Source organism: Rhodococcus sp. SG20037 (genome assembly GCF_031763325.1).
Taxonomy (GTDB): Bacteria; Actinomycetota; Actinomycetes; order Mycobacteriales; family Mycobacteriaceae; genus Rhodococcus_F; species Rhodococcus_F qingshengii.
On sequence record NZ_CP134497.1, the window covers coordinates 1,769,882 to 1,882,830 of the forward strand.

General features: G+C 63.0%; 120 protein-coding genes and 4 tRNA genes (2 of these 124 running past the window's edge). 94 read left to right on the forward strand and 30 right to left on the reverse strand.

The genetic code is table 11. The annotated features are described in order from the left end of the window. A protein-coding gene (locus tag RHP72_RS08305) for a wax ester/triacylglycerol synthase domain-containing protein (RefSeq protein ID WP_007735322.1) crosses the window boundary here: on the reverse strand, positions 1–60 show its start. It extends 1,407 nt beyond the left edge of the window; the window shows 60 of its 1,467 coding nt (coding positions 1–60); it begins with the start codon at positions 58–60; the stop codon falls past the left edge of the window. Positions 61–215: 155 nt separating this feature from the next. After that, complete coding sequence (locus RHP72_RS08310; protein ID WP_003942051.1) at positions 216–839, reverse strand: TetR/AcrR family transcriptional regulator; 624 nt, start codon at positions 837–839, stop codon at positions 216–218. Positions 840–989: 150 nt separating this feature from the next. On the opposite strand from RHP72_RS08310, the gene RHP72_RS08315 reads away from it, so the two are divergent. The 7 genes from RHP72_RS08315 to RHP72_RS08345 all read left to right on the forward strand — a co-directional run bounded on the left by RHP72_RS08315 (position 990) and on the right by RHP72_RS08345 (position 6,414). Further along, positions 990–1,628, forward strand: a complete 639-nt coding sequence (locus RHP72_RS08315; RefSeq protein WP_058038152.1) for a MerR family transcriptional regulator — start codon at positions 990–992, stop codon at positions 1,626–1,628. Beyond that, positions 1,625–2,470, forward strand: a complete 846-nt coding sequence (locus tag RHP72_RS08320; protein ID WP_116057027.1) for a thioesterase family protein — start codon at positions 1,625–1,627, stop codon at positions 2,468–2,470. Before RHP72_RS08315 ends, RHP72_RS08320 begins: the two co-directional genes overlap by 4 nt. Before the next feature lie 34 nt (positions 2,471–2,504). Beyond that, entirely contained in the window at positions 2,505–3,320 is an 816-nt protein-coding gene (gene proC, locus RHP72_RS08325) for a pyrroline-5-carboxylate reductase (RefSeq protein ID WP_003941923.1), read from the forward strand. Positions 3,321–3,446: 126 nt separating this feature from the next. After that, positions 3,447–3,683, forward strand: a complete 237-nt coding sequence (locus RHP72_RS08330) for a helix-turn-helix domain-containing protein (RefSeq protein WP_003941845.1) — start codon at positions 3,447–3,449, stop codon at positions 3,681–3,683. Between the two features lie 244 nt (positions 3,684–3,927). Further along, the gene (locus RHP72_RS08335) at positions 3,928–4,029 is read left to right on the forward strand and encodes a 30S ribosomal protein bS22 (protein ID WP_003402602.1); all 102 of its coding nucleotides are present in this window, start codon (positions 3,928–3,930) and stop codon (positions 4,027–4,029) included. Positions 4,030–4,246: 217 nt separating this feature from the next. Then, on the forward strand, positions 4,247–5,380 hold the full coding sequence (locus tag RHP72_RS08340; protein ID WP_007735316.1) for an NAD-dependent epimerase/dehydratase family protein: 1,134 nt from the start codon (positions 4,247–4,249) through the stop codon (positions 5,378–5,380). Next, entirely contained in the window at positions 5,377–6,414 is a 1,038-nt protein-coding gene (locus RHP72_RS08345; protein WP_042923247.1) for a lysophospholipid acyltransferase family protein, read from the forward strand. Before RHP72_RS08340 ends, RHP72_RS08345 begins: the two co-directional genes overlap by 4 nt. 39 nt (positions 6,415–6,453) lie before the next feature. Here RHP72_RS08345 and RHP72_RS08350 read toward each other — a convergent pair whose 3' ends face one another. After that, positions 6,454–7,449: an HAD family phosphatase gene (locus RHP72_RS08350; RefSeq protein WP_003941873.1), complete on the reverse strand. Its 996-nt coding sequence runs from the start codon at positions 7,447–7,449 to the stop codon at positions 6,454–6,456. Positions 7,450–7,649: 200 nt separating this feature from the next. On the opposite strand from RHP72_RS08350, the gene RHP72_RS08355 reads away from it, so the two are divergent. From RHP72_RS08355 to RHP72_RS08410, 12 genes are all read left to right on the forward strand, one after another. Further along, complete coding sequence (locus RHP72_RS08355; protein WP_003941953.1) at positions 7,650–7,910, forward strand: glutaredoxin family protein; 261 nt, start codon at positions 7,650–7,652, stop codon at positions 7,908–7,910. Positions 7,911–8,050: 140 nt separating this feature from the next. Further along, complete coding sequence (locus RHP72_RS08360) at positions 8,051–8,938, forward strand: redox-sensing transcriptional repressor Rex (RefSeq protein ID WP_007735314.1); 888 nt, start codon at positions 8,051–8,053, stop codon at positions 8,936–8,938. After that, positions 8,935–10,296, forward strand: a complete 1,362-nt coding sequence (locus tag RHP72_RS08365; protein WP_003941867.1) for a glutamyl-tRNA reductase — start codon at positions 8,935–8,937, stop codon at positions 10,294–10,296. The genes RHP72_RS08360 and RHP72_RS08365 overlap by 4 nt, the downstream gene beginning before the upstream one ends. Further along, positions 10,293–11,267 (forward strand): hydroxymethylbilane synthase, encoded by a 975-nt coding sequence (hemC, locus tag RHP72_RS08370; protein WP_019744374.1) that lies wholly within the window; start codon positions 10,293–10,295, stop codon positions 11,265–11,267. The genes RHP72_RS08365 and hemC overlap by 4 nt, the downstream gene beginning before the upstream one ends. A 60-nt stretch (positions 11,268–11,327) precedes the next feature. Then, on the forward strand, positions 11,328–12,890 hold the full coding sequence (locus tag RHP72_RS08375) for a bifunctional uroporphyrinogen-III C-methyltransferase/uroporphyrinogen-III synthase (protein ID WP_003941969.1): 1,563 nt from the start codon (positions 11,328–11,330) through the stop codon (positions 12,888–12,890). A gap of 75 nt (positions 12,891–12,965) precedes the next feature. Continuing rightward, a complete protein-coding gene (hemB, locus tag RHP72_RS08380) occupies positions 12,966–13,940 on the forward strand; it encodes a porphobilinogen synthase (RefSeq protein ID WP_007735309.1) in 975 nt (324 codons plus the stop codon). A gap of 49 nt (positions 13,941–13,989) precedes the next feature. Next, positions 13,990–14,652 carry a hypothetical protein gene (locus RHP72_RS08385; protein ID WP_311094557.1) on the forward strand — a complete coding sequence of 221 codons (663 nt, stop codon included), beginning with the start codon at positions 13,990–13,992 and terminating at the stop codon, positions 14,650–14,652. 57 nt (positions 14,653–14,709) lie between these two features. Next, the gene (locus RHP72_RS08390) at positions 14,710–14,865 is read left to right on the forward strand and encodes a hypothetical protein (protein WP_003941930.1); all 156 of its coding nucleotides are present in this window, start codon (positions 14,710–14,712) and stop codon (positions 14,863–14,865) included. Between the two features lie 15 nt (positions 14,866–14,880). Continuing rightward, on the forward strand, positions 14,881–15,318 hold the full coding sequence (locus RHP72_RS08395) for a hypothetical protein (RefSeq protein WP_003942066.1): 438 nt from the start codon (positions 14,881–14,883) through the stop codon (positions 15,316–15,318). Continuing rightward, positions 15,311–15,826 (forward strand): hypothetical protein, encoded by a 516-nt coding sequence (locus RHP72_RS08400; protein ID WP_003941872.1) that lies wholly within the window; start codon positions 15,311–15,313, stop codon positions 15,824–15,826. The genes RHP72_RS08395 and RHP72_RS08400 overlap by 8 nt, the downstream gene beginning before the upstream one ends. After that, complete coding sequence (locus tag RHP72_RS08405) at positions 15,819–16,091, forward strand: hypothetical protein (RefSeq protein ID WP_007735305.1); 273 nt, start codon at positions 15,819–15,821, stop codon at positions 16,089–16,091. The genes RHP72_RS08400 and RHP72_RS08405 overlap by 8 nt, the downstream gene beginning before the upstream one ends. A 31-nt stretch (positions 16,092–16,122) precedes the next feature. Continuing rightward, positions 16,123–16,404 (forward strand): metal-sensitive transcriptional regulator, encoded by a 282-nt coding sequence (locus tag RHP72_RS08410; protein ID WP_003942012.1) that lies wholly within the window; start codon positions 16,123–16,125, stop codon positions 16,402–16,404. Positions 16,405–16,416: 12 nt separating this feature from the next. On the opposite strand, the gene RHP72_RS08415 is transcribed toward RHP72_RS08410, so the two are convergent. After that, positions 16,417–17,028: a TetR/AcrR family transcriptional regulator gene (locus tag RHP72_RS08415; protein WP_003942004.1), complete on the reverse strand. Its 612-nt coding sequence runs from the start codon at positions 17,026–17,028 to the stop codon at positions 16,417–16,419. Between the two features lie 254 nt (positions 17,029–17,282). Between RHP72_RS08415 and RHP72_RS08420 the strand changes: the two genes are divergently transcribed. The 9 genes from RHP72_RS08420 (at position 17,283) to RHP72_RS08460 (ending at position 26,874) form a co-directional block, all read left to right on the forward strand. Then, positions 17,283–18,029 carry a 3'(2'),5'-bisphosphate nucleotidase CysQ gene (locus RHP72_RS08420; protein WP_064074197.1) on the forward strand — a complete coding sequence of 249 codons (747 nt, stop codon included), beginning with the start codon at positions 17,283–17,285 and terminating at the stop codon, positions 18,027–18,029. Beyond that, positions 18,026–18,931, forward strand: a complete 906-nt coding sequence (gene cysD / locus RHP72_RS08425; RefSeq protein WP_019744365.1) for a sulfate adenylyltransferase subunit CysD — start codon at positions 18,026–18,028, stop codon at positions 18,929–18,931. The genes RHP72_RS08420 and cysD overlap by 4 nt, the downstream gene beginning before the upstream one ends. Continuing rightward, complete coding sequence (cysN, locus tag RHP72_RS08430) at positions 18,931–20,832, forward strand: sulfate adenylyltransferase subunit CysN (protein ID WP_007735300.1); 1,902 nt, start codon at positions 18,931–18,933, stop codon at positions 20,830–20,832. The genes cysD and cysN overlap by 1 nt, the downstream gene beginning before the upstream one ends. Before the next feature lie 24 nt (positions 20,833–20,856). Next, entirely contained in the window at positions 20,857–21,216 is a 360-nt protein-coding gene (locus tag RHP72_RS08435) for a nuclear transport factor 2 family protein (RefSeq protein WP_003942015.1), read from the forward strand. Next, on the forward strand, positions 21,210–22,001 hold the full coding sequence (locus RHP72_RS08440) for an SDR family oxidoreductase (protein ID WP_064688324.1): 792 nt from the start codon (positions 21,210–21,212) through the stop codon (positions 21,999–22,001). Before RHP72_RS08435 ends, RHP72_RS08440 begins: the two co-directional genes overlap by 7 nt. Before the next feature lie 22 nt (positions 22,002–22,023). Beyond that, positions 22,024–23,169 (forward strand): sulfotransferase, encoded by a 1,146-nt coding sequence (locus RHP72_RS08445; RefSeq protein WP_311094558.1) that lies wholly within the window; start codon positions 22,024–22,026, stop codon positions 23,167–23,169. 88 nt (positions 23,170–23,257) lie between these two features. After that, positions 23,258–24,319 (forward strand): DUF1214 domain-containing protein, encoded by a 1,062-nt coding sequence (locus tag RHP72_RS08450; RefSeq protein WP_064113988.1) that lies wholly within the window; start codon positions 23,258–23,260, stop codon positions 24,317–24,319. A gap of 24 nt (positions 24,320–24,343) precedes the next feature. Then, positions 24,344–26,002: an ABC transporter substrate-binding protein gene (locus RHP72_RS08455; RefSeq protein ID WP_083059017.1), complete on the forward strand. Its 1,659-nt coding sequence runs from the start codon at positions 24,344–24,346 to the stop codon at positions 26,000–26,002. Next, positions 25,999–26,874, forward strand: coding sequence for a TIGR03619 family F420-dependent LLM class oxidoreductase (locus RHP72_RS08460; protein WP_007735289.1), 876 nt, complete (start codon positions 25,999–26,001; stop codon positions 26,872–26,874). Before RHP72_RS08455 ends, RHP72_RS08460 begins: the two co-directional genes overlap by 4 nt. On the opposite strand, the gene RHP72_RS08465 is transcribed toward RHP72_RS08460, so the two are convergent. Further along, the gene (locus RHP72_RS08465) at positions 26,865–27,425 is read right to left on the reverse strand and encodes a TetR family transcriptional regulator (protein WP_007735287.1); all 561 of its coding nucleotides are present in this window, start codon (positions 27,423–27,425) and stop codon (positions 26,865–26,867) included. The genes RHP72_RS08460 and RHP72_RS08465 overlap by 10 nt on opposite strands. A 131-nt stretch (positions 27,426–27,556) precedes the next feature. On the opposite strand from RHP72_RS08465, the gene RHP72_RS08470 reads away from it, so the two are divergent. Next, the gene (locus RHP72_RS08470) at positions 27,557–28,573 is read left to right on the forward strand and encodes a hypothetical protein (RefSeq protein ID WP_311094559.1); all 1,017 of its coding nucleotides are present in this window, start codon (positions 27,557–27,559) and stop codon (positions 28,571–28,573) included. 40 nt (positions 28,574–28,613) lie between these two features. On the opposite strand, the gene RHP72_RS08475 is transcribed toward RHP72_RS08470, so the two are convergent. Then, a complete protein-coding gene (locus RHP72_RS08475) occupies positions 28,614–30,545 on the reverse strand; it encodes an acyl-CoA dehydrogenase (protein ID WP_024487810.1) in 1,932 nt (643 codons plus the stop codon). Between the two features lie 59 nt (positions 30,546–30,604). Continuing rightward, entirely contained in the window at positions 30,605–30,952 is a 348-nt protein-coding gene (locus RHP72_RS08480) for a hypothetical protein (RefSeq protein WP_007735283.1), read from the reverse strand. A 110-nt stretch (positions 30,953–31,062) separates the two neighbouring features. On the opposite strand from RHP72_RS08480, the gene hemL reads away from it, so the two are divergent. From hemL to RHP72_RS08515, 7 genes are all read left to right on the forward strand, one after another. Then, the gene (gene hemL, locus RHP72_RS08485) at positions 31,063–32,388 is read left to right on the forward strand and encodes a glutamate-1-semialdehyde 2,1-aminomutase (RefSeq protein WP_037129903.1); all 1,326 of its coding nucleotides are present in this window, start codon (positions 31,063–31,065) and stop codon (positions 32,386–32,388) included. 65 nt (positions 32,389–32,453) lie between these two features. Then, positions 32,454–33,113 carry a histidine phosphatase family protein gene (locus RHP72_RS08490; protein ID WP_003941868.1) on the forward strand — a complete coding sequence of 220 codons (660 nt, stop codon included), beginning with the start codon at positions 32,454–32,456 and terminating at the stop codon, positions 33,111–33,113. Next, positions 33,110–33,715, forward strand: a complete 606-nt coding sequence (locus tag RHP72_RS08495; RefSeq protein ID WP_007735280.1) for a TlpA disulfide reductase family protein — start codon at positions 33,110–33,112, stop codon at positions 33,713–33,715. The genes RHP72_RS08490 and RHP72_RS08495 overlap by 4 nt, the downstream gene beginning before the upstream one ends. Before the next feature lie 2 nt (positions 33,716–33,717). Continuing rightward, complete coding sequence (locus RHP72_RS08500) at positions 33,718–34,566, forward strand: cytochrome c biogenesis CcdA family protein (protein ID WP_007735278.1); 849 nt, start codon at positions 33,718–33,720, stop codon at positions 34,564–34,566. Beyond that, positions 34,563–36,227, forward strand: a complete 1,665-nt coding sequence (locus RHP72_RS08505) for a cytochrome c biogenesis protein ResB (RefSeq protein ID WP_042453041.1) — start codon at positions 34,563–34,565, stop codon at positions 36,225–36,227. Before RHP72_RS08500 ends, RHP72_RS08505 begins: the two co-directional genes overlap by 4 nt. Further along, on the forward strand, positions 36,224–37,186 hold the full coding sequence (gene ccsB / locus RHP72_RS08510) for a c-type cytochrome biogenesis protein CcsB (protein WP_003941951.1): 963 nt from the start codon (positions 36,224–36,226) through the stop codon (positions 37,184–37,186). The genes RHP72_RS08505 and ccsB overlap by 4 nt, the downstream gene beginning before the upstream one ends. Positions 37,187–37,674: 488 nt before the next feature. Next, positions 37,675–38,994, forward strand: a complete 1,320-nt coding sequence (locus tag RHP72_RS08515) for a MinD/ParA family protein (protein WP_058038182.1) — start codon at positions 37,675–37,677, stop codon at positions 38,992–38,994. A 25-nt stretch (positions 38,995–39,019) separates the two neighbouring features. Here RHP72_RS08515 and RHP72_RS08520 read toward each other — a convergent pair whose 3' ends face one another. Both RHP72_RS08520 and RHP72_RS08525 read right to left on the reverse strand, forming a co-directional pair. Then, positions 39,020–39,226, reverse strand: a complete 207-nt coding sequence (locus RHP72_RS08520; protein ID WP_003941996.1) for a hypothetical protein — start codon at positions 39,224–39,226, stop codon at positions 39,020–39,022. A gap of 165 nt (positions 39,227–39,391) precedes the next feature. Beyond that, positions 39,392–39,604 carry a BldC family transcriptional regulator gene (locus tag RHP72_RS08525; protein WP_003942029.1) on the reverse strand — a complete coding sequence of 71 codons (213 nt, stop codon included), beginning with the start codon at positions 39,602–39,604 and terminating at the stop codon, positions 39,392–39,394. A 291-nt stretch (positions 39,605–39,895) separates the two neighbouring features. On the opposite strand from RHP72_RS08525, the gene RHP72_RS08530 reads away from it, so the two are divergent. Then, positions 39,896–40,282: a DUF4229 domain-containing protein gene (locus RHP72_RS08530; RefSeq protein WP_030535490.1), complete on the forward strand. Its 387-nt coding sequence runs from the start codon at positions 39,896–39,898 to the stop codon at positions 40,280–40,282. Further along, on the forward strand, positions 40,279–41,382 hold the full coding sequence (locus tag RHP72_RS08535) for a PLP-dependent cysteine synthase family protein (RefSeq protein ID WP_311094560.1): 1,104 nt from the start codon (positions 40,279–40,281) through the stop codon (positions 41,380–41,382). The genes RHP72_RS08530 and RHP72_RS08535 overlap by 4 nt, the downstream gene beginning before the upstream one ends. Here the strand turns inward: RHP72_RS08535 and RHP72_RS08540 are convergent. Next, positions 41,280–41,903, reverse strand: coding sequence for a GNAT family N-acetyltransferase (locus RHP72_RS08540; protein ID WP_311094561.1), 624 nt, complete (start codon positions 41,901–41,903; stop codon positions 41,280–41,282). The two genes, RHP72_RS08535 and RHP72_RS08540, sit on opposite strands and share 103 nt — an antisense overlap. Positions 41,904–42,025: 122 nt before the next feature. Here RHP72_RS08540 and RHP72_RS08545 point away from each other — a divergent pair, with 122 nt between their 5' ends. Genes RHP72_RS08545 through RHP72_RS08560 form a run of 4 tightly spaced genes read left to right on the forward strand, consistent with a single transcriptional unit; the run spans position 42,026 to position 44,070 of the window. After that, positions 42,026–42,763, forward strand: a complete 738-nt coding sequence (locus RHP72_RS08545; protein WP_311094562.1) for a 1-acyl-sn-glycerol-3-phosphate acyltransferase — start codon at positions 42,026–42,028, stop codon at positions 42,761–42,763. A 54-nt stretch (positions 42,764–42,817) separates the two neighbouring features. Further along, the gene (locus tag RHP72_RS08550; protein WP_003941869.1) at positions 42,818–43,069 is read left to right on the forward strand and encodes an HTH domain-containing protein; all 252 of its coding nucleotides are present in this window, start codon (positions 42,818–42,820) and stop codon (positions 43,067–43,069) included. A 5-nt stretch (positions 43,070–43,074) separates the two neighbouring features. Then, positions 43,075–43,641, forward strand: a complete 567-nt coding sequence (locus tag RHP72_RS08555; protein WP_054187824.1) for a Clp protease N-terminal domain-containing protein — start codon at positions 43,075–43,077, stop codon at positions 43,639–43,641. Between the two features lie 48 nt (positions 43,642–43,689). Continuing rightward, positions 43,690–44,070 (forward strand): phage holin family protein, encoded by a 381-nt coding sequence (locus tag RHP72_RS08560; RefSeq protein WP_003941998.1) that lies wholly within the window; start codon positions 43,690–43,692, stop codon positions 44,068–44,070. Between the two features lie 12 nt (positions 44,071–44,082). Here the strand turns inward: RHP72_RS08560 and RHP72_RS08565 are convergent, their stop codons facing one another. Further along, positions 44,083–44,952 carry a 1,4-dihydroxy-2-naphthoate polyprenyltransferase gene (locus RHP72_RS08565; protein WP_007728497.1) on the reverse strand — a complete coding sequence of 290 codons (870 nt, stop codon included), beginning with the start codon at positions 44,950–44,952 and terminating at the stop codon, positions 44,083–44,085. Between the two features lie 49 nt (positions 44,953–45,001). On the opposite strand from RHP72_RS08565, the gene RHP72_RS08570 reads away from it, so the two are divergent. Further along, positions 45,002–48,250, forward strand: a complete 3,249-nt coding sequence (locus RHP72_RS08570) for a BTAD domain-containing putative transcriptional regulator (protein ID WP_311094563.1) — start codon at positions 45,002–45,004, stop codon at positions 48,248–48,250. A 21-nt stretch (positions 48,251–48,271) separates the two neighbouring features. Here the strand turns inward: RHP72_RS08570 and RHP72_RS08575 are convergent, their stop codons facing one another. Together RHP72_RS08575 and RHP72_RS08580 are read right to left on the reverse strand one after the other, a co-directional pair. Next, positions 48,272–49,099, reverse strand: coding sequence for an ABC transporter permease (locus RHP72_RS08575; RefSeq protein ID WP_003941848.1), 828 nt, complete (start codon positions 49,097–49,099; stop codon positions 48,272–48,274). Continuing rightward, complete coding sequence (locus RHP72_RS08580) at positions 49,096–50,103, reverse strand: daunorubicin resistance protein DrrA family ABC transporter ATP-binding protein (protein ID WP_003941960.1); 1,008 nt, start codon at positions 50,101–50,103, stop codon at positions 49,096–49,098. Before RHP72_RS08580 ends, RHP72_RS08575 begins: the two co-directional genes overlap by 4 nt. 154 nt (positions 50,104–50,257) lie before the next feature. Here RHP72_RS08580 and RHP72_RS08585 point away from each other — a divergent pair, with 154 nt between their 5' ends. Next, positions 50,258–51,151, forward strand: coding sequence for a hypothetical protein (locus RHP72_RS08585; RefSeq protein ID WP_311094564.1), 894 nt, complete (start codon positions 50,258–50,260; stop codon positions 51,149–51,151). A 54-nt stretch (positions 51,152–51,205) separates the two neighbouring features. Here the strand turns inward: RHP72_RS08585 and menE are convergent, their stop codons facing one another. The 5 genes from menE to RHP72_RS08610 are packed head-to-tail and all read right to left on the reverse strand — an operon-like array spanning position 51,206 to position 54,517. Next, complete coding sequence (gene menE / locus RHP72_RS08590) at positions 51,206–52,345, reverse strand: o-succinylbenzoate--CoA ligase (protein ID WP_064688473.1); 1,140 nt, start codon at positions 52,343–52,345, stop codon at positions 51,206–51,208. Then, positions 52,342–52,644 (reverse strand): DUF3349 domain-containing protein, encoded by a 303-nt coding sequence (locus RHP72_RS08595; RefSeq protein WP_003941976.1) that lies wholly within the window; start codon positions 52,642–52,644, stop codon positions 52,342–52,344. Before RHP72_RS08595 ends, menE begins: the two co-directional genes overlap by 4 nt. A 4-nt stretch (positions 52,645–52,648) precedes the next feature. Then, positions 52,649–52,984, reverse strand: coding sequence for a DUF3349 domain-containing protein (locus RHP72_RS08600; RefSeq protein ID WP_003941853.1), 336 nt, complete (start codon positions 52,982–52,984; stop codon positions 52,649–52,651). A 54-nt stretch (positions 52,985–53,038) separates the two neighbouring features. Next, complete coding sequence (locus tag RHP72_RS08605) at positions 53,039–53,302, reverse strand: hypothetical protein (RefSeq protein WP_003942079.1); 264 nt, start codon at positions 53,300–53,302, stop codon at positions 53,039–53,041. 15 nt (positions 53,303–53,317) lie between these two features. Next, positions 53,318–54,517 (reverse strand): inorganic phosphate transporter, encoded by a 1,200-nt coding sequence (locus tag RHP72_RS08610; RefSeq protein ID WP_007728486.1) that lies wholly within the window; start codon positions 54,515–54,517, stop codon positions 53,318–53,320. A gap of 284 nt (positions 54,518–54,801) precedes the next feature. Here RHP72_RS08610 and RHP72_RS08615 point away from each other — a divergent pair, with 284 nt between their 5' ends. The 5 genes from RHP72_RS08615 to RHP72_RS08635 are packed head-to-tail and all read left to right on the forward strand — an operon-like array spanning position 54,802 to position 60,398. After that, positions 54,802–56,226 (forward strand): ABC transporter substrate-binding protein, encoded by a 1,425-nt coding sequence (locus RHP72_RS08615; RefSeq protein ID WP_063314760.1) that lies wholly within the window; start codon positions 54,802–54,804, stop codon positions 56,224–56,226. Between the two features lie 60 nt (positions 56,227–56,286). Then, on the forward strand, positions 56,287–58,545 hold the full coding sequence (locus RHP72_RS08620; RefSeq protein WP_063314759.1) for an ABC transporter permease: 2,259 nt from the start codon (positions 56,287–56,289) through the stop codon (positions 58,543–58,545). Then, entirely contained in the window at positions 58,538–59,281 is a 744-nt protein-coding gene (locus RHP72_RS08625) for an ABC transporter ATP-binding protein (RefSeq protein ID WP_063314758.1), read from the forward strand. The genes RHP72_RS08620 and RHP72_RS08625 overlap by 8 nt, the downstream gene beginning before the upstream one ends. After that, positions 59,278–60,036, forward strand: coding sequence for an ABC transporter ATP-binding protein (locus RHP72_RS08630; RefSeq protein WP_003941866.1), 759 nt, complete (start codon positions 59,278–59,280; stop codon positions 60,034–60,036). Before RHP72_RS08625 ends, RHP72_RS08630 begins: the two co-directional genes overlap by 4 nt. 2 nt (positions 60,037–60,038) lie before the next feature. Next, complete coding sequence (locus RHP72_RS08635) at positions 60,039–60,398, forward strand: hypothetical protein (RefSeq protein WP_003942018.1); 360 nt, start codon at positions 60,039–60,041, stop codon at positions 60,396–60,398. Between the two features lie 97 nt (positions 60,399–60,495). On the opposite strand, the gene RHP72_RS08640 is transcribed toward RHP72_RS08635, so the two are convergent. Together RHP72_RS08640 and RHP72_RS08645 are read right to left on the reverse strand one after the other, a co-directional pair. Next, positions 60,496–60,885 carry a VOC family protein gene (locus tag RHP72_RS08640; protein WP_003941917.1) on the reverse strand — a complete coding sequence of 130 codons (390 nt, stop codon included), beginning with the start codon at positions 60,883–60,885 and terminating at the stop codon, positions 60,496–60,498. A gap of 28 nt (positions 60,886–60,913) precedes the next feature. Continuing rightward, positions 60,914–61,807, reverse strand: coding sequence for a 1,4-dihydroxy-2-naphthoyl-CoA synthase (locus tag RHP72_RS08645; RefSeq protein WP_311094565.1), 894 nt, complete (start codon positions 61,805–61,807; stop codon positions 60,914–60,916). An 83-nt stretch (positions 61,808–61,890) separates the two neighbouring features. Between RHP72_RS08645 and RHP72_RS08650 the strand changes: the two genes are divergently transcribed. From RHP72_RS08650 to RHP72_RS08660, 3 genes are read left to right on the forward strand one after another with little or no spacing between them, the layout of a single operon-like run. Continuing rightward, complete coding sequence (locus RHP72_RS08650; RefSeq protein ID WP_037129937.1) at positions 61,891–62,535, forward strand: PaaI family thioesterase; 645 nt, start codon at positions 61,891–61,893, stop codon at positions 62,533–62,535. Position 62,536: 1 nt separating this feature from the next. Next, positions 62,537–63,532, forward strand: a complete 996-nt coding sequence (locus RHP72_RS08655; RefSeq protein ID WP_219468046.1) for an o-succinylbenzoate synthase — start codon at positions 62,537–62,539, stop codon at positions 63,530–63,532. Between the two features lie 48 nt (positions 63,533–63,580). Then, positions 63,581–64,027 carry a DUF6918 family protein gene (locus tag RHP72_RS08660; protein ID WP_003941973.1) on the forward strand — a complete coding sequence of 149 codons (447 nt, stop codon included), beginning with the start codon at positions 63,581–63,583 and terminating at the stop codon, positions 64,025–64,027. A 66-nt stretch (positions 64,028–64,093) separates the two neighbouring features. Here RHP72_RS08660 and RHP72_RS08665 read toward each other — a convergent pair whose 3' ends face one another. Then, the gene (locus RHP72_RS08665; RefSeq protein ID WP_311094566.1) at positions 64,094–64,921 is read right to left on the reverse strand and encodes a siderophore-interacting protein; all 828 of its coding nucleotides are present in this window, start codon (positions 64,919–64,921) and stop codon (positions 64,094–64,096) included. 58 nt (positions 64,922–64,979) lie between these two features. Next, positions 64,980–65,582 (reverse strand): flavin reductase family protein, encoded by a 603-nt coding sequence (locus RHP72_RS08670; RefSeq protein WP_054187848.1) that lies wholly within the window; start codon positions 65,580–65,582, stop codon positions 64,980–64,982. Between the two features lie 68 nt (positions 65,583–65,650). Between RHP72_RS08670 and menD the strand changes: the two genes are divergently transcribed. From menD to RHP72_RS08690, 4 genes are all read left to right on the forward strand, one after another. Continuing rightward, on the forward strand, positions 65,651–67,264 hold the full coding sequence (gene menD, locus RHP72_RS08675; RefSeq protein ID WP_218696054.1) for a 2-succinyl-5-enolpyruvyl-6-hydroxy-3-cyclohexene-1-carboxylic-acid synthase: 1,614 nt from the start codon (positions 65,651–65,653) through the stop codon (positions 67,262–67,264). Beyond that, positions 67,261–67,704, forward strand: coding sequence for a DUF3592 domain-containing protein (locus tag RHP72_RS08680; protein ID WP_042453078.1), 444 nt, complete (start codon positions 67,261–67,263; stop codon positions 67,702–67,704). The genes menD and RHP72_RS08680 overlap by 4 nt, the downstream gene beginning before the upstream one ends. 68 nt (positions 67,705–67,772) lie before the next feature. Further along, positions 67,773–68,918, forward strand: coding sequence for a glycosyltransferase family 1 protein (locus RHP72_RS08685; protein ID WP_197523597.1), 1,146 nt, complete (start codon positions 67,773–67,775; stop codon positions 68,916–68,918). Positions 68,919–68,955: 37 nt separating this feature from the next. Continuing rightward, entirely contained in the window at positions 68,956–69,654 is a 699-nt protein-coding gene (locus tag RHP72_RS08690; protein ID WP_042925614.1) for a demethylmenaquinone methyltransferase, read from the forward strand. 55 nt (positions 69,655–69,709) lie between these two features. Here the strand turns inward: RHP72_RS08690 and RHP72_RS08695 are convergent, their stop codons facing one another. Then, a complete protein-coding gene (locus RHP72_RS08695) occupies positions 69,710–70,972 on the reverse strand; it encodes a geranylgeranyl reductase family protein (RefSeq protein ID WP_371684349.1) in 1,263 nt (420 codons plus the stop codon). 104 nt (positions 70,973–71,076) lie between these two features. Here RHP72_RS08695 and RHP72_RS08700 point away from each other — a divergent pair, with 104 nt between their 5' ends. Together RHP72_RS08700 and htpX are read left to right on the forward strand one after the other, a co-directional pair. Beyond that, on the forward strand, positions 71,077–72,126 hold the full coding sequence (locus tag RHP72_RS08700; protein ID WP_311094849.1) for a polyprenyl synthetase family protein: 1,050 nt from the start codon (positions 71,077–71,079) through the stop codon (positions 72,124–72,126). Positions 72,127–72,279: 153 nt separating this feature from the next. Then, positions 72,280–73,143, forward strand: coding sequence for a zinc metalloprotease HtpX (gene htpX, locus RHP72_RS08705; protein ID WP_007728460.1), 864 nt, complete (start codon positions 72,280–72,282; stop codon positions 73,141–73,143). Positions 73,144–73,214: 71 nt separating this feature from the next. Here the strand turns inward: htpX and RHP72_RS08710 are convergent, their stop codons facing one another. Beyond that, positions 73,215–73,706, reverse strand: coding sequence for a YajQ family cyclic di-GMP-binding protein (locus RHP72_RS08710; protein ID WP_003941854.1), 492 nt, complete (start codon positions 73,704–73,706; stop codon positions 73,215–73,217). Between the two features lie 224 nt (positions 73,707–73,930). Between RHP72_RS08710 and RHP72_RS08715 the strand changes: the two genes are divergently transcribed. The 27 genes from RHP72_RS08715 to RHP72_RS08845 all read left to right on the forward strand — a co-directional run bounded on the left by RHP72_RS08715 (position 73,931) and on the right by RHP72_RS08845 (position 101,156). Further along, positions 73,931–74,013, forward strand: a tRNA-Tyr gene (locus RHP72_RS08715). A 329-nt stretch (positions 74,014–74,342) separates the two neighbouring features. After that, positions 74,343–74,415 (forward strand) — tRNA-Thr (locus tag RHP72_RS08720). A 45-nt stretch (positions 74,416–74,460) separates the two neighbouring features. Beyond that, positions 74,461–74,533: transfer RNA gene (locus RHP72_RS08725), tRNA-Met, on the forward strand. Positions 74,534–74,594: 61 nt separating this feature from the next. Next, the gene (rpmG, locus tag RHP72_RS08730) at positions 74,595–74,762 is read left to right on the forward strand and encodes a 50S ribosomal protein L33 (protein WP_003941903.1); all 168 of its coding nucleotides are present in this window, start codon (positions 74,595–74,597) and stop codon (positions 74,760–74,762) included. Between the two features lie 86 nt (positions 74,763–74,848). Then, positions 74,849–75,403 carry a (3R)-hydroxyacyl-ACP dehydratase subunit HadA gene (gene hadA, locus RHP72_RS08735; RefSeq protein WP_019744315.1) on the forward strand — a complete coding sequence of 185 codons (555 nt, stop codon included), beginning with the start codon at positions 74,849–74,851 and terminating at the stop codon, positions 75,401–75,403. Further along, the gene (gene hadB, locus RHP72_RS08740) at positions 75,390–75,815 is read left to right on the forward strand and encodes a (3R)-hydroxyacyl-ACP dehydratase subunit HadB (RefSeq protein WP_003941909.1); all 426 of its coding nucleotides are present in this window, start codon (positions 75,390–75,392) and stop codon (positions 75,813–75,815) included. The genes hadA and hadB overlap by 14 nt, the downstream gene beginning before the upstream one ends. A gap of 173 nt (positions 75,816–75,988) precedes the next feature. Continuing rightward, positions 75,989–76,061 (forward strand) — tRNA-Trp (locus RHP72_RS08745). Positions 76,062–76,092: 31 nt separating this feature from the next. Beyond that, positions 76,093–76,596 carry a preprotein translocase subunit SecE gene (gene secE, locus RHP72_RS08750; RefSeq protein ID WP_003942030.1) on the forward strand — a complete coding sequence of 168 codons (504 nt, stop codon included), beginning with the start codon at positions 76,093–76,095 and terminating at the stop codon, positions 76,594–76,596. An 84-nt stretch (positions 76,597–76,680) separates the two neighbouring features. Further along, positions 76,681–77,517 carry a transcription termination/antitermination protein NusG gene (gene nusG / locus RHP72_RS08755; RefSeq protein ID WP_003942049.1) on the forward strand — a complete coding sequence of 279 codons (837 nt, stop codon included), beginning with the start codon at positions 76,681–76,683 and terminating at the stop codon, positions 77,515–77,517. A 66-nt stretch (positions 77,518–77,583) separates the two neighbouring features. After that, a complete protein-coding gene (gene rplK, locus RHP72_RS08760; protein WP_003941896.1) occupies positions 77,584–78,018 on the forward strand; it encodes a 50S ribosomal protein L11 in 435 nt (144 codons plus the stop codon). A 109-nt stretch (positions 78,019–78,127) separates the two neighbouring features. Beyond that, positions 78,128–78,847 (forward strand): 50S ribosomal protein L1, encoded by a 720-nt coding sequence (gene rplA / locus RHP72_RS08765; RefSeq protein WP_003941982.1) that lies wholly within the window; start codon positions 78,128–78,130, stop codon positions 78,845–78,847. Between the two features lie 134 nt (positions 78,848–78,981). After that, positions 78,982–79,674: a hypothetical protein gene (locus RHP72_RS08770; RefSeq protein ID WP_042453090.1), complete on the forward strand. Its 693-nt coding sequence runs from the start codon at positions 78,982–78,984 to the stop codon at positions 79,672–79,674. 419 nt (positions 79,675–80,093) lie between these two features. Next, positions 80,094–80,678 (forward strand): 50S ribosomal protein L10, encoded by a 585-nt coding sequence (gene rplJ / locus RHP72_RS08775; protein WP_003942074.1) that lies wholly within the window; start codon positions 80,094–80,096, stop codon positions 80,676–80,678. A 78-nt stretch (positions 80,679–80,756) separates the two neighbouring features. Then, complete coding sequence (gene rplL, locus RHP72_RS08780) at positions 80,757–81,143, forward strand: 50S ribosomal protein L7/L12 (protein ID WP_003941857.1); 387 nt, start codon at positions 80,757–80,759, stop codon at positions 81,141–81,143. Positions 81,144–81,402: 259 nt separating this feature from the next. Then, positions 81,403–82,524, forward strand: a complete 1,122-nt coding sequence (locus RHP72_RS08785) for an ABC transporter ATP-binding protein (RefSeq protein WP_007728450.1) — start codon at positions 81,403–81,405, stop codon at positions 82,522–82,524. Positions 82,525–82,533: 9 nt separating this feature from the next. Beyond that, a complete protein-coding gene (locus RHP72_RS08790) occupies positions 82,534–83,328 on the forward strand; it encodes an ABC transporter permease (RefSeq protein WP_003942038.1) in 795 nt (264 codons plus the stop codon). 5 nt (positions 83,329–83,333) lie between these two features. Further along, on the forward strand, positions 83,334–84,194 hold the full coding sequence (locus tag RHP72_RS08795) for an ABC transporter permease (protein ID WP_003941894.1): 861 nt from the start codon (positions 83,334–83,336) through the stop codon (positions 84,192–84,194). Beyond that, positions 84,191–85,552, forward strand: a complete 1,362-nt coding sequence (locus RHP72_RS08800) for an MCE family protein (RefSeq protein WP_003942007.1) — start codon at positions 84,191–84,193, stop codon at positions 85,550–85,552. The genes RHP72_RS08795 and RHP72_RS08800 overlap by 4 nt, the downstream gene beginning before the upstream one ends. Continuing rightward, positions 85,549–86,628 carry an MCE family protein gene (locus tag RHP72_RS08805; RefSeq protein WP_003941932.1) on the forward strand — a complete coding sequence of 360 codons (1,080 nt, stop codon included), beginning with the start codon at positions 85,549–85,551 and terminating at the stop codon, positions 86,626–86,628. Before RHP72_RS08800 ends, RHP72_RS08805 begins: the two co-directional genes overlap by 4 nt. Beyond that, positions 86,625–87,620: an MCE family protein gene (locus RHP72_RS08810; protein WP_003942053.1), complete on the forward strand. Its 996-nt coding sequence runs from the start codon at positions 86,625–86,627 to the stop codon at positions 87,618–87,620. The genes RHP72_RS08805 and RHP72_RS08810 overlap by 4 nt, the downstream gene beginning before the upstream one ends. Then, on the forward strand, positions 87,620–88,873 hold the full coding sequence (locus RHP72_RS08815; RefSeq protein WP_003941941.1) for an MCE family protein: 1,254 nt from the start codon (positions 87,620–87,622) through the stop codon (positions 88,871–88,873). Before RHP72_RS08810 ends, RHP72_RS08815 begins: the two co-directional genes overlap by 1 nt. Continuing rightward, a complete protein-coding gene (locus RHP72_RS08820; RefSeq protein ID WP_042453094.1) occupies positions 88,870–90,147 on the forward strand; it encodes an MCE family protein in 1,278 nt (425 codons plus the stop codon). Before RHP72_RS08815 ends, RHP72_RS08820 begins: the two co-directional genes overlap by 4 nt. Continuing rightward, entirely contained in the window at positions 90,144–91,391 is a 1,248-nt protein-coding gene (locus RHP72_RS08825) for an MCE family protein (RefSeq protein WP_003942085.1), read from the forward strand. Before RHP72_RS08820 ends, RHP72_RS08825 begins: the two co-directional genes overlap by 4 nt. Positions 91,392–91,490: 99 nt before the next feature. Further along, positions 91,491–92,219, forward strand: coding sequence for a hypothetical protein (locus RHP72_RS08830; protein ID WP_007728440.1), 729 nt, complete (start codon positions 91,491–91,493; stop codon positions 92,217–92,219). 45 nt (positions 92,220–92,264) lie between these two features. After that, entirely contained in the window at positions 92,265–93,113 is an 849-nt protein-coding gene (locus tag RHP72_RS08835; protein ID WP_311094568.1) for a hypothetical protein, read from the forward strand. A 461-nt stretch (positions 93,114–93,574) separates the two neighbouring features. Next, the gene (gene rpoB / locus RHP72_RS08840) at positions 93,575–97,081 is read left to right on the forward strand and encodes a DNA-directed RNA polymerase subunit beta (RefSeq protein WP_311094569.1); all 3,507 of its coding nucleotides are present in this window, start codon (positions 93,575–93,577) and stop codon (positions 97,079–97,081) included. A gap of 118 nt (positions 97,082–97,199) precedes the next feature. Then, positions 97,200–101,156 carry a DNA-directed RNA polymerase subunit beta' gene (locus RHP72_RS08845; RefSeq protein ID WP_003941914.1) on the forward strand — a complete coding sequence of 1,319 codons (3,957 nt, stop codon included), beginning with the start codon at positions 97,200–97,202 and terminating at the stop codon, positions 101,154–101,156. 71 nt (positions 101,157–101,227) lie between these two features. On the opposite strand, the gene RHP72_RS08850 is transcribed toward RHP72_RS08845, so the two are convergent. Continuing rightward, positions 101,228–101,614, reverse strand: coding sequence for a glyoxalase superfamily protein (locus tag RHP72_RS08850; protein ID WP_003942070.1), 387 nt, complete (start codon positions 101,612–101,614; stop codon positions 101,228–101,230). 88 nt (positions 101,615–101,702) lie between these two features. On the opposite strand from RHP72_RS08850, the gene RHP72_RS08855 reads away from it, so the two are divergent. Further along, positions 101,703–102,710, forward strand: a complete 1,008-nt coding sequence (locus RHP72_RS08855) for an LLM class flavin-dependent oxidoreductase (protein ID WP_311094570.1) — start codon at positions 101,703–101,705, stop codon at positions 102,708–102,710. Between the two features lie 13 nt (positions 102,711–102,723). Here the strand turns inward: RHP72_RS08855 and RHP72_RS08860 are convergent, their stop codons facing one another. Then, the gene (locus tag RHP72_RS08860) at positions 102,724–103,221 is read right to left on the reverse strand and encodes a histidine phosphatase family protein (protein WP_007728426.1); all 498 of its coding nucleotides are present in this window, start codon (positions 103,219–103,221) and stop codon (positions 102,724–102,726) included. Between the two features lie 73 nt (positions 103,222–103,294). Here RHP72_RS08860 and RHP72_RS08865 point away from each other — a divergent pair, with 73 nt between their 5' ends. Beyond that, positions 103,295–103,495, forward strand: coding sequence for a hypothetical protein (locus RHP72_RS08865; RefSeq protein ID WP_003941897.1), 201 nt, complete (start codon positions 103,295–103,297; stop codon positions 103,493–103,495). Here RHP72_RS08865 and RHP72_RS08870 read toward each other — a convergent pair. Together RHP72_RS08870 and RHP72_RS08875 are read right to left on the reverse strand one after the other, a co-directional pair. Beyond that, positions 103,492–104,250 carry an acyl-[acyl-carrier-protein] thioesterase gene (locus RHP72_RS08870; RefSeq protein ID WP_007728423.1) on the reverse strand — a complete coding sequence of 253 codons (759 nt, stop codon included), beginning with the start codon at positions 104,248–104,250 and terminating at the stop codon, positions 103,492–103,494. The genes RHP72_RS08865 and RHP72_RS08870 overlap by 4 nt on opposite strands. A gap of 44 nt (positions 104,251–104,294) precedes the next feature. Further along, complete coding sequence (locus tag RHP72_RS08875) at positions 104,295–105,284, reverse strand: NAD(P)-dependent alcohol dehydrogenase (RefSeq protein ID WP_007728421.1); 990 nt, start codon at positions 105,282–105,284, stop codon at positions 104,295–104,297. A gap of 65 nt (positions 105,285–105,349) precedes the next feature. Here RHP72_RS08875 and RHP72_RS08880 point away from each other — a divergent pair, with 65 nt between their 5' ends. The 7 genes from RHP72_RS08880 (at position 105,350) to RHP72_RS08910 (ending at position 111,849) form a co-directional block, all read left to right on the forward strand. Next, complete coding sequence (locus RHP72_RS08880) at positions 105,350–106,006, forward strand: TetR/AcrR family transcriptional regulator (protein ID WP_311094571.1); 657 nt, start codon at positions 105,350–105,352, stop codon at positions 106,004–106,006. A 79-nt stretch (positions 106,007–106,085) separates the two neighbouring features. Beyond that, positions 106,086–107,051 (forward strand): NADPH:quinone oxidoreductase family protein, encoded by a 966-nt coding sequence (locus RHP72_RS08885; protein WP_003941986.1) that lies wholly within the window; start codon positions 106,086–106,088, stop codon positions 107,049–107,051. Positions 107,052–107,140: 89 nt separating this feature from the next. Further along, positions 107,141–107,611 (forward strand): MarR family winged helix-turn-helix transcriptional regulator, encoded by a 471-nt coding sequence (locus RHP72_RS08890; protein WP_003941890.1) that lies wholly within the window; start codon positions 107,141–107,143, stop codon positions 107,609–107,611. Continuing rightward, positions 107,608–109,140, forward strand: coding sequence for a DHA2 family efflux MFS transporter permease subunit (locus RHP72_RS08895; RefSeq protein ID WP_003942006.1), 1,533 nt, complete (start codon positions 107,608–107,610; stop codon positions 109,138–109,140). The genes RHP72_RS08890 and RHP72_RS08895 overlap by 4 nt, the downstream gene beginning before the upstream one ends. Before the next feature lie 147 nt (positions 109,141–109,287). Then, positions 109,288–110,382 (forward strand): LLM class flavin-dependent oxidoreductase, encoded by a 1,095-nt coding sequence (locus RHP72_RS08900; RefSeq protein WP_228402030.1) that lies wholly within the window; start codon positions 109,288–109,290, stop codon positions 110,380–110,382. After that, positions 110,369–110,842 carry a MarR family winged helix-turn-helix transcriptional regulator gene (locus tag RHP72_RS08905; protein ID WP_042453108.1) on the forward strand — a complete coding sequence of 158 codons (474 nt, stop codon included), beginning with the start codon at positions 110,369–110,371 and terminating at the stop codon, positions 110,840–110,842. Before RHP72_RS08900 ends, RHP72_RS08905 begins: the two co-directional genes overlap by 14 nt. A gap of 20 nt (positions 110,843–110,862) precedes the next feature. Next, entirely contained in the window at positions 110,863–111,849 is a 987-nt protein-coding gene (locus RHP72_RS08910) for a pirin family protein (protein WP_039972959.1), read from the forward strand. Positions 111,850–111,889: 40 nt separating this feature from the next. Here the strand turns inward: RHP72_RS08910 and RHP72_RS08915 are convergent, their stop codons facing one another. Together RHP72_RS08915 and RHP72_RS08920 are read right to left on the reverse strand one after the other, a co-directional pair. Then, a complete protein-coding gene (locus tag RHP72_RS08915; protein WP_003941993.1) occupies positions 111,890–112,417 on the reverse strand; it encodes a gamma carbonic anhydrase family protein in 528 nt (175 codons plus the stop codon). Between the two features lie 44 nt (positions 112,418–112,461). After that, positions 112,462–112,949, reverse strand: partial view of a DMT family transporter gene (locus RHP72_RS08920; RefSeq protein ID WP_058227497.1) — the 3' portion only. Its footprint extends 373 nt past the window's final position; the window shows 488 of its 861 coding nt (coding positions 374–861); its start codon lies beyond the right edge, outside the window; the stop codon is at positions 112,462–112,464.

Sequence of the window (112,949 nt, forward strand, 5' to 3'; positions counted from 1 at the left end):
GACCGCGGAAAGGTCGACGTCGACCGCGCTAGGAGGAACAAATGGATTGCTGTTGGCCATACGTCAAGAACTCCCTCGGTCTGCGGATCCACCCCGCGCATCTCTGCTTCTAAGTGTGGACCCGCGACCGTGGGCGCGTCCCGGTTTCGGTGTCAGCCGACAGGTGTGACGTTCGTCAGTTAAGGGCTAATCGGACATGCCGGGAAGTTCAGTGCTCAAGAAGTGACGCCGACGGCTTTCAGGGCTATCTCGCGGTAGAGAACACTGACTTCGCGCGGAGTCTGCGGTCCGTCGAGTCGATACCAGAGGACGACGGACTGACACATTCCCAGTAGTGCACGGCCCGTTCCGGTGATGTCCGGGACCGTGAACTCACCGCTCTCGACGCCTGCCGTCAGTACGTCGACGAGTAGGTTCTCGAGCTTCTTTCGCTTGGCGGCGTAGCTCTTTCGTTCCGCGTCCTCGAGGTATCGCAGTTCGGAATCGAGGAAGGCTATGTCGGAGCGACTGGTCATGTGCAGAACACACGCCTCGACGAGATTGCCGAACTGTGCCGTCGGCGACGGTCCGGCAGCGTCGACCGCAGCGCTCGCGCGTGCGGTGACGTTCTCGATGCCCGGTTCCATCAGCGCGACGAGGATGCCCTGTTTGTTGCCGTGGTGGTAATACAGCGTCGGCACGGTGACACCGGCACGTTTTGCGATGTCACGAACCGACGCTCCGTGGTAACCGAGTTCGTGGAACACCTCGAGTGCGGCGGTGAGCAGGGGAGTCAGCGTCAGTGGTTCCACGATGCGCCACTGTTCGTCGGGCTGAGCCTCCGACTGCAAATCCGTCATTCCGCCTGTTCGCTCCGTTCGGAAATTTCTGGTGATGTGCGCAAAGAAGGTTCAACCCTAGCGCAAGGCGTGTCCTCCTTACCGATGCTCGGCCACCATTGGATAGCATCACTATCCAGTAAAGGGTCGAGCGAGTTGGACGGAGGAGCGGTGAAGGTTTCCGAACTGGCCGCACAGTCCGGCGTTGCACTGGCCACTATCAAGTACTACCTCCGTGAAGGTCTGCTGATGCCTGGTGAGCCGACCAGCGCAACGGGAGCGAGGTACGGCGAACAGCACGTCCGGCGACTCGCGTTGATCAGGGCCCTGGCCGGGGCGGGACTCGCGATTCCACGGATTCGCGCGGTGCTCGAACTGGTGGACAGTGACGAGCGATCCGAATTCGAGACTTTCGGCCGCGCAATCGCGCAACTACCCCCGTACGTCGAACCTGAACCGGATCCAGAGTTCCCCAGAGCTCGCAAGGTTCTGGAGTTTCTCGGTCAGGTCTTCGAGCCGAGGTACGTGGCGGTCGCGCACCTCGAGCGGGCACTGATCGGCCTCGAGGATGCAGGACTGAGTCTCTCGGACGAGCGCCTGCGCGCCTACGGCGACCACATCCGAGGGATTGCCGAAGTGGAAATCGAGCTGATGCCTACCAGTTCGACCGAGGACGGCATTCGCTATGCGGTCCTCGGAACCGCCATGTACGAACCCGTCCTGACAGCTTTGCGACGCCTGGCGCACCAAGACTTGGCCGCACGACATTTCCCGCAACACCGAGAAAGCACCGAACAGGAAAATCGATGAGCACCAGTCCCTTTCAAGATCTCAATCGCCTCACCTCGCTCGGCGACGGGCGATACACCGCAACGATCGATTCGATCTGGACCATCGGGCCGAAAGTGCACGGCGGCTCCATGATGGCTGTGTGCGCCGCTGCAGCGCGTCAATGTCTGCGCGACGGCGCAGGTGAGAACGACTCGCTTCTGAAGATGCAGCCACTCGCGGTGAGCGCCAACTATCTGTCGGCCCCAGATCCGGGTGAAGTCGAACTGGAGGTGATCGTCCGAAAGCAGGGACGCCAGGTCGCGTTGTTCGACGTCGAGTTGAGCCAGGCGGGCCGCAGCGCTGTTCGCGCGGCGGTCACGCTCGGATTCCCCGATGACGGCGACCCCACCTTCGTCACGGCCTCGTCGATCGACGACATGTCACCGGAACCGCCGGAGAGTGCGGTGGCAGTCATCGGCGATCACCCGATGGCGCAGGTCGTGCATGTCGGTCAGGGTTGCGACATGCGAATCGACACCACCTCGGCGCACTTCCTGACCGGCAGCCAAGGCGAGGCCGAGGTCAGGATGTGGGTCCGTCCTCGACCCGAGGACGAAAACGACCTCGACACCGCTGTGCTGTTCGCGATCATGGCGGGTGACATCAGCGCGCCGGTGACGATGAACCGCGGCCTGTTCGGGTGGGCGCCGACCGTGCAGTTGACGACGTACCTGCGCCGACTGCCGACGCCGGGATGGCTTCGCGTGCGGGCGAGCTCGGATGTTCTGGGCAGCACGTGGTTCGAAGAGGATCATGCTGTTCTCGATTCGACGGGCGCAGTCGTCGTCCAGAGTCGTCAATTGGCGATGATGCCCCGCTAGGGTCGATCGCTGCGGTCGTGGCAGGCTGTTCGCCATGACAAGAATTGCGATTATCGGTGGCGGCAAGATCGGCGAGGCGCTGATCTCCGGGCTGTTGCAGGCCGGCCACGCCATCAAGGATCTGGTCGTCGCCGAGCAATATCAGCCTCGCGCAGACGAATTGATCGCCGAATACTCCATCCGCGTCAGCACGGTCGCCGATGCCGCCGAGGGTGCGGACGTCATCGTCATCGCGGTGAAGCCGAACGACGTCGAGTCAGCGCTCACGGCGTTGACGAAGGTCGATCTGGACGGCGACCTCGAACAATTGATCGTTTCCCTTGCGGCGGGAATCCCCACGGGATTCTTCGAAACGCGTCTGCCCGCAGGGTTCCCGGTCATCCGCGTCATGCCGAACACCCCCATGTTGGTCGGGGAGGGCGTGAGCGTGCTCTCGCCCGGACGGCACGTCAAGGCCGAGCATCTCGAGCTCGTACGCGGCATCCTCGGCAGCGTCGGCAAGGTGGTCACGGTTCCCGAATCGCAGATCGACGCGGTCACGGCTGTCTCCGGTTCCGGCCCGGCCTACTTCTTTCTGGTCGCCGAAGCGATGATCGACGCGGGAGTCGGTCTCGGCCTGACGCGCCCGGTCGCTACCGAATTGGTGGTGCAGACGATGGTCGGTTCCGCAGCGATGCTCGATCGCACCGGCGACAGCGCGACGGATCTTCGCGCCGCGGTGACGTCACCGGGCGGAACGACGGCTGCGGCACTGCGTCAGCTCGAAGCGGGCGGCCTGCGGACGGCGTTCTTCGATGCCTTGGATGCCGCCAAGTCGCGCTCGGCCGCGATGGGTGCAGCTGCGGATTAGTCGTCCGTTTAGCCACACCCGTCGCTTTAACCCCACCAGTACAGCTAAGCTCGACTTAGTACGTACGTGTCTGTTCCGCCGGAGGGGAAGCCGGCGGCGCGAGTCGTGCTGGAGGTATGTGGATTAATGGTGTCTGCAAACAAGCCGTCCATGGGTTCGTCCCACGACGGAAAGCCGGCAGTGGCCGGCACGCAATTCCTCACTGTTGCTGAGGTAGCAACTTTGATGAGGGTGTCGAAAATGACTGTGTACCGGTTGGTACACAGTGGCGAATTGCCTGCTGTACGAGTGGGCCGTTCGTTCCGTGTACATGCGAAGGCAGTACACGATTACCTCGAAACCTCGTACTTCGATGCCGGCTGACCAGCCGGTTCGAAGAGGATGACCTCGGCGTGAGCCGAGTCGCGGGCACAGCGGTTGCTGTGCCGGAGGCTCGGTTTATGCCGAGTGACTCCACACCGGTACGATGAGTCACTGTCGTACCAGCAAGCTGGTGTCGTAAGGCGCTGAGCTAGTTAAAACGAGGGCCAGGCGCCAATTGCTTGGCGCAGGCGTACGTGACCGGCGTGCGCAGGAACGCTAGAGAAGAACGTGAGGGACACCCGCTATGGGTTCAGTGATCAAGAAGCGTCGCAAGCGCATGTCGAAGAAGAAGCACCGCAAGCTGCTTCGTCGTACCCGAGTACAGCGCAGGAAACTCGGTAAATAAGCAGTACCTGTTGATGCCCGCCACCCCTTCCGGGGTGGCGGGCATCAGCATATTCGGGGGGAAGCGATGTGTGCCACGTCTCATTGGCTGGGCGGTTTGTCTTGAATGGCCGAAATTTGGGTAGTCAGCGCGGGACCCCCTCTGCCCGTAAAGTGGGGGAAAATCGCGGGAGGGACGCTTCGGCAGAGCGCGTTTCTACTGGATATGGGGGTACTTGGTGGTTGAAGGTGACAACACTTCAGGGGGCACGACGCCTCGCGTCGTACTGGTGACCGGGGCGAGCAGATTTCTCGGCGGCTACCTGGTGACCAGGCTTGCGCAGAATCCGTCGATCGAGCGTGTCATCGCCGTCGACGCCGTCAGTCCGAGCAAGGACATGATGCGCAGAATGGGCCGCGCGGAATTCGTGCGAGCAGACATCCGCAATCCGCTGATCGGCAAAGTGATCCGAAACGCCGAGGTCGACACCGTCGTGCACGCGTCGACGCTTCAGAAAGCCCCCAAAGCCGGCAGCCGCGCCGCGATGAAGGACATGAACGTCATCGGCGCCATGCAACTGTTCGCGGTCTGCCAGAAAGCGCCGACGGTTCGCAAGGTGATCCTGCGCTCGGCTTCGGTCGTCTACGGGTGCAGTGCCAAGGATCCCGCTCAGTTCACCGAAGAAATGAGTGCGCGCCGCCGGCCGCCGGGCGGATATGCCCGCGACAGCCTCGAGATCGAGGGATACCTCCGCGGAATGGGGCGTCGGCGCCCGGACATCTCGGTCGGGATTCTGCGGTTGGCGCCGTTGATCGGACCTCAGCTGACTGCAACCGTCGGGCACTACGTCACCGCCCCACTCGTGCCCACCATCGTCGGGCGCAACGCGCGCCTGCAATTGCTCCACGTCGAGGATGCCCTCGCGGCGCTGGAGAAGGCGACCATCGGACACGCTTCGGGTACGTACAACATCGCCGGCGACGGAGTGGTCATGATGTCGCAGGCGATCCGCCGGGCAGGCAGGGTGGAAGTTCCCATGCCGCTCGCTCTGTTCCGCAGCGTCGGGAGCGCGTTGGTGGGGTCGTCCATGAGGCTGTACACCGACGAGCAACTCGAGTACTTCCGGTTCGGCTGCGGACTCGACACCACTCGCATGCGCAGCGAGCTGGGGTTCGAGCCGCGATGGACCACCATGCAAGCACTCGACGATTTCATGCGTGCGATGCAGACGCGCCGGATCATCAAGTCCGAGTGGATCGATCGGGCGGAGAATGCGTTGACCACCATCCTCGGCGGTGACACCGCCGCGGCGGCAACAAGTGCAGACGTGATGCACATGCCGCTGTCGGGACGAAGTGCGGTGAAGGGGTGACTGACGTGGCGAAGGTAATTCCCCTGCGGCCCAGCGCAACTCACACCGGAAAGTCGGCAACTTCCCGTTCGCGTGAGTCCGTCACCGGTGCGGAGCGTGACATCCGTGAACAAAGTGAACGTCGGCATCCGTCCGGAGTGTCCTCGGCGGCCGACCACGGCGGTGAGAGCACGTTCGTCGATTCGGCCAGGTCGGCGATCGTCGACCAGATCGCCTCGGCAGCAGAATTCTTCCGACGTCGGGTGTCGGGCGACTACGAGGTCGACGAGTTCGGATTCGACCCGCATTTCGCGGACAACGTCGTCATGCCGATGTTGCGCCCGTTGTTCGAGAAGTGGTTTCGCGTCGAGGTCAGTGGGATCGAGAACATTCCCCTCACCGGGGGAGCGCTTGTGGTCGCCAACCACGCCGGTGTGATCCCGATCGACGGACTGATGACGTCGGTTGCCGTGCACGATCACCATCCAGCGCATCGTCCACTGCGAATGTTGGCTGCGGACATGGCATTCGAGATGCCAGTGGTGGGTGGACTGGCGCGCAAAGCCGGTCATACGTTGGCCTGCAACCCCGACGCCGAGCGTCTGCTCAACGACGGTGAAGTCGCGGCCGTGTTCCCGGAAGGATTCAAGGGCATCGGGAAACCGTTCAGTGAGCGGTACAAGTTGCAGCGGTTCGGGCGCGGTGGCTTCGTGTCGGCCGCAATGCGAACCGGTGTTCCGATCATTCCGTGCTCGATCGTGGGTTCGGAGGAGATCTATCCCAAAATCGGTGATCTCACCACACTCGCACGCGTTCTCGGTCTTCCGTATTTCCCGGTGACACCGCTGTTTCCACACTTCGGGCCGCTCGGCCTGGTTCCGTTGCCGTCGAAGTGGTACATCGAGTTCGGAAAGCCCATCGTCACCGACACCTTCGAGAGCGGTGCCGCCGACGATCCGATGGTCCTGTTCGAGGTCACGGACCACGTCCGGGAAACCATTCAGCAGACGCTGTATCGACTGTTGGCCAAGCGTCGCAACGTCTTTCTCGGCTGAGTTCGGTCCGGATCGCTGCTCGATCCGGACCGAACCCGCTCAGACGTTCTGTTCTTTGCGCCTGGCGAGAATTGCCGCGAGCGCCCCGCCGACCGCTCCGAGCACCAGCGCCGTCGGTACGCCGATCTTGGCGGCCTTTCGTCCGGTGCGGAAATCGCGAACTTCCCACCCGCGGTTCTTCGCGAGTTCACGAAGATCTGCGTCGGGATTGATCGCCACCGGTGTCCCCACCAACGAGAGCATCGGAACGTCGTTGTGGCTGTCGGAGTAGGCGGAACAGCGCTTGAGATTGAGTCCTTCACGCACCGCCAACGTCCGTACGGCGTGCGCCTTGCCCATGCCGTGCAGGATGTCGCCGACGAGTCGGCCGGTGAAGACGCCGTCCTCACTCTCGGCGACAGTGCCCAAGGCGCCGGTCAATCCCAGTTTCTCGGCGATGACCTGAGCCAGTTCGACCGGAGTTGCCGTCACCAACCACACCTGTTGTCCGGCGTCGAGGTGCATCTGGGCCAACGCCCTCGTGCCTGGCCAGATCTTGTCGGCGATGACCTCGTCGTAGATCTCCTCGCCGAGGCGGGCGAGTTCGGCGGTGGATCGACCGGCCACGAAGGACAGTGCTTTCTCGCGGCCTTCGGCGACGTCGTCGCTACTTTCTCGGCCGGTGACTCGGAACTTGATCTGCTTCCACGCGAAATCCACCAGATCCGAGGTCTTGAGATACTTTCGTGCAGCGAGACCACGGGCGAAGTGGATGATCGACGCACCCTGCACCATGGTGTTGTCGACGTCGAAGAATGCGGCGGCCGTGAGGTCGCGCGGAACGGCCGGGGGCTCTTCGCCGGTTTCCGGTTCTGTGGGGTTGGCAGCTTCGTGCAATGCCAGAGCTGCGTCAGCGCTCGCCTCGCCGGCGAGATTGGCTCGAACTTCCGACTCACTCGGGCCCAGCGGATTCTTCACATGGCGACGTCCGGGGAGAATGACCCCGGCAAGCCCTGATCCGAATCCGGAGCCGTTCGGTAGTGATCGCGCAGGCACCCGCACCTCCCGTGTTGCATTCTCGAGCAGAGAACTCTTCGAGTCAGCCTATCCTCCGCGATGAGGCCCGATGGGTTGGATGGTGACCTTCCCTGTGGTGTGTGACGTTCCTCTCCGCCGATTTGGCACCGAGTGGGGCTCCGGAGGCACACTCGACCGATCAAGTAGATGGCGTCCCCGTAGAAGAAAGGTATGCGTCGATGACTGCAGCTACGCATGAAGTGACCCTGTTGACACGCGCAGGATGCGCGTCCTGCGTCGGCGCGGCGGAGGTCCTGCGACGGGTCTGTTCCGAGTTCGAGCTGGAATTGACGTGCATCGACGTGGACGAAGCTGCCGCGACGGATCCAGAGCTGAGAGCGGAGTACGGAGACAGATTGCCCGTCATTCTTCTCGACGGACGCGAGCACGGTTACTGGGAAGTCGACGAGGAGCGCCTTCGTGACGATTTACGCAAGTAAGGCAACCCTCAAAGTTGTCCGCGGAGCCGCTTTGCAGGTGAACGGCACATCGAACCCGTCTCGAGCAACTTTGTGCATGGGTTCACAAGCGGTTACCGTGGTGTGAACATTCCCCCGGAGCATCGTGGAGGTCGACAGTCGTGTCGACCGGACGAGGAGCCAGCGACGTGACCGAACCGCACCAGACGCATGAGCCTGTGGCTCAGCGCGTCACCGGCGCTGCGGGCTCTTCCGTCACCGACGCTTCCAGCGCCTCGGTTACCGACCCGATCGCTCAGGATCGCGTCATCCCCCAGGCTACGGTGACGCGCTTGGCCGCATACCTGCGGGTCCTCGGAGTGATGTCCGACCGGGGTACCTCCATCGTCTCGAGCGAGGAACTCGCGCAGGCGTCAGGTGTCGGATCAGCGAAGTTGCGTAAGGATCTGTCGTTCCTCGGACCCAACGGCGTCCGCGGCGTCGGGTACGACGTCAACAGGCTCCGCATCCGCATCGAGCGTGCACTCGGACTCGATCGTGGGCACAAGGTCGTTCTCGTCGGAGTCGGAAACCTCGGCAAGGCACTGGTCGGCTACGGCGGATTCAGCCGCCGCGGTTTCGAGATGGTCGGACTCTTCGACAGTGACGCAGATCGAATCGGAAGCAGAGTCGGGGATCTCGTCGTGCGCAGCACCGAGGAACTGACCGTCGCCTGCCGTGAACTGAATGCGACCATCGGCGTCATCTCCACACCGGACGAGGCAGCTCAGGGCGTGTGCGACCAGTTCGTCAGCGCCGGGCTGCGCTGCATCATGAGTTTTTCGCCGATCGCCCTCGACGTTCCCGATCACGTGGAACTGCGACGTGTAGATCTAGCCGTCGAGATGCAGGTTCTCTCCTTCAACAGTGCGCGCAATGCCGATCAGGCATCCAGCGCGCCGCGAGTACGAGTGGCTCACGCCGCATCCGCTTCGTCAGTCCCATCCACCAGTTCACCCGCTCCGGTCGGAGCAGGTTCGACAAGAAACGGATCAGTGATCGCGCCGTGAGTGTTCTGCTTGTCGGGGTCTCGCATCGAACCGCGCCCGTCCCGGTGCTCGAGCGAGTAGCTGTCACCGACACCGATCGTCCGAAGCTGATCGACAAGCTTCTGGCGTCTTCGCACATCTCCGAAGCGATGATCGTCTCCACCTGTAACCGGGTGGAGGTCTACGCGGTGGTGGACGCGTTCCACGGTGCACTCACCGAGGTCGGTGAAATCCTGGCCGACCATTCGGGTCTCGACCTGACAGCGCTGCACGCTCACGCGTACGTCCGCTACAGCGAAGCAGCCGTCGAGCACCTCTTCGCGGTGGCCAGCGGCCTCGATTCCATGGTGATCGGCGAACAGCAGATCCTCGGCCAGATCCGTTCGGCCTACGCATCTTCGGATGCGCAGCAGGCCGCCGGACGCGTCGTCCACGAACTGGCTCAGCAGGCACTGCGCGTCGGCAAGCGAGTGCATTCCGAAACCGGAATCGACTCCGCCGGAGCATCAGTCGTGTCCGTGGCTCTCGATCGTGCAGCGGGCATCATCGGTGAGGGCGGCCTGGTCGGCCGCACTGCCGTGGTTGTCGGTGCAGGCTCGATGGGCGGTCTGTCGGTTGCGCATCTCACCCGCGCCGGAATCGCACGCATCGTCGTCGTCAACCGGACACAGGAACGCGCCGAGCACCTGGCAGAGACGGCACGCTCCAACGGCGTCGACGCCGACGGTGTTGCCTTCGATCAGCTTTCGGCCGCGATGGCGCAGGCAGATGTCATGGTCACCTGTACCGGCGCGGTCGGGGCAGTGGTCACCCTGGCGGATGTGCACCGCGCACTCGCCGAGCCCGATCGCGACAACACCAAGCACCTCGTCATCTGCGACCTCGGGCTGCCGCGCGACATCGATCCCGCCGTCGCCGGCCTGCCGGGTGTGACCGTTCTCGACATGGAGACGCTGCAGCGTGATCCAGCGGCGGGCGCAGCCGCCTCCGACGCAGATGCCGCACGCACCATCGTCGCCGGCGAGCTTGCGACCTACCTTGCCGGACAGCGCCTCGCCGAGGTCACTCCGACCGTGACGGCTTTGCGTCAGCGCGCCGCCGACGTCGTCGAAGCCGAACTGATGCGACTCGATTCGCGTCTGCCCGGCCTGGACGATCCGCAGCGCGACGAGGTTGCACGCACCGTGCGACGCGTCGTGGACAAGCTGCTCCACGCCCCGACCGTGCGCGTCAAGCAACTGGCGTCGGCCCCCGGCGGCGACTCCTACGCAGCAGCGCTGCGCGAACTCTTCGAACTCAGCCCCGGATCTCCCGCGGCCGTGGCCACACCCACCGATCTGGTGGACGGCGACCGCACTGGAAGGGACCTGCAGGCATGAGCGTCACCACCCCTCGATCGGGGAGCCCGCTGCGGATCGGCACTCGCGGAAGTCTTCTCGCGACCACGCAAGCCGGTACCGTGCGCGATGCCCTCATTGCGGCCGGACATCCCGCCGAGTTGGTCATCATCAAGACCAAGGGCGACCAGTCCACCGATCCCGTCCAGAAGATCGGCGTCGGAGTGTTCACGGCAGAGCTTCGAGAAGCCTTGCTGGACAACCGCGTCGACGTTGCGGTGCATTCCTACAAGGACTTACCGACCGCGCAGGACCCGCGTTTCGTCATCGCGGCGATTCCGCCACGCGAAGATCCGCGTGACGCGCTGGTCGCCCGTGACGGTCTGGTCCTCGGGGAGCTTCCGGCCGGTTCCAAGGTGGGAACCTCCGCGCCGCGCCGTGTTTCGCAGCTGAAGGCACTCGGTCTCGGCCTCGACATCGTGCCGTTGCGGGGCAACCTGCAGCGCCGTCTCGGCAAAGTCGAATCCGGTGAACTCGACGCCGTGATCCTCGCTCGCGCCGGCCTGTCTCGTATCGGTCTGCTCGATCTCATCACCGAGAACATCGAGCCCGTGCAGATGCTCCCCGCTCCGGCGCAGGGTGCTCTGGCCGTCGAATGCCTTTCTGCCAATGCGGAATTGGCGGCGATCCTCGCCGAGCACGACGACGCGGGTACCCGGGCGGCAGTTACGGCCGAGCGCGCCCTGCTCGCCGAGTTGGAAGCCGGCTGCACCGCTCCGGTGGGAGCGATCGCGGAGATCGTCGAATCCCTCGACGACGACGGCAGAATCTTCGACGAACTGTCGGTACGCGGCTGCGCAGCCGCCATCGACGGTTCGGACGTCATCCGTACCGGCGCCGTGGGTGCGCCGGACAAGGCCGAGGAACTCGGCCGAGCGGTAGCGCGCGAGTTACTCGAACTCGGCGCCCGCGAGTTGATGAACGTGACTACAGGCGAGGCAGCCGATGTTTGACGCCCCACTTTGCACTTGCACCAAGTTCCCATTTCGATACAGCGCACTGGAGAATCACCGATGACCCGAGTCCGAAAGAACACTCCCGGACGGATCCTGTTCGTGGGATCGGGACCGGGCGACCCCGCCCTGCTCACCGTTCGCGCACGTGACGTCCTCACCGGCGCCGCAATGGCATTCACCGATCCGGATGTCGACAAGGGCGTCGTCGCACTCGTCGGGATCGACATGGGCCGCGACGAGGAGACCGGCGAGCTGATCGCGGACGTGCGTCCGGCACTCGGCGAGCCTGCCGAGGTTGCAAAGACATTGGTGCACGAGGCCAAGAACGGTCACGACGTCGTGCGTTTGGTCTCCGGCGACCCGCTGACCACGGATTCCGTGATCGCAGAGGTCACCGCAGTCGCCCGCACGCAGGTTCAGTTCGAGGTTCTCCCGGGTCTGCCTTCCGGTTCGGCTGTGCCGAGCTACGCCGGCATGGCGCTCGGCTCGGGTCACACCGAGGCCGACGTTCGCGGTGAAGTCGACTGGGCTGCTCTGGCCGCTGCACCGGGACCGCTTGTCCTGCACGCGACGTCCGGACATCTCGCCGAGACCGCCAGCGCGCTGGTCGAGAACGGCTTGGCCCCGCAGACGCCTGCTGCGATCACCGTCCGCGGTACCACTCGTCAGCAGCGAACCGTCGAGGCAACTCTCGCGACGCTCAACGAAGCCGGATCCGAACTGGTGGGCTCGCTCATCGTCACCGTCGGCAAGGTTGTCGCGCAGCGCAACAAGATGTCGTGGTGGGAATCGCGCGCTCTGTACGGCTGGACCGTCCTCGTGCCGCGCACCAAGGATCAGGCCGGCGAGATGAGCGACCGTCTGGTCACTCACGGAGCGATCCCGATCGAGGTTCCGACCATCGCCGTCGAGCCGCCTCGCAGCCCGGCTCAGATGGAGCGTTCGGTCAAGGGACTCGTCGACGGTCGCTACCAGTGGGTCGTCTTCACTTCCACCAATGCTGTTCGCGCAGTGTGGGAGAAGTTCGAAGAGTTCGGCCTCGACGCTCGCGCCTTCTCCGGTGTGAAGATCGCCTGCATCGGTGAAGCAACCGCAGCCAAGGTGCGCTCGTTCGGCATCAACCCCGAGCTGATCCCGACCGGTGAGCAGTCCAGCGAAGGCCTGTTGGCCGAATTCGCCCCGTACGACGACGTTTTCGATCCGGTCAACCGGGTTCTGTTGCCGCGGGCGGACATTGCGACCGAAACCCTCGCAGAGGGCCTGCGCGAACGCGGTTGGGAGATCGACGACGTCACCGCCTACCGCACCGTCCGGGCAGCGCCGCCGCCGGCCGAGACCCGCGAGATGATCAAGACCGGTGGATTCGACGCCGTCTGCTTCACCTCGTCCTCGACCGTGCGCAACCTCGTCGGCATCGCCGGCAAGCCGCACGCCCGCACGTTGGTCGCGTGCATCGGCCCGAAGACGGCCGAAACCGCTATCGAGTTCGGTCTGCGCGTCGACGTGCAGCCCGAGACCTCGCAGGTGGGACCGCTGGTGGAGGCTCTCGCCGAGCATGCTGCTCGTCTGCGCGCCGAAGGTGCTTTGCCGCCCCCGCGCAAGAAGTCTCGAAGGCGCTAGCGCACCCGTGAGCGGTTGAGGAGTCTGTGGACTCCTCAACCACTCACAGGTTCCGACGAAGGAGGGCTACTTCTCGTGTTTCCCACTCATCGCCCTCGCCGGCTCCGGCGCACTCCTGCGCTCCGGCGACTCGTGGCAGAGACCTCGCTCGAACCCCGGCACCTCGTTTTGCCGATGTTCGTCGCCGACGGCATCGACGCACCGCGTGAGATCAGTTCCATGCCAGGCGTTTTCCAGCACACTCTCGATTCGCTGCGGTCCGCAGCGGTGGAAGCGGTGGAAGCCGGCGTCGGTGGCCTGATGCTGTTCGGTGTCCCGAAGGCGGAGGACAAGGATCCCCAGGGGTCCGGTGCCTCCGATCCCGACGGAATCCTCAACGTCGGATTGCGCGCTCTGGCAGACGAACTCGGCGATTCGACGGTCATCATGGCCGATACCTGCCTCGACGAGTTCACCGATCACGGCCATTGCGGCGTGTTGACTGCCGGCGGCGCTGTCGACAACGACGCGACCTTGATCCGATACGTCGAAATGGCTCTCGCACAAGCTGAATCGGGTGCGCACCTGCTCGGTCCCAGCGGCATGATGGACGGTCAGGTGGCTGCGATCCGCGGTGCACTCGATGCTTCGGGGTATGTCGATGTCGGTCAGCTCGCCTATGCCGCGAAATATGCGTCAGCGTTCTACGGGCCGTTCCGTGAAGCCGTCGGATCCTCACTGCAAGGCGACCGTCGTACGTATCAGCAGGACGGCGCCAATCGCCGCGAGTCGATGCGCGAGGTAGACCTCGACGTCGCCGAGGGCGCCGACATGGTGATGGTCAAGCCTGCAATGTCCTACCTGGACATTCTGCGTGAGACCGCCGACCGGTCCCCGGTTCCGGTCGCTGCGTACCAGATCTCGGGGGAGTACTCGATGATCACCGCGGCCGCGCAGAACGGGTGGATCGATCGGGACGCGGCGATTCTCGAATCGCTCATCAGCATTCGCCGCGCCGGTGCCGACGTGGTCCTCACGTACTGGGCGTCGGAAGTTGCCGGATGGCTGTGACGGAGTCACGCATGGTGGCTGCGCCGGTATCGACCGATACGCTGGTGTCATGACCGAGCAGTGGCCGCCGTCGCGCCAGGAACCGCCCCGCCGGGAACCTCCCTACGAGAACCAGCCGTTCGAGATTCAGCCGTACCGCGAACTCGGACCGATGCCGACGGGTCAGATCCCGGGATACGGCCCCGGTTACAACGGATACCCGGGACCTGCGCCGAAACCCGAGCCGCCGACGGACGTCGTGACTGCGATTCAGTTGTGTTGGGCTGTGACGGCGCTGGGGTTGGTCCAGGGCGGCGCGATGATCTGGATGCTGCTCGGGCAGAAGTCGATGTTCGTCGACGAGATGCTCAGAAATCAGGCAGCTGTCGACGCCGGTCTGACGCGTTCCGACGTGGAGGGCATGTTCCCACTGGTCATCGTATTCTCTGCGGTTTTGGTCGTGATCGTCACCGCCGTGTTCCTTCTGTTCGTGCGCGCGATGAGTCGCGGCAAGAACTGGGCTCGAATGTTGCTGACGTTCTGTGGCGTCTTCATGCTGGTCTCCGCGATCCCGGTGATCTTCGGGCTCGGCGGAGACGGCGGCGCGGCCACTCTGCTGTTCGGCGGAGCGGAAATCCTGCAGGCAGTTGCTGCTGTCGGGGCGATCGTGATGATGCACCGAAAAGAGTCCAATCCGTACTTTCTTCGTTTCCCCCCGGCGGGGAACCGGTAGGTAGCTCGCGGTACTGTGAAACGGGTCACTGAAGTAGTAGGGGAGAGGTCGGACGCGATGAGTTCTCAGGAAGCCCTGCGTACGGAAAGCACCCACGACGCGCCACTGCGCCAACGTGGTTCACGCACCGAAGTGATCTTGTTCGCGATCCTCGGAGCCTCTGTTCTGGTGACACTCCTGATGCTCATGATTCCGGGCATCGTCAGCGGATAGCGCACACTTGAACCCGTGAGTATCTCTACGAAGGTCAGGCGCCCGACGGCTGTCGAGGCAGCATTCTGGCTGTGGATCGCCAGCGCGTTCCTGCTCATACTCTTCGGCCTGATCAATGTCACCAGCGCTTCGTATTCGTTGCGTGAGCAGTTCACCGATCAAGGCGTTTCGGCCGGAAACATCGACATCTACGTCACCTTCGTGCGGGTGTCAGGGCTGGTTCTGCTGTTGACCGGCCTCGCGATCGGCGGCCTCGCCGGTCCCACTCGCGCCGGAAGGGCGTTGTGCCGACGGATCCTGGTGATCGTGTCCGGAGTGTTCGCGGTGCTGCAGATCGCGCTGGTCGTCGCCGGGATCAGTACCGTGCTCGCGCTGGTTGTTCCCGTCATGCTGATCTGTGCCTGCGTCGCGATCTACCGCGACACCACCCGAAGTTGGTTTGCCCGTGGCTGATCGCGCGCCGGAAATCGGCCCGGACGTTCTGTACTACGAACCGGGTTCTCGGTGGTGGGCCATCGCGTTCGGTCCGATCTTCTGCCTGATCGCCTTGGTCATCGAACTGTTCACCGGCCCGGTGGTGCATTGGTTCGGTCTGGCGATGTTCGCCGTGATCCTCACCGGATTGGTCTACGTGCAGGTGATCGCAGCACGGCGGCACGCGAGCGTACTTCTGACCGCGACCACGTTGCGTCAGGGAACCGAAGAGGTGCCGATCACCGAGATCGCCGAGGTGTTCCCGGAGTCCGACGACGCTGCCTACGAGGACGAAATGGAACCGTGGGAAACGGCACGCGCGCTCGGTGAGCTGTCCGGAGTGCCCAGGCGTCGGCACGGTATCGGCTTACGTTTGACCACCGGGGGATTGGTGCGGGCGTGGGCAAAGGACGATCAGGCACTGCGCGAGGCGTTGAGTCAGGTCGTTGTGGTTGGTGTCGAACCGGACGGGTCTGCCGATGACTGAGCCACAGCCATCCCCGCGTGTCGACGTGAAGACGTGGATCGGTGTACTCGGTATCGTCGCCGCAACGATTCTGGCGGTCGTGTGCTGGCGAGCGGGTACGACGACGTCCGACTTCGGACCGATACTGGAGGGCGCTCCACCGTTCGAGAGCACGCACTACGACGGTCTCTGGATCTCGGGCGCCGGGTTGTCGATTCTGGTTGCGGGGCTGATGGCCATCGATGTCGTGCGCCGCGTCCGGGTGGGCTTCGTCGCATCGCAGTAGCCCTCATACGGGTAGGGGGTATAGTTGCGGTATGAGTAGTTACAGCCCCGAGCAGGACGATCTGCTCAAGCGCCTTCGTCGTATCGAAGGTCAGGTAGCCGGAATTTCACGCATGGTCGCAGACGACCGGTACTGCATCGACGTGCTCACCCAGGTATCCGCCGCGACGAGCGCGTTGCAGTCCGTGTCCCTGAAGCTTCTCGACGCCCACCTTGCGGGTTGCGTCGTCGAAGCTGCCAAGCAGGGTGGTCCGGAAGCGGACGTCAAGATCAAGGAAGCTCAGGCGGCCATCGCTCGCCTCGTTCGTTCGTAAGGTGTCGGTCCGTCACTCCGTGATGGACCGCGCGAGCGCCCGGGCGGAGAAGCTCACGAAGTACTCGGGTGTGACTTCTTTGGCGATGTTGATGACGATGGTGTCCGACAGGCCTTTGAGTCCGGAGAGCACGAGATGGATCAACGCGGGGTCGTCGATCAACCGGCTCCCTTCGGCTGCAGCAGATTCGGTGAGCGCTCGAATCAATGCCGAGTTGTAGACCGCTACGGATGCGTGAAGTTCCCGCATGCTTTCTCGGTCGGACCCGGCCATGCCTTCGATGTCGCGCCAAGTCGTGGTGAGTCGACCCACCCGTGCCCAGTGCCGAGCAAACTCGGAAATCATGGACTCGAGTAAGGCGCTCAGTCCCTGCTCGCGGGGGAGCGAGTTCACGAAGTCCGCCATTTCCAGCTGACTTTCGCTGAGGAGGGCGGCGAAGATGTCCTGCTTGTCGACGAAGTACTGGTAGATCAGGCCAGTGCTGGTGCCGGCTCGTTTGGCGACAGCGCGGATCGTGAGCGCGGAGTAGCCTCCTTCGTCCAGAAGCGAGATCGCCGCGTCGAGAGTTCGGCGTCGACGCACTTCGGCGTCGCCGTAGATCGACTTGCTGCTGGTACTGCTCATTTGATCACCGTAGTCGCGGTGGTCGGCATCCTCAATTCACATCGAACACTGTTCGTTGTCGAGCGCCGTCCAGAATTCGATGTGACTCAGATCATAGAATGAACATTGTTCGAAATAGAATGAACATCGTTCATTCTGGTGTTACGGTATGGCGCAGACCACATCGAGGCCAGTGCAAAGTGCTGGACACTCTGCGGTCGGCCTGACCTTTCTTCCCGTATCGATCGGGAGGTCTACACAGTTGTGGAGTACCTATGACACGCACTAACGATGAACGCGCGGCGATCGACATCGCCGCTGCGGCTGGAGAACTTCTGCTCGACCATCGGAAATCCCTCGGCGAAAACGACGGTGATGTCGCGACTTTCAAGAACGCGGCCGATCGGCTCAGTCACGAATTCATCGTCGCCGAACTTGCCCGACGCTTTCCTGCGGATGCAGTGCTGTCGGAGGAAGGGGCTGACGACCTCGCGAGGCTGGCTGCGGATCGGGTGTGGATCGTCGACCCTCTCGACGGCACCCGTGAGTACGGCGAGGCCGGACGACCGGACTGGGCCGTTCATGTTGCACTGACCGAAAACGGTGTCCTCACAACCGGTGCGGTCGCAATGCCTGCCCTTGGCGTCACCTATTCGAGCAGCGATGATCGAACCGAACGGGATGCCGCGACGCCGGTTCGAGTCGTCGTATCGCGGACGCGTCGTCCGGAACCGGTCATGCGCATGGCCGACTCGATGGGCGCGGAGTTGATCGAAATGGGATCCGCCGGAGCCAAAGCAATGGCGGTCGTCTCGGGTGAGGCAGACATCTATGCACATGCGGGCGGACAGTACGAGTGGGATTCGGCGGCGCCCGTTGCTGTCGCACGTGCTGCGGGACTGCATGTTTCGCGTATCGATGGCAGCGAACTGCGCTACAACCAGGAAAACCCGTGGTTGCCGGATCTGCTGATCTGCCGACCAGAACTCGCCCCGAAAGCACTGGAGGAACTGGGCCGATGACCGCGACACTGACGCACCTCGAACGACTCGAAGCCGAGAGCATTCACATCATGCGTGAAGCTGTTGCCCAGAGCGAGAACCCGGTGATGTTGTACTCGGTGGGCAAGGACTCCGCCGTGATGCTGCATCTGGCGCGCAAGGCCTTCTATCCGTCGAAGCTGCCGTTTCCGCTTCTGCACGTCGATACCACGTGGAAGTTCCGTGAAATGTACAAACTTCGTGACAGTACCGCTGCTGCAGGCGATCTCGATCTGATCGTCCACACCAACCCGGACTGCGTGAAGCAGGGGATCAACCCGTTCACTCACGGCTCGGCCGTCCATACCGATATGTGGAAGACCGAAGGCCTCAAACAAGCCCTCGATCACTACAAGTTCGACGCTGCATTCGGCGGCGCCCGACGTGACGAAGAAAAATCCCGCGCCAAGGAACGCATCTTCTCGATCCGATCAGCTGCGCACCGTTGGGATCCCAAGCAGCAGCGACCGGAACTGTGGCGGATGTACAACGTCCGCAAAGCGCCGGGCGAGAGCCTGCGCGTCTTCCCTCTCTCGAACTGGACCGAGCTGGATGTGTGGGAATACATACGCCAGGAAGAGATTCCGATCGTTCCGCTGTATTTTGCCGACAAGCGGCCCGTCGTCGAGCGGGACGGTGCGCTGATCATGGTCGACGACGACCGGATGCCGTTGCTGCCGGGAGAGACTCCGGAACTCAAGAGCGTTCGTTTCCGCACCCTCGGCTGCTACCCGCTGACCGGAGCCGTCGAATCGACCGCCACGAGCCTGACCGAGATCATCTCGGAAATGTTGCTCACCACCACTTCCGAACGCCAGGGACGGGTCATCGACCACGACTCCAGTGCGTCGATGGAGAAGAAGAAGCAAGAGGGGTACTTCTGATGACTGTTTCCTCGGATCTGATCGCTGACGACATCGAGGCGTACCTCGAACGTCATGCGAACAAGAGCATGCTGCGATTCATCACGTGCGGCAGCGTCGACGACGGCAAGAGCACCTTGATCGGCCGTCTGCTCTACGAATCGAAACTCGTCTTCGACGACCAGTTGACGGCGCTCGAAGCCGATTCGCGCAAGAGCGGAACCCAGGGGGAGGGGCTCGATTTCGCGCTCCTGGTCGACGGTCTCGCCGCCGAACGTGAGCAGGGCATCACGATCGACGTCGCCTATCGCTACTTCACGACCGAGCGACGCAAGTTCGTCGTCGCCGATACTCCGGGGCACGAGCAGTACACCCGAAACATGGTGACGGGCGCGTCGACCGCCGATCTTGCTGTGATCCTTGTCGATTCCCGCAAGGGGATACTGACTCAGACCCGCCGGCACTCGTATCTGGTGTCGTTGCTGGGGATCAAGCACGTGGTGCTTGCCGTGAACAAGCTCGACCTCGTCGACTACTCGCAAGAGGTCTTCGATGCCATTACCGCGGATTACGCAGAGTTCGCTCACGAGATCGGTCTGGACGGGTTCGTCGCCATCCCGATGTCGGCATACATGGGTGACAATCTCACCGAGCGCAGTGCGAATACCCCGTGGTATTCCGGACCAAGCCTGATCGAGCATCTCGAAAGCGTGGACATCGACGATGCTGCCGCCGCGGCTCCGTTCCGGATGCCGGTGCAGTGGGTCAACCGGCCGGACCTCGACTTCCGCGGATTCTCCGGCCAGATCGTTTCCGGCACCGTATCTCCCGGAGATCCCATCCGCGTGCTCCCCAGTGGAAAGACGTCCACAGTCGAGCGCATCGTGACCATGGGTGGCGACCTCGACGTTGCCGGTGCGGGCCGCTCGGTCACCATCACGCTCGCCGACGAGATCGACATCAGTCGCGGTGATGTGCTGTCCATCGGCGACAATCCGCCGGCCGTAGCCGATCAGTTCGAGGCCTGCATCGTCTGGATGGGTGAGGCTCCCATGCTGCCCGAACGGCCGTTCCTGTGCCAGATCGGTACCGTCACAGTCACTGCGCGCATCACCAAACCGAAACACAAGATCAACGTCAACACTCTCGAGAAGACCGCAACGACTACTCTCGCGCTCAACGAAATCGGTGTGTGCAACCTCAGTTTCGATCGGCCGGTCCCGTTCGACCCGTACGTCGGCAACCGTGACACCGGTAGCTTCATCCTCATCGACCGCCTTACCAACGGCACTGTCGGTGCGGGCATGATCACGCACTCGCTGCGTCGATCGGACAACATTCACTGGCAATCCGTCGACGTCGACGAGGCCGCGCACACCAGGCTCAAGGGACACCAACCCGCAGTTCTGTGGTTCACCGGTCTCTCCGGTTCGGGAAAGTCGACCATCGCGAACGATGTCGAGCGTCAACTGCACGCACTCGGCGCGCACACCTACCTCCTCGACGGAGACAACGTCCGTCACGGGCTGAATCGAGACCTCGGATTCACCGAAGCCGACCGCGTCGAGAACATCCGTCGCGTCACCGAGGTCACCCGACTGATGGCGGACGCCGGTCTGATCGTGCTCGCGTCCTTCATTTCACCGTTCGAGGCCGAGCGTCATGCCGCGCGTGAATTGATCGGCGACGAACAGTTCGTCGAAATCTTCGTCGACACCGCTCTTGCCGTCGCAGAGGAGCGAGATCCCAAGGGTCTGTACAAGAAGGCTCGACGGGGCGAGTTGGTGAACTTCACCGGAATCGATTCGCCGTACGAACCGCCGCAGAACCCTGACATTCACATCGACACCAGTGTCACGACGACCGAGGACGCTGCGATCGCGATCGTCGACCATCTCCGCGCCCGCGGAACCATTTCTTGATCCGCCTGAACACGAGGAGCATCCATGCCTGACAGGGCTGAAATAGTTTCTGCCGTAGAAGATTACGTCAAGTGTCTCGGAAGTCACGACGTCGACGGACTGGTTGCGCTGTTTGCGCCCGACGCAGTTCAACACGAACCGCTGGGGGTCCAGACCTACCGCGGAATCGACGAGATTCGCGAATTCGATACCGCGAACGCGCAGGTCGATTTCACAGTCAGCCTGCTCGGTCCGATTTCGGTGACGGGAAAGTACGCAGCCATGCAGCTTCGGGTGCAGCGCGCCGGTATCCCTGACTTCGCTGCCACCGATGTGTTCGAGTTCGACGAGAACGGCAAGATCATCTCCCTGAGTGTTGTTCTCGATCCGCAGGCGCTGTGCTGACCCATCAGGGCCTGCTGGCAGGCAAGGTTGTCGTCGTCTCGGGAGTGGGCCCGGCGCTGGGTCGTTCGATTGCGATGCAGAGTGCGGCGGCCGGAGCGAAGGTTGTTCTGGCTGCCCGCACACCCGAGCGCTTGGAATCGGTGGCAAGGGAGATTCGAGACCGCGGCGGAATCGCGTTGGCCGTCCCGACGAACCTCACCGACGTCGATTCGATCGCTTCGTTGGCGGAGACAACTGTCGCTGAGTTCGGTGCGGTGCATTGCCTGGTGAACAACGCATTTGTTCAACCCGCGCAGGTCCCGCTCCTGGACGCCGACGTGGTGTCCATCCAGTCGGGCATCGACATCAACTTGCTCGCGGCGTTGAACGTCACCAGAGAATTTGCTCCGGCATTGATCGAGTCGCACGGGTCCGTCGTGATGGTCACGTCCATGGTGTTGCGCAACCAGCTTCCCGGGTTCGGGGCCTACCGCATCATGAAATCCGGACTCCTGGCAATGGCACGCAGTTTGTCGATCGATCTCGGTCCCAAGGGCGTTCGAGTCAATTCGGTTGCTCCCGGCTATATCTGGGCGGACTCGGTCAAGAACATGTTCGAGAAGAAGGCGGCGGCGGCAGGAGTCGACCCCAAGATGATCTACGACGAGATCGCAGCGGGCGCCGATCTGCGCCGATTGCCGGAGCCAGATGACATCGCAAACGCTGTCGTCTTCCTCCTGTCCGATTCAGCGAGGGCCATCACAGGGCAATGTCTCGACGTCAACTGCGGTCACACGCACCACTGATCAACTCATACAAGGACTAGCCATGACACAGGATTACGACGGCATCGGTTCCATCGATGACCTGCACCAGGCTGCGCGCGAGGCGGCCGGGTACGAAAACTTCGGCAGCGAAAGCTATCTCGAAGGACTTCGAGTTCTCCTCGAGTCGTTCCAGAACGAGGCCGACCTCACTCCTCACGGCAAGGTGATCGCTCGAAAGATGATCGTCGGAGCGCTCGCGGGTCGCCTGACCAGTGAGGCCGGATTCGCGAAATATCCAGAGCACGTCGATGTTCCGATCGAACGCCCGATCTTCGTGGTCGGGTTGACCCGCACCGGCAGCACCGCGCTGCACCGTTTGCTCGGTGCCGACCCGGCGCATCAGGGCGCCGAGATGTGGCTCGCCGAGACGCCGCAGCCGCGCCCCGAGCGCGACAAGTGGTCGGAGAACGAAGATTACGTTCGCTCCGACGCCTTCTACCGTGCTCGCCAGCGCAACGAAGCGGACCTGATGAAGGTGCATTTCATGGGGGCGGAGGAGGTCGAGGAATGCTGGCGGCTGCTGCAGCAGACGATGCTCTCGACCGCGTTCGAGACGGTGGCGTACGTGCCGAGTTACACCCGGTGGCTGGCGGAGCAGGACTGGACCGAAACATATGCGCGGCACAAGAAGAACCTGCAGTTGATCGGGCTGCACGACCAGGACAGACGGTGGGTGCTCAAAAGCCCGAGCCATGTCTTCGCGATCGACGAGATCATGTCGGTCTATCCGGATGCACTGTTCGTTCGGACCTTCCGGGACCCGTTGACATCGATGGCGTCCACCTTCAGCCTCGTAGAGCAGGGCGGGCACGACATGTCGAGGGCCTTCGATCGTCCGGCCATCGGGCGCACGCAACTGGAGTTGTGGGCGCGAGGGAATGCGAACTTCAACAATGCCCGTAGCCGTTACAACCCCGATCAGTTCATCGACGTCGACTACAAGGACTTCATCGCCGATGCGGTCGGCACTGTCGAGAAGATCTATGCACAGTTCGCCCTGCCCTTCACAGACGACGCCCGCGCCGCGGTGGAGGCGTCGCATCAGGCCAGCCTTGCCGAGCACCGTCGTCCGTCGCATCGCTATTCGCTCGAGGATTTCGGCGTGAGCGCTGCCGACGTCGAAGCGAAGTTCGCCACCACATCCTGAAGGCCTCCGGCCCTGTGCGCCTTTTTGGTAGTGCCGACTACCAAAAAGGCGCACAGGGCGAAGCCCCAACCGAAACAAGGAGATTCACATGAATGCTGTTTGGGAAAAGTTCTGCGCAGATCTGCTCGAGGTCGGAAAGGTCCTGGAAGACGAGATCGTCCCTCAGGATCCGCTGACTCAAGCCGAGGGCGTCCGCTACCTGAGTCGGTTGCTTCGGTACGGCACGATCAACTGTGTCGAGTACACCGATCCGCGGTGGCCGCAGTTCTCGTCGGCTCCGAACCCGAACATGATGACGAAGATCGGTGCCGACAACCCGGACAACGTCTACATGCGCGCCAACATTTCCGGTAAGTACAACTACCGGATCATCGGCACCCGAGGCACCGTCCCGCTGATCACCTTCGGCTCGCGCGTAAATCGGTACCACATCGACGGCACCATGCTGCAGACCGGCGATCTGCATATCCACGACCTCGAGGTCGACGAGAACGGCCGTTTCGAGTTCATCGCGAGCGTCGACAAGCCCGATGAGGGCGCTTGGCTGCCTTTGGCGCCCGACAGCAACCTCATCTCCGTTCGGCAAACTCACCGGGATCGGCGCAACGAGGTCATCGGTGATCTGACCATCGAATGCCTGAACCCGGACGGGGAGTTCGTCCCGTTGACTCCGGAAGAGATCGGCGAGCGCCTCACCAAGTCCGTCGGGATCGTGAAGGGGATGGCGGAGACCTTCCTGGAATGGTCGCGCAAATTCCAGCCGCACACCAACGAGATCTTCGACTGGGGACAGGACTACTTCCAGGACGCCGGCGGCGATCCGACGATCTTCTACTTCCACGGTTACTGGAAGCTCGCCGAGGACGAGGCGTGGGTCATCGAGACCGAGGTTCCGAACTGCGAGTACTTCAACTTCGTGCTGCAGAACTTCTGGGTCGAGTCCCTCGACTACAACCGCACGAACATCTACATCAACAATCACACCGCGAAGCTCAACGACGACGGCACCATGACAATCGTCGTGGCGGCGAAGGATCCGGGTTATGGCAACTGGATCGACACCGATTCGCATGCTGAGGGGACATGGGCGCTGCGCTGGATCAAGGCGGACTCGCACCCGATCCCGACGTCGAAGGTAGTCAAGATCTGACACGCTGACGGAGATTGGGAACGTATGTACACCAGGAAGATTAGGTTCGGCCCTCGCTTTGTCGCGCTCGGGCTTGCCGGTGCATTGATGTTGGCCGGCTGCGCGTCGAGCAGTGGGGACAACTCGGGATCGGCTTCACCGAGCAGTAGTGGCGCAGCTGGTTTTGTGGGCGCCCCAGATGTGGGGGAGCGGATCGACGGCGGTGTTCTCACCTTCGGGTCCTATTCGTTCCCTTCCTCGTTGGACCCCACGAGAACGCAAGCAGCCGGTTCGACCGGCGGAACCGAAATGGCCGCGATTTACGACACGCTGGTACGCAGCGACTCCACAAACGGGAGCTTCGTGCCACAACTCGCGAAGACACTGTCGAACAACAGCGACTTCACTTCGTACACCGTCACTTTGGCTGATGGCCTCACCTTCAGCGACGGAAGTCCGCTCGACGCGGAAGCAGTGAAGTGGAGTATCGATCGATTCGTGGCAGGCAAGGGTGATGTATCGCAGACCTGGCTCAACATCGTGGATCGGATCGAGACGCCCGACGCCACCACAGTCGAATTCGTGCTCGAGCGGCCCTGGCGTCAATTCCCGGCGCTGTTGTCGCTCGGGCCCGGAATGATCGTTGCGCGAAGTTCAGGGGGAGAGGCAGGGTCGGTTTCAGGAACCGGGGAGGGAGCGTTCACACCGATCGGGGCGGGTCCGTTCACCCTGGCCAAGTTCGCCCCGCACGAAGAACTGGTACTCGCCGCACGCACGGATTATCAGGGCGGTAAACCTCCACTGGACACAGTGCGGTTTGTTCCCACGTCGGGTGCGCAGTCTCAGTACGAATCGTTGAAGAGCGGCCAGATCGACATGACGTACATCCTCCGCGACGAGGCCGTGATCGAACAAGCTCTCGACGACGGATACTCGGGTTACCTCAGTCCGACCGGACAGAACGGGATCGGCACGATCAACAACCGTGAGGGCAAGCCCGGGGCTGATGTTCGCGTCCGTCAGGCGATCGCCTACGGGGTGGATCCGGCGGCGGTCAATACCCGGGCGAACAACGGATTGGGCACCGCCAGTTCCGAACTGGTCCCGCAGACGTCACGTTGGTACAACAACACAGCAGGCATTCCGTTCGATCAGGTGAAGGCAAAGGCGCTGCTCGATCAAGCGAAGTCCGACGGGTACGACGGGAAACTCCGCTACCTCACCACCTCGGAGCCGAGCCAACAGGCGACGGCACTGACGGTTCAGGCGTCGCTGAACGCGATCGGTTTCGACGTCACCATCGACTACGCGACCGATGTGACCGATCTGGTTCGACGGGTATACAAGGACCACGATTTCGACATGACCAGAGGTGGCGCTCCGGTCGGAGAAGAAGCGCCGTACCTCAATTTGTACAACAGTGTGGCCAGTGATTCGAAGAACAACCCGTCCGGCTTCGCGGACCCGGAGATGGACGCGATGATCACAGCTGTGCAGACGGCATCAACGGACAATGCTGTCCGTGAGGCGATCAGCAAGGTGCAGGAGTACGCCAACGCGACTGTGCCTTACGTGATCTGGGGGCCGGCGTCGGTGTTGACCGCATGGGACGGCAATGTTCACGGCGTCGTACGCAACATCACCGACATCATGTTCTTGGGCGGCGCTTGGATCTCGCCCAACGGCGAAACGGTGGAACGATGAAGTGGTCCTTGGCCGGTGCGATGATCGACGCCCTGGAACTGTGCGAGTTGGCGCAGGTCGCCGAAGAGGTGGGGTTCGACGGAATCGCGATGCCGGATTCCGTGTTCTATCCGGAGCAGGTGTCGGCGCCGTACCCGTACACTGCTGACGGGAAGCGGATGTGGGCGCCCGAGACGCCGATGCCTGATCCGTTCATTGCCATGGCGGCGATGGCGGCCGTCACATCGCGAATTCAGTTCTACACCAACGTGTTCAAACTTCCACTGCGCGATCCGCTGTTGACTGCCAAGCAGGTCGCGACCATGGCCGTGATGTCGAGGAACCGCGTCGCTCTCGGCGTCGGTTTGTCCTGGATTCCCGAGGAATTCACCTTCACCGGTACCGAGATGCGCACCCGCGGCGCGCGTACCGACGAAGCCATCGAGATCATCAAGGCGGTGTGTGCGGGACGTGGGCCGGAATGGGTCGAATACCACGGCAAGCACTACGATTTCGACGCTCTGATGATCAGTCCTGCTCCGGAGATTCCGGTTCCGATCTACATCGGTGGGCACAGCGAACCGGGGTTGCGTCGTGCAGCCAGGCTGGCTGACGGTTGGATGTCGGTGAACACGACCAAAGCCGAATTAGCCTGCGCCATCGATCGTCTCACGGAATTGCGGGTCGAGTACGGTCGTGCCGATGTTCCTTTCGGCGTCAACGTCTCGCCGACGGATGTTCGTGATCTGGACGGATATCGCGAACTCGAGACTCTCGGAGTCACGGAAATCAGAGTTTTGCCCTGGTATCACTACGGAGTTGACTCCGGTGATCGTCAGGGACGACTCGACTCCATTCGGCGGTTTGCCGAGGAGGTCATCGCTCAGTACTGATCGATCAGCGTCTGCATCGCCCGGCCGTAGAGTTTTGCCAACTCGTCGCGATCTGCGGACTGGGGGATACTTTCGTCGCTGAGGACGCTCAACAGCCCGGACACCTGGGCGGAGACCAGGAGTGCGCGGGTGTACGCGTCTTCGCCGTCTAGACGAGCGGCGAGATTGGTGGCGAATACTCCGGTCATGTCTCGGAGTCGCTCCCGGATGCGTGGACTGTCCGACGCTCGCATGAGCGCTGTGTACACCGACAGCATCCGGGCGTCGGCCTTGCCCAGGACGAAGGCGGCGATTCGCTCACCGAGGGTGTCGAGTGGGCCGTCGAACTGGCCTTCGAAGTAGTCCGCAACCGGCGTGGTTTCCAGGAACAGTGCTTCTTTGGACCCGAAATGCCGGATGACCAGGGCCGGATCGATTCCGGCAACTTTGGCGATGGCGCGAACTGACGTGCCGCCGAACCCGTGCTCGCCGAACAGTTGGAACGCCGCGGCGCGAATCGCCTCGGATGTCGAGGGGTGCTCCTGCTCTGGCGTGTGCCTCGTGGGTGTCACGACATCGACCTCTGTGCTCGCTCGCCGACCGCGTTGTCAACGGCGTTGACTATAACGTGTCAACGGTGTTGACTGTTGAGTCTGTCAACGGTGTTGACAGCTAGATGCGGTTAGTGAAGAGAGCGTGGAATATGACAGATACCGACGTCCGAGCACCCAGCGAAGAAGTTGTCGATCCGCCGACCAATTGGAAGATGGTGGGCAGTGGACTCGCATTTCCGTTGTTCTTCGTCATCATGTTCTGCTTGTGCTACGTCAGCGCCTTCCATTCGCCGACGCCGAATCAGGCACCGATCGTGGTGGTCGGGTCGCCGTCCGTCACGGCCCCGCTGATCGACGGAATCCAGGCTTCGTCGGGTGACAAGTTCGACATCGTTGCCACAGCCAACGCCGCCGACGCACTCTCTCGGATCGACAACCGCGATGCGATCGGCGCCATCGAGATCGGTGACGCCGTGACCGCACATATCGCCACCGGCGCGGGCGCCTCGACGGTTTCCGTGGTGAGCAGCTTGGCGCATTCGGTTGCGGAGCAGACGGGGCAGCAGGTCACGGTGATCGACTCGGCGCCTGTCACGGCGCGCGACTCCTCGACTGTCGGACTCTTCTACTTCCTGATCGTCTGCACCCTCGGTGGCTACCTGACCATCACGGTGCTCAGTCAGGTTGCGCCGAGAATGCGGTTGCGAGAGCAGTATTCGATCCTGGCCGGTGCGGCGATACTCACCCCGCTCATAGCCTTCGGCATCACCAGCATCTTCATGCACGCCTTCGGGGCGTCATTCGGCCAGATCCTGCAACTGCTGGGAATCTCGATGGTTTACACGTTCACCGTCGGTGCGGTGAGCATTCTGCTCAATCGACTGCTCGGCCAAGCCGCGATCTTCGCGGTGCTGACGGTGCTCGTTTTCATCAACTTCCCGAGTTCGGGTGGTGCCATTCCGGTGTCGTTCCTGCCGGGATTTTGGCAGCACATCCATTCGTTCTGGCTCGGATCGGCAGCCATGGAGCCCATCCGCTCCGTCATCTACTTCAGTGGCAACGGCGCCGGACCGCACCTGCTCGTTCTGGGGATCTGGCTGGTCGCGGCACTCGGCCTGACCGGACTGCTCGCCTCTCGCCAGTCGAAAAAGGCAGCAGCGCACTGAGTGTGGTGGGGCCGGCGATTGCCGACCCCACCCGAACCCTTTACTTCAGCCGTACCGCGTCGGTGCCCGGTCCGTCGAGCATCGCGGACCCCAGCAGGATGTCCGGAATGCCGAACCCGTCGATCAGTGTCTCGACGTGGGGGCGCAGGGTGCGGCAACGCTCGTTGATTCCGCGCGTCACGGCCTTCGAACGCTCCACCGACAGATGCCGGTGCTCCATGAACCAGGCCTTGTCCTCTTCGATCACGGACAGTGCGTAGAGATCGCACACCTCGCCGAAGAGTTCCTTTGCGGTCTCGTCCTCACACGAGTCGATGCCGGCGACGAATGCTTCCAGGATGACGCGCTCGATGTGCGCCTGAGCGGCTTTGAGCACGTGGTCCTGCACGAAGTTGAACGCGTCGAACGGGTTCTCCTCGCGCTTCTGCGCTGCCTGCAATCGCCTTGCCGCAGTGGCGAGTAGGTACTCTTCGCGGTCTTCGAACATCTTCATCTGGGTGCCGCGATTGAAGAGGCTGCCGTCCTCTTCGTTGTCCTGGCGAGTGTCGACGATCGTCTGCAGGATCTGCTGCGCTGCCGTGCGTTTCTTGACCACGTCGGAGACCGTCGTAGCGGCGAAGCGCATCCAGTCGACCGGGCTCATGCCGCGGACTTCGTCGGCGTAGGAGGTGAGGAGTTCTTTTGCGACCAACTGCGTCAGAACGTGGTTGTCACCCTCGAACGTGGTGAAGACGTCGGTGTCCGCCTTGAGTGCGGTGAGGCGGTTCTCGGCGAGATAGCCTGCGCCGCCGCAGGCTTCGCGTGCCTCCTGGATGGCCCGAGTGGCATGCCAGGTGTTGGCGGCCTTGAGTCCGGCGGCGCGACCTTCGAGTTCGCGCTGCTCCTGCGGATCCGGGTCGTCGCTGCTCTGGATGTCGTGCATCGCGGCTACGAGTTCGTTCTGTGCGAACTGCAGAGCGTACGAGCGGGCGATCAACGGCAGCAGACGCTTCTGGTGGACGAGGTAGTCCATGATCAGGACTTCGTCGTCACTCTTCGGAGCACTGAACTGCCTGCGCTGCAGGGCGTATCGACCGGCGATGGCCAATCCGACGCGGGCGGCCGCTGCCGCGGAACCACCGACGGTGACACGTCCACGAACCAGTGTGCCGACCATCGTGAAGAAACGACGGTTCGGGTTCTCGATCGCCGAGCTGTACGTGCCGTCCTCGGCGACGTCGGCGTAACGGTTGAGTAGATTCTCACGCGGGATGCGGACCTGGTCGAAGACGATGCGGCCGTTGTCGACTCCGGGCAGTCCACCCTTGAGCCCGCAGTCGGACGTCGTGACGCCGGGGAGGTCGTTGCCGGCGTCGTCACGAATCGGCACGACAAAGCAGTGGACGCCCTGACTTTCGCCTCCGGTGATCAGCTGTGCGAACACCGCTGCGACGGTGGCGTGCTGGGCAGCGCCGCCGATGTAGTCCTTGCGAGAGGACGGAGTGGGGGAGTTGACGACGAACTCGCCCGTCTCGACGTCGTAGGTCGCCGTGGTTTCGAGTTCCTGGACGTCGCTGCCGTGACCGGTCTCGGTCATCGCAAAGCAACCGAGCAGGTCCAGATCGATCAGCGGCTTGACGTACGCCTGGTGGTGACGCTCGGTGCCGAGGTTTTCGATGGCGCCGCCGAACAGACCCCACTGGACGCCGGCCTTGACCATCAGTGAGAGGTCGGACATCGCGAGCATCTCGATGCTGGTGACGGCGCCACCCGCGTCGCCCGTTCCGCCGTGAGAGACCGCGAAACCGTTTGCGGCGTACCCGAGATCGGCGAGGACCCGCATCTGTTCGAGAGCCTTGGAGCGCGCAATGGCGGTGTTGGGTGTGTAGTGCGGAGCAAAACGTTCGTCGTTCAATTCGCCGCGAACGCGCTCACGCACCTCCCGCCAGCGTCCGTCGAGTGTTGTCCTGAGGTGGTCCGCTGTGGTGGCCATGGAACCGACGATAGCGCGTAGCGCACCGCGGGCAACCCGGTTCGATCCCAACCTCACATTCAGCAGGAGCCCGCGGCACCCGCTTCGATTCCTTGGCGGAAGAGTTCCTTCTCGCTCTCGGACATAGCCTGGTACGAAGGGTCGTTCTCGACGATCTTCAGGAAGTCGGCGCCCGCCGTCTGGGTCGACGTGTCGCCGCTCTGAACACGCTGCTGAACGTAGACGGACACCGCCGAACACCCGCCGAGAAACGCGGGGTCGGTGCTCGTCGCCGCGGTGGTTCGAGCCGAGTCGGTGGCACTCGGCGGCGACGAAACTGTCGCCTTGTCGTCGTTCGAAGCGTCCGAACCACACGATGTGAGAAGAATCGCAGCCGAGACCATCAGCGTCGTCAACAGTCGCTTCATGCCCGGAATCGTCTCACGCGGGGCCCGGTTCGACCGGAAAACTCGCCTCGAGCACCGAAGTCCTACACCCTGTCGTTGTCAGATTCGACAGAACTGGGACACTGGAAGCCGTGACTGTGTCTTCCGGTGATCCCGACGTGCATGCAACGAACTCCGCTCGGCTCTTCGAACGTGCCGGCAACGTGATTCCGGGTGGCGTCAACTCGCCCGTCCGCGCGTTCGGTTCGGTCGGCGGAACACCGCGATTCATTCGCGAAGCATCCGGCTACACCCTCACCGACGTCGACGGAAACAACTACGTCGACCTGGTGTCGTCCTGGGGTCCGATGATTCTCGGGCACGCTCACCCGGCAGTCGTCGAAGCAGTTCGCGAAGCAGCCCTCGGAGGTCTCTCCTTCGGTGCGCCGACCGAAGGCGAAGTTGCTCTCGCCGAGGAAATCGTCGCCCGCGTCGCGCCCGTGGAAAAGGTTCGTCTGGTCAACTCCGGAACCGAAGCCACGATGAGCGCAGTCCGCCTCGCCCGCGGATTCACCGGGCGGACCAAGATCGTCAAGTTCTCCGGTTGCTATCACGGCCACGTCGACGCCCTTCTCGCCGACGCCGGATCCGGCCTCGCGACGTTCGGGCTGCCGACCTCTCCCGGCGTGACCGGCGCTCAAGCAGAAGACACCATCGTCGTGCGCTACAACGATCTCGACGCGGTGGCCGCGGCCTTCGCGGCCAATCCCGGCGCCATCGCGTGCGTCATCACCGAAGCTGCCGCCGGAAACATGGGCGCCGTCGCACCGCTTCCCGGTTTCAACGAGGGTCTGCGTCGTCTCACCCGTGAGCACGGCGCACTCCTGATCATGGACGAGGTGATGACCGGATTCCGCGTCAGTGCCTCGGGTTGGTACGGCATCGACAACGTCGCAGGCGACCTCTACACCTTCGGCAAGGTCATGAGCGGCGGCCTGCCTGCCGCAGCATTCGGCGGCCGCGCCGACATCATGGGCCACCTCGCACCGGACGGTCCCGTCTACCAGGCAGGCACCCTCTCGGGTAACCCCGTAGCCGTCGCCGCCGGACTCGCGAGCCTGCGCGCCGCCGACGCCGAGGTGTACGCCAAGCTCGGCCGGAACGCGACCGCCCTCGGCGACCTCATGACCCAAGCACTCACCGCCGAAGGCGTCGAACACCGAGTGCAGTACGCAGGCACCTTGGTGAGCGTGTTCTTCACCGAGAACACGGTGACCAACTACGACGAAGCCAAAGCCGCGCAGACCTGGCGATTCCCCGCCTTCTTCCACGCACTGCTCTCCCGCGGCGTGTACCCGCCGCCGAGCGCGTTCGAAGCGTGGTTCGTCTCCGCAGCCCTCGACGATCGAGCCTTCTCGATCATCGCCGACGCCATGCCTCACGCAGCCAAGGCCGCAGCTGCTGCCGTCAAGCCCTGAGCAGTTCCAGTTCCAGAACACCGCACGCTTCCGACATCCATCATCTTCAGCGAGGACCCTCGACTGTGACCGACGCCGATCACCCCGACCACACGTCCACCCGCACCATCGTCCACGTCCTGCGCCACGGCGAAGTACACAACCCGCGCGGGATCCTCTACGGACGGCTCCCGGGTTTCCGGTTGTCGGTGGCGGGCGAAGCTCAGGCTCGTGCGGTCGCGTCGGTGCTCGCCGATCACGACATCACCCACGTGGTCGCGTCGCCGCTGCAGCGGGCACAAGAGACCGCGACTCCGATCGCCGAGGCACACAAGCTCGACATCGTCACGGACGAAAACCTGATCGAGGCAGGCAACGAGTTCGAGGGTCTCAAGGTTGCCGTCGGGGACGGTGCGCTCTCGCGTCCGCGTCACTGGTGGAAACTGCGTGACCCGTTCACCCCGTCCTGGGGCGAGCCCTACCTGCAGATCGCCCATCGCATGCTCGCAGCCGTCAATGCCGCACGCGTCGCGGCAGTCGGACACGAAGCCGTCGTCGTCAGCCATCAACTTCCGGTCTGGACACTGCGTCGATTCCTGCAGGGCGAGCGTCTCTGGCACGATCCCCGTCACCGTCAGTGTGGACTGGCCTCGTTGACTTCACTGGTCTACGAAGGCGACACCCTGGTCGACATCGTCTACTCCGAACCTGCCGGCGCCTCCGACCCGAGAGTGACAGGAGCATGATTTCGCGCCGCATCGCCGCAGCATTCGCAGCCGCTGCGTCGGCGATGCTTCTTCTCTCGTCCTGCGCGACCGGCGATGACGCCGTCGCACAGGGCGGAACTTTCGACTTCGTCTCACCGGGCGGACAAACCAAGATCTTCTACGATCCGCCGTCCGACCGAGGCACCATCGGCAAGCTCTCCGGGCCCGACCTGATGAACGAAGGTCAGAAGGTCGGTGTCGAGGACTTCGAGGGCAAGGTCGTCGTTCTCAACGTCTGGGGTCAGTGGTGCGGACCGTGCCGCGCCGAAGCCGACGACCTGGAACAGGTCTACGAGCAGACCAAGGATTCGGGCGTGCAGTTCCTCGGCATCAACGTCCGCGACGACACCAAGAACAAAGCGCAGGACTTCGTGGTCGACAACAAGGTCTCGTACCCGTCGATCTACGACCCGTCGATGCGTTCGCTGATCGCCCTCGGTGACGGCTACCCCACGTCGGTCATTCCGACGACGATCGTCCTGGACCGCCAGCATCGCGTCGCCGCGGTGTTCCTCCAAGAACTTCTCGCCGAGGATTTACTGCCCGTCGTCCAGCGAGTAGCTCAGGAAGACGCGCAGTAAAGATGACAACCACGACCACTACGCTGCTGGCCGGCAGCGACACATTGAGTGCCGGTGTGGGCGAAGCGTTTCAGAACGCGGCGTCGTCCGGTCCGCTTCTGCTCGCCCTCGGCGCCTGTGTGCTCGCCGGTCTGGTGTCGTTCGCTTCACCGTGCGTCGTGCCGCTCGTTCCCGGCTACCTGTCCTACCTGGCCGGCGTCGTCGGTGCCGACGCTCCCGCGATCACCGCCGAAGAAGCGAAGACGCGGACGATCACCCGGAGCAGTCGACTGAGGGTGGCCGGTGCGGCCGGACTGTTCGTCGCGGGCTTCACCGTTGTGTTCGTCCTCGCGACCGCGTCGGTATTCGGCGTGATCTCCACGCTGCTCGTCAACCGCGAGGTCCTGATGCGAGTGGGCGGTGTCGTCACCATCGCAATGGGTCTCGTCTTCATCGGGCTGATTCCGGCGCTGCAGAAGGACGTTCGTTTCGAACCGCGTCGCGTGTCGTCACTGGTGGGTGCGCCGCTGCTCGGGGGAGTGTTCGCTCTGGGCTGGACGCCGTGCCTCGGTCCGACATTGGCAGGCGTGATGTCCGTAGCGGCGGGAACCGACGGGATGACCGCCGCGCGTGGTGTCACGTTGATCGTCGCGTACTGCATCGGACTCGGCCTGCCGTTCATCATCTTGGCGCTGGGATCGGCGCGCGCGCTGACCGGCGTCGGCTGGTTGCGTCGTAATGCACGCACCATTCAAATTTTCGGCGGAATCATGTTGGTGGCAGTGGGAATCGCCCTCGTCACCGGCGCGTGGGACCAGTTCGTCGGCTGGGTTCGCGACGCATTTATCTCGGAGGTGACGCTGCCGATATGACAGCTGACGACAATAACGACCACCCGAAACCCGTGCTGCCGAAGCAGTCGGTGATCGGTCGAGTCGTTGCACTCGGGCGCAACACCTGGCGCGGGCTCACCTCGATGCGGACCGCGCTGGTACTGCTGTTCCTCCTCGCGCTCGCTGCGATCCCCGGCGCCCTGCTGCCACAGCGAACCCTCAACGAGGGCAAGGTCACCGACTACATCGCCGCGCGTCCGACGCTCGGTCCGTGGATGGACCGCCTCGAATTGTTCGACGTGTTCAGCAGTTTCTGGTTCACCGCGATCTACGCATTGCTCTTCATCTCGCTGGTCGGCTGCATCCTGCCGCGTTGCGTGGAGCACGCGAAGGCGCTGCGCACCCGTCCGGTGAATGCGCCGCGCAATCTTGCTCGCCTGCCGCACCACACCACGAGCGTTGTGGACGGCGAGACTCCCGACGAACTTGCTGCCCGGGTGTCGAAAGAACTGCGCGGGTGGCGCGTCGAAACGCGTCGCGGCGATTCGAAATCACGACGCGAAGGCGAGATCACCATCTCGGCAGAGAAGGGATACCTCCGCGAGTTCGGCAACCTCGTGTTCCACCTCTCGCTGGTCGGATTGTTGATCGCGATCGCCGCGGGCAAGTTGTTCGGCTACGAGGGTAATCGCATCGTCATCGCCAACGACGGCCCCGGGTTCTGCACGACCTCGCCGGCAGTGTTCGACTCCTTCGTCGCCGGTCTGAGCCTCGACGGCACCGGCATGACCCCGCTGTGTGTACGTGTGAAGAATTTCCAGGCCGACTACCTCGAGACCGGTCAGGCCGAGATGTTCACCTCGGACATCTCGTACCAGGCAGGCGACGACCTCGAGTCCGATACCTGGCGGGACACGACCATCCAGGTGAACCACCCACTGCGGATCGCCGGCGATCGTGTGTACCTGCAGGGACACGGATATGCGCCGACGTTCACCGTCACGTTCCCGAACGGTGAGACCCGCACCGAGACGCTCCAGTGGCGTCCGGACGACGCCACGACGTTCCTGAGCAGTGGCGCGATGCGCTTCGACCCGCCGGGCGGCATGTATCCCGATGCGGACGAGCGTCGGAAGAATCAGATTGCCATCGAAGGATTGTTCGCGCCCACAGCGCTGTTCCACGGCAACCTGCTGTCGTCGAGTTACCCGGCGATGAACGATCCGGCAGTCGCCATCGACATCTACAAGGGCGACACCGGACTCGATACCGGTAACCCGCAATCGCTGTTCGAACTCAACACCGAACTGATCAATCAGGGCCGACTGGTCAAGCAGGATCGAGTCAATCTGTTTCCGGGGGAGAGCGCGACGCTTGCCGACGGAACCCAGGTGCGATTCGATGGTGCCGTCGACTTCGTGAACCTGCAGGTCTCCCACGATCCCGCTCAGGTGTGGGTGTTGGTTTCGGCGTTGACCATGATGGCGGGCCTACTCGTCTCGCTCGTGATCAAGCGTCGCCGCGTCTGGGCACGTATCTATCCAGATGACGAACGACGTACTGTAGTAGAACTTGGTGGGCTTGCCCGCACCGACCACGCAGGCTGGGGCGACGAGTTCGACCGCCTCGCCGACCGCTTGCTGAAAAGCAATCCGACCACCGCGGTGAACCAACCGCACGCGCAGGAGAACGCCCGATGACAACGAACGAGACACTCGCGCAGTACAGCGACTGGGCCTTCAAGTCCGCCTTCACCGTGCTCGTGCTGGCGTTTGTGCTGCTCATCGTGCAGTACGCGTCGGCCAGAGCAAAGGCGGTTCAGGACAAGGAACTGGTCTCCGCCGGCGGTGTCGACGCGTCCGTGCCTGGCAGGGTCGCGGAGACTCCGAGCAAGTCGCTCTCGGAGCGATTCGGCGGAATGGGCCGAGCTGTCCTGGTCGTCGGAACGGTGCTGATCATCGCGTCGATCGTGCTCCGCGGATTTGCGACGGAACGATTCCCGCTCGGCAACATGTACGAATTCGTGGCGATGGCGTGTGCGGCGTCGTTGCTGGTCGGGCACGTCCTGTTGATCAAGCCGGCGTACCGTCCGATGTGGGTCTTCCTGCTGGTACCGGTTCTGATCTTGATGTTCCTCGCCGGCACGGTCCTTTACGCCGACGCGGCTCCCGTGGTTCCGGCGCTGCGCTCGTACTGGCTTCCGATTCACGTGACGATCGTCAGCGTCGGTTCCGGAATCTTCATGATCGGCGGTATCGCGAGCCTTCTGTTCCTGCTGCGACTGAAGTTCCCGCCCGGTGACGAAGGCACGAGTATCGGTGGCCGGATCGCAGAGCGACTGCCGGATGCCCAGACTCTCGACCGCTTGGCGTACAAGAGCACGATCATCGCGTTTCCGCTGTTCGGCGCCGGCGTCATCCTCGGTGCCATCTGGGCGGAAGCTGCGTGGGGACGCTTCTGGGGTTGGGATCCGAAGGAGACGATGTCCTTCATCGCCTGGGTGATCTACGCGGCCTACCTGCATGCGAGGGCAACGTCCGGGTGGCGGGAGACGAAGGCCGCCTGGATCAACATCGCCGGTTTTGTTGCGATGCTGTTCAATCTCTTCATCATCAACATGGTCGTCTCCGGCTTGCACTCCTACGCGGGACTCACCTGATCCTCTCGAGGTACCGTGGGTGGCTGCCGACCGGTCTGTAGGTATTACCGGTAGGTACGTCAGGGGCGGGCAACAGTTACGATGCAGCTTGGCGAATTACTAGCTGTCTGGTAGCTGTGGGATCGACGAGGGGGAGCGGCGAGATGGCCGACAAGATTGAAGACGCCGGAGCAGGATTGTGGGAGCCGGTGCGCCCTGCCGAGCCGACGCGGCGCGAGCCGCGCGCATCCGCGCCCGAGCCGCGCGCATCCGCGCCCGAGCCGTCATCGGACTCGGTTCCCAGCGACGTTCGTAGTCTCTTCGTGGCCCCGGTCGACTCCGGGCCGCTCCAGCAAGTCGCCGGCCAGGCGCCCAGTGCACCCGCCGCTCCGCCGCCGACGACGACCCCAGCGGCTCCGGTGCCAGGTCCCAAGACTCCGGTCATCCAGTATCCGGCAGCGCAGCCAGGCCCGATCAACGGCCAGTTCTCGACCTCGCCTGCGATGCCGATGCAGACCTACGAACCTACGAATCGTGGAGGGTCGCTTCCGGATTCACGAACTGGCGTTCCGCAGCCTGTTCAGAATTCGCAGCCTGTTCGGAACCTGCAGCCTGTCCAGAATTCGCAGCCCGGCCCGACGGCGCATTCATCCGCGAGACCGCTCCAGCAACCGCAGGCACCTTTTTCGCCCGGCGTCCATCCGCCCAATCCCGCGATTCGGCAGTTCGGTCATCCCGGCGCTGCGCCGGTGCAGAACGGCCACGCCCTCCAGAATGGTCAGGCCGTGCCGATGGCCCCGCCGACGGCGCCACCTACTCGCGCTCCGATGCCGCAGACCGGACTCACCTCGGCTCCGGACAGTCGCTTCGAGTCCGCTCTCCCGATGACTGCGCAAGATCTCTCGGCTGCGCTCCTCGTCAAGCGGCCTGTCCGGCCTGCCCCGGTGGGCGGCTGGCGCAAGGCGCTGTACACGTTGTCAGGCCGATCGGTGAACCTCGGAAACGGTGCAAAAGAGCAGCACCTCGTCGAGTTGACGCGCCAGATCAATCAGCCGCTGCAGGGCTGCTACAAGGTTGCGGTGCTCAGTCTCAAAGGCGGCGTCGGTAAGACCACGACCACAGCGACACTGGGGTCGATGTTCGGCTCGATCCGCGGCGATCGCGTCGTCGCTGTCGATGCAAACCCCGACCGGGGAACGCTGAGCCAGAAGATCCCGCTCGAAACTCCGGCAACAGTGCGAAACCTGCTGCGCGACGAGAACAGCATCGAGAAGTACAGCGACGTCCGTGGCTACACATCGCAAAATCGACACCGGCTCGAAGTGCTTGCCTCCGACAGCGATCCAGCAGTTTCAGAGGCCTTCAGCGGTGGGGACTACACGCGCACGGTCGACATGCTCGAGAAGTTCTACAGCATAGTTCTGACCGATTGCGGCACCGGATTGATGCACTCGGCGATGCAGGCCATTCTCGAAGGTGCAGATTCGTTGATCGTCGTCAGTTCCGGTTCCGTCGACGGTGCACGTAGCGCCTCCGCAACACTTGACTGGCTCGACGCTCACGGTTACAGCAGGCTGGTCGCCACGTCCGTAGCTGTCATCAACGCGGTACGGCCTCGCTCGGGCAAGGTTGATCTGCCGCGGGTCGTCGAGCACTTCGAGCAGCGCTGTCGAGCGGTGAAACTGATTCCGTTCGATCCGCATTTGGAAGAGGGCGCCGAAATCGATCTGGACCGGCTGCGTCCAGGTACTCGGGAAGCGGTGCTGGAGTTGGCTGCGGTGGTTGCGCAGGACTTTCCGGCCTCCCCGTTCGCGTTGACGGGGCGGTAATCGGATAGCCGGGCGAGCCCGGACGCTACGTCGACGCGTCAGTCGGCGGTACGTCCGGACCTTCCGTGCGCTTGCGTCGTGTTTGCTGGTTCACATTCCACAGGAATTCGGGATCGTCATCCGGCCCGCGTACACCGCTCACCGGGGTGCGCGTCGACGGATCGGGCCCGAATGCCTTCCACATCAGAACGATCAATGTCACCAAACCCACCAACGCCAACAGATACAACACGGCGCACCTCCTCAGGGAACTGAAGTCGAGCCTACTCAGTCTCCGCCCCGCTTCACCAGAAGCGGTGCGGACAAGCGTTTCGGCTCAGTGCGCTAGTGCTGTATCTGTCGGGTACTGCAAGATCTGTCGGGTACTGCAAAGTGCTTCGAAGTGAGCCGAGTTTGCTCAGTTGTTGTCTGCTTCGGTGGTCAGCGAGCGCAGAAGCTGCATGACCTCGGTCTCACGGAATCGACGATGTCCTCCTGGCGTGCGAAGCGAGCCCAGTCGTCCTGCGTGTGCCCAGCGGGTCACGGTCTTGGGATCGACATGAAACAATGCCGCTACCTGTCCGGGCGTCATGAGTGCGTCTGCGGCGGTATTGAAGGTTGGTGCGCTCATTGTGAGGTCCTCCATGTTGATGTCGAACGTTTGACGAACAGTGATTCCGAACCGAGCAGTGATTCCGAACTTTGGTTCCGAACCGGTGTGTCGACCAGTTGCCAAAAACCTGCGTCGAGTTTGTTTCGAAGTCCTTCGCTCACATTCGACCGTTTTCTGAGTGGTAGCGCAATGTTTGCACAGATATAGCCGGGTAGTCGATCTTTCAAGAAAAAGTAATGTTTAAGTAAAGGACAAAATGGATATAGCGGGCTCGGTCCCACCCGTATTCGGAATGGGTAACCTGAGAGGGTGAGTCAGTTGTCTGAAAACCCCGAAAATGTTCCTTCTGAGCCGGTCAAGGCCAGTAAACCTTCCGCAAACTCTGGGCAAGCAAAGTCGGCTTCCGGGCCGGTGACCAAGGGTCAACTAGCCCGCGACGTGGTGCTGTACTCGGTCGCTCGGCTGCTGCTTGTCGTCGTGATCGGTGCCGTCATCATCGGTGGCGGAAAGCTCGCCGGCACGGACGTTCCCTTGATCGTCGCGGCGCTGTTCGCAGTTCTGATCGCGCTGCCGCTGTCGTTGCTGCTCTTCGCGAAACTGCGCAAGCGTGTTAATGCGGGCATTGCGGCGGTCGACGCCCAGCGTCGGTCCGATCGTGACGATCTTCGCTCCAAGCTGCGCGGAGACGGGCGGTGACCACGGGGTCGCTCGACGTCGACCGTCGGGCCTCACGCCAGTGGGTCGACAACGCGGTGCGGTTGATCGAAGCCGACGCGCAACGCAGCGCGGACACTCACCTGCTGCGCTATCCGCTGCCGAGTAACTGGACCGTCCAGCTTTATCTGAAGGACGAGTCGACCCACATCACGGGGAGTCTCAAGCATCGACTCGCACGGTCGCTTTTCCTCTACGCGATCTGCAACGGCTGGGTTACCGAAGAGACCACTGTCATCGAAGCGTCGTCCGGATCGACGGCTGTCAGCGAGGCGTATTTCGCGAAGTTGCTGGGCCTGGATTTTGTCGCGGTGATGCCCGCGAGCACGAGTCCCGCCAAGATCGCGTTGATCGAGGCGCAGGGGGGACGTTGTCATTTCGTGAGCGATCCGTCGTCGATCTACTCGGAATCGCATCGGCTCGCGAGTGAGTTGAACGGTCACTACATGGACCAGTTCACCCACGCCGAGCGCGCGACGGATTGGCGCGGAAACAACAACATCGCCGAATCGATCTTCACTCAGCTCGAACACGAGGAACATCCGATTCCCGACTGGGTGGTCGTCGGAGCCGGGACGGGCGGAACCGGTGCCACGATCGGCCGCTTTCTTCGTTACCGGAAATTCGACACGGGGCTGTGCGTGGTGGACCCGGAGCACTCCGTGTTTTTCGACGCGTGGCGAGCGAGCGATCCGTCGATCGTCGGTACTCGAGGTTCCCGGATCGAGGGCATCGGCCGTCCGCGCGTCGAACCGTCGTTTGTCGGTCAGGTGGTCGACCGAATGATCAAGGTGCCGGACGCAGGCTCGATCGCGGCCGCCCGGCACGCCAGCGCGGCCCTGGGGCGCAAAGTGGGCGGCTCGACGGGGACGAACCTGTGGGGAGCTTTTGCGTTGATTGCCGAAATGATGGCGGCCGGGCGCAGCGGCAGCGTCGTCACCCTCCTGTGCGACGGCGGAGAGCGTTACTCAGGCACGTATTACAACGACGAATGGGTGGCTTCGGAAGGGATCGACCTGCTCGGTCCGACGGCAGTGCTGGACGAGTTCGTCCGTTCGGGTGCGTGGACGGCCAGTTCCTGAATCGCCGGCGCCGGACCGTGTGACGGGCGGCTCATCGTCACCCGCGGCCAGGCGTCCAGCCCGGACGACTGCTCGTCCGTTCTGATGCGTATCAGGCCGGGAGAGAGCGTGTTCTCGGCCAGACGCACGAACCCGAGTCGCTCGTAGTACGGCGCGTTCCACGGAACGTCGACGAACGTCGTCAGAGTCACGAGATCGTGGTGATGGTCCGCCGCCCATTCGGTGACGGCGTCGATCAGCTGAGCTCCGAGGCCTTTGCGGGCATGATCGGGGTGAACGGAGACCTGTTCGATATGCGCACCGCCGTCCACGATCTCGACGAGCGCGTACGCAACGGGTACGTCGTTTGCGTCGGTCTGAACCCAGATGTGCTCGGCTGCGAGAAAATCGTTCAACTCGTCGAGCGTCGGCGGTGGATCGTCTGCGATGGCGTCCATCCCGATGTCTCGGAACGGTTCGCCCGCGGCGATCTCGATCTGTTGCAGTGCGGGTAGGTCGGTGGATATGGCCGAGCGGATCACAGAAACCGTTTTACCTCGAGAGTGGAGTTTCTCCCAGCGCTACGCCTTCTGTAACGCAAACCTACGCAACCGTAGGTTGTGTATCGTTTGGTCAAGGGGCACTTCTCCAGCGAGGGCGGATCATGGGCAATCCTGAAGTTTCACTCGACAATTACGAGGCTGTGTACGAGTACTACCGCAGTCATCAGCAGAACCGATTCGTGGCGAAGTTCGCTTATGCCGCATTGGCGCTGAAGTACCGCCCGCGAGTGAGGTACGCGCCGGGTGCGGAAGCTGCGCTGAAGACTCTCCTGGAACGTAAGACGCAGTTGGTCGTGGCGGTCAATCATCTGACCGAGAGCGACCAGTTCACGCTCGCCGCGACCGCGTGGCGTACTCCGTTGCGTCGAGTGATCGGACGGACCCGGGTCCTCGCCAAAGACGAACTCTTCGTTGATCCTTCACAGCGCAAGAAGGTCGACATGATGGGCAGCATCCCGGTTTTTCGCAGCAAGAACTACGGCCTCCGGGCTGTTTCGGATGCCGGCCGAGTGATGATGGACGTCGCGGCCGAGCGTCTGGGCAACGGGGATTGTCTGGCGATTTTCCCGGAAGGGACGTGCAACACCGAAGATCCGACGCGGTTGCAGCACGTCAACAGTGGAATCGGCCACATCATCGCGCGCGCCGAGAAATTGGGATGCTCACCGGCTCTGGTGTCGATCGGCATCAACTACGGTCCGGTGGCCGGCGACGTCAAGGCTGCGAGTGTCTTTGTCGGAATGCCGGTGACCGAACTTCCGGACAAGCCGATGGATATCGCCCGAACTGTGCAGGCCGACTTGCAGGTGGCAGTGAACGGGGCCGTCGCCGGATACTAGGCGCGCCTGTCAATTTTGGTTGACAGATTCCGGTTGTCAACCTAAATTGACATCATGACCGAAGCAACCTCTCTCGCTGCTGCCGCCGGTAGCCCGGATCCCACCGAGGGATTGCGTGCTGTTCGAGCGCTGCGTCGTCTACTCGAAAAACTCGAGGCCATTCAGGTCGCCAATGCGCGCCGTCACGGATGGTCCTGGCAGGCGATCGCGGAAGCTCTCGAGGTCAGCCGTCAAGCCGTCCACAAGAAATACGCGTCCGCGCAGTCGGAATCGATGCTGCGTTCACTGCGCGAGAAGGGCAGGTAATTGCCATGTTCGAAAGGTTCTCCGCACAGGCTCGAGGCGTCGTTGTCGATGCTGTCGCCGGCTCCGGTCCTGTCACGCCGATGGAACTTCTGACCGCGCTGCTCACCTCTGATCGGGGCATCGCCACCGAGGTGCTCACCGAGTCTGGTGTCACGCTCGACGTGATCCACCGTGCCGGCGCCGGATCGAACGAAGGTAGCTCCAACAATCTCGACGACGACGCCGAGATACTCAAGTCGATCGGCATCGATCTCGATGCGGTTCGGGAGAGTCTCGAGCAGTCCTTCGGCGAAGGTGTGCTGGACGAGACTCCTGTGCCGGACGGCGTCGACACTTCTCGCAAGAGCCGATTCGGGTTCCCTCGTTCACGATTCGAGAAGGACTCCAAGAAGGTGTTGGAACTCTCGCTCCGTGAAGCGCTCGCGCACAAGGACAATCGCATCGGCGCCGAACACATCCTGCTCGGCATCCTGCGTGTCGCCGACGGGCCTACCCGTCAGGCCCTCGAAACGCAGGTCACGATGTCGGTGATCCGTGAGCGGTTGGAAGCGAAGATGAATCGCGCCGCCTAGATTCGGCACGGTTCCGCATGCACGGGAGGGATGTGCCAGCATTCAGACATGACATTTCTGGCACGTCTCATCATCAACGGCATAGCCATCTGGCTGGCGTCGGCGTGGGTCACCGGCATCACGATCGCCAACCACGACAACGGCACCTGGGGCACGGTTCTCGTGATCGCGGTGATCGCTTTGATCTTCACGGTGGTCAACGCGTTCATCAAGCCGGTAGTGCAACTTCTCTCGCTACCGCTGCTCATCCTGACTCTCGGATTGTTCACGCTCGTGATCAACGCCCTCATGCTGATGCTGACGGCGTGGATCTCGTCCGGAACGTCCTACGGCTTGACGGTCGACGGCTTCTGGACGGCAGTCTGGGGCGCGCTGATCATCTCGATCGTGAACTTCCTGCTCAGCGCGTTCGTCCCGGACAACCGTTGAGTCCGTCGACTTTCAGGCGAGACTGAGCGCAACTGCGGTCGCGGCACCCCAGACGAGCATGGCGAGTCCGGTGTCGCGCAACGCGGGGATCAGGGCCATACCCTGCCCGCCCGAACGCAGTGGGGCGTTGGCTCGGATTGCCAGTGGCAACGCCAGCAATCCGAGCAATGCCCACGGAGTGCGCAGGATCAGCAGCAGGGTCGCGACGAACGGGACGGCCAGCAGGATCACGTGCAGCGTGCGGGTCCTGGCGTCGCCGAGCCGGACTGCGAGAGTGATCTTTCCGGACTCGGTGTCGGTCGGGATGTCTCGAAGATTGTTGGCAACGAGCACCGCACTCGAGAACGAACCGATGGCGATCGCGCCGGCCAGCCCGGCCAGATCCACCCGCTCGGCCTGTACGAACTGAGTTCCCAGCACTGCAATCAGTCCGAAGAAGATGAACACGGCGATCTCGCCGAACCCGCTGTATCCGTACGGCTTCTTGCCGCCGGTGTAGAACCAGGCACCGATGATGCAGAACACGCCGACCGCAACCAGCCACCAGGCTGTGGTCGCCGCCAGAACGAACCCGGCTACCGCGGCAACGGTGAAGCAGCTGATCGCCGCGGCCTTCACGGCTCCGGGACTGACCAACTTCGATCCGACCAAGCGCAGTGGCCCGACGCGGTCGTCGTCCGTTCCGCGGATTCCGTCGGAGTAGTCGTTCGCGAAATTCACCCCGACGATCAAGGCCAAGGAGACGATCAGTGCCAGGAGCGCCTTCCACCACACTGCGAGGTCCAGGGACGCCGCGGCTCCGGTGCCGACCAGCACGGGCGCAATCGCGTTCGGGAGTGTGCGCGGCCTCGCGCCTTCGATCCATTGAGCAGCTGTTGCCATACAACGATCTTTGCACTGTGCAATACGATCGAACGCGGTGGATCAGCACATGACTCGAGACGTGAGTGAGCGCGCCAGGTACGCGCAGTCGGGCGAAGACCTGGCAGACATTGCCTTGCTCGGACCCGTTTCGACCAAAGTGGGCGGTCGTCTGGTTCCGTTGCCGGGTCCGCGAGCTCGAACTCTGCTGGTTGCGCTGGCTCGCAATCCGGGTGAGCCACGTACCGCGCAGAGCCTGATCGACGACGTCTGGGGGCTGGAGCCGCCGCGCTCACCGATGAATGCCCTCCACACTCAGGTCTCGCGCCTGCGATCTGCACTCCCGGACGGGGCCCTCGAAGTCACGGCGGCCGGATACCGGCTCACTCTCGCTCGGGAGCGTGTCGACCTGGCCAGGGCAGCGGACGCCGCCCGTGGTCTGCGCACCGTCGGCGCCGACGCGTCCGAAGCGCTCGCCGTCACGACCGCGTCATTGCGCCTGTGGCGCGGTACCCCCGGGGGTGACGTCGTCGGCGACGTTGCAGATCGTTTGGCGCTCGACGCAGGCCGGGTGTACGACGAACTGGAGACGGCGCAGATCGACGCGTTGCTCACATTGGGGGAGTACGCGGCAGCCATTCCCCTGGTGCGCGGACGCCATCTGGCGAGCCCATTCGACGACACAGCGGCCGAGGCGTTGATGCGTGCGCTCGCCGGAGCAGGCCGAGTCAACGAGGCACTCGAAGTGTTCGCGGAGTTCCGCAACCACCTCGCCAATCGCCTGGGCGCTGATCCGTCACCCGCACTGGTGACTCTCAACGCGGAACTTCTCGGGGCACCTGCGGCTACACCGCTGGCCGCCCGTGCGATCGGTCTGCGCGCTGCCCCCAACACCTTGCTCGGTCGCGACAACGACATCGACCAGATCGAATCCTTGCTCGCCCGCTCGCGCGTCGTCACCATTCTCGGACCTGGTGGCGCCGGAAAGACCCGTCTCGCACACGAATTGGGCCTGCGCGGATCCGTGAACCAGCCGGGCGTCTCGGTGGTCCTCGTGGAGTTGGCGTCGTTGCGCAGCAGCGAGGATGTCATCGCGGCCATCGGAGGCACCCTCGGAATCAGCGAATCCGATCTGGCGCCAGGCAAATTGACCGTCGGCCGAACGCATTCGGCGAGAGAGCGACTCAAAGAGGCGCTGTCCGCCGGTCCGATGTTGCTCATCCTCGACAATTGTGAGCACGTGATGGGCGCGTGTTCGGAGATCGTGGCCGAGATGAACGCGGCCGGTCGTCAGCTGACGGTACTGACCACCAGTCGTTCTCCGCTCATGATCAGTGCCGAGGCGGTGTACCCGTTGCCGCCGTTGGCGATCGAAGACGGAACCGGCTCGGCAGTCGAACTCTTCTCGGCGAGAGCCCGTGCGGTGCGGCCGTCTGTTCATCTGGACGTCGACGCGGTAGTCAAGCTGTGTACGACGCTCGACGGACTCCCGCTGGCGATCGAGCTCGCTGCCGCTCGGGTCCGTACCATGAGCGTCGACGAAATCGGTTCGAGACTGCGAGACAGGTTCGCGTTGTTGCGCTCCGATGATCCGACGTCTCCGGATCGGCATCGCACCCTGCACGCGGTGATCGACTGGAGCTGGAATCTGTTGGGCAGCGGGGATCAGATTGCGTTGCGTCGATTGTGCCGATTCCCGGCCGGCTTCACCCTTTCTTCGGCGCAGGCCGTTGCCGGGTGGGGCGAGTTGACCGATGTGGCAAGTGCCGTCGAAGCGCTGGTGAATCAGTCACTTCTTTCCGTCAGCGACGGGCAGGGAGATCTTCGGTACTACATGCTCGAGACTGTCCGTGAATACGGCGAGGAGCAACTCGCCGCGTCCGGGGAGGGACCGGAAGTGATTCGGCGCCTCGACGACTGGGCGATTGCGATCGCCGAGGATGCCGTCGTGCGTGCACGGACGGATCAGCTCCGTCTGATTGCCGACCTCGACGCCGAGCACGACAACCTTCTGGCTGTACTGCGCTGGGCCGTGGAACGCGGCGATGCGGTGACCGTAGCCAACGTCTTCCCCGTCCTTGCGATTCTGTGGGCCGTACGAGGATCGAACTCGGAAATCTCGAACTGGGCGTCGAAGATCGTCGGGGCGACCGCGGACAACGATCTGCGCGACGTGAATGCAGAACTGGTGGGCGCTACGTTCATCCTGGTGGCGATGCATCTCTTCTTCGGAGAGGCCGATCGAAACCATGCCCGTGCGCGGATCCGACTTCGAAAGCTGTTGCGTGAGCGCGATGATCTCGGTCCGTTGTTCGCATTTCTGATCAAGCTGACCACGAGTGGGATCGCCAACCACAAACTTGCGCGGTTGGTGGCCGAAGGCGTTCGCAGTTCCGATCCCGAGACCCGAATGGCGGCGCTGTCCGCGCGTTCGAACATGCGGGAGAACATCGGAGATCTGCGCGGTGCGCTGCTGGACGGGGAGACTCTGTTCGACTACGCCACCAGCATCGGTGACGAGTGGGGTCTGGCGATGGCGGCCCAACATGTCGGGTCGGTTCACAGCCAATCCGCCCGCTATGGCGAGGCCATCGAGTTCTACGCGATCGCGGCGGCGTCGATGGAACGCCTCGGTGCGCGTGACGAGGCGATGCAGCTCATCTGCTTTCAAGCCGGAGCAATGATCGCGGCCGGTGACACCGCTGGTGGTCGGGTGCTTCTCGATCGTGCACGTCCGGCATTGGCGCATTCGGGTGGGACCGGGGCCATCGAAACCGATCAACGGCGCGCAGCGCTCATAGCGAGTATCGCCGAGGCGGATCTCGCGGACGGCCGTATCGACGAGGGCTTGGCTCGGTATCGAGAAGCGCTGGAGCTGTTGGGTTCTGCGATCGAGAACATCTTCGGTGATCCCTTCGTCGTTCTGCTCGGTGCCGCGGCTGTGTGCGCTCACGCAGTTCACGGCCGGCACGAACTGGTGGCGGGCCGCGTTCTGCAGATGAAGGAGTCGAGTGCTCTCAAGCTCGATCCCAACGGTTACGCGGACCTGCCGCTCGCGGGTTCGTTGGCGTCGGCGATCGGGTCGTTCGATCTTGTCACGGGCAACATCGAACGCGGAGTCGAACTGATGGCTTTGTCGTTGAAAATGCCGGGGAGACAAGACTTCGTCTCGCTCCATCACGCGCGCCTCTCCGACTTCGCGGTTGGTCTGGTCGGAGCCGACAGGTGGTCTGTGGAAACCGAGAAGGTATCGGGTTACTCACGCAGAGCGGTCCGCGAAGCAGTGTTGGCTGCGCTTCGCGGACCGGTGCTGGACTAGGTCTGGACGATGGTGCGGGACTTATGTCTTGCGCATGTACATCCGCACGGTCAAAGGTGCCATGACGGCAACGATCACCGCGGCGCCCACCAGCGACCACACGACGTGGATACCGAAGTGGCCGTCGTTGGCCAGCTCGCGAACCGCGGTCACCAGGTGTGAGACCGGATTGACGTTCACGAACTTCTGAAGCCAACTCGGCATGGTGGCAGGATCGACGAACGCATTCGACAGGAACGTAAGCGGGAACAGCACGAGCATCGAAACACCCTGCACCGTGGACGCTTTGTTCATCAGCACGCCCATGAGAGCGAAGATCCAGCTGATGGAGAACGCGCACACCATGACCAGGATCGCGGCAGACAGAATGCCGACCACGCCGCCTGCGGGGCGGTAACCCATCGCGAAACCGACGATGAACGTGATGGTCGTGGCGATGCCGTAGCGCACGACGTCGGCGAGCAATGCACCGGACAGCGGGGCGATACGAGCGATGGGAAGGGACTTGAAGCGGTCGAACACGCCCTTGTCCATGTCCTCACGAAGCTGCGTGCCCGTGACGATGGAACCGGTGATGACGGTCTGGACGAGGATGCCGGGGATGATCGTCGGCAGATATGCCGTCACGTCACCGGCGATCGCGCCGCCGAAGATGTAGGTGAACATCAACGTGAAGATGATCGGCTGGATGACGACGTCGAACAGTTGCTCGGGATTGTGCTTGATCTTGAGAATTCCGCGGTACGCCATCGTGAACGTGTTCGCGAAGCTCTGCTGCAGGCTGATGCGGCGGGGTGCGGCATCCGGCTGGGCTATCGGCGACCGGGGTTTGGTGAGGGTGGTTGTCATGCGACGCTCCGATCGGAGTCGTTGTCGGACTGGGCGTCGTTGCGTCCACCGTCTTCGGGCTGGTGCCCGGTGATGGTCAGGAACACTTCGTCCAGGCTGGGTTTCTGTACGTTGATCTCGTCGACGGCGATACCTTGCTCACGCAGACGGATCAACAGGTCCGCCGTGATCGACGGGTCGCTCAGTGGTGCGGTGATCCGCCCGACCTCGGGAGTGACACCCACCTCGACGCTCAGCGCAGCGGCGATGAGCGAGCGAGCCTCCTCGGTGCGATCACGATCGACCAGCTTGAGTTGGAGCGAGGAGATCCCGACCGAAGCCTTGAGTTCGTCGGCGGTGCCGTTGGCGATCACGCGGCCGCGGTCGATCACCGCGATGCGATCGGCCAGTTGATCGGCTTCGTCGAGGTACTGCGTGGTGAGCAACACCGTCGAACCCTCGGCGACGAGTCGCCGGATGGTCACCCACATCTGGGCGCGGGTGCGCGGATCGAGGCCGGTGGTGGGCTCGTCGAGAAACAGCAGCGGCGGGCGCGCGATCAGGCTTGCCGCCAGATCCAGGCGTCGACGCATGCCGCCGGAGAAGTTCTTCAGCGGTTTGGTCGCGGCCTCGACCAGATCGAACTCCTCGAGGAGTTCCAGGGACTTGGTGCGCGCATCGCGGCGGCTCAGGCCGAGCAACCGCGAGAAGATCACGAGGTTCTCGGTCGCCGTCAGATCCTCGTCGACGGAGGCGTACTGACCGGTGACGCCGATCAGGGATCGGACCGCGGTGGGTTCACGGCTGACGTCGTGGCCGAAGATGCGCGCCTCACCGCCGTCGGGGCGAAGGAGAGTGGCGAGCATGCGGACGGTGGTGGTCTTGCCGGCGCCGTTCGGCCCGAGGACGCCGAACACCGAGCCGGTGGGGACGGTGAGGCTGACGCCGTCGACCGCGCGGTGCTCGCCGAACTTCTTGACGAGTCCGTCGGCCTCGATGGCAAGAGGCGAAGCTGTGTGGTTCATGGGATGAAGCTTGGCAGACCGATCTTGCATGGACCTTGCGTGGAACTTGCGGTTACTTGCACAGTGCGCGAGGTCGGTGCTCCACAACCGGCAAACAATCCCCAGACGGATCTTGCTTGTCGGTGTGCGGGCGCGGCGGCATCACGCTCGCTGCATGGAGATTCTTACGCGGGCACAGGCTCACCGGGACGGCACCAGCGACGCGCAGTTGCAGCGAGCGGTCAGGCGCGGCGAGCTGCACCGAATCGCAGCGGGGATCTACATGCGCGCCGATCACTTCCGCGAACTCAATGCGAGAGCACGCCACCGCTGCGCTGTCATGGTAGCCACCGAAAGCTGTGGACCAGGCGCAATCGTGAGCCACGCTTCGGCAGCGGTCATGCACGGATTGGATTGCGGCGGATTGCGATTGGACACCGTGCACATGACGCGTAACCGGTGCTCGGGTGGGCGGAAGAGTCAAACCTTGCATCTTCATCCGGCAGTGGTCCCGGCCGAGGAGGTCGTGCTGATCGACGGCGTCGCAACCACGTCGCTTGCGCGAACGTTCGTCGACCTCGCACGGACGACGCCGTTCGAGACCGCCGTGGTGATCGGTGATTGCGCCCTGCGACGTGGGATGAGGCGTGAGAACGTCGACGCTTCGCTCGATCATGCGCGCGGACGGCTGGGAATGAGTCGCGCTCGAGTGGCGGCGACGTTCATCGAACCAGGTGCCGAGAGTCCGGGGGAGTCCATCAGCCGGGTACGCATGCGCGACGACGGTTGGCCGATGCCGACCCTGCAGCACGAGATCCGTCACGGTGGCCGGTTCATCGGGAGAGTCGATTTCTTCTGGAAAGAGCACGGTGTGGTGGGCGAGTTCGACGGGATGGTCAAGTATCGCGGCGACAATCCGGGGAGGGCGGTAGAGCGCGAGAAACTGCGGGAGGACGCGATCCGGGACGCGGGGTTCGAGGTGTTCCGGTGGGTATGGGCGGATCTTCGCGACTTCGAACGTGTCCGCGAAAGGTTCGAGCGGGCTTGCCTCCGCGGAGCCGCGCGCTGATTGTGCAGCCGCGGCGCTGATCAGGCCTGCGGCTGAACAATCGGGCTGCGGCTGCTAGCTGAACCGAGCCACCAGGGCGGCGCGGTCGAGCTTGCCCGGTCCGCGCAGGGGGAGCGCGTCCAGGACGAAGAGTTCCCGCGGCGCTGCGGTGACGTCGAGTGTCCGCTGAGCATGTGCGCGTAGTTCGTCGAGCGTCGGAGCTTCGCCCTCGGGTACGACGACGGCCACCACCCGCTGCCCCAGCCGCGGGTCCTCGATGCCGATCACCGCGCACTCGCGAACGGCGGGGTGATCGGCCAGCGCGGCCTCGACCACCTGCGGTACGACGGTCAGCCCACCGGTGGAGATTGCCTCGTCCAACCGGCCGCTGATGCGCAGGACCCCGTCGACCACTGATCCGGCGTCGTCGGTCCGGAACCATCCGGGTTCGGCGAAGGCAGGGTGGTCGGGAAGCCCGCGGTACCCGGACGCGAGCATCGGACCGCCCAGCAGTACTCGCCCGTCGTCGATACGAATCTGTGCTCCGGACAACGGGATTCCGTCGTAGACGCAACCGCCGGACGTTTCGCTCATCCCGTAGGTGCGGACGACGGTGATGCCCGCTTCGGTGGCCTGCGCGAGTACCGGTGCGGGAGTAGCAGCGCCGCCGAGCAGAACCGCGTCGAGCGAAGCCAGAGCCTCGACCGCGGCGCGATCACCGAGTGCCTTGACCAACTGCGTCGGCACCAACGAGGTGTAGCGGCGCGGTCCGCTCATCGCGGCGACAGCGCCCGGCAATGCGGCAGGGTCGAAACCCGCACTGACGTCGACGATCACCGGTTGTGTTCCGGCGAGGACACTGCGCAACAGAACTTGCATCCCGGCGATGTGGTGCGGGGGGAGAACCAGCAACCAGGATCCGGTGCCGCCGAGGCGTTCATTGGTCGCGTCGCCGCTGGCTCGCAGTGCGCTCGCGGCGAGCATCGCGCCCTTCGGGGTTCCGGTGGTCCCCGACGTGGCGACCACCAGCGAGATGCCGTCGTCGATTGGCTGATCGGGGTGCAGAGCGTCGCTCAGTCGGGCCGTCTCGCGTGCGTCGGCCGCAGGGACGGGAAGCACGGCGTCGTGCACGCCGTCCAGGATCTGCGCGATGGCAGGCAGTACCTCGAAGACCGCCTCACCCTGTGGAACGGCCAGTGTGCGAAGAACGTTCACCGGACGTCCGGCCCGGCCAGCGGCCAACCACCGGCAGCCAGATGGCTTCGTACGCGGTCGACGTCGGTTTCGAGTGGCATCTCGTTGGTGATCTTCGTGATGAGGACCTGGATGTCGGTCTTCTCGATGGGCAGATCGCCGTCCTCGATCAACGCATCGGCGACGGCGTCGACCTCGGTTTCGGAGAGTCTGCGAGTGAGGAGCGCGAAAAGTGGGATGTAGTCCTGCTCGGGGACGCCATTGGGATAGCCGGCCCGCAACCAGCCGACTATCGACGTGAGGAAGGGCGGAAGGGCCATGACGTCAGCTCACGTCTCGAACTTCGTTGTCGGTGTCCACGTCTTCGATGACCGGCCACCCACCTGCGCGCAGCCTTTCGGTGACACGATCGACGTCGTCCTCGGACGGCTCCTCGTTGAGGATTCCCTCGATGATGGCGCGGATGGTGTCGTAGTCGACGTGGCGGTCCGGCACTTCGTGTGCCGACTCGATGGACATCGAAACGACCTGCTCGATCTCCTCGTCGGTCAGACGACGACGGAGAACGGCGAGCAGCGCAAAATGATCCTTGTCCGGGATGCCCTCGGGATACCCGGCACGCAGCCAGTCGAGCACGCTGCGCAATGAATACTTGCTCAAATCCTCGGCCTCATTTTCGTTTCGGTGGTTTCAGTGGTGCGCCGCGACGACCACTCAGAAGACGTGGATTCCGAACGTGCTGGCCAAGAAGTTCTTCATCAACAACAGAATTCCGGCGAAGATCGTGACGAGCACGACCGCAAAACAGAGGTACGCACCCATTTTACCCAGGGTGGACGGTCCTTCGGTGCCGTCGGCGTTCGGCAGACTCAGCGACTTGAGGCCGAAGGCGAAGATCGCCGGCAGTCCGGCTCCGAAGAGCAGTCCGACTGCCACTACCTGCCAGAGCGAATCGAGGGTATCGGTGAGTAGATGCATTCTCTTGCGCCCCTTTCAGGAGTTGCGAGTGGGTTCGGTGGACGGAGTGGGATCAGCAGTCGGAATCTCGCGAGCCGTCGCATCCGGATTCTCGTCCCATTCGGCGGTCACGTTGGCGGCGTCTACGGGTTCCTTACGCGAACGCAGGTACATGAAGATCGCGAACGCGATGAGGGCAGCGAAGACGACGAGCACGCCGGCCAGGCCGCCGATCAGATGCGCGAGTGCCCAGCAGATGGCGCCGACCACTGCGGCCGACGGCAAGGTGATCAACCAGGCGGCGGCCATCCGGCCTGCGACGCCCCAGCGGACCTCGGCGCCCTTGCGCCCGATGCCGGTACCGAGGATCGATCCGGTGGCGACGTGGGTGGTCGAGAGGGGGAGTCCGAGGTGGCTCGACGTGAGAATGATGGCGGCGGACGACGCTTCGGCTGCCAGACCCTGCGGCGCGGCGATCTCGACAAGGCCCTTGCCCAGGGTGCGGATGATGCGCCAACCGCCCAGGTAGGTGCCGAGAGCGATCGCGACGGCACAGGTGAACTTCACCCAGAACGGCATCTCGGTCTCGGCGGTGATGGTGCCGTGAGCGACCAGGGCCAAAAAGATGACGCCCATAGTCTTCTGGGCGTCATTGGTGCCGTGCGCAAGTGAGATCAATGAGGCGGTGCCGATCTGGCCGAAACGGAAACCGCGCTCACGCTCGTCTTCCTTGACGGATGCGGTGATTCGGTACACGAGCTTGGTACCGACGCCTGCGACCAGGGCCGCGACGACCGGCGCGAGGATCGCGGGGACGACGACCTTGGTCAGAACTCCACCCCACTCGACGCCGCCCATACCGATGGAGGCGATTGCGGCGCCGATCAATCCGCCGAACAGTGCGTGTGAGGAGCTCGACGGCAATCCGAGCAGCCAGGTCGCCAGATTCCAGATGATTCCGCCGACGAGACCGGCGAAGACGATCAGCAGCAGATCCTGCCCACTGACCGCGCCGAGGTTGACGACGCCTTTGGCCACGGTCGCAGCGACCTCGACGGACAGGAACGCACCGACCAGGTTCAGGATCGCGGAAAGTGTGACCGCAACTTTGGGCTTGAGTGCTCCGGTCGCGATGGAGGTGGCCATTGCGTTACCGGTGTCGTGAAAACCATTCGTGAAATCGAACGCGAGGGCGGTGACAACTACCACCAGGAGGATTACGAGCTCTGCGGTCACAACGTGAATTGTGCGTATCGAACGCGTAAAAGTACAGCGAACGGGATGCGAACAGGGGCTCCGCGGAGTACGTCCCCGCGCGTGGGCTGCGGCGCTGCCGTTCGCGATGTGTTCAGCGCCACGAAATCGGAACCCTGTGTGGGACCTCACTTTTTGGTCTCACTCACCGGGAAGGCACATTCGGACCGTTTTAAACGCTGATTACCTACGGGCACCGAGCGCACCGGAACAGGGGTTTCACCCCTGTTTCTCGGTGTCTGTCAGTGAGAAGGAGAGCTCCGACCGTGAAGCCCAACAAGTCCACGAAGCTGATCGTGGCACTCGCCGCGACCGCCGTTCTGGCGTCAGCCTGCGCATCGAATCGTGGTGACGATCCCTACGCCGTCGCTGTCGGCGGACCCGGCGTCAGCGCAGACCTTGCGTCGAGCACATCCGACGCGAAGTTCGGCACCCTCGATTCGCCCTGTGGTGAAGGCGACGCCACCGGCGCAACCGATCAAGGCGTCAGCGACACCGAGATCAAGATCGGGTTCGGTGACGACCGCGGTTATGTGAAGTCTCCTGGGCTGAACAAGGAAATGAGCGATGCGGTGAACGCGCTCATCTCTTGGTGCAACGATCAGGGCGGCATCAACGGCCGCAAGGTTGTCGGTACCGACTACGACGCCGCGATGACGCAGGCCAACTCGGTCATGCAGGAAGCGTGCGCGAGCCAGTTCATGATGGTCGGCTACGGCTTCGCGATGGATCAGACCGCCGAGCAGACGCGTGTCGCGTGCAACCTGGTGTCCGTGCCAGGCTTCACCGTGTCACCCGACGCAGCCAACGGACCGATGACATTCCAGGGTGTCCCGTTCCCGGTCGACTACGCGAACGGTTCGCAGTGGTTCCAGATGGCCGAGATGCACCCCGATCTGGTGAACGACTTCGACGTCGTCAACAGCACGATGCCCACGATCATCAGCTCCACCACGAAGATTCGCTCGATCGCCGAGGCTGCGGGCTTCAAGCTCAAGGATTGCGGCGTCACACTCAACTACGAGGGGGAATCGAGCTATGTGCCGTTCGCCGAGAAGTACAAGGAGTGCGGCGCGAAGGGGATCTGGACGTCACGATCGGCAAGCCCGTCGGAGCTGAACTTCGTGAAGGCCCTCGACCAGGTCGGGATCGATCCCATCTTCTTCGGTGAAGCCACCTGGTACGGCGCGACCGTCTCCGATTGGAACAAGGACACCGGACTGCTCGACAACCTCAACGCGGGCATGACCTTCCAGATGCTCGAGAACGCGGACAAGGTGCCCGCAGTGAAGAAGTACGTCGATCTGGTCTCCGAGCAGGGTGGCAAGACCGCGCTCCTCGGTATGCAGGCGGCGTCGTCCTTCCTGCTGTGGGCGGCCGCCGCGGACGAGTGCGGTAGCGATCTGACGCGTCAGTGCATGGTGAACGAACTCTCGAACATTCACGAGTGGGACGGCGGCGGATTGCACGCCGTCACCGATCCCGGCAAGAACATGCCGGCCACCTGCGGACTCATGACCTCGTTGAAGGGCAGTAGCTACGCGCAGGCGTTCCCGTCCACCGCGGGCGAATTCAAGTGTGACCCCAAGTACCTCGTCGCGACCGACAAGAGCACCTGGGGGACCGAACTCGGCGCTGACCGCGTGTCGACGAAGTACCAGAACGCCAACGTCATCAAGCCGCAGTCCTGATTCTTCCGACTCGGGCGGCGAGCGCCAACCGCCGCCCGAGTCCCTAACGAGGGTTCAGCCATGAACACTTTTGTCACTTTCACGATCCTGGGCCTGGTCCTGGGGTCGGTGTACGCGATCGCCGCCTCCGGGCTGGTACTCACGTACAACACGTCAGGCATCTTCAACTTCGCGCACGGTGCACAGGCAATGCTCGGTGCGTTCATCTACTGGCAGTTGCGCTACGGCTGGGAACTTCCCACCGTCGTCGCTTTGCTGATTTCACTCGTCCTGGTCGGGCCACTGATGGGCCTCGGCCTCTACGTCCTGATCATGAAGGGTCTGCGCGATACCGCCGAGGTCACCAAAATCGTTGTGACGGTCTCGATCCTGCTCGGAATGCTCTCGATCTCGCACTGGTTCTGGCACCCCGAGACCGCTCGGACGATGCAGATGTTCTTCGGCGACCAGTCCAAGATCACGGTGTTCGGCGCGAGCATCCGCTACCACGAGTTGATCTGCATCCTCGTTGCGATCGCCATCGCCGTCGGCCTGCGCATCCTGTTCACGCGCACCCGCGCCGGTGTCGCGATGCGCGGCGTCGTCGACGATCCGGAACTGTTGCGCCTCAACGGCCACAATCCGGAGCGTCTTGCGGCCCTGTCCTGGGCGATGGGTTCGACGCTCGCAGTCCTGGCCGGCATCCTGATCACCCCGATCAGTGGCGGCACACTCGAGGCGAACATGTTGACACTCTTGGTGATCGACGCGTTTGCCGCGGCCATGTTCGGCCGGTTGCGCAGCATTCCGCGCACGTTCGTCGGCGCCGTGGTCCTCGGGCTTGCCGGTACGTACGTATTGGCGTACTTCCCGACGAGTTGGAGTTGGACATCGAATTTCCGTGTCTCCCTGCCGATGATCGCGCTGTTCGTGGTGCTGATCGTGCTCCCACAGGACCGCTTGCGTGGCGCGGTCACTCGTACTCGCGAGCGTTACCACGTGCCGAGCGTGCGCAAGGCCGTCGTCTGGGGCGTGGCACTGATCGTCATCGTCTACCTGATCCGTCTGCTGATGGTGACCTCCGCCGTCACCACACTGACCATCGGAATGACTTTCGCGATCATCGCGCTCTCGCTCACACTCCTCACCGGCTACGCGGGTGAATTGAACTTGGCGCCGGTATCTTTCGGCGCTATCGCTACCATCGTGGCCTTCCACTTCGGGATCTCCGGTTCCGGGTTGGCTGCGCACCTCAACCTGTGGGGCATCGTCGTCGGAGTCCTCGTCACCGCCGTGATCGGTGGCCTCGTCGCCCTGCCGGCGCTGCGGCTCAGAGGGCTGTATCTCGCGCTGGCAACCATGGCCTTCGGAGTGTTCCTCTCCAACATGGTCCTTCGCGACACCACCGAACACGAGATGTTCGGCATGAAGTACTCGCTGTTCAAGGACGGGAACATCGCCCTCCCTCCGCTGAAGATCGGTCCGCTCGATCTGAGCAACGAGACGGTGTTCCTGATGACCGTGACCGCGCTGTTCTCGATACTCGGCGTCGGCGTCATCGCGTTGCGTAACAGCGGCTACGGGCGCCGACTCGCGGCGATGAAGGACAGCCCGGCCGGTTCGGCCATGCTCGGACAGAGCCTGGTTCGGCTCAAGCTCAGCGTCTTCATGATCTCTTCGGGGATCGCCGGTCTCGGCGGCATTCTGATGTCGAGCGCCATGGGGTCCGTCTCGGGCGAGAGCTTTGCCATCATGGTCAGCCTCTCGCTGCTCATGCTGACCGTCGTCGCGGGTATCGGATACGTCACCGGCGCCCTGTTCGGTGGACTGATGGCTGGAATCGGGTTTGCGGTCATCATGGTCTCGTTCACCAATCTGGCTTCGGCGCAACCGGAGTTGGAGGGAATGTGGCTGCTCTTCGGCAACATCGCGGCAGTCAGCCCGGCACTGATCGGCATCGGCGTCGGCGCGAACCCCAGCGGAACGGTCCACAGCGTGATCGAGGGCTACCGACGGCTCGCCGGTGCCAAGCCTGTTCTGATCGGCGGCGCCGCAGTCGTTCTGCTGACCTACGTCCTCGCTCTGACCGGTGTACTCGGCAACTGGTGGTTCGCGTCCATCACGATCGCGGTGGTGTTCATGCTGCCGGTGATCGGTGAGATGGTCATGCCCAGCGCGGTTCTCACTCCGGAGGAACTGGCCGCCAAAGCGACAGTCGTTCCCGAGGACATCGGGATCGATGTCCCCTACAGCCCCGAGATCCGTGACGAGATCGACCGCGAACTGGGGATTCCTCAGTACCAGGGTGGCTCGCCGAAGGAGTTGACCGTCCATGTCTGATACACCACTTCTCGAAACGCGCGGTGTGAGCGTTCGTTTCGGTGGACACGTCGCGGTCAAGGACGTTTCGCTCACCGTGCAACCCGGCACCGTGACAGGACTCATCGGACCGAACGGTGCCGGCAAGACGACGCTCTTCAACACCATCACCGGGCTGCAGAAACCCACCTCCGGTCAGGTGTTCCTCGGCGGCGTCGACGTGACGAAGCTACCGCCGCACAAGCGGGCAGGTCGCGGGCTGGCACGTACCTTCCAGCGGCTCGAACTGTTCGTCTCGCTGTCGGTGCGTGACAACCTGCGCGTCGCCGGAGACATCCACAAGGCGAACGGCCGCAACAAGATCGACGTGGACAGCGAGACGGATCGTCTGCTGGAGCTGACCGGGCTGACGGATGTCGCGGACAAGGACGTCGCGGACATCCCCACCGGACGCGCCCGCGTCGTCGAAGTTGCACGGGCGCTCATGACCGACCCGCGAGTGCTGCTGCTCGACGAACCGGCCTCGGGTCAGACCGAGCAGGAAACCGAGGTCTTTGCCGAGATGCTCACCGAACTTGCTGCGGGTGGACTCGGAATCTGTCTGGTGGAGCACGACATTCCGCTGGTGATGAAAGTGTGCTCGACCATCCACGTGCTCGACTACGGCGCAGTCCTCGCCTCGGGTGAACCGGAGAAGATCCGGACGGATCCGGAAGTGATCGCGGCCTACATCGGGACCGAGGAGGAGGCGGTATGACTTCAGCGAAAATTGGCGAGGCGAAAATCGACGAGGGTATACGCAGCCCCGACCGCGCCGAACCGTTGCTCGAACTGTCCGGTGTCCGCGCCGGTTACGGATCCATCGAAGTTCTGCACGGGGTGGACCTGATTCTGGAACCGGGCGCCGTGGTGGCGCTACTCGGACCCAACGGTGGCGGCAAGACGTCGACGCTCAAGATCTGCTCGGGCGTCCTTCCGGTCACCCGCGGCGAGTTCCGGCTCGCGGGCCAGGTCGTGAACGGAGTCGAGCCTTCGGAGTTGGCTCGGCTGGGGGTCTGCTCCATCCCCGAAGGACGCGGGATCTTCGCCAACCTCACTGTGCGGGAAAACCTGTGGATCGCCACCGGAACGGGCGTCGGGCTGGCCGAACTCGAAGAGGTTGCGTACGGCAGGTTCCCGATCCTGGGGGAGCGGCGCGGACAGTTGGCCGGATCGATGTCCGGTGGTGAGCAGCAGATGCTGGCGCTGTCACGGGCACTCGGCACTCACCCGACGGTGCTCCTGCTCGACGAGCTGTCGATGGGTCTCGCACCTCGAATCGTCTCGCAGATGTACGACGTCGTCGGCTCGCTTGCAGCCGAAGGCATTTCCATTCTCGTCGCCGAGCAGTTCGCGCGAGCGGTGCTGCCCATCGCGACGTCGGCCGCACTGATGTTGCAGGGACGCGTCGTCAAGACCGGCGATCCACACGACATCGAAAACGAACTTTCTACCAGTTATCTAGGAGGATGACGATGACTACTCTCGCCGAAGATCGCCGTGAGGAATTCAAGAAGAACATCGCAGAGTTGAAGCTGGACAAGAAGCAGGCAGGCGGCGACGCGGCGACGCGCATCGCGGGCCTGGTGCTCATGGTCGTCGGAGTGGTCGGCGCCTTCGTCGTCTACATCTCTTCGCTGACGCTCTCGGACCTGCGGGATCTGGTGTCGTACCAGATCCTCACCGTGGTTTTCCTCGCCCTGACAGTGGTCGGTGCCGCTCTCTTCCTGGCCGCATCGGTGGCAAAGGTGCTGCGGCTGTGGCTGGTTCGCCAACTGCTCGAGGGCCAGGCACAGACAGATCAGATCTCGCAGGCGTTGAGCACGCGCAACTGATCTTTGTGAAGAACCGAACGATGCCCGCCACGAAAGTCGTGGCGGGCATCTGTCACTGCTCGGCTACAGCTGTGTCTCGGCTACAGCGGTGTCTCGACTACGCGGACGGTGGCCGGGAATCGCGTCGGATCGGATGGTCCTCCGGGATCTGCACCATCACGATCGGTGTCCCGTCTGGGTCGGCGATCCACATCTCGTGTAGACCCCACGGTTCCTGTCTTGCCTCGCGCGCGATCTTGACCCCGGCGAGAACCAGTTCGGTCTGAACGGCAGTGAGGTCCCGGACCTGCAGCCAGATCGCGCCGCGAAAGCCGCCCTCGCCGGTGCCGCCGTGCGCAGCGACTTCGATCAGCCCTTGGCCGGCGAAGAAGACTGTGCCGCCGGGATATTCACGAGCGATCGCCAGACCGAGGGTGTCTCGGTAGAAGCTCAGCGTTCGTTCGTACTCGCTCGGGCGCAAAATCGTCCGACTGCTCAGAATCTCCACGTCCGACCTCCCTCTCGCACCTACTGTGTCAGAAATACCAGGGATATGGTGACCAGTCGGGATCACGCTTTTCGAGGAACGAGTCACGACCCTCGACGGCCTCGTCGGTCATGTACGCCAAACGTGTTGCCTCACCGGCGAACAGCTGCTGGCCGACCAACCCGTCGTCCTGCAGGTTGAACGCGTACTTGAGCATCCGCTGTGCCTGCGGCGACTTGCCGTTGATCTTGCCGGCCCAGTCGATCGCGACGTTTTCGAGTTCCGCGTGGTCGACAACCTTGTTGACCGCGCCCATCTGATGCATTTCCTCGGCGGTGTACGTCTCACCCAGGAAGAAGATCTCGCGAGCGAACTTCTGGCCCACCATCTTTGCCAGATAGGCGCTGCCGTAGCCGCCGTCGAAGCTTCCGACGTCGGCGTCGGTCTGCTTGAACCGTGCGTGCTCGCGGCTGGCGAGCGTCAGGTCGCACACCACGTGCAGGCTGTGGCCGCCGCCCGCAGCCCAGCCGTTGACCAGGCAGATCACGACCTTCGGCATGAAGCGGATCAAGCGCTGGACCTCGAGGATGTGCAGGCGCCCGGCGCGTGCTTTGTCGACGGTGTCCGCCGTTTCACCTTCGGCGTACTGGTAGCCGCTGCGACCACGGATGCGCTGGTCTCCGCCGGAGCAGAACGCCCAACCGCCGTCCTTCTCGCTCGGTCCGTTGCCGGTCAGGAGCACCGCTCCCACGTCGGAGGTCATCCGGGCGTGATCGAGCGCGCGGTGCAACTCGTCGACGGTGTGCGGGCGGAACGCATTACGCACTTCCGGTCGGTCGAAGGCGACGCGAACGGTGCCTTGGCTGACATGCCGGTGGTAGGTGATGTCGGTGAGGTTCTCGAATCCGGGGACAGGGCGCCAGAGCTGCGGGTTGAAGGTCACCTGAGCCACGATAGAGGCACGGCTCGCGCGTCTAACGGATACCTGAGGTAGAACACGTTCCCGGGCGCGCTAACGTGCAGGTCATGAGCGAACAAACCGCAGACGGCACGGAGATCGTCACAGACGGTGAGAAGCGGGGCGGATTTCCACGGTTCCGGCACACTCCCGCAGGTCCGGACTTCGGCCGCTTCGTCGAAGCGATGCGCAGGTTGCAGGACCTTGCCGTCTCGACCAATGTTCCCGACGACGTACTCGCAGACATCGCTACGCAAGCCGAAGAGCTTGCCGATCGGTTGACTCCGTACGAGGTCCCGGAAGGCAAGTCGCCCGCAGGCTCGAACATCCAACTGCCCGGACGCGGCAGCCTCCTCATGCTCCCGTGGATGGTCGAGAAGTTCGACACCGAAGGAGTCCGCAGTACCGGCGTCTTCCGCCGCTACCACCTGGGCGGCAACGGCGCCGCTCACGGCGGTGTCCTGCCCTTGCTGTTCGACGACGTCTTCGGGATGACGGTCCACGCGGGTGGCCGTCCGATCTCCCGCACCGGCTACCTCCACATCAATTACCGCGCGATCACCCCGCTCAATCAACAACTGGTGATCGAGGGGCAGGTGGATCGGGTCGAGGGTCGCAAGACTTTTGTCAGCGCGCGCCTGACCGATCTCGACGGCAAGCTCCTCGCCGACGGTGAGGCGCTCATGATCGAACTGCTTCCGGGACAGCCCTGACATGTTCCCCTCGTTCGACGATCTGATCGCGGACGCCGTGGTGCTCGCGCTGCCGATGCGAGTTCGCTTTCGCGGCATCACGACTCGTGAGGCCCTGCTCGTTCGCGGCCCGGCCGGGTGGGGAGAATTCGCCCCGTTCGTCGAGTACGACGACGACGAGGCGTCGCAGTGGCTGCTCGCGGGTATCGAAGCGGCGTGGCTGGGTCCGCCGCCTGCGCTTCGTGACGCAGTTCCCGTCAACGCGACCGTGCCGGCGATCGACGCGTCTGCCGTTCCGGAATTGCTGGAGCGCTTCCCCGGGGCCCGGACCGCCAAGGTCAAGGTCGCCGAGAAGGGACAGTCGCTGGCGCAGGACGTCGCCCGGGTGAACGAGGTGCGTCGGCACATCCCGAACGTGCGCGTCGACGCCAACGGCGGGTGGAGCGTGGACGAGGCGATCACGGCCTTGCGAGCGATCACCGATGACGGTGAACTCGAATACGCCGAGCAGCCGTGTGGAAGCGTCGAGGAACTGGTCAGGGTCCGCGCCGCGGGGACCGGTGTGCGGATCGCTGCCGACGAGAGCATTCGCCGTGCCGAGGACCCGCTGCGCGTCGTACGAGCGGGGGGAGCGGACGTCGCCGTCGTGAAGGTGCCGCCGCTGGGCGGAATGCGTGCTGTGGTGGCGCTGTCGGCGCAGCTGGCGGACTACGGGGTGCCGGTGGTGGTCTCGAGCGCTCTGGACACGGCTGTGGGGATGTCCGCGGGACTGGCGGCCGCGGCAGCCTTGCCCACCCTTCCGTTTGCCTGCGGACTCGGTACCGGCGGCCTGTTCGTCCGGGATGTCGCGGTCACCGGGGCAGCTGTCGACGGTGCTTTGTCGGTGGGTGCCGTCGAGCCTGATCCGGTTCTGCTCGAGACGCTGGCCGCGCCCGCGGACCGGCGCGACTGGTGGTTGGAGAGGGCCAGGCGCTGCCATCGGATACTCGGCAGTAGGGACCAGCCGAATTTCGTATAGTCTCGGGCGCGACCTGATGAACATCAGTGAAGAATGAAGGGATCGAAAGTGGTTGCAGCTCTGAACGAAACCCTGCTCGAGGAATCACGGGTTCCCGCGGTCGTCGCGGACGTGCAGACCTTGATCGACGCAGAGGTTTCGGATAAGTCGGGGGCCTCAGGGCTGGCTCTCAAGGGTGGCTACGGCGCGGTCAAGAAGGTGAGCCCGTCCATCGTGCCGGACGCCGTCACCGCGCTTCTGCCGGCTTTCGTGGCAAAGCTCGAGCCGTACTGGCAGGAATTCTCGGCTTCCGGCGAAGGCAGCTTCGCCGATTTCATCAGCGCCCGCGGTGACGCGGTTGCCGATTCCCTCCTCGAGGTGACGGACGAGCGTATCGAGGGCAGCGACAAGGCCGTCGTCAAGTCGATGTACTCGAAGCTGCGCGGTTCGGCGAAGAAGCATGTGACTGCAGCTCTGCCGCGTCTGGGCGATGTGATCCAGAAGCACGCTGCATAAGCGAACGTAAAACGACGAGTGGCCCGGGAGTTTCTCTCGGGCCACTCGTCGTTTTCGGTGCGTTTGTCAGTGAGCCGAATGTCCGTGGCGCCAGAAGCCGGTGAAGGTGATGTCGGTTTTGGCGAACTTCCGGTCGTTCACGAGGTGCCGACGCAGCCCGGTGGTGAGTGCCTGTTCGCCGGCGACAAAGGTGTACGTCGGCCCCTCGGGCAGTTCGGCGGCGCGGACGGTCTCGAGGGTCAGAACACCCGGCGTCGCGTGTTCGTCCTCGCGAACGAGCCAATGCACGTTGACGTTCGCCAACTCCGGAATGTCTTGCTTGTCTTCGATGTTCGGAATCTCGACGAAGACCTCGGCACGCAGGTCTGCGGGCGCGGATTCCAGAATGCCGATGATCGCGGGAAGTGCACTCTCGTCGCCGACGAGCAGTTGCCACTTGGCCTCGGGTGTGGGGTTGTAGATGCAGCCTTCGTCCAAGAGGGCGACCTCGTCGCCGGCCGACGCGGTGTCCGCCCACGCGGATGCCGGGCCGATGTCGCCGTGATAAGCGAAGTCGATGTCGATCTCCGTGGTCTCGCCGAAGAGACCGGATCCGGCAGCACGGTAGGCGCGAATCGTGTAGTTGCGCACGACGGGTCGCGTGTCCTTGGACATCAACAGGTACTGCGCATACCAGAGATTGCTGGCCGCGCTCGGCAACCGGAGTTCACTCTGGCCGACCTGCGGGATGAACATGCGGAACCACTGATCGGCACCCATCGGAGCGATGGTGGACAGCTCTTCGCCGGCAATGGTCACCCGGATGAAGCTGGGGCTGATTCGTTTGTTCGCCACGACCTGCGCCGACACGATGCTGCGTGAGGCCGGTTTCACGAACTTGGCGCGCTTGGCCATGACTGGTTGCTCCCTGATTATCTGTTACTCGTACCTAATCAGGTAACCCTAACCTGATTTACGGTCGCTGTGGAGTGGTGGGTCTGTCCTTTTCGACGACTTCGGGAGGAAGACCCCACTGCGCTCGGCCAAGTCGGCTCATCGGTGCGATTGCCGCGAAGTCCGGTAGGCCGTCGTCGGCGACAGCCTCGGGACGTACTGCGACCGCCACCACATTTCCCATCACGACAAATGAATTGCCGACCTCGACGACCTGGTGGAGCGTGCATTCGATGGCGATCGGGGAGTCGGCGACCCGTACGGGGCGAACCCGCTCGCTCGGCTCGCTACGGATGTTCAACTCGAGAAACTCGTCGGCCTCGGCGTCGTAGAAGGCGGAACTCTGGTTCACCACGTCGGCAAGCCTGGCAGTCGCCAGGTTGATCACGAATTCGCCGGTCGCTTCGATGTTGCGCAGACTGTCCTTGCGTCCGACCGACGTGAACTGCACGATCGGCGGCGCCGAACTTGCCACGGTGAAAAAGCTGTACGGAGCCAGATTGCCGACGCCGTCCGCCGACAGGGTGGACACCCAGGCAATCGGCCGGGGGACCACCGAAGCGGTGAGTAACTGATAGAACCGGCGGGGTTCGAGCTCGGCTGGATCGAAGAGTGTGCGCACCCACACATAATGCCGCTGTCCCCGCCCCTGGGCATGCTTGCGCCCGAACATCTGACACTCTTGAAGGCGTGAATCCGTCCACTGCACAAGCCACAGCCGTCGTCGACGAACTGGTTCGTGGTGGCGTGCGTGAAGTCGTGCTGTGTCCAGGCTCTCGCAACGCGCCCCTCGCATTCGCCCTCCAGGCCGCCGACCTCGACGGCCGGTTGCGTCTGCACATGCGGATCGACGAGCGGACAGCAGGCTTTCTGGCACTCGGACTGGCAATCGCCGGGAAACGACCGGTCCCCATCGTGATGACTTCCGGGACCGCCGTCGCGAATCTCGGACCTGCTGTCCTCGAGGCCAACTACGCGCGAGTGCCGCTGGTGGTCCTGAGCGCCAACCGGCCGTACGAGATGCTCGGCACCGGCGCCAACCAGACCGTCGAGCAACTCGGGCTCTTCGGCAGTCAAGTCCGCGCAACCATCAGCCTGGGCCTGGCGGAGGACGATTCGACGCAGAACAGCCAGTGGCGCTCGGCGGTATGCCGGGTCCTCGCCGCTGCCCGCGGAACCCGATCCGGAAATGCGGGTCCGGTGCATTTCGACATTCCACTTCGTGAGCCGCTGGTGCCGGACGTGCACGTGCAGGGACCGGTCCCGGAGGGCCGTCCCGGCGGTGCGGCCTGGACCACCACCCAGAATGCGACGCTCGACGTTCCCGTCGATCTGGATCTCACCGCAGATACGGTGGTCATTTCCGGACACGGCAGCGCACTTCGGCCTGAGCTGGCCGGCCTGCCGACCGTGGCCGAGCCGACGGCTCCGATGCACGGGATCGCACTGCATCCACTCGCGCTATCGCAACTCAAGCCCAAGCAGGCGATCATCACCGGCCGCCCGACGTTGCATCGTCAGGTCTCGAAGGTGCTGGCCGACCCGGGCGTCGACGTCTACGCGCTGACTACCGGGCCGCGCTGGCCGGACGTATCCGGCAACGTACTCGCCACCGGAACCAGAGCAGTGGTCACCGGGACTCCCGATCCCGCCTGGATCGCTCGATGCGCCGCGCTGACCGAACACGCCGAAACTGCCGTCCGCAAGCAACTCGACGCCCACCCCAAGGCCACCGGCCTGCACGTGGCCGCTGCTGTGATGGATGCTCTCGCGGACGGCGACCAGCTTCTGCTCGGCGCATCCAACCCTGTTCGCGACGCGGCACTCGTGAGCTACCCCAAGCCCGCCGTGCGGGTGCTGTCGAATCGTGGCGTCGCAGGTATCGACGGCACCGTCTCGGCGGCGGTCGGTGCTGCGTTGGCGTACGACGGTGGCCGGACCGTCGCTCTCATGGGCGACCTGACCTTCCTGCACGACGCTTCCGGGCTGCTGATCGGGACCGGTGAGCCGAGGCCGAGCGACCTCACCATCGTCGTCGCCAACGACGACGGCGGCGGTATCTTCGAGCTCCTCGAACAAGGCGACCCGCAGTACGCCGGCGTCTTCGAGCGAGTGTTCGGAACACCACACGGCATGGACCTCGCTGCGCTGTGCGCGGCCTACCGCGTGCCGCACGCAGCGGTCGCCGTCGACGCCCTGGCAACGACGCTGGCGCAACCGGCCAACGGCATTCGTGTGCTCGAGGTCGCGACGGATCGCAGTGGGCTGCGCGAACTCCACGCTTCCGTGCGGGCACAGCTGTGACGCAAACGGTTCTGCGTCGCCTCCGCATCGGTGTGCTGGTGGTTGCGGTCGGCATTTCCGTGCTCGCGGTGATTCTGGTTCTCGGTGCCTGGCGCAACGATCGGACCATCGAATCGAACATGGGGACCGCAACCGCCGAGGTGCTCTCGGCGGGCTCGCTACGTTCGGCGATCAGCTTCGTGACACCGGACGGCGCGAATCACAACCCTGAACTCGGCGTTCTCTACCCCACCAATCTGACTGTGGGACAGCGCATCGAGGTGGAGTACTACAAGACCGAGCCCGATTTGGTTCGGGTAGCAGGACGTAACGCGACGGTGGCACTGATCCCGGCCGGATCGGTGATCGTCGTGACGTGGCTCCTGGCTGGACCGTCGATCTGGTACCTGCGCAAGCGGGAAGCGCAGGCGGCAAGTTCGGCGCCGGTCGCCTCGAGTTAGTTCGCGCTTCGCCCGAACTTCACACGAACATGACGTGGACTTTTCCTGGCCCTGTCACCGTTCTCGGTGTGAGAGTAGCCATCGTTGCGGAGTCATTCCTGCCCAACATGAACGGCGTCACCAACTCGGTACTACGCGTGCTCGAACACCTCGATCGCACTGGCCACGACGCCATGGTCATTGCGCCGGACACTGTCGGATCCGACACCTCTGCCGCCACCGAACACGAAGGCGTTCAGGTGGTTCGGGTGCCAGCCGTCATGGTGCCCAAAGTCAGTTCACTTCCCGTCGGCCTGCCGCAACCACGATTGACCACGGCCGTGCGGACCTTCGCGCCCGACGTCGTCCATCTGGCGTCACCGTTCCTGCTCGGCGCCGGGGGAGTGGCCGTCGCCAAGCGGCTCGGGATCCCGACCGTCGCGGTTTACCAAACCGATGTCGCCGGATTTGCCGAAAGCTACGGTCTCGGCGTCACCAGCCGCGCCGCATGGGCGTGGACCCGTCGAATCCACAAGAGCTGCAACAGGACACTCGCGCCCTCCACGTCGGCAGTCGACGCCCTCGAAGAGCACGGCATTCCGCGCGTGCACCGATGGGCCCGCGGCGTCGACGCACAACGATTCGCGCCTTCGCGTCGTAGTTCGGTGTTGCGGCAGTCCTGGATCGGCGACAGCGACCGGTTGGTGGTCGGCTTCGTCGGTCGCCTCGCGCCCGAAAAGCACGTCGAACGATTGGCGGCCCTGGCCGGCGATCCCAGTGTGCAGATCGTCGTCGTCGGAGACGGCCCGGACCGCGAGAACCTACGACGACTGATGCCGGACGCGATCTTCACCGGACAACTCGGCGGTACCGCGCTGGCCGACGCCTATGCGAGCCTGGACGTATTCGTTCACCCCGGCGAGCACGAGACCTTCTGCCAGGCGGTCCAGGAAGCCCTCGCGAGCGGTGTGCCTGTCGTCGGACCGGACGCCGGCGGACCACGTGACCTGATCTCGCATTGCCGCAACGGCTACCTCCTGCCGACGGACAGGTTCACCGAACTCCTGCCAAGCGCCGTCGACGCACTTCGTCAGCGTGATCTGCGGGTGCAGTTCGGCTCCGCGGCGAGGCGCTCGGTGCTGCACCGGACCTGGCCGGCAATCTGCGAAGAGTTGCTCCGTCACTACGAGGACGTGCAGGGCCTCGGGCGGCGAACGGGTGCCAGAGCAGCCTGAACGCCCTCGCTGCCCGAGGGTTGGTAGCGTTTCGGGTGTGGCCACTACACACGGAACCCGAGCAACTCTCGAGAAGCAACCGCACGAAGTCGCGTCGATGTTCGACGACGTCGCGGAGCGATACGACCTCACCAACACCGTGCTGTCCTTCGGCCAGGACAAGGGTTGGCGCAAGGCCACCCGCGAAGCCCTCGATCTGAAGCCGGGCGAGAAGGTGCTCGACCTCGCCGCCGGAACCGGAGTCTCGACCGTCGAACTGGGGCGCTCCGGTGCCTGGTGCGTCGCCACCGACTTCTCCAAGGGCATGCTCAAGGCCGGAATCTCGCGCAAAGTTCCGATGGTCGCAGGTGACGCGATGTACCTGCCCTATGCCGACAACGTGTTCGACGCCGCGACGATTTCCTTCGGTCTGCGCAACGTCTCCGACTTCGAAGCCGGACTGCGTGAGATCGCCCGCGTCACCAAGCCGGGCGGACGTCTCGTCGTCAGCGAGTTCTCGACGCCCGTCTTCGGGCCCTTCCGCACGGTCTACATGGAATACCTCATGAAGGCGCTCCCTCGGGTTGCACGCACCGTCAGCAGCAACCCCGACGCCTACGTGTACCTCGCCGAATCGATCCGCGCCTGGCCGACCCAGGAAGAGTTGGCCCGCAAGATCGAGGCTGCCGGCTGGAAGAACGTCAAGTGGCGCAACCTCACCGGCGGCATCGTGGCGCTGCATTACGCCACTGCCTGAACTGCTGTGCGCCTTTATCAACCCCCGGCGGTTAATAAAGGCGCACAGCACTTGCTCAACCGAACAGCGGTCGGGAGTCGATCTTTCTCGACGCGGCCCCCGACGCGCGCCAGGCCTTTGCCGTCAGGTCGGCGTCGGCGTCGGTGACCAGGTTCCCCATCACCCGAACGGCGACCGTCATCAGTGCCCGTGAGCGCATCGCGATCGGACCCGACGCGGGCAGGAACTGCGGAACCGTCAGCAGGCCTGCGAGCCGGCGCGCGACCGAGAACGCCTGCCCGTAGTGCTCCCGAAGCACGGTCGGCCACAGCTCCGTCAGATCGTCGGCGCCGAGCTGTTCGACCACCAGACGTCCGCCTTCGAGGCCGTAGTCGATGCCCTCACCGTTGAGCGGGTTCACACACGCTGCGGCGTCGCCGATCACGGCCCAGTTGCGTCCGGCGATGTTGGAAACGGCTCCACCCATGGGTAGCAAAGCCGAAGCGACGGAATGTATTTCGCTGCTCCACTGCCACTCGCTTCGGCGCTGATCGGTGTAGAGGTCCAGCAAGGGTCGCAAGGCACCTGGTGCCGGGCGCTTGGACGTCGCCAGTGTCCCGACGCCGATGTTCACCTCGCCGGTACCGAGCGGGAAGATCCAGCCGTACCCCGCCTGCAACGTGCCCTCCGCGTCCCGCAGTTCCAGATGCGAGGTGATCCACGGGTCGGCGCTGCGCGGCGTCGCGACATACGCGCGTGCCGCGACGCCGTACGCAGTGTCCCGGTGCCACTGCCGTCCCAGCTTCTTGCCGAGCGTCGAGCGAACGCCGTCGGCGATGATCAGCGTCCGGCAACGAAGAGTGCTGCGTCCCGAGGGGCCGGCGAGTACGACGGCGGCTACTCGATCACCGTCGAGTTCGACGTCGACGGCCTTGGTGCCCTCGACCATGACCGCGCCCGATTCGACGGCGCACCGGCGAATGGCGTCGTCGAGTTCGGTCCGGGGGATCGCACTGCCGATCGGCGGGAACGACGTCCCCGGCCACTCGAGTTCGAGTTCTTGTCCGAAGCCGGACAACCGTAGTCCCTTGTTCGTCGTGTGTGACCGAACCCACTCGCCGAGGCCGAGGAGATCCAGTTCGGCCACGGCGCGCGGAGTGAGTCCATCACCACAAGTCTTGTCTCGCGGGAAGACGGCAGCGTCCACCAGCACGACGTCTCGGCCGCTGCGGGCGGCCCACGCCGCGGCCGAAGAACCCGCGGGACCTGCGCCGATGACCACAATGTCGGTTTCGTTCGGAAGCGAATCGACGACGGGGGACTGCTCTTCTACGGACACACTCACATCTTCCCAGGCTCGCGATCGCCACCGTGGCGAGGCCGTCCCGAGTGCGAACCGCTAGGTTCACTACCGTGGGAACCGAGCCGTCACTGACGACAGGAATGGGTACTGACATCGTGAGCACCGAAAAGACTGCTGCCGACGCAACCGCATCGAGCACCGTCGTTGCAGGCATCGACCTGGGCGACGAACAGCTCGCCGCAGTAGTGCGTGGTGGACTCTCCGATGTCGAAGAGTTGTTGGTCAGCGAGCTGTCCGACGGAGAAGACTTCCTCACCGAGGCTGCGCTGCATCTCGCGCGAGCTGGTGGAAAGCGCTTCCGTCCGTTGTTCACGATCCTGACCGCGCAACTCGGACCGGTGCCGAACGATCCGTCGATCATCACCGCAGCGACTGTCACCGAACTCGTTCACCTGGCGACGCTCTATCACGACGACGTCATGGACGAGGCGTCCATGCGGCGCGGAGCACCCAGCGCCAACGCCCGCTGGGGAAACAGCGTCGCGATCCTGGCCGGCGACTATCTGTTCGCGCACGCATCACGACTGGTGTCGACGCTCGGACCCGAGGCCGTTCGGATCATCGCCGAAACATTCGCCGAACTGGTCACCGGCCAGATGCGCGAGACGATCGGTGTCAAGAAGGAGCAGGATCCGGTCGAGCACTACCTCAAGGTCGTGTGGGAGAAGACCGGTTCGCTGATCGCTGCTTCGGGACGCTTCGGCGGCACCTTCTCCGGCGCCGACGCAGCTCACATCGAGCGCCTCGAGCGCCTGGGTGACGCCGTCGGCACCGCGTTCCAGATCTCCGACGACATCATCGACATCTCGTCCGTCTCGGCGCAGTCCGGCAAGACGCCCGGCACCGACCTGCGCGAGGGAGTCCACACCCTGCCCGTCCTGTACGCGTTCCGCGATGAAGGGGCCGACGCAGATCGCCTGCGGGAGCTTCTCGCGGGCCCGGTTACCGAAGATGCCCTGGTGGAAGAGGCCCTCGAACTGCTCGAGCGTTCGCCGGGCATGGTCAAGGCGAAGGCAAAGCTCGGCGAGTATGCCGTCGCGGCGAAAGCTCAGTTGGCTGAGCTCCCGCAGGGACCGGCCAACGAAGCGCTCGTGCGTCTCGTCGATTACACGATCGAACGAGTCGGCTGACACCTCGGCGAATCGGGGCTACCGGGTGGAAACCCCGACAGTCACTGGGTGGGAACCCTGATGCCCCTGTCCTTCGTTGACTGAACAGAACCGGTGCATACACCGGGGAGTTCGGGTGAGCCTTCGGCTCCAGCGAGGCAAGAGGTGAGCGGTTTGCACGGCTACGCGAACGGTGCGAAGACATTCGGCTTGTTGGTGGGGATGTCGGCGCTGATCGTCTTCATCGGCTCGCTGTTCAACAGCCCGTTCCTTCTGTGGGGATCCGTTCTGTTTGCCGTCGGCATGAATGCCTACGTGTACTTCAACAGCGACAAGCTGGCGCTTCGATCGATGCGCGCCCAGCCCATCACCGAGGTCGAGGCACCGGCGATCTACCGGATCGTGCGCGAACTCGCCACGACGGCGCACCAACCGATGCCCAGGCTGTACGTCAGCCCCACGAACGCCCCGAACGCGTTTGCCACCGGTCGTAGCCCTCGGCATGCCGCGGTGTGCGTGACCAGCGGCATCATGCAGATCCTGAACGAACGCGAACTGCGTGCCGTGCTCGGGCACGAACTCTCCCACGTCTACAACCGGGACATTTTGATCTCGTCCGTGGCCGGCGCGATGGCCAGCGTCATCTCTGGCCTGGCCAACTTCGCGATGTACGCGAGCATCTTCGGCGGCCGAGGGAACGGGCAGGGAAGCAATCCGATCGCGCTGCTGCTCGTCTCCCTGCTGGGACCGATCGCGGCAACCGTGGTCAAGCTGGCCGTTTCGCGCTCTCGCGAGTACCAGGCGGATCAATCGGGAGCCGAGCTCACCGGTGACCCGCTGGCGTTGGCGTCGGCGCTGCGCAAGCTCGAGTCGGGCGTCGCAGCCGCGCCGTTGCCGCCTGAGCCCAAGCTCGCGGCGCAGTCCCACCTGATGATCGCCAACCCCTTCAGGGCGGGGGACAAGGTCAGCAAGCTGTTCTCGACGCATCCGCCCATGGCGGACCGGATCGAGCGTTTGGAGAAGATGGCGGGGATGTAGGGGCCTTCGGCCCCTGTGAGCCTTTCTGGTCGTCGGAACTACCAAAAAGGCGCACAGGGGCGCAGCCCCTACTACCGGTAGTTCACGAACTGCAGGGCGATCCCGAAGTCCTCACCCTTGAGCAGGGAGATGACGCCCTGGAGGTCGTCGCGCTTCTTGCTGCTCACACGAAGTTCCTCACCCTGGATCTGCGCCTTGACGCCCTTGGGGCCCTCGTCGCGAATCTTCTTGGTGATCTTCTTCGCGTTCTCGCTGCTGATGCCCTGGACCAAGGTTCCGGACAGCTTGTAGATCTTTCCGGACTGCGCCGGCTCGCCGGCATCGAATGCCTTCAGCGAGATGTCGCGACGGATCAACTTCTCCTTGAACACGTCGAGGGCGGCCAGCAGTCGCTCCTCGGTGTCGGCGTTCAACGTGATCGTCTCTTCACCAGACCACTCGATCGACGCTCCCGTGTTTCGGAAGTCGAAACGCGTGGTCAACTCCTTGGCAGCCTGATGCAGGGCGTTGTCCACCTCTTGACGGTCAACCTTGCTCACCACGTCGAAGGACGAATCAGCCACTTCACACTCCCGCTTTCCGGTAGTTCACGAACATCGAGTTCCGCCCACCTTCCATACCGGTGGACACCTCGACGTTATCGGGTCGGCACCGCCCGTTACCACCCGGTTTGCAAAATGGGGGTGTGTTCGTTGTATTCTTCTCACCGCACCGAGGAAGCCGTTTTCGGCCGCCGCACGTCGCGATATACTTGCGAATGCGCCGGATGGAAGCCTGGTGCAAGCACGGCAGATTGCCCGAGCGGCCAATGGGAGCGGACTGTAAATCCGTCGGCTTATGCCTACGTAGGTTCGAATCCTACATCTGCCACACCAAGTCAGCCCCGATTCTCTTCGCGAGAGTCGGGGCTGCTTTTTTGTGCGTGTACCGAGGTCGAGCGCGCGTTGGCGACGCAGGCGCCGGCTTCGGCTCAGGGGTGTCGGAGGCTCAGGGGCCTCGGGATGGGCCCCGGGGGATGGTTTCAGGGGGAGTGCGGGGTCAAGTTGGTTCCCGCAAAGCCCTCGCCAGCGGCCTCGATCGGTGCAACAATGGGCTCCGGCACCATTTTTGCCCCGATGACCAGCGGATTTGGTGCTGGCGCTCGTTCGTGTGTAATCTTTCGGAGGCTTCAAGAGAGCGGCAACGCGCTCCTGAGCCACGCCCCCTTAGCTCAGTCGGTAGAGCGTTTCCATGGTAAGGAAAAGGTCAACGGTTCGATTCCGTTAGGGGGCTCGCTGGATTGTGGTGCCGTGCTTTCCGCGCGACACTCGACACCGAGGCGGTGTAGCTCAGTTGGTAGAGCAAACGACTCATAATCGTTGCGTCGCCGGTTCAAGTCCGGTCACCGCTACACAATATGCATGATCCACCCTGATTGCTCGTAATCAGATACACCCGAAAGAAGGCATCCCGTGGCCTCCTCGACCGACGTTCGGCCCAAGATCACCTTGGCCTGCGAGGTATGCAAGCACCGCAACTACATCACCAAGAAGAATCGGCGCAACGACCCCGATCGCCTGGAGCTCAAGAAGTTCTGCCCCAACTGCGGAACCCACCAGTCGCATCGCGAGTCGAAGTAGTAAGTCCTTAACAGGACGACGATTTTCGCGGAAGACCCTCTCTGGGCCTGCGTCTTCGGGTCCTAGCTAGAAGAGAGTCTCACCGCGTGACAGATTTGCAAGAGAACCAGGCAGCGGCCGAGGTCCCTACGGACCCGGCCGCTCATGCCGTCCAGATGGTCGGTCACCACTATCGTGTCGAAGACTTCTACGAGGTCGGACGCGAGAAGGTACGCGAGTTCGCTCGCGCCGTCCAGGACGCCCATCCCGCGCACTACGACGAGTCGGCAGCCAAGGGCCTCGGATACGACGGCCTGATCGCTCCCATCACGTTCGTCGCCATCGTGGGTGCCATTGCTCAGCGACGTCTGTTCGAAGAGATCGTCACAGGCTACGACCTGAGTCAGATTCTTCAGACCGATCAGCGCTTGGTGCTGCACAAGCCCATGCAGGTCGGTGACCGACTCTTCTGCGACGTCTTCCTGGATTCGTTCAGGCAGGCCGCAGGTAGCGACATCATCGTGACCAAGAACATCATCACCGATCAGAACGACGAAGCCGTCGTCACCACGTGGACGACGCTTGTTGCTCGAACGGGTGGGGAAGTGGACGAGAACATCGCCCACGCAGTCAAGGACGTGATGATGCATGTCGCTTCGTAAATTTTCCGACGTGAGTGTCGGCGAACTTCTCCCCGAGAAGTCCGTCACCCTGACGCGTGGAAACCTCGCCAACTACGCGGGTGTTTCGGGAGATCCCAATCCGATTCACTTCAGTGACGAGGTCGCACGACTTGCCGGCTTGCCGGACGTCGTCGCGCACGGCATGCTCTCCATGGGCATCGGTGCCGGCTACGTCACCGAATGGCTGGGAGATCCGGGCGCAGTGACCGAGTACAACGTACGGTTCACGAGCCCGGTGATCGTGGCAGCCGACAAGGCTGCCGAGATCGAGTTCACCGCCAAGGTGAAGTCGATCGACGAAGAAAGCAAGACCGCAGTACTGGCAATTGTGGCCAAGTCCGAAGGTAAGAAGATCTTCGGTCGTGCCACTGCCACGGTCCGTCTAGCCTGATCGCAGGGCGGATTGTGTTTGTTCCGGGGCTTTGAAGTACACTGAGATTTCTGGGATTCCTCAGCGCTGCGCGCTGCCCTGAATGTTGCAAGACATTCACCTCGGGTAGCGCGTATGTTGTGTGATCGCAGAACGGTTGATTCAGGCAGGGTCTACCTGTCGAGGTCAACCAAAGGGGCGTAGCTCAACTGGCAGAGCAGCGGTCTCCAAAACCGCAGGTTGCAGGTTCAAGTCCTGTCGCCCCTGCCCCCGGATGCCAGCGACTGAGAGGAACGACGTGAGCGAGGAGCGCGCCAAGCGCGACGCCGACACTTCGGATGCGGAGACTTCACCGTCTGCCGATTCGACCGGTGTCGACGACACTGCAGCTGACGCGACTACGCGTTCCGATCTTTCGTTGGACAAGGACGGTGCCGAAAAGGCTCCCTCCGCATCCAGTGGGGTTTCCAACAAGCCGACCGGCAAGCGCGCTGCACGCGGCGCCTCGGTCAGCGCGTCCACCGTGAAGACTCCGGCCCGGACGGCATCCCGGACATCTTCGGCCAAGCCGACTGCAACGAACCCCGGCAAGAAGCCCAAGGCGAAGAAGGACAACATCTTCAAGCGCCTGCGCAAATTCTTCCGCGAGGTCATCGCAGAACTCCGTAAGGTCATCTGGCCGAACCGCAAGCAGATGATCACCTACACCAGCGTCGTGCTGACGTTCGTGGTCTTCATGGTCGCTTTCATCAGCGGCGTCGATATCGCTGTGATCAAGGGTGTCACCTGGCTGTTCGGCTGATCGCCGTAGCAGTCGGGCGTCTTTGCCTGCGAGCGCGACAAGACCCGACCCGGGTCCGAGTAACGAGAGGAAGCGAGTGCCCCAGTGAGCACCCCCGAGAACGACACGAATGAGGCTTTGGCCGAAGAGCGTGTTTCTGCCGAGGCGGCAGCCGAAGTAGACGTCGTGGTTGCCGAAGGCACCGATGCAGACGTTGCCGAAGGCACTGATGCAGACGCTGCAGCGACCGAGGACGTCATCTCCGACGATGCCGAGAACTCCGACGAGGCCGCTCCCGCCGCCGAGCTCGAGGTCGAGGATCCCGTTGCCGAACTCAAGGCTGCGCTGCGCCGCGCCCCGGGTGACTGGTACGTCATCCACTCGTACGCCGGTTACGAGAACAAGGTCAAGACCAACCTCGAGACTCGCGTTCAGAACCTCGATGTCGGCGACTACATCTTCCAGGTGGAAGTTCCCACCGAAGAGGTCACCGAGATCAAGAACGGCCAGCGCAAGCAGGTCAACCGCAAGGTTCTGCCCGGATACATCCTCGTTCGCATGGAGCTCAACGACGAGTCGTGGGGCGCCGTGCGCAACACGCCTGGTGTCACCGGTTTTGTCGGTGCCACGTCGCGTCCCTCGCCGCTGACCCTCAACGAGGTCGTCAAGTTCCTGCTCCCGCAGCAGGAGCAGAAGAAGCAGCAGGCTGCAGCGGCCGCCGTCGCAGCAGGCGAGGCACCGTCCGAGTCCTTCGGCAAGCCCCTCATCGAGGTCGACTTCGAGGTCGGCGAGTCGGTCACCGTCATGGACGGCCCGTTCGCAACCCTTCCGGCCAGCATCAGCGAGGTCAACGGCGAGCAGCAGAAGCTCAAGGTTCTCGTGTCGATCTTCGGTCGTGAAACCCCGGTTGAGCTCAACTTCAACCAGGTCGCGAAGATCTGACCACCCCAAAACTTGCAATTTGTTCGACGCAAGACACACACCCAAGCTAGAAACTAGGAACTAGAGATGCCCCCAAAGAAGAAGAAGCTCGCCGGGCTCATCAAGCTGCAGATCCAGGCAGGTCAGGCTAACCCTGCACCTCCCGTGGGTCCCGCGCTCGGTCAGCACGGCGTGAACATCATGGAGTTCTGCAAGGCCTACAACGCGGCGACTGAGTCCCAGCGCGGCAACGTTGTGCCGGTCGAGATCTCGGTCTACGAAGACCGGACCTTCGATTTCAAGCTGAAGACCCCTCCCGCCGCCAAGCTGCTCCTCAAGGCAGCCGGCGTCGCCAAGGGCTCCGGCGAACCGCACAAGACCAAGGTTGCCTCGGTGACCATGGATCAGGTGCGCGAAATCGCGAAGACCAAGGCTGAAGACCTCAATGCCAATGACATCGAGCAGGCCGCGAAGATCATCGCCGGCACCGCTCGTTCCATGGGCATCACGGTCCAGGGCTGATAGTCCGCTCCACAGCATTACGTGGGAGGGCCGGCCAGGCCCCGACCACAACTGAACCATTCACCACTGCACAGGTAATTCGCTGCAGTGACAAGTAAGGACAGAACAAATGGCAAAGCGCAGCAAGGCGTACCTCGCCGCCGCTGAGAAGATCGACGCAGACAAGCTCTACAGCCCGCTTCAGGCTGCAAAGCTCGCCAAGGAGACGTCGTCCACCAAGATGGATGCAACCGTTGAGGTTGCAGTTCGTCTGGGCGTCGACCCCCGTAAGGCTGACCAGATGGTCCGCGGAACGGTCAACCTGCCCCACGGCACCGGTAAGACCGCTCGCGTCATCGTGTTCGCTGTTGGCGAGAAGGCAGCAGAAGCCGAGGCTGCAGGCGCTGACGTAGTCGGTGCAGAAGACCTGATCGAGCGCATCCAGGGTGGATGGGTCGATTTCGACGCCGCAATCGCGACTCCTGATCAGATGGCCAAGGTCGGCCGCATCGCCCGTGTCCTCGGACCGCGTGGCCTGATGCCGAACCCGAAGACGGGCACCGTCACGGCGGATGTCACCAAGGCTGTCAACGACATCAAGGGCGGAAAGATCAACTTCCGCGTCGACAAGCAGGCCAACCTGCACTTCGTCATCGGCAAGGCATCGTTCGACGATGAGAAGCTGGTGGAGAACTACGGCGCAGCCCTGGACGAGATCCTGCGTGCGAAGCCCTCGTCGGCCAAGGGTCGCTACGTGAAGAAGATCACGGTCTCGACCACCACCGGTCCGGGCATCCCGGTGGATCCGAACCGTACTCGCAACCTCCTCGAGGATGCTGCAGACGCGTAAGCAGTCCGCATACGAACAAGAAGGCCGGCAGGGATCACTCCCTGCCGGCCTTCTTGTCTGTGTCGGGAGGGCCTGCCTCTGCCGGTGGTATCGGTCCAACGGTGGTATCGATCCAACGGTGGCATCATCGGGGTATGCACGAAGCGTTCCAGTTCCTCGGAAACTTTTGGTGGCTGATCTTCGTTTTCGGCGGCACCATCGGTGGGGCGCTGAAGGGTGTCGCGGTTGCCAACGAAAGGCGGATCGAGCGCCGGCAAGAGCGCTTCCGGCTCAAGCAGCAGACCAAGGTCGCCATCGCGCAAGCCAACGCACAACATCACGCCGACGAAGAAACACAGCGCCGAGAGCTGGCCAAGGCAATCGAGCAGCACGATGCGGTCGACGCCCGATGGTTCTCGTACGAACTCGATCCGGTCACACTGCTCGACACCCCGATGATGACGGACATGCGCGAGCCTTTGACCGCCGATTTTCATCGAGCCAAATATCGTGCCGATCTGCTTCGCCCAGGCAATCCGGAGACGATGATCGGCAACCAGCAGGCACAAACCGAGTACCGCGAGGCGGTGCACGCTTACTCGATCGCCTTCGAAATCGCGGAAGCTGAGGCGAAGCGCCGCCGACGGAGCGGATTCACCCTCGACGAACAAGAACGCCTGGTACGGGCGCAACGTCTGCTGCGACTGGCCATGGACGAGGGCGCGACGCCACAGGAACGTCAGAGTGCGTATCGGAAGGCCCACAAGGAACTCGATGGATTGCTGGTGTTGCCGGACCGAGCTCGGGCAGCAATCGAACACAAGATCGCCAGGGCTATCGGTGCTTGAAGGAATCGGGTGCGTGACGAACCCGATTTGGTTGTGCAGCGAGCAGTCAGGTAGTCTTCGAGGCGGAGTTCAGTGCTGGATATGAACTTCACCCCAAAATCATGTTCTACCCAAGACCGTTGGTGATTGCACTCAGTGATGGGTGTGGTTGAAAGTCCGGGAGTGCCCGGCGGCCCACGTAGGTGAACGAGGTAGGGGGATAGCTTGACGTAGTGGTTCTACAGTTTGCCTGGTTATGCACTGCCTCGCTTTGCATCGTTACGCTGATTCGTAAGCCTCTTCTTCATGTTTCCTCTGTACGCCCCGTGCGCTTGCGCCGGGGCGTTTTGCATGTCGCGGACTGTGTCTTCTCGGGTTCACCCCGATGAGGTGCAGCGGTTCCTGAGTGGGACAACGACTGTCACGAGAGGAGGCGAAGTATGGCAAAGCCTGAGAAGGTTTCCGCAGTTGCGGAAATCACCGAGCAGTTCAAGGGTTCGACCGCCGCTGTGGTCACGGAATACCGTGGCCTTTCGGTTGGCAACATCACGACACTGCGACGCGCTCTCGGAGAAGGTGCCACCTACTCCGTCGCCAAGAACACCCTGGTCAAGCGTGCCGCCGCAGAGGCTGGCATCGAGGGCCTTGATGACCTGTTCGTTGGTCCGACCGCCATTGCATTCATCAAGGGCGAACCGGTCGACGCTGCGAAGGCTCTGAAGAACTTCGCTAAGGACAACAAGGCGCTCATCATCAAGGGCGGCTACATGGACGGCGCTGCGCTGTCCGTGGAAGAGGTCAACAAGATCGCGGATCTCGAATCCCGCGAAATCCTGTTGGCAAAGCTTGCCGGCGCGATGAAGGGCAACTTGGCAAAGGCCGCAGGCCTGTTCAATGCTCCCGCTTCGCAGATGGCCCGTCTGGCCGCTGCCCTGCAGGAGAAGAAGGCTGCAGAAGGCGGAGCCGCAGAGGCCCCCGCAGAGGCTGCCACCGAGGCTCCGGCCGAGGCCGAAGCCGAAAGCTGATCCGCACCCGCGCATCACTGCTATAACCCCGCCCGGTCGCGGATCAGCGACATGGGACTTACAGGAAGGACCGCCACAATGGCGAAGCTCAGCACCGAAGAGTTGTTGGACCAGTTCAAGGAGCTCACCCTCCTCGAGCTCTCGGAGTTCGTTAAGGCATTCGAGGAGACCTTCGAGGTCACCGCTGCTGCTCCCGTCGCCGTCGCCGCTGCAGGCGCACCGGCTGCCGGCGCAGAAGCTGCTGAAGAGCAGGACGAGTTCGACGTCGTCCTCGAGTCGGCTGGCGACAAGAAGATCCAGGTCATCAAGGTCGTCCGTGAGGTCGTTTCCGGCCTCGGCCTGAAGGAAGCCAAGGATCTCGTCGAGAGCGCTCCGAAGGCCATCCTCGAGAAGGTTGCCAAGGACGCCGCAGAGGCTGCCAAGGAAAAGCTCGAAGCTGCCGGCGCAAAGATCGTCATCAAGTAAGACGGTTTTCCCGCTGCTCTTCGCGAGTAGTAACGAAGAGGGCCACTCCCCACGGGGAGTGGCCCTCTTTTTTTGAACTTTTTTCGCGGGTGATATGCCGGAATTCATGCAGGTGGGAGGGGTGTCCGAACTAGGCTGTGATCTGAATTATGCTTCTTCCCTACTCGTTAGTAGTATTCGCAGTCACGGGTACCACTCCCATGCGATAGAGTGACCCAACCCACACGGGTGCATGCATGCAACGGACGTCGCGGAGGTAATGGTGGGAGTCGAGGTAGCGGTACAAGGACTGACAAAGTCTTTCGGGTCGCAGAGGATTTGGCAGGACGTGTCGTTGACACTTCCCGCGGGTGAGGTCAGCGCACTGCTCGGGCCTTCGGGTACCGGTAAGTCGGTGTTCCTGAAGTCCCTGATCGGACTGCTCCGCCCTGAACAAGGCTCCATCGTCATCGACGGCACGGACATCCTGCAGTGCTCCTCCAAGGAGCTCTACGAGATCCGCAAGCTGTTCGGCGTTCTCTTCCAGGACGGCGCACTGTTCGGCTCGATGAACTTGTACGACAACATCGCCTTCCCGCTTCGTGAGCACACCAAGAAGTCGGAATCCGATATCCGCAAGATCGTGATGGAGAAGTTGGACCTCACGGGTCTGGTCGGCGCCGAGGACAAGCTTCCCGGTGAGATCTCCGGCGGTATGCGCAAGCGTGCCGGTCTGGCGCGTGCACTCGTTCTCGATCCCGAGATCATCCTCGTCGACGAACCCGACTCCGGTCTGGATCCGGTGCGTACGACGTACATCAGCCAAACGCTGATCGACATCAACGCCCAGTCGGACGCGACGATTCTGATCGTCTCGCACAACATCAACCTCGCACGCACGGTGCCGGACAACATCGGCATGCTCTTCCGTCGTCAGTTGGTGATGTTCGGTCCTCGTGAGGTGCTGCTCACCTCGGACGAGCCCGTCGTCAAGCAGTTCCTCAACGGAACGATGATCGGTCCGATCGGTATGTCGGAGGAGAAGGACGAGGCTCAGATGGCGCACGAGCAGGCGCTCGTCGACGCCGGTCACCACGCCGGTGGTGTCGACGACGTCGAGGGCATCGTGCCGCAGATGAAGGCCACCCCCGGAAACCCGGAGCGTCAGGCTGTTCGTCGTCGCCAGGAGCGCGTCCGTCAGATCATGCACACCCTCCCAGCTAACGCACAGGCGGCGATTCAGGACAGCCTCGACGAGGTTGACGGAACTGGGCAGTACGATCCCCAGTACGCCGAAGCGAGCGGCTATCAGGGGGAGTGGAACGACAACTCGCAAGACACGCAGGTCATTCCTGCATACGAGGGCGATCCCTACGGAAACACGACACACGGGCAAGGGTAGGCATATCGGATGGGGGTTACCCGCAACTCGGTTCTGAGTCCGGTCAACGGAGCATTAACTCAGGCCGGAAACATCGTCGAACTGTTTGTCGACGTCGTCAGGAATACGTTCCGGCGTCCATTTCAGTTCCGTGAGTTCATCGAGCAGGCCTGGTTCATCGCCAGCGTGACAATTTTGCCGACGGCATTGGTAGCCATCCCTTTCGGCGCCGTCGTCTCACTGCAGACCGGTTCGCTGATCAAGCAGTTGGGTGCAGAATCGTTCACCGGCGCTGCCAGCGTCCTGGCGGTGATCCAGCAGGGTAGCCCCCTGGTGACAGCGTTGCTGGTCGCCGGTGCGGCCGGATCGGCCGTGACGGCCGATCTCGGTTCTCGAACCATCCGTGAAGAGATCGACGCGATGGAAGTCCTCGGAATCAATCCGATTCAGCGCCTGGTGGTTCCGCGTGTACTCGCGATGGTGCTGATCGCTGTTCTGCTCAACGGACTGGTGTCCGTCGTCGGTATCGCGGGTGGTTACTTCTTCAACGTGATCCTGCAGGGCGGTAACCCCGGTGCCTACATCTCGTCGTTCTCAGCTTTTGCGCAGCTACCGGACATTTGGAGCGGTGAGATCAAAGCCGCGGTGTTCGGTGTCATCGCTGGTGTGATCTCCGCGTACAAGGGACTCCACCCGTCCGGTGGCCCGAAGGGCGTCGGTGAGGCGGTGAACCAGGCCGTCGTCATCACGTTCCTGCTGTTGTTCTTCGCCAATCTGATTCTGACGATGGTGTACCTCCAGATCGTGCCGGCGAAGGGATCTTGACCTAAATGACCATCGCACGAGGCCGCGGCGATCAGTTCCTGCTGAAGAGTCGCAAAGTAGCCAGAATTCCAGTGAACGCGTTGGACCGCGCGGGCGAGCAGATGTCGTTCTACGCGCGCGCCATCGCGTGGACCCCTCGCACGCTGCATCGGTACCGGAAGGAGACGCTTCGACTACTCGCCGAAGTGACCTTCGGTAGCGGTGCGCTCGCGGTGATCGGCGGAACCATCGGCGTCATCGCGATGATGTCCGGATTCACGGGTGTCGTCGTCGGCCTCCAGGGCTTCGCCGCTCTGGAGCAGTTGGGTAGCTCGGTCCTGACCGGCTTCCTCTCCGCATACGTCAACACCCGTGAGATCGCTCCGATCGTTGCGGCTCTTGCGCTCTCGGCCACGGTGGGTTGTGGCTTCACCGCCCAACTCGGTGCCATGCGAATCTCCGAAGAGATCGACGCGCTCGAGGTCATGGCAGTTCCGTCGGTGCCGTTCCTGGTCACGACGCGCATGATCGCCGGCTTCGTTGCCGTCATCCCGCTGTACATCGTGGGTCTGCTTGCGGCGTACCTCGCCTCGAGAGTGATCAGCACGGTCTTCAACGGGCAGTCGACGGGTTCCTACGACCACTACTTCAACCTGTTCCTGCCACCGCAGGACGTGCTGTATTCGTTTGCGAAAGTCCTGGTATTCGCCTTCGTGCTGATCCTGATCCACTGCTACTACGGGTTCCATGCCTCAGGTGGTCCCGCAGGTGTCGGCGTGGCCGTCGGCCGCGCTGTTCGCGCCGCAATCGTGACGATCGCCGTTCTCGACTTCTTCCTCAGCCTCGCAATCTGGGGCACCACGACGACAGTGAGGGTGGCCGGATGATCGAGGCTCCGTCAGTCCTGCGCCGCCGTGTGCTCGGACTCGTGTTCTTCGTGGTGTTGGCATTGTTCCTGGCCTTCACCATCGGAACCTTCAACAAGACGTTCAAGGACGTCGTGAAGATCGACCTTGTGACCGACACAGTCGGAAATGCGTTGCCACCCAACGCGGACGTCAAGGTCCGTGGGCTGCTGGTCGGCGAGGTGCGATCCGCGTCGACGAAAGACGGCCAGGTCACCTCGGTCCTCGCGATCGAGCCGGACAAGGCTGATCTGATTCCGTCCAACGTCACGGCGCGTCTGCTCCCGAAGACGCTTTTCGGTGAGCGCTACGTCTCCCTGATCATTCCGGAGGGAACCACCGCGACCCCGATTTCCGCGGGAACGGTGATCCACCAGGACAAGAGCGGCAATGCTGTCGAGGTCGGCGACGTTCTGGACGGACTGCTCCCACTTCTGCAGGCGATTCCGCCGCAGGATCTGGCGAACACTCTCGGTTCTCTCGCGCAGGGTCTGACGGGACGCGGCGCCGAGCTCGGTCTGACGGTCGATCGTCTCGAGGAGATCTTCCGCGGCGTCAATACCGAACTGCCCGCGGTGCAAGAGGATCTGCGCAAGTTCGCGGACTTCTCCCAGACGTACTCGGACGCTGCGCCCGATCTGATCAATGCTCTCGACAATCTGCGGACCACGGGTAACACGGTGGTGCAGAAGCAGGACCAGTTGCGGACACTGCTGGCGTCGCTCACCGTGACATCGTCGGACACCGCAGCCTTCCTCGAAGCGAACTCGTCCTCGATCATCACGCTCGCTGCGGATTCGAAGGAAGCTCTCCAGCTTCTGGCCCAGTACTCTCCGACCTTCGGGTGCACGTTCAAGGGCTTCTCGGACACCGCTCCGGAAGCTGCCAAGATCCTGTCCACCGACGCGCCCAATCCTGGTGTGCGTGCGAGTATTCAGATCGTGAACCCCAAGGGTCGCTACCTGCCCAACCAGGACGAGCCACGGCTCGTCGACAACCGCGGCCCGGTTTGCTACGACAACGTCACCGAGCCCGGTCGTCCGTTCCCGCAGTACCCCGGCGGTTCGTACGGTGACGGTTCCTACCAGGTTCCTTCCCGCAATCCAGGTCCCGCCACCATGGAATTCCTGCCTGCACCCGAGGGCTCCGGACCTCAGTTGTTCTCGACCAACAACAGCGGTCCTGCTCAGCAGGCCGGTTACGCGGGCTCGAAACTCGAAGAGGATACGTTGAAGGTGATCTACGGACAGGCCAACGGTGTTGCGCCGGACGATGTTCCGGCGTGGACCACGATGGTCAGCGCTCCGGCATTCGCAGGTGCGGAGGTGAGCGTCCAATGAGAGGACTCGCAGCTCCGCTGACAAAGCTCATCATCTTCGTCGTGGTGACGGTCCTGGCGACAGGACTGCTGGCAGCCAGTATCGCCAACCTCGGCGGCGGTGGCGGCACCAAGTTCAACGCCGTCTTCTCCGACGTCACTTCGTTGAACGAGGGCGACGAGGTTCGCATTGCCGGTGTTCGTGTCGGCCAGGTCGAGAAGATTGCCATCGTCAACGACAACCAGGCCGAGGTCCAGTTCTCGGTATCCGACCGTGATTGGTTGCCGGCCAGTTCCATCGCCACCATCCGGTTCCGCAACCTGGTGGGGCAGCGGTACATCTCGCTCTCGCAGGGTGAAGGCAGCCAAGGCAAGAAGATCACCGGCGGCGATACCCTGCCGCTGTCTCAGACGCGCCCGGCAGTCAACCTCACGACACTCTTCAACGGCTTCAAGCCGCTGTTCACCACCCTGAGCGCGGACGACGTCAACAAGCTGTCGTACCAGATCATCCAGGTCTTCCAAGGCGAATCGGGCACCATCAGTGAGCTCGTGCGCAACACCGCGAGCCTGACCAACACCGTCGCGGACAAGGACGCGGTCATCGGCGCGGTGATCAAGAACCTCAACGACGTTCTCGACACCGTCAACGCGAACGACAAGAACCTCGATTCACTGATCGTCAACACCCAGCAACTCGTCACCGGGTTGGCCAACGAGCGTGGGGTGGTCGGTTCGGCCGTCACCTCACTCGCCGGCCTGACCGACGCGACGGCAGACCTGCTCGAGCCGACGCGGCCGTCGATTCAGGGCTCGATCACGGCACTCAACACGCTGGCGACCACACTCAATCGTCGGAGTGACGACGTCAACGCGGTGCTCGAGACCTTGCCGGTCAAGCTCGAGAAGCTCGCACGCGTAGCGAGCTACGGTTCCTGGTTCCAGTTCTATCTGTGCGGAATCGACATCGTTGCCGGTCCAGGACAGTCTGCCTCGCTGAATCTGCCCACCGGCCTGCCGACGGTCAATCAGCCGATTTACACCAACGCGGCCACGCGATGCACTCAAGACGGTATGAGGGAGTTGCAAGGTCGATGAGTAAACGTCGCAGTCCGGCAATGGCCGGAGCCATCGGTATCTTCGTGGTGCTGCTGGCCACTTTGTCCGCGTTCTTCCTTGATTCGCTTCCGTTCGTGGGAGCAGGCTCGTCCTACTCCGCCGAGTTCTCCGAAGCCGCGGGTCTCAAGCCTGGTAACGAGGTTCGTATCGCCGGCGTGAAGGTCGGCAAGGTCACTTCCGTCGATCTCGACGGTGACCGTGTTCTCGTCGACTTCAAGGTCAGTGACGCGTGGGTGGGAGATCAAACCTCTGCGTCCATTCAGATCAAGACCATTCTGGGACAGAAGTACCTCGCCCTAGATCCGCGCGGAACCGACAACCTCGATCCCAAGGATCGGATTCCGCTCGAGCGCACCACCTCTCCGTACGACGTCGTTCAGGCCTTCTCGGCCGCGGCGGACACCGTCGGCGACATCGACACCGACCAGTTGGCGAAGAGCATGGAGACGTTGTCCCAGGCATTCTCCGAGACACCTGGCGATGTCCGCGCTTCGCTCGACGGCGTCAGTCGGCTGTCGCAGACGATCGCGAGCCGCGATCAGGACTTGCAGAAGCTCTTCGCCGCCACCGGGAAGACGTCGCAGATTCTTGCTGACCGCAACAAGGAATTCACCCAGCTGATCCGAGACGGTGGACTACTGGTGCAGGAGCTCAACAATCGCCAGCAAGCGATTTCGCAGCTGCTCACCGGAACTCAGCGCGTCTCTCAGCAGCTCACCGGTCTCGTTCGTGACAACGAGGCGGCAATCGGGCCGGCGCTGACGCAGCTCAACGGCGTCATCGACATCCTGAAGGCAAACAACGAGAACCTGGACAAGGCACTGAAGCTCTACGAACCCTTCATTCGCTTGTATGCCAACGTGGTCGGCAACGGCCGTTGGTTCGACCAGGTCGTCGTGAACCTCCTTCCGCCGGGTCTGCCGGACATTCCGGGCTACCGTGACCCCGTTCGTACGTTGGGAGGCAACTGATGGCTGATACTGCCGAAGCCGGAAGCGGCTCCAAGAAGCGCTCGGTCGCGATCATCGCCGCTGTTCTGATCGGGTTACTCGTAATCGGTGGCGCGCTGTGGTGGGTGTTCACTCGCGCCGGAACCACCAAGATCACCGCCTACTTCGACAAGTCGGTGGGTATCTACGACGGCTCCGACGTTCGTGTTCTCGGTGTCAAGGTCGGCACCGTCGAATCCGTCGAACCCCAGGGAGATCAGGTCAAGGTCGAGCTGCGTGTCGATCGTGGGATCGACATTCCCGCGGGTGCCAGTGCCGCTCAGATCACGCCGTCGGTGGTTGCCGACCGCTACATCCAGCTGACACCGGTCTTCACCGGCGGCGACAAGATGGCCAGCGGTGCAGTAATTCCGATCGAGAAGACGGCGACGCCCGTCGAGGTCGACCAGTTGTACTCCAGCATCGACGAACTCGCGTCGGCTCTCGGTCCTGAAGGTGCCAACAAGAACGGAGCACTGTCCGATTTCGTCGAGACAGGTGCGGCCAACCTCGAGGGCAACGGTGAAGCGTTGGGAGACAGCATCACCAACCTCTCGGATGCCGCACGGACGCTCAACGATTCGCGTGACAACATCTCGCTCACCATCAAGAACCTGGATACTTTTGTGGGCGCTCTCGCGGCCAACGATCAGCAGGTGCGCCAGTTCAACACGCAGTTGTCGGACCTGACCGGATTCCTGGCAGGTGAGCGCGACGATCTCGGTGCCGCTCTGAACCAGCTCTCGATTGCGCTCGGCGACGTCGCGAAGTTCGTGGCCGACAACCGCGATCAACTGGTCCAGACAACCGAAGGTCTCGTCGAACCGACACAGACATTGGCGAACAACAAGGAAGCACTGGCCAACACGCTCACCATGCTTCCGCTGGCGATCTCCAACTTGGTCAACTCGTACGACGCCGAATCAGGTGTGCTGGCTTCACGTCTGGCGTTCCCTGATCTTCAGAACCCGGCCGGCGTGCTCTGCAAGTTGATGGACCTCGGCAAGCTGTTGCCCGGTGATCCGCGGTTCGAGGCATTGGGAAGGCAGATGCAACCGGCTATCGACCAGTGCGCAAACGTCGCTGCGATGACCGACGCAGCCAATCAGGCTGCAGGCCTGAACCTTCCCTTCGGCATCCTTGCCGGTTCCGAACGACAGATGCAGGTAGTTCCGGGCACTGTGCCCGGCGTCGTGTCACCGCGACTGACCAGTGGAAACGGGGAGGGCGAGTGAAGCGTTCGTTGATAGTCGGCGCCGGATTGTGCGCCGTCCTGATCTCGGCAACCGCCTGCTCGTCCGAGGGGATCTACGCTGTCCCGCTTCCCGGCGGTCCTGATGTGGGTTCCGATCCGATGCACTTGACCATTCAGTTCGACGACGTGCTCGACTTGGTTCCGCAGTCCGCTGTGAAGGTCGACGGCGTTCCCGTCGGTCGAGTCGACGACGTGTCGGTCGGACCGGACGGATGGACCGCGGACGTCGGAATCATCCTCGACTCGTCGGTTGATCTGCCCGCCAACGCAATTGCCGCGGTCGAGCAGACCAACCTGCTCGGCGAGAAGTTCATCCAGCTGTCGGCCCCGCCGTCCGGACCGGACTCTACGAAGCTGGCCGACGGTGATCTCATTCCGCTGGATCGCACTCGCCACGCCACGGAGATCGAGCAGGTTCTCGGCGCATTGTCGCTGCTGCTCAATGGCGGCGGTGTGGGCCAGTTGCAGCCCATCGTCGAAGAACTCGGTGCCGCGTTCGACGGTCGCGAAGGCAAGACGAGAAGTCTTCTGGAGCAGGCGAACACACTCATCGGTGGACTCAACGAGCAGCGTGACGACATCACACGCGCGCTCGACGGCCTGGATGTGCTCTCGACTCGCGTCAACGATCAGAACGAGAAGATCGGGAAGATTCTCGAGGAACTCCCCGTTGCGACACAGGTTCTCAACGAGCAGCGTCCGCAGCTGACGCAGATGCTCGCTCAGGTGGATCGACTCGGAACAGTGGGAACCGACGTCCTCACACAGTCCAAGGACGATCTGATCGCTGATCTTCAGGCTCTGCGTCCGACGCTGCAGGCGCTCGCAGACTCCGGTGACGACTTCGTGGGGGCACTTCCGTTCCTTCCGACGTTCCCGTTCCCGGACGGTGTCGAGAAAATTGCACAGGGTGGTTCCGTCAACCTCTTCCTGAGTGTCGACCTGCAGATCGGCAATACACTCTCGGGTCTCGGTGTCGGGCAGGGAGAACCGGAATACCGCCAGCCCAAGTTCGGCAATCCCAAGCCGGTGGTCGACCCCTCCAACCCGTACTACAACGGCAACGGACCGCGACCGGGCTGGCCGACAGTGTCACTGCTGCCGATCGCTCCGATCCTGCCGCAGGTTCCCGTTGTCGCCGGCCTTCCCGCCACAACAGCGGGTGACCCGGCAACGCCGGCGCCCGCGGCGAACCCACTCAACCCCATCCAGGGAATGCTGGAACAGTTCGGAATCGGCGGTGATGGACAGTGAGATCAGCTCTGGTCAGATGGCAGCTCGTCGGCTTTGTCGTGGTTGCGCTCCTGGGTCTCATCTACGTCGGCGCCAAGTACGTGCGCCTGGACAACCTCATGGGGTTCGGTCAGTACACGGTCAAGACCGAATTGGCCACGTCCGGTGGAATTTTCACCAACGCCGAGGTGACGTATCGCGGCGTGCCGGTCGGGCGAGTGGGCGACATGTCGTTGACCGAGGACGGAATTCAGGTCGACCTGAAGATCGACAACAGTGCTCCGGAGATTCCCGCGTCGGCCCGTGCCGTCGTGGCCAACCGCTCCGCCATCGGTGAGCAGTACGTCGACCTTCAGCCCGATACCGACCAGGGACCGTTTCTCGAGGACGGCTCGGTGATCGCGGTGGGGGACACCACAACTCCGATCCCGATCGAGGATGTGCTGACCAGTGCCAACGGCTTGGTCAAGTCCGTGCCCGTCGACGCGCTCCACACCGTCGCCGTCGAACTCGGTGCAGCGTTCAACGGCAAGGGCGAGGACATTCAGGTCCTGGCCGATTCGCTGTCCGGCCTCTCGCAGTCCGGGCTCGACACTCTGCCTCAGACGCTCGCGCTGATTCGGAACAGTGAGACGGTATTGACGACGCAGTCGGATCAGTCCTCCGCGATCAAGCAGTTCAGTACCGATCTCGATGCTGTCACGGCGCAGTTGCGGACCAGTGATCCGGACATCCGTCGCTTGATCGACAACGGCATCCCGGCCAGCGATCAGATCGGTGCTCTCATCAACGAGGCGGGCCCGAGCCTGACGACTGACCTGACCAATCTTGCCGCGACCACCAAGACGCTTGCGCCGCGAACGATCGCGCTGCAGCCGTTCCTGATCTTCCTTCCCGGTCTGGCCGCTGCCGCACCGACGGTTGCTCCCGGCGACGGAACGGTCCATCAGGGCTTGGTGCTGGAGACCAACAATCCGCTCTCGTGCACGGTGGGTTACGAAGGCACCATGGCGATCCTGGACGAGATGAAGCGTCAGAATCCCAATTTCGACGACACCCAGCAGGACTTCCCGCTCAACACCGCCGCGTCGTGTGAGACGCCGCTGGGCAGCGAGACGGGCGTCCGCAGTGCCAACCGCGTGGTGTACGCCGATCCCGACACGATCCAGCCTTGGGACTTCAAGCCGAAGGTCGATCCGGACAAGTTGAACCTCAACCCGATCGCGACGCAGTTGGCGCCGTTGCTCGGAGTGACACCGAAGTAGACCGATCCGAATGTGGTCGAGTTTGTGCAGTTCAGGCTACTGAGTTGTGGCAGTTGACGATTCGCGGCCAGAGGCTGGGCAAAACAGGTAAGTAGGGTAGTGAGTGTGATTCAGAGAAACAGTTCCCCGCAGTCCGGCGGGCCCGAGCAAGTGGAATCGGGAGCGCCGACAACCGGTAGACCGAAGGGGCTGACAGCGTCTCTGATTGCGGTCGGTGTCTTGCTTCTGGCGGCCGTGGTTGCGCTCGGTGTGTTCGGCGTCCCGTACGTTCGGGCGCTCACCACCGACCGCACCACCGCCGAGATGCGTGACGACGCGCTTATCGGTGCGCAGCAAGTCGCGATCAACCTCAACAACGCGGATTCGGCCAATCTCGACCAGTCGATCGAGAACATGCGTTCTTCGGTGACCGGTGACGAGATGACGACGTATCTGCAGACCGTTCAGGATTCCATCACAGACGAGTTGCGTAACTCGGGCTCGAAGGCTGACACCGAAGTCGTTCAGTCCGCGCTGACCGAGCTCAATACCGATGACCGGACCGCCACGGCACTGGTCGTCGTTCGAGTCACCACGACCCAGGGCAACCAGTTCGTCAAGAATCAGCTCGGCATGCGGCTGGGCATGGTCGAGGTCGACGGGGTCTGGAAGGCTCAGTCGGCTGATCCGATCGGCTCTCGGCTCGATCTCGGCTCCGGCACCCTGCCGGCCACCGACGGCTCCACGCCTGCTCCTGACGCAACGCCCGCACCCGGTTCGGGGACCGAGGCACCTGCCTCCGGTGCTCCCGCACCGACAACCGAGGGTGGTGATTCCGGTGGCCAGTAGTTCGTCGAACCTGCACACCGACATCCCTCGAAGGAGAAGCGCGTAATGCCACCCAAACGTCGTACCGGCGGACCGTCCTCCCCGCAGAACCGTCGGCCGAAGATCGCCGGAAGCGCTCGCTCGCTCAACGTCCCCGCGGGGACGTCCGATTCGGATCCGGTCGAGCCCACGATCGAACAGCCGGAAGAGGAAACACAGGAGGCTGTGAAGCCGGAGGTTGCGAAGCCGACGCTCACGAAGGCAGAGTCCGGAGACATCGAGCCGCCGAAGACGGAAACCGACGCTCCGGAATCCACACCGGGCCCCGATCTGACCAAACCGGCGAAAACCGTCGCAGACGAGCCCAAGCCCCCTGCTACCCCGGAGACGGGCGCGGGGGAGTCGGCGACAACACCTACACAATCCAAGGCCGGTTGGCGCCTGGTCGCGATCCTGGGGGCCGCAGCGGTCATCGTCGCGATCCTCGCCGGCATCGCCTTCTTCAAAGTCGGCGCGAAGACGGACGACATCGCCTGGGTGGACGAAGGCGCCACGGCTGAAGTTCTTCGTGTGACGCCGTCGGCGTTGGCTGCAGTCTTCACGTTCTCTCCCGACACGTTCGACGCCGATTTCGACAAGGGTGTCCAGGGCCTGAACCAGTCGATGCGCGATCAGCTGACGCAGTACAAGGACACGCAGAAGGCCGGCGTCGAACAAACCCAGACGGCAACGACCGCTGATGTCCCGCTGATCGGGATCACACGGCTCGAGAAGGACCGAGCACAGTTGCTCGCCCAACTGAACGTCAGCTCGACGCAGAACGGCGTGGCGGCAGACTCTCGCTCCGGAATGGTCATCGTGAGTCTGGAGAAGCAGGACGGAAACTGGCTGATCTCGGAGATTCGCGACCAGTAGCTCGGAGATTCGCGACCAGTAGCACCTGCGCACCAGCGCGAAGATCTGGATCGACGCACGATGTCGGTCCAGATTTTTCGTATGTGACGCCGTTGCTGGCTACACTCCCGGTGGCAGTGTTCGAATGCGCGTCACGAATGTTCGAATGCTGCGACACGCGCTCTCGCCCTTGACGGAGCGGTCCGCAAGGTCCACTCTGATCGGTGAACATGCACGGACGAGTGATCGGCAGTCTCACGTCAGTATCTGAATTCGACCCTCAGTTACACCCGACTCGACATTTCCAGAGTAAGGGTGTACTTTTGGACGTTGCGCTGGCTGCCTCCTGTCCACCCCTCGTCTCAACCGCTGCGAAGTCAAGTACTTCTTGCTTTCTGCGACGGGTTTCGTTCGGGTTGTAACCAGCGAAATTCGAAGCAGATACAGCGGCGGTCGCAACAGCACGGAGCGGCCCGCGTGAGGTGCTGGAAGGACGCATCTTGGCAGTCTCTAGCCAGACCAAGGCAGTTTCCGGAATCCCCGGAGCCCCGAAGAGGGTTTCGTTCGCGAAAGTTCGCGAACCCCTCGAAGTTCCCGGGCTTCTTGACGTACAGACAGATTCGTTCGAGTGGCTGATCGGCGCGCAGAGTTGGCGTGAACGAGCAGCGGCACTCGGCGACAATGCAGTGTCCGGTGGTCTCGAGGACATCCTCGCGGAGCTTTCTCCGATCGAGGATTTCAACGGCACTATGTCGCTGTCCTTCTCCGACCCTCGATTCGACGAGGTCAAGGCCTCGACGGACGAGTGCAAAGACAAGGACATGACCTACGCGGCGCCGTTGTTCGTCACCGCGGAGTTCATCAACAACAACACTGGTGAGATCAAGAGCCAGACGGTCTTCATGGGAGATTTCCCGATGATGACCGACAAGGGCACCTTCATCATCAACGGCACCGAGCGTGTGGTCGTCTCGCAGCTCGTGCGTTCCCCCGGTGTGTACTTCGACATGAGCGTCGACAAGAGCACCGAGAAGGATCTGCACAGCGTCAAGGTGATCCCGGGTCGCGGCGCATGGCTCGAGTTCGACGTCGACAAGCGCGACACCGTTGGTGTCCGTATCGACCGCAAGCGTCGTCAGCCTGTCACCGTCCTGCTCAAGGCACTCGGCTGGACCACCGAGCAGATCACGGAGCGCTTCGGCTTCTCCGAGATCCTCATGGCCACGCTGGAGAAGGACAACACCGCCGGCACCGATGAGGCGTTGCTCGACATCTACCGCAAGCTGCGTCCGGGCGAGCCCCCCACCAAGGAGAGCGCGCAGACCCTGCTGGAGAACCTGTTCTTCAAGGACAAGCGCTACGACCTCGCTCGCGTGGGTCGTTACAAGATCAACAAGAAGCTCGGCCTGAACGCGGGTCAGCCGATCGTTGCATCCACGCTCACCGAAGAAGACATCGTCGCCACCGTCGAGTACCTCGTGCGTCTGCACGCAGGTGACACCTCGATGACGGCTCCGGGCGGCGTCGAGGTTCCCGTCGAGGTCGACGACATCGACCACTTCGGCAACCGTCGTCTGCGTACGGTCGGCGAGCTCATCCAGAACCAGATCCGCGTGGGCCTGTCCCGCATGGAGCGTGTGGTTCGTGAGCGCATGACCACGCAGGACGTCGAGGCAATCACGCCTCAGACGCTGATCAACATCCGTCCCGTCGTCGCTGCGATCAGGGAGTTCTTCGGAACCTCCCAGCTGTCGCAGTTCATGGACCAGAACAACCCGCTGTCGGGGCTGACGCACAAGCGTCGTCTGTCCGCCCTCGGCCCGGGTGGTCTGTCCCGTGAGCGCGCCGGCCTCGAGGTTCGCGACGTTCACCCGTCGCACTACGGCCGCATGTGCCCGATCGAGACCCCGGAAGGCCCGAACATCGGCCTGATCGGTTCGCTGTCGGTCTACGCCCGCGTCAACCCGTTCGGTTTCATCGAGACCCCGTACCGTCGCGTCGTCGACGGACAGGTGACCGACGAGGTCGACTACCTGACCGCTGACGAAGAAGACCGCCACGTAGTCGCGCAGGCCAACTCGGCCATCGACCGCGAGGGTCGCTTCACCGACTCGAAGATTCTCGTCCGCCGTAAGGGTGGCGAGGTCGAGTTCGTCGCGTCCTCCGACATCGACTACATGGACGTTTCGCCGCGTCAGATGGTGTCCGTCGCAACCGCGATGATTCCGTTCCTCGAGCACGACGATGCAAACCGTGCCCTGATGGGCGCGAACATGCAGCGTCAGGCTGTCCCGCTGGTTCGCAGCGAGGCACCTCTCGTCGGTACCGGCATGGAGCTGCGTGCAGCTGTGGATGCCGGCGACGTCATCATCACCGAGAAGACCGGTGTCGTGGAGGAGATCTCCGCGGACTACGTCACGGTGATGGCTGACGACGGAAGCCGCAAGACGTACCGGATGCGCAAGTTCGCGCGTTCCAACCAGGGCACGTGCGCCAACCAGCGTCCGATCGTGGACGAGGGACAGCGTGTCGAGGCCGGCCAGGTTCTGGCCGACGGTCCTTGCACCGAGAACGGTGAGATGGCGCTGGGTAAGAACTTGCTCGTCGCGATCATGCCGTGGGAAGGCCACAACTACGAGGACGCGATCATTCTGTCGCAGCGTCTCGTGGAAGAGGACGTCCTGACCTCGATTCACATCGAGGAGCACGAGATCGATGCCCGCGACACCAAGCTCGGTGCCGAGGAAATCACTCGCGACATCCCGAACGTCTCCGACGAGGTCCTCGCCGACCTCGACGAGCGCGGCATCATCCGTATCGGTGCCGAGGTTCGTGACGGCGACGTGCTGGTCGGAAAGGTCACGCCGAAGGGCGAGACCGAGCTGACCCCCGAAGAGCGCCTCCTTCGCGCCATCTTCGGTGAGAAGGCTCGCGAGGTTCGTGACACGTCCCTCAAGGTTCCTCACGGTGAGACCGGCAAGGTCATCGGAATCCGCGTGTTCTCACGTGACGAAGACGACGATCTGCCTCCCGGTGTCAACGAGCTGGTCCGCGTCTACGTGGCACAGAAGCGCAAGATCCAGGACGGCGACAAGCTCGCCGGCCGCCACGGTAACAAGGGCGTCATCGGCAAGATCCTGCCGCAGGAAGACATGCCGTTCCTCTCGGACGGCACGCCTGTCGACATCATCTTGAACACGCACGGTGTCCCGCGTCGTATGAACATCGGTCAGGTCTTGGAGACCCACCTCGGGTGGATCGGCAAGACCGGCTGGAACATTCAGATCGCGTCCGACGGCTCTCGTCCCGACTGGGCTGCGACCCTGCCGGAAGAGATGCTGTCCGCTCCGGCCGACTCGAACATCGCCACCCCGGTGTTCGACGGTGCGAAGGAAGACGAGCTCACCGGTCTCCTCGCCGCGACGCTGCCGAACCGTGACGGCGAGCAGATGGTCGGACCCGACGGAAAGGCCACCTTGTTCGACGGCCGCTCCGGCGAGCCGTTCCCGTACCCGGTCTCGGTCGGTTACATGTACATCATCAAGCTGCACCACTTGGTCGACGACAAGATCCACGCTCGTTCGACCGGTCCGTACTCGATGATCACGCAGCAGCCTCTCGGCGGTAAGGCCCAGTTCGGTGGCCAGCGCTTCGGTGAGATGGAGTGCTGGGCGATGCAGGCCTACGGCGCGGCTTACACGCTGCAGGAACTGCTGACCATCAAGTCTGACGACGTGGTCGGTCGAGTCAAGGTGTACGAAGCCATCGTCAAGGGCGAGAACATCCCCGAACCCGGCATCCCCGAATCGTTCAAGGTGCTCCTCAAGGAGCTCCAGTCGCTCTGCCTCAACGTGGAGGTGCTGTCCTCGGACGGCGCGGCCATCACGATGGCGGACGGCGACGACGAGGACTTGGAGCGGGCCGCAGCGAACCTGGGCATCAACCTGTCCAGGAACGAAGCTGCGACGGTCGACGACCTCGCGAACTAGGTTTCGGTCCCCGGGGTTGCTCTTGAGAGAGCGGCCCGGGGGCGTAGTTCACATTTGAATTGGCAGTCAGGTTGCCGGGTGACCGGCAACCGTAACCCCAACGGGGAAAGGAAGTTACGTGCTCGACGTCAACTTCTTCGATGAACTCCGCATTGGCTTGGCCAGTGCAGAGGACATCCGCAATTGGTCCTACGGCGAGGTCAAGAAGCCGGAGACCATCAACTACCGCACGCTCAAGCCCGAGAAGGACGGCCTCTTCTGCGAGAAGATCTTCGGCCCCACTCGGGACTGGGAGTGCTACTGCGGTAAGTACAAGCGTGTCCGCTTCAAGGGCATCATCTGTGAGCGCTGTGGCGTCGAGGTCACTCGCGCCAAGGTTCGTCGTGAGCGCATGGGTCACATCGAACTGGCCGCACCGGTCACGCACATCTGGTACTTCAAGGGTGTTCCGAGCCGTCTCGGTTACCTGCTCGACCTGGCTCCGAAGGATCTCGAGAAGATCATCTACTTCGCTGCCTACGTCATCGTCGGTGTCGACGAGGAGCTCCGTCACAACGAGCTGTCCACCCTCGAAGCCGAGATGCAGGTCGAAAAGAAGACCGTCGCAGATCAGCGCGACGCCGATCTCGAGGCACGTGCGCAGAAGCTCGAAGCCGACATCGCCGAGCTCGAGGCAGAGGGCGCGAAGTCCGATGTCCGCCGCAAGGTCAAGGACGGCGGCGAGCGCGAAATGCGTCAGCTCCGTGACCGCGCGCAGCGTGAGCTGGATCGTCTCGACGAGATCTGGACCACCTTCACCAAGCTGAGCGTCAAGCAGCTCATCATCGACGAGCTCCTGTACCGCGAGCTGGTCGACCGTTACGGCGAATACTTCACGGGTGCGATGGGCGCAGAGTCCATCCAGATCCTGATGCAGAACTTCGACCTCGACGCCGAGGCAGAGTCTCTCCGCGAGACCATCCGCAGCGGCAAGGGCCAGAAGAAGCTGCGTGCACTCAAGCGCCTCAAGGTGGTTGCGGCATTCCAGACCAACGGCAACTCGCCGATGGGCATGGTCCTCAACGCTGTTCCGGTGATCCCGCCGGAGCTTCGCCCGATGGTTCAGCTCGACGGTGGACGTTTCGCGACGTCCGACCTCAACGACCTGTACCGCCGCGTCATCAACCGCAACAACCGCCTCAAGCGACTGATCGACCTCGGTGCTCCCGAGATCATCGTCAACAACGAGAAGCGGATGCTGCAGGAGTCGGTCGACGCCCTGTTCGACAACGGTCGTCGTGGACGTCCGGTCACCGGACCGGGTAACCGCCCGCTGAAGTCCCTGAGCGATCTGCTCAAGGGCAAGCAGGGTCGCTTCCGTCAGAACCTGCTCGGTAAGCGCGTCGACTACTCGGGTCGTTCCGTCATCGTCGTCGGTCCTCAGCTCAAGCTGCACCAGTGTGGTCTGCCCAAGCTGATGGCTCTCGAGCTGTTCAAGCCGTTCGTGATGAAGCGTCTGGTGGATCTGAACCACGCGCAGAACATCAAGTCGGCAAAGCGCATGGTCGAGCGCAAGCGCGTCCAGGTGTGGGACGTCCTCGAAGAGGTCATCGCCGAGCACCCCGTGCTGCTCAACCGTGCACCTACGCTGCACCGTCTGGGTATCCAGGCATTCGAGCCGCAGCTCGTCGAGGGCAAGGCCATTCAGCTCCACCCGCTGGTGTGTGAGGCCTTCAACGCCGACTTCGACGGTGACCAGATGGCTGTTCACCTCCCGCTGTCGGCAGAGGCTCAGGCCGAGGCACGCATCCTGATGCTGTCCTCGAACAACATCCTCTCGCCTGCTTCGGGTCGCCCGCTCGCCATGCCGCGTCTGGACATGGTCACGGGTCTGTTCCACCTGACCCGTCTCGACGAGGGCGTCACCGGTGAGCTCGTTGCTCCGACCAACGACGAGGCAGAGCAGGGCGTGTACTCCTCGCCCGCCGAGGCTCAGATGGCAGTCGACCGCGGCGCGCTCTCGGTTCAGGCTCAGATCAAGGTGCGTCTGACGCAGCAGCGTCCGCCGCGCGACCTCGAGAACGAACTGTTCCCCGAGGGCTGGAACTACGGTGACGGCTGGACCGCCACCACGACACTCGGCCGTGTGCTCTTCAACGAGCTGCTTCCGGCGGACTACCCGTTCGTCAACGAGCAGATGCCGAAGAAGCGCCAGGCGACGATCATCAACGATCTCGCCGAGCGGTACCCGATGATCGTGGTTGCTCAGACCGTCGACAAGCTCAAGGACGTCGGGTTCTACTGGGCCACCCGTTCGGGTGTCACGGTCTCGATCTCCGACGTGCTCGTGCCGCCGGAGAAGCCTGCCATCATCGAGGACTTCGAGGCTCAGGCCGACAAGATCGAGAAGCAGTACCAGCGTGGTGCTCTGGACAAGAAGGAGCGCAACAGCGCTCTGGTCACCATTTGGCAGGAAGCGACCGACAAGGTCGGCAAGGCCATGGAGGCTCACTTCCCCGACAGCAACCCGATCCCGATGATCGTGAAGTCCGGCGCAGCCGGCAACATGACTCAGGTTCGCTCGCTCGCCGGTATGAAGGGCCTGGTGACAAACCCGAAGGGTGAGTTCATCCCGCGTCCGATCAAGTCTTCCTTCAAGGAAGGCCTGACCGTTCTCGAGTACTTCATCAACACGCACGGTGCTCGTAAGGGTCTGGCCGATACCGCACTCCGCACCGCCGACTCGGGTTACCTGACCCGTCGTCTGGTGGACGTTTCGCAGGACGTCATCGTCCGCGAGGTCGACTGTGGAACAGAGCGCGGCATCGTCACCACGATCGCCGAGAAGCAGGCCGACGGCACGATGATCCGCGACGCTCACGTGGAGACCAGCACGTACGCCCGTACCTTGGCGGCCGATGCAGTCGACGCGAACGGCACCGTCATCGTCGAGCGTGGCCACGATCTCGGTGACCCCGCGATCGATGCTCTGCTCGAAGCCGGCATCACGACGGTCAAGGTCCGCTCGGTCCTGACCTGCACCACCGGCACCGGCGTTTGCGCCACTTGCTACGGCCGCTCGATGGCCACCGGCAAGCTGGTCGACATCGGTGAGGCTGTCGGTATCGTCGCCGCACAGTCGATCGGTGAGCCCGGTACCCAGCTGACCATGCGTACCTTCCACCAGGGTGGTGTCGCAGGAGATGACATCACCGGCGGTCTGCCGCGTGTCCAGGAGCTGTTCGAGGCACGTGTGCCCAAGGGCAAGGCTCCTATCGCGGACGTCACCGGTCGGGTACAGCTCGAAGACGGCGATCGTTTCTACAAGATCACCATCGTTCCGGACGACGGCGGCGAAGAGGTTGTCTACGACAAGCTCAGCAAGCGTCAGCGTCTGCGTGTCTTCAAGCACGCCGACGGTCGCGAAAGCCTCTTGGCTGACGGTGACCACGTCGAGGTCGGACAGCAGCTCATGGAAGGTGCTGCCGATCCCCACGAGGTCCTGCGAGTCATGGGTCCGCGTCAGGTTCAGATCCACTTGGTCAACGAGGTCCAGGAGGTGTACCGGAGCCAGGGTGTGTCGATCCACGACAAGCACATCGAGGTCATCGTGCGCCAGATGCTTCGTCGCGTGACGATCATCGATTCCGGTGCCACCGAGTTCCTGCCCGGTTCGCTCACCGAGCGCGCCGAGTTCGAGTCGGCAAACCGCCGCGTTGTCGCCGAGGGTGGCGAGCCCGCAGCCGGCCGTCCGGTGCTCATGGGTATCACGAAGGCGTCGCTCGCGACGGATTCGTGGCTGTCCGCGGCATCGTTCCAGGAGACCACTCGTGTCTTGACCGACGCGGCTATCAACTGCCGCTCGGACAAGCTGATCGGTCTGAAGGAAAATGTCATCATCGGCAAGCTGATCCCTGCCGGTACCGGTATCAACCGTTACCGCAACATCCAGGTTCAGCCCACCGAAGAGGCACGCGCCGCTGCTTACGCAGTGCCGTCGTACGACGACCAGTACTACAGCCCGGACGGCTTCGGCCAGAACACCGGTGCTGCAGTTCCGCTGGACGACTACGGCTTCAGCAACGACTACCGCTAAGCGTTAGTTCGTAGAAATCCCCCCACTTCGAAAGAGGTGGGGGGATTTTTCATGTCAGGAGTGGGACGTTTTCAGGAGTTGCTGCCGCTGAGGTCCGGGATGACGATCTCCTGGACGGCCCACTTGTTCCCGTCGGGGTCGGCGAAGTAGATGAACCGCCCCCAGGCCTGGTCGTCGATCGGGCTGATGTCGATGCCGCGGCTCTTGAACTCGCGCTCGGCCTCTTCGATGTCTTTGACCACTACCTGCATGCCGACGACCGAGCCGGGCTCGGCGTCGGTGATTCCCTTGCCGATGCAGATCGAGCAGGCCGAACCGGGAGGGGTCAGCTGGACGAATCGCAGGTCTTCGCTGACCGTGTGATCGTGGTCGGCATTGAATCCGAGGCGGACGTAGAAGTCCTTGGCGCGGTCGATGTCGGTGACGGGAATGGCGACCAGTTCGAGCTTGATGTCCATGACGTGCCCTTCATGTGATGGTGAATTCCGGCGACAGGTCCAGTGTTGCGGGTATTGCGGTCAGAAACGGTCCTCGTTCGGCGTCCGGATGAAACTTTCCGAATTCCTTGTTGCTCCGAGGGTGCTTCTCTCACTGCTCGACCGATCCCGAACCAGGAGCGGATACCCCGACTCCGCAGCTCTGACGCATTCCGTCGAACGTGCCGCGCACGCCGACGCTCTCGGCTACCACCGGTTCTGGGTGGCCGAGCATCACGCGGTGCCCGGGATCGGGAGCGGGTCGCCGGCAGTACTGCTTGCCGCGATCGGCGCGCATACGCGCGATATCAGACTCGGCAGCGGTGGGGTCATGCTGCCGAATCACCAACCGCTGATCGTCGCCGAGCAGTTCTTGATGCTGGAGGCTCTGTACCCGGGGCGAATCGATCTCGGCCTCGGCCGATCGCTGGGATTCACAGAGCCCGTACGTCAGGCACTACGACGCAGCAAGGACGCTCCGGACACGTTTGTGTCGGACCTGGACGAGGTGAGGCGTTACCTGGACGGATCCGCCGCAGTGACGGCACGGCCGGCGTCGCAGACTGGGGTGCCGATCTTCGTGCTGGCGACGCGCACAGGTCTGAAAGTGGCAGCGCAGCTGGGGCTTCCGGTGGTCGTGGGTGGGCCGATACTGGGAATCGGTAGCACCGATCGGGTGGATGCGTTGGACGAGTACCGCCGAGCTTTCCAGCCCACCGACACACACCCCGAACCCTATGTGGTGGTTTCCCTCGAGGTGGCGGTTGCCGATACCACCGAGGCGGCCCGTGAGTTGCTGATCCCGGAGGCGTACGCGCTCGCAGAATCGTCACGGACAGGGGAGTTTCCGCCGCTCGTGTCGCCGGACGAGATCAGGCGCGCCCCGCGCAGTGATCGAAACGCCAGGCGCATCGAGTCGTTCACGGCTTCGGCGCTGCACGGGACGCCCGTCGAGGTGAAGCAGCAGCTTCACGATCTGGCCGAGCGAACCGGTGCCGACGAAGTGCTGGCGTCCACGTCGACGTACGACCGTGACGCGCTTGCACTTTCGGACCGCCTACTGCGTGAGGTGGTTTAGCAGTGTGGTTGATCTAACGAGGCACGTGAAACTCGAGCAGAGTGGCGACGGAGTCGTCGAGTTCGGTCCACGGCACCGGTACGGAGAGGACGGCGATCGCCGAAGTCGGGAACTTGTCGCGGATACGTTGGGCCGCTTCGGAGTTTTCGTTCGATGCGAGATCGAGTGCAGTCCAGGGAATTCCGGGTTCGTGTCCGACGATCAGGAGCGTCTTGACGTGGTCGGACGTGGTTCGCGCAGCTGCAATGACGTCTGCGGGTGAGCCGCCGTAGATGGACTTCTCGAACCCGGCGGGAGCTTCGATTCCCGTCGAGGCAAGGGTTTCGACGGTCCGCCGGGAGGTGGAGCACAGAACGGCGTCGACGGGCGGGACGTTTTCACGGATCCATTCGCCGCCGATGCGGGCCTCGCGCAGGCCCCGTTCGGCGAGCGGACGCTCGTGATCACGGATGCCCTCGGGGTAGCTGGACTTGCCGTGTCGCATGAGGACGAGGGTGCGGTGGTCGGCCATGCGTTCACGGTATCCGCTTTGTGCCCGTCAGTCCGGTTACTCTGGATGGTCAGGACCTTGAAGGAGGTTTTCGATGGCCGGTAAGAAGCTCGATCGAACTAATGCCCGAACTGCACTCGAGGTGGTACGAGAAAGCCCCACCATCGCTTTCATCACCGTTGCCCCGGCAGTGGTCGTGTTCGGCGTGGTGTGGTGGCTCTTCGGTTTCTGGGCCGCGATTCTTCTTGCGTTGGTGTTCGGTGTCGCGGCTGTCGCGACCCAGAAACTGCGTTAGAGGGCGCTCACCTGCGCAACTGCGCGGAGCGCTTCGCCGACCAGGAACCAGACCGTGACGGTCTTGTCGTCGACGCGGCTGCGCAGGACGACGTCGTCGCTGGAGACGATGGGGGAGAGGTACTCGATCAGTGCTCGATGCGGAACTGTCCGTAGTTCGGTGCGAGCGCTGAGGACCTCTTCGACTGCCTGCCAGTAGACGGCGTTGTTGACGTGGTCGAACGGGTCGATATCCGTGGCGCGCAGAGCGAACGGCGTGTCCAGAACACCGGCGTCGTCCGCCTCCGGTGCGTTCTCGGCGAGGACACGCTTCCACTTCAGGCGATGCTCGTCGGTGGATTCCTCCAGTGGCCGCATGAAGTCGTCACTCATCCGCGTGGGCATGCCCGACTCGGCGCTGATGTTGATCCAGAAGCCTTCGGTTTCCATCAGCGCGCCGTTGCTGCCGTCGAAGCGCACACGCATGTTCGCCCATCTCGTGGAGAAGCCGGAGCACCAGCGAGTCATCGTCAACTCTTCCGGCCAGATCGCCGGGCGTACGACGTCGACGACCGTACGACGCACTATCCAGAGCGGATGGGTGTCGATGGCTCCCGCGGCCTCGATGTTGTCGTTGCCGATGTCCTGCAGGTAGCGGGCGACGGCGTCGAGCCTGACCTGCTTGGCGACGTCGATGTCGCCGGTGCGGACCGGGCGGGACTTGACGAAGATCGGTCCTCGGTCCGGCTGTTGCGCGAGCGTGAGATCTGGGTTCACGTGAGATTCCTGTTCGCTGGAGTGAGCCGATTCTGTCAGGCTTTTCAGCGAGTGGCGATTATCTGCTTTCCGCAGCCGGAGCCGTCGACCATTCGTGCCACGGCGACGGCGGTGTCGGCAAGGGGATGAACGGAGTCGATCACCGGGGTGATGTCACCTGCGTCGATCATCTGCGTCAGGACCTCCAGATCGTCGGCGTTCTCCGAAGCGATGAAGGTGCCCATTTTCTGAGATATGAACGGAGACAAGCACTGTGCGCGTATTTGGCGATCGGTTCCGCCGAGCCACCGTCCGCCGTTCTCGCCGCCGACGATCACCAGCGTTCCGGTGCGTGTGAGCGCCCGTCGAAGATCTCGCAGTCGGCGGTTGCCGCCGGTGTCGATGATGACGTCGTACCGATGCGATCCGTCGGTGGCGTCGTCGACGCGGTAGTCGAGAACCTCGTCGGCACCGATGGAGCGGACGGTATCGGTTTTCGAGGTGCTGCACACGCCGGTGACGTGAGCGCCCATGGCTTTTGCCACCTGCACCGCGTAGATACCGACGCCACCGGATGCGCCGAGTACGAGGACGGATTGGCCCGCCTGCACGCGGCCGTGGTCCCGCACGGCTTGCAACGCTGTGAGGGCGGAGACCGGCACCGCTGCTGCCTGTGCGAACGACAACCGGGCAGGTTTTGCGGCAATCTTCGTCTCGAGTGCGCGTGCGTACTCCGCGAACGAACCGACCGCGATCCCGTACACCTCCTGGCCGACTGCCACGCGGGTCACCGAACTGCCGACGGCCTCGACTCGGCCGGACACGTCCAGTCCGCGGACTCGGTTCCTAGGTCTGCGCAGCCCGAAACCCGCGAGGCGCAACGGATATGGCAGTCCGGCCATGAGATGCCATGCCCCGCGGTCGACGGACGCGGCCTCGACGCGTATCAGCACTTCGTTGTCGGCGACAGTGGGGCGCGGAATGTGGTCGACGTAGAGAACGTCGGCCTCTCCGTAGCGATCCTGTACGACGGCGGTCATCAGTTCCTTCGGCATGCGAGTCTCCGTTCGTCGAATACTTACACCGTAAGTATTGCACTTACGGTGTAAGTTCTGTCAACGTGGAGAAGCGCGCAAGATTGACCCGAGACGACGTCGTACACGCTGCTGTCGCGCTTGCCGATTCCGTCGGAATCGATTCGATGACCATGCGGAAGCTGGCCACCGAACTGGGCGTCGAAGCGATGTCTCTGTACAACCATGTTTCGGACAAGGGGGATCTGCTCGACGGAATGGTCGATGCGGTCTTCGCGGAGATCGATCTGCCGACGCCGGGACGCCCGTGGCGCACGGAACTTCACGTGCGAGCGGTATCGACGCGGGAAGTGTTGGGGAGGCACCCGTGGGCAACTCCGTTGATGGAGTCCCGAACGACGCCTGGTCCCGCGACCCTGCGCCACCACGATGCCGTCATCGGAACGCTACGCGCTGCCGACTTTCCCGTCGCCCTTGCTGCGCATGCCTTTTCGATCATGGATGCGTACATCTACGGCTTCGTGCTGCAAGAAGTGAGCTTGCCGTTCGAAACAGCGCAGGAAACGACGGAACTGGCGAAGGCGATCATGGGCTCGTTCGAGAGCGGTCAGTATCCGCACCTGGCCGAGTTGACCACCAAGCACGTCCTTGCTCCGGGATACAGCTACGCCGCCGAATTCGCTTTCGGTCTCGATCTGATTCTCGACGGACTCGAACGTCTGCACATCGGGAGCGAACGATGATCTGACGTGAGTACCGGGTTAAAGTCGAGAAAACCGGGTTACCGGTCCAGACTTCAGATGTCCCGAAGAGGAGCTTTCTGTGCGCGCCATGGTGGTTACGGAACTGTCCGGTCCCGAAGGAATTGTCGCGCAGGAGGTTCCCGAGCCCGCAGCCGAAGGTCTTGTTCTCATCGATGTGAAGGCAAGTGGCGTCTGCTTTCCGGACCTGCTCATCACCTACGGCAAGTATCAGATCCGCCCGGAACCGCCGTTCATTCCCGGCGCGGAGATCTCGGGCGTCGTGGTCTCCGCGCCGGAAGGGTCGGGTTTCGCTCCGGGCGATCGTGTTCTCGCGGCCGCGTATCTGGGTGGGTATGCAGAGCGGATTGCCGTCAACCCGGCGCAGGTACTCCGAATTCCGGACGGACTCGCCTTCGACGAGGCGGCCTCGCTGATCATCAACTATCAGACGATGGAGTTCGCGCTCGCTCGTCGCGCGAAGATCGTCGCGGGGGAGACTGTCGTCGTGCTCGGCGCTGCAGGCGGAGTCGGAACGGCAACCATCCAGCTGGCCAAGGCGCACGGTGCCCGGGTGATCGCCGTGGTACGACGCGAGGGCGTCGATGACTTCTTGCGTGAGCTCGGTGCCGACGAGGTGGTCGCGCTGGCTCCGGGATGGGGAGAGCGGATTCGGGAACTGACCGACGGCGTCGGCGCTCAGATCGTGGTGGATCCGGTGGGCGGCGATGCGTTCGACGACGCGGTCCGGGTTCTGGCACCCGAAGGACGACTCGTGGTGATCGGATTCGCCGGCGGCGGTATTCCCGAGGTAAAGGTGAACCGGGTGCTGTTTCGCAATATCAGCATTGTCGGCGCGGCATGGGGTGAGTTCACGCGTACCAATCCCGAAGCGGTAGCCGAGGTGCATGCATCGCTGGTAGAACACGTCCGGAACGGCTTGCGTCCGCTGGTCAAGGCACGGTATCCGCTTGCCGACGCAGCAGTTGCCCTGGCTGATCTCGAAAGCGGCAAAGTTCTCGGAAAGGCCATCTTGCTGCAGGAATGATTCTTCGCAACGTGATGGTGGTCACCAAATAATAAGTTGCAACATGTTTTCATTTGGGCAATAGTTGCAACCGCACTACCATTTGCCAGGTGATCGCTTCCGATTCTGATGACCTGTATGGAGCACTCGACGAGTTGTTCACTCGCCTGATGAGCGCCGGTGATTCGGAGTCGATCGATGCGTTGATCGAACTGGATCTCTCGTTCTCTCAGGTGCGTGTGCTGTTCGTACTTGCACAACGTGATGCGGCGATCCCGATCAACGAGGTTGCCGACGAGCTTCGGCTCTCGGTGGCAGCTACGGGGCGGAACATCGATCAGCTCGTGAACATGGGTCTGGTCGATCGCCGTGAAGACGAGCGGGACCGACGCGTCAAGCGGGTTTCCTTGTCGGAGGCCGGTCGTAAGGTGACGACCAACCACATCGAGTGCAAGCGCGGCCAGCTTCGCGAATTCGCGTCGCGTGTTCCTGAGCCAGAGCGGATTCGTTTGTTCGAGGCTCTCAAGCCCATTCTCGCGGGTGACTATCTGCGAGCACTTAACCAGGAGACTTCGCGATGACATCGCCGAACGCGCCGGCACCGGCGTCCGACAAACTTGACGGGGCGGTCCTCAAGATCGCTTCCGTGGTGGTGCTCGGCGCCATCATGTCGATTCTCGACGTAACCGTGGTGAGCGTCGCGCTCACCACTTTTGCCGAGGACTTCGAAACTTCGTACGCCACCGTCGCGTGGACGATGACGGCCTACACGCTCGCCTTGGCGACGGTCATTCCGGTTACCGGTTGGGCTGCCGACCGTTTCGGCACCAAGCGCCTGTACATGACGGCCCTGGTGTTGTTCGTACTCGGTTCGGTCGCTTGTGCGATGGCGTGGGACATCACCTCGCTCATCGGCTTCCGTGTGCTCCAGGGCCTCGGCGGCGGCATGTTGATGCCGCTCGGTATGACGATCATGACCCGGGCCGCCGGTCCGGACCGTGTCGGTCGTGTCATGGCAGTTCTCGGTATCCCGATGCTGCTCGGTCCTATCGGCGGCCCGATTCTCGGTGGTTGGCTGATCGAGGCCGCGAGCTGGCACTGGATCTTCCTGATCAACTTGCCGATCGGCATCATCGCTCTGGCTGCTGCGTTCATCATTCTGCCGTCCGACAAGGCGAAGCCTTCGGAGTCCTTCGACTTCCTCGGCATGATCCTGCTGTCGCCCGGCCTGGCGCTGTTCCTGTTCGGTGTGTCGTCCATCCCTGAGGTGGGAACCGTCGCGTCCGCTCGGGTTCTGGTGTCGGCCGGTATCGGTCTGGCACTGATCATCGCCTTCGTGTTCCACGCGCTCAACAAGGATCACCCGCTGATCGACCTGCACCTGTTCAAGAACCGTCAGTTGACCACCGCCGTCATCACGACGTCGCTGTTCATCGTCGCCTTCATGGGCGCCGGGTTGCTGTTCCCGAGCTACTTCATCCAGGTCGGCGGTCACACCACGCTCGCTGCCGGATTGTTGATGGCTCCGCAGGGTCTCGGCGCTATGGTCACCATGCCGATCGCTGGTCGACTGGTCGACAAGATCGGCCCGGGCAAGATCGTCCTGACCGGTTTGCCGTTGATTCTGATCGGCTTGGGTGTGTTCACACAGGTTGCCTCGGATTCCCCGACGTGGCTGCTGATGGGTGCCTTGTTCGTCATGGGCCTCGGTATGGGTTGCACCATGATGCCGCTGATGACCGCAGCTATCGTGACGCTCTCCAACGAGCAGATTGCTCGCGGCTCCACCCTGATGAACATCGTTCAGCAGACCGCAGGTTCGATCGGTACCGCCGTGATGTCGGTGGTCTTGACCAACCAGCTTCTCGATCGTGGCCTCGACACGACGATGGTCGGTGCGGCCTCGCACATTCCGACCGAACCGGGAAGTCCGCAGGAGTCTGCTGCGAATTCGATTCTCAGTGCGGCGTCGGATGCCTTCGGTAACACCTTCCTCGTTGCCACTGTGCTGATCGTCCTGACCCTCATCCCGGCGTTCTTCCTGCCGCGGAGCAAGACCACCAGGCCGGTGGCCGAGGGCGAGACGGCAACGCCGATCGTTATGCACTGACCGCTTTTCGGTAGATCGTTCGTCCAGGTGAGGGCGGCACACATCTTGTGTGCCGCCCTCACCTTTTTGCCGTGGAATACAGCTGGATGGTTGAATGTTTGATCAGTTACATGCAAACGCATGGATCTAGTTCGCGGAGGAGCAACCATGCAGTTCGGAATCTTCACGGTCGGTGACGTCACCACTGATCCCACGACGGGTAGGACCCCGACAGAGCACGAGCGCATCAAGGCCATGACGACCATCGCCAAGCACGCCGAGGAAGTCGGTCTCGACGTCTTCGCGACCGGCGAGCATCACAACAAGCCGTTCGTGCCGTCATCTCCGACCACGATGCTCGGATACATCGCGGCCCAGACCGAGAAGATCACGCTCTCCACGTCCACGACGCTGATCACCACCAATGACCCGGTGAAGATCGCCGAGGATTACGCGATGCTTCAACACCTCGCCGAGGGGCGCGTCGATCTGATGATGGGTCGCGGAAACACCGCGCCTGTGTACCCGTGGTTCGGCAAGGACATTCGCGCCGGTATCCCGTTGGCTCTCGAGAACTATCAACTTCTTCGCCGGCTCTGGGACGAGGAGGTCGTGAACTGGCAAGGGGAGTACCGCACTCCACTCCAGGGATTCACGTCCACCCCGCGCCCGCTGGACGGCGTCGCGCCGTTCGTGTGGCACGGCTCGATCCGCAGCCCCGAGATCGCGGAGATCGCGGCGTATCACGGCGACGGATTCTTCGCGAACAACATCTTCTGGCCGAAAGAGCACTACATCGAGCTGATCAATCTTTACCGCCGTCGTTACGAGCATTACGGCCACGGGTCCGCGGATCAGGCGATCGTCGGTCTCGGTGGTCAGGTCTTCATGCGCAAGAACAGTCAGGACGCGGTCAAGGAATTCCGTCCGTATTTCGACAATGCTCCGGTGTACGGCCACGGGCCCTCACTCGAAGAGTTCACCGAGCAAACGCCGCTGACCGTCGGTTCCCCTGAACAGGTCATCGAGAAGACGTTGGCGTTTGCCGATTTCTTCGGCGACTACCAGCGCCAGCTGTTCCTGATGGATCACGCCGGGCTGCCGCTCAAGACGGTGCTCGAGCAGCTCGATCTGCTCGGTGAGGAAGTTGTTCCGGTTCTGCGCCGTGAGTTCGCGGCCAGGCGGCCAGCACATGTGCCGGACAACCCGCCCACTCACGCGTCGATGAAGGCGGCTCGTGAGGCAAGCAGTGTCACTGCCTGACGAGCAACCGCCTGAGGTTCCGGTCAGCACCACCGAACTCGCCACCGACGCCTGGGAAGCCTTGTTTCGCGCCCAGGTGTCGGTGCTGCGGCGGCTCTCTGCCGATGACGTCTGGGATCAGGTGTCGATGCGCGAGTACGACGTGCTGTTCACGCTGAGTCTTGCGCCGAGTAGTTCCCTTCGCCTGCATGACCTGAATCGGGAGATATTGCTGAGCCAGCCTTCGCTCAGTCGCCTGGTGGAACGGTTGGAGGGCGAAGGTCTGGTAACGAGAAGTGTTGATCCACAGGATCGCCGCGGGACGATCGTGCAACTCACCGAAACGGGTGCAGCGCTGCAGAAATCAGTGGGTCGCCGTCATGCCGCGAGCATCCGCCGCCACGTCGGACCGGCCCTGGACGCGGATGAACTTCGACTGTTGGCCGAATTGTGCACGCGTCTGCGTCTCGCGCAGTCATGACTGGAGGCAGGATGGACGATATGAGCAACCTCGAAGCGCAGCCCGTCGAGCAGGAATGCGAAGGCCATCCGGCGGAGAGCGAGATTCAGATCCTCACCCCGCGCGACGTACCGCTCGGTGGCCCGCGGGCCATGCGAGTGCGACGCACCCTCCCGCAACGCGAGCGTTCGCTGATCGGGGGATGGTGTTTTGCAGATCATTACGGTCCGGATGACGTCGGCTCAGGACCGGGCATGCATGTGCCGCCGCATCCGCATACCGGTTTGCAGACGGTGAGTTGGCTGTTCACCGGAGAGATCGAGCACCGTGACAGCATCGGTTCCCATGCGATGGTGCGGCCGGGTGAACTGAATCTGATGACGGCCGGGAGTGGGATCGCGCACTCCGAGGTGTCGACGCCGAATACGAAGGTTCTGCACGGGATGCAGTTGTGGGTGGCCCTGCCGGATGCGGCGCGCGATACCGCACCCGCGTTCGTTCACTATCGACCGGAGCCGGTGACAACCGATGGTGTCACGCTCAGTGTGTTCCTCGGTTCGCTCGCCGGTGAAACGTCTCCGGTGTCTACCTTCACCGAATTACTCGGTGCCGAGGTGATTCTCGATCCTGGGGCCGAGATCGCCCTCGATGTCGATCGTTCACATGAGCACGGCGTGATCGTCGATCAAGGATCGGTTGTTCTGCGTGGTACCACTGTCGGCTGGGCCGAGTTGGGTTATCAAGCACCGGGTTTCGGAAAACTGACTTTGCGCAATCCGGGATCCGAACCGGCTCGACTGCTACTTCTCGGCGGGAAACCGTTGGGCGAGCAGGTCATCATGTGGTGGAACTTCATGGGCCGTACACACGAAGAGATCGTCGAGTATCGACGCAAGTGGCAGGCCGAGCTTGCCTCCGGATTCGACGGCAGCGTCCCGGACCGGCGTTTCGGCGTCGTGCCGGGATACGACGGTCCGGCGCTCCCGGCACCCGAGTTGCCGAACAGCACGTTGCGGCCCCGAGGCTAGTCGTTGCTCTTGCTGCTACCGGCCGCGAGCGTCGTTTCGATCAGGCTTGTTCGATGTCCTGGTGAGCCTTCGCGAGCATGATGTAGCCGGCGCCGTTGGCGGTGATACCGGCCTTTTCGCCTTCGGAGAGTTCACGTTTGACCTTGGCGGGCACGCCGGCGACCAGTGATCCAGGTGGGATTTGCATCCCCTGAGACACGACGGCGCCGGCTGCAATCAGTGACCCCGAGCCGATGTGTGCGCCGTTGAGCACCACGGCACCCATGCCGACGAGAACGTCGTCTTCGACGGTGCACCCGTGCAGCACTGCGTTGTGGCCGACCGAGATTCGTTCGCCCAGCACTGCGGGGAACGTCGGGTCGGCGTGCACGGTGCAGTTGTCCTGAATGTTCGTGTCAGCGCCGATGGAGATCGATTCTGCGTCGCCGCGGATAACCGCGCCGTACCAGATGCTGGCTCCCGCAGCGATGGTCACCGCGCCGACAACGGTGGCGTTGGGTGCGATGAACGCACTTTCGTCGATCTGCGGGGTGTTACCGAGAACGGTGGCGATGATCGGGTTGGTCATGGTTCTCCTGTGCGTTGGAATGACGTGCTCTGACGGTACCTGGACTACTTCGCTGTGGGTTTTCGATTCATGACGACAGTGCCGACACCCGCGGTCACCACCAGTGCGATGGCCACGAGTGTGAATGCGTCGAGCGTTTGCCCGATCACGAGGACTCCGGCCAGTGCGGCCGCTGCGGGTTCGAGGGCGATGAGGACGGCAAAGACTTTCTTGGCGAGAGAGCGCAGCGCCCACATTTCCAAGCTGTACGGGATGACGGACGAGAGGACGGCGACGGCTGCGCCTGCGGCGAGCATCGTCGGATCCAGTAGTTCACTTCCTCCCGAGACGACGCCGAAGGGCAGCGTCAATACGGCCGCGACGATGCTTGCGCCTGCCAACCCGTCGGCGCTCGGGAGCGTCGCGGCCAGGTGGGAACCGGCCACGATGTATCCGGCCCACGCAGTAGCGGCGATCAACGCGAACATCACCCCGATCGGGTCCAAACCGGATTCGCCGTGATCGCTTAACCCGAGCAGCAACACTCCGCCGA

Bases quoted from the DNA above. Each gene is read 5' to 3' on its own strand.
- RHP72_RS08310 (WP_003942051.1), bottom strand. From the start codon at position 839: ATGACGGATTTGCAGTCGGAGGCTCAGCCCGACGAACAGTGGCGCATC.
- RHP72_RS08320 (WP_116057027.1), top strand. From the start codon at position 1,625: ATGAGCACCAGTCCCTTTCAAGATCTCAATCGCCTCACCTCGCTCGGC.
- proC (WP_003941923.1), top strand. From the start codon at position 2,505: ATGACAAGAATTGCGATTATCGGTGGCGGCAAGATCGGCGAGGCGCTG.
- RHP72_RS08330 (WP_003941845.1), top strand. From the start codon at position 3,447: ATGGTGTCTGCAAACAAGCCGTCCATGGGTTCGTCCCACGACGGAAAG.
- RHP72_RS08335 (WP_003402602.1), top strand. From the start codon at position 3,928: ATGGGTTCAGTGATCAAGAAGCGTCGCAAGCGCATGTCGAAGAAGAAG.
- RHP72_RS08355 (WP_003941953.1), top strand. From the start codon at position 7,650: ATGACTGCAGCTACGCATGAAGTGACCCTGTTGACACGCGCAGGATGC.
- hemC (WP_019744374.1), top strand. From the start codon at position 10,293: ATGAGCGTCACCACCCCTCGATCGGGGAGCCCGCTGCGGATCGGCACT.
- RHP72_RS08375 (WP_003941969.1), top strand. From the start codon at position 11,328: ATGACCCGAGTCCGAAAGAACACTCCCGGACGGATCCTGTTCGTGGGA.
- RHP72_RS08385 (WP_311094557.1), top strand. From the start codon at position 13,990: ATGACCGAGCAGTGGCCGCCGTCGCGCCAGGAACCGCCCCGCCGGGAA.
- RHP72_RS08390 (WP_003941930.1), top strand. From the start codon at position 14,710: ATGAGTTCTCAGGAAGCCCTGCGTACGGAAAGCACCCACGACGCGCCA.
- RHP72_RS08405 (WP_007735305.1), top strand. From the start codon at position 15,819: ATGACTGAGCCACAGCCATCCCCGCGTGTCGACGTGAAGACGTGGATC.
- RHP72_RS08410 (WP_003942012.1), top strand. From the start codon at position 16,123: ATGAGTAGTTACAGCCCCGAGCAGGACGATCTGCTCAAGCGCCTTCGT.
- RHP72_RS08415 (WP_003942004.1), bottom strand. From the start codon at position 17,028: ATGAGCAGTACCAGCAGCAAGTCGATCTACGGCGACGCCGAAGTGCGT.
- RHP72_RS08420 (WP_064074197.1), top strand. From the start codon at position 17,283: ATGACACGCACTAACGATGAACGCGCGGCGATCGACATCGCCGCTGCG.
- cysD (WP_019744365.1), top strand. From the start codon at position 18,026: ATGACCGCGACACTGACGCACCTCGAACGACTCGAAGCCGAGAGCATT.
- cysN (WP_007735300.1), top strand. From the start codon at position 18,931: ATGACTGTTTCCTCGGATCTGATCGCTGACGACATCGAGGCGTACCTC.
- RHP72_RS08435 (WP_003942015.1), top strand. From the start codon at position 20,857: ATGCCTGACAGGGCTGAAATAGTTTCTGCCGTAGAAGATTACGTCAAG.
- RHP72_RS08445 (WP_311094558.1), top strand. From the start codon at position 22,024: ATGACACAGGATTACGACGGCATCGGTTCCATCGATGACCTGCACCAG.
- RHP72_RS08450 (WP_064113988.1), top strand. From the start codon at position 23,258: ATGAATGCTGTTTGGGAAAAGTTCTGCGCAGATCTGCTCGAGGTCGGA.
- RHP72_RS08455 (WP_083059017.1), top strand. From the start codon at position 24,344: ATGTACACCAGGAAGATTAGGTTCGGCCCTCGCTTTGTCGCGCTCGGG.
- RHP72_RS08460 (WP_007735289.1), top strand. From the start codon at position 25,999: ATGAAGTGGTCCTTGGCCGGTGCGATGATCGACGCCCTGGAACTGTGC.
- RHP72_RS08470 (WP_311094559.1), top strand. From the start codon at position 27,557: ATGACAGATACCGACGTCCGAGCACCCAGCGAAGAAGTTGTCGATCCG.
- RHP72_RS08475 (WP_024487810.1), bottom strand. From the start codon at position 30,545: ATGGCCACCACAGCGGACCACCTCAGGACAACACTCGACGGACGCTGG.
- RHP72_RS08480 (WP_007735283.1), bottom strand. From the start codon at position 30,952: ATGAAGCGACTGTTGACGACGCTGATGGTCTCGGCTGCGATTCTTCTC.
- RHP72_RS08495 (WP_007735280.1), top strand. From the start codon at position 33,110: ATGATTTCGCGCCGCATCGCCGCAGCATTCGCAGCCGCTGCGTCGGCG.
- RHP72_RS08500 (WP_007735278.1), top strand. From the start codon at position 33,718: ATGACAACCACGACCACTACGCTGCTGGCCGGCAGCGACACATTGAGT.
- RHP72_RS08505 (WP_042453041.1), top strand. From the start codon at position 34,563: ATGACAGCTGACGACAATAACGACCACCCGAAACCCGTGCTGCCGAAG.
- ccsB (WP_003941951.1), top strand. From the start codon at position 36,224: ATGACAACGAACGAGACACTCGCGCAGTACAGCGACTGGGCCTTCAAG.
- RHP72_RS08515 (WP_058038182.1), top strand. From the start codon at position 37,675: ATGCAGACCTACGAACCTACGAATCGTGGAGGGTCGCTTCCGGATTCA.
- RHP72_RS08525 (WP_003942029.1), bottom strand. From the start codon at position 39,604: ATGAGCGCACCAACCTTCAATACCGCCGCAGACGCACTCATGACGCCC.
- RHP72_RS08545 (WP_311094562.1), top strand. From the start codon at position 42,026: ATGGGCAATCCTGAAGTTTCACTCGACAATTACGAGGCTGTGTACGAG.
- RHP72_RS08550 (WP_003941869.1), top strand. From the start codon at position 42,818: ATGACCGAAGCAACCTCTCTCGCTGCTGCCGCCGGTAGCCCGGATCCC.
- RHP72_RS08555 (WP_054187824.1), top strand. From the start codon at position 43,075: ATGTTCGAAAGGTTCTCCGCACAGGCTCGAGGCGTCGTTGTCGATGCT.
- RHP72_RS08560 (WP_003941998.1), top strand. From the start codon at position 43,690: ATGACATTTCTGGCACGTCTCATCATCAACGGCATAGCCATCTGGCTG.
- RHP72_RS08565 (WP_007728497.1), bottom strand. From the start codon at position 44,952: ATGGCAACAGCTGCTCAATGGATCGAAGGCGCGAGGCCGCGCACACTC.
- RHP72_RS08570 (WP_311094563.1), top strand. From the start codon at position 45,002: ATGACTCGAGACGTGAGTGAGCGCGCCAGGTACGCGCAGTCGGGCGAA.
- RHP72_RS08575 (WP_003941848.1), bottom strand. From the start codon at position 49,099: ATGACAACCACCCTCACCAAACCCCGGTCGCCGATAGCCCAGCCGGAT.
- RHP72_RS08580 (WP_003941960.1), bottom strand. From the start codon at position 50,103: ATGAACCACACAGCTTCGCCTCTTGCCATCGAGGCCGACGGACTCGTC.
- RHP72_RS08585 (WP_311094564.1), top strand. From the start codon at position 50,258: ATGGAGATTCTTACGCGGGCACAGGCTCACCGGGACGGCACCAGCGAC.
- RHP72_RS08595 (WP_003941976.1), bottom strand. From the start codon at position 52,644: ATGGCCCTTCCGCCCTTCCTCACGTCGATAGTCGGCTGGTTGCGGGCC.
- RHP72_RS08605 (WP_003942079.1), bottom strand. From the start codon at position 53,302: ATGCATCTACTCACCGATACCCTCGATTCGCTCTGGCAGGTAGTGGCA.
- RHP72_RS08620 (WP_063314759.1), top strand. From the start codon at position 56,287: ATGAACACTTTTGTCACTTTCACGATCCTGGGCCTGGTCCTGGGGTCG.
- RHP72_RS08625 (WP_063314758.1), top strand. From the start codon at position 58,538: ATGTCTGATACACCACTTCTCGAAACGCGCGGTGTGAGCGTTCGTTTC.
- RHP72_RS08630 (WP_003941866.1), top strand. From the start codon at position 59,278: ATGACTTCAGCGAAAATTGGCGAGGCGAAAATCGACGAGGGTATACGC.
- RHP72_RS08635 (WP_003942018.1), top strand. From the start codon at position 60,039: ATGACTACTCTCGCCGAAGATCGCCGTGAGGAATTCAAGAAGAACATC.
- RHP72_RS08650 (WP_037129937.1), top strand. From the start codon at position 61,891: ATGAGCGAACAAACCGCAGACGGCACGGAGATCGTCACAGACGGTGAG.
- RHP72_RS08655 (WP_219468046.1), top strand. From the start codon at position 62,537: ATGTTCCCCTCGTTCGACGATCTGATCGCGGACGCCGTGGTGCTCGCG.
- RHP72_RS08665 (WP_311094566.1), bottom strand. From the start codon at position 64,921: ATGGCCAAGCGCGCCAAGTTCGTGAAACCGGCCTCACGCAGCATCGTG.
- RHP72_RS08700 (WP_311094849.1), top strand. From the start codon at position 71,077: ATGGGTACTGACATCGTGAGCACCGAAAAGACTGCTGCCGACGCAACC.
- hadB (WP_003941909.1), top strand. From the start codon at position 75,390: ATGTCGCTTCGTAAATTTTCCGACGTGAGTGTCGGCGAACTTCTCCCC.
- rplK (WP_003941896.1), top strand. From the start codon at position 77,584: ATGCCCCCAAAGAAGAAGAAGCTCGCCGGGCTCATCAAGCTGCAGATC.
- rplA (WP_003941982.1), top strand. From the start codon at position 78,128: ATGGCAAAGCGCAGCAAGGCGTACCTCGCCGCCGCTGAGAAGATCGAC.
- RHP72_RS08770 (WP_042453090.1), top strand. From the start codon at position 78,982: ATGCACGAAGCGTTCCAGTTCCTCGGAAACTTTTGGTGGCTGATCTTC.
- rplJ (WP_003942074.1), top strand. From the start codon at position 80,094: ATGGCAAAGCCTGAGAAGGTTTCCGCAGTTGCGGAAATCACCGAGCAG.
- rplL (WP_003941857.1), top strand. From the start codon at position 80,757: ATGGCGAAGCTCAGCACCGAAGAGTTGTTGGACCAGTTCAAGGAGCTC.
- RHP72_RS08785 (WP_007728450.1), top strand. From the start codon at position 81,403: ATGGTGGGAGTCGAGGTAGCGGTACAAGGACTGACAAAGTCTTTCGGG.
- RHP72_RS08790 (WP_003942038.1), top strand. From the start codon at position 82,534: ATGGGGGTTACCCGCAACTCGGTTCTGAGTCCGGTCAACGGAGCATTA.
- RHP72_RS08795 (WP_003941894.1), top strand. From the start codon at position 83,334: ATGACCATCGCACGAGGCCGCGGCGATCAGTTCCTGCTGAAGAGTCGC.
- RHP72_RS08800 (WP_003942007.1), top strand. From the start codon at position 84,191: ATGATCGAGGCTCCGTCAGTCCTGCGCCGCCGTGTGCTCGGACTCGTG.
- RHP72_RS08805 (WP_003941932.1), top strand. From the start codon at position 85,549: ATGAGAGGACTCGCAGCTCCGCTGACAAAGCTCATCATCTTCGTCGTG.
- RHP72_RS08810 (WP_003942053.1), top strand. From the start codon at position 86,625: ATGAGTAAACGTCGCAGTCCGGCAATGGCCGGAGCCATCGGTATCTTC.
- RHP72_RS08815 (WP_003941941.1), top strand. From the start codon at position 87,620: ATGGCTGATACTGCCGAAGCCGGAAGCGGCTCCAAGAAGCGCTCGGTC.
- RHP72_RS08835 (WP_311094568.1), top strand. From the start codon at position 92,265: ATGCCACCCAAACGTCGTACCGGCGGACCGTCCTCCCCGCAGAACCGT.
- RHP72_RS08850 (WP_003942070.1), bottom strand. From the start codon at position 101,614: ATGGACATCAAGCTCGAACTGGTCGCCATTCCCGTCACCGACATCGAC.
- RHP72_RS08855 (WP_311094570.1), top strand. From the start codon at position 101,703: ATGAAACTTTCCGAATTCCTTGTTGCTCCGAGGGTGCTTCTCTCACTG.
- RHP72_RS08860 (WP_007728426.1), bottom strand. From the start codon at position 103,221: ATGGCCGACCACCGCACCCTCGTCCTCATGCGACACGGCAAGTCCAGC.
- RHP72_RS08865 (WP_003941897.1), top strand. From the start codon at position 103,295: ATGGCCGGTAAGAAGCTCGATCGAACTAATGCCCGAACTGCACTCGAG.
- RHP72_RS08875 (WP_007728421.1), bottom strand. From the start codon at position 105,284: ATGCCGAAGGAACTGATGACCGCCGTCGTACAGGATCGCTACGGAGAG.
- RHP72_RS08895 (WP_003942006.1), top strand. From the start codon at position 107,608: ATGACATCGCCGAACGCGCCGGCACCGGCGTCCGACAAACTTGACGGG.
- RHP72_RS08900 (WP_228402030.1), top strand. From the start codon at position 109,288: ATGCAGTTCGGAATCTTCACGGTCGGTGACGTCACCACTGATCCCACG.
- RHP72_RS08910 (WP_039972959.1), top strand. From the start codon at position 110,863: ATGAGCAACCTCGAAGCGCAGCCCGTCGAGCAGGAATGCGAAGGCCAT.
- RHP72_RS08915 (WP_003941993.1), bottom strand. From the start codon at position 112,417: ATGACCAACCCGATCATCGCCACCGTTCTCGGTAACACCCCGCAGATC.